Origin of the sequence: Reinekea thalattae, from assembly GCF_008041945.1 — a bacterium.
In the GTDB taxonomy this organism is placed as follows: domain Bacteria; phylum Pseudomonadota; class Gammaproteobacteria; order Pseudomonadales; family Natronospirillaceae; genus Reinekea; species Reinekea thalattae.
Window position 1 is genome coordinate 692,059 of the sequence record NZ_VKAD01000001.1, and the last position, 115,343, is coordinate 807,401.

At 45.7% G+C, this 115,343-nt stretch carries 101 protein-coding genes, 2 tRNA genes and 4 riboswitches (2 of these 107 only partly in view); of the genes, 33 read left to right on the forward strand and 70 right to left on the reverse strand.

Features of this window, described 5'->3' with window-relative positions:
• From sthA to FME95_RS03240, 9 genes are all read right to left on the reverse strand, one after another.
• Positions 1-722, reverse strand: the 5' portion of a protein-coding gene (sthA, locus tag FME95_RS03200; RefSeq protein ID WP_147712985.1) for a Si-specific NAD(P)(+) transhydrogenase. It extends 679 nt beyond the left edge of the window; only the first 722 of its 1,401 coding nucleotides appear in the window; its start codon is at positions 720-722; the stop codon falls past the left edge of the window.
• A 133-nt stretch (positions 723-855) separates the two neighbouring features.
• Entirely contained in the window at positions 856-1,080 is a 225-nt protein-coding gene (nqrM, locus tag FME95_RS03205; RefSeq protein ID WP_147712986.1) for a (Na+)-NQR maturation NqrM, read from the reverse strand.
• Positions 1,081-1,121: 41 nt separating this feature from the next.
• The gene (locus FME95_RS03210) at positions 1,122-2,159 is read right to left on the reverse strand and encodes an FAD:protein FMN transferase (RefSeq protein ID WP_147712987.1); all 1,038 of its coding nucleotides are present in this window, start codon (positions 2,157-2,159) and stop codon (positions 1,122-1,124) included.
• A gap of 6 nt (positions 2,160-2,165) precedes the next feature.
• Complete coding sequence (gene nqrF, locus FME95_RS03215) at positions 2,166-3,392, reverse strand: NADH:ubiquinone reductase (Na(+)-transporting) subunit F (protein ID WP_147712988.1); 1,227 nt, start codon at positions 3,390-3,392, stop codon at positions 2,166-2,168.
• A gap of 12 nt (positions 3,393-3,404) precedes the next feature.
• A complete protein-coding gene (gene nqrE, locus FME95_RS03220) occupies positions 3,405-4,010 on the reverse strand; it encodes an NADH:ubiquinone reductase (Na(+)-transporting) subunit E (protein ID WP_147712989.1) in 606 nt (201 codons plus the stop codon).
• The gene (locus FME95_RS03225) at positions 4,011-4,670 is read right to left on the reverse strand and encodes an NADH:ubiquinone reductase (Na(+)-transporting) subunit D (RefSeq protein ID WP_147712990.1); all 660 of its coding nucleotides are present in this window, start codon (positions 4,668-4,670) and stop codon (positions 4,011-4,013) included.
• A gap of 1 nt (position 4,671) precedes the next feature.
• Complete coding sequence (locus tag FME95_RS03230) at positions 4,672-5,445, reverse strand: Na(+)-translocating NADH-quinone reductase subunit C (protein WP_187265427.1); 774 nt, start codon at positions 5,443-5,445, stop codon at positions 4,672-4,674.
• Positions 5,438-6,640 (reverse strand): NADH:ubiquinone reductase (Na(+)-transporting) subunit B, encoded by a 1,203-nt coding sequence (locus FME95_RS03235; protein ID WP_147712992.1) that lies wholly within the window; start codon positions 6,638-6,640, stop codon positions 5,438-5,440. The genes FME95_RS03230 and FME95_RS03235 overlap by 8 nt, the downstream gene beginning before the upstream one ends.
• Positions 6,641-6,643: 3 nt before the next feature.
• Positions 6,644-7,981 (reverse strand): Na(+)-translocating NADH-quinone reductase subunit A, encoded by a 1,338-nt coding sequence (locus FME95_RS03240; protein ID WP_147712993.1) that lies wholly within the window; start codon positions 7,979-7,981, stop codon positions 6,644-6,646.
• A 351-nt stretch (positions 7,982-8,332) separates the two neighbouring features.
• On the opposite strand from FME95_RS03240, the gene mfd reads away from it, so the two are divergent.
• Both mfd and FME95_RS03250 read left to right on the forward strand, forming a co-directional pair.
• A complete protein-coding gene (gene mfd, locus FME95_RS03245) occupies positions 8,333-11,782 on the forward strand; it encodes a transcription-repair coupling factor (protein WP_147712994.1) in 3,450 nt (1,149 codons plus the stop codon).
• A gap of 10 nt (positions 11,783-11,792) precedes the next feature.
• Complete coding sequence (locus FME95_RS03250) at positions 11,793-12,620, forward strand: CsiV family protein (RefSeq protein ID WP_147712995.1); 828 nt, start codon at positions 11,793-11,795, stop codon at positions 12,618-12,620.
• Positions 12,621-12,705: 85 nt separating this feature from the next.
• On the opposite strand, the gene FME95_RS03255 is transcribed toward FME95_RS03250, so the two are convergent.
• Positions 12,706-12,782, reverse strand: a tRNA-Arg gene (locus tag FME95_RS03255).
• A gap of 113 nt (positions 12,783-12,895) precedes the next feature.
• On the opposite strand from FME95_RS03255, the gene FME95_RS03260 reads away from it, so the two are divergent.
• Positions 12,896-13,441, forward strand: a complete 546-nt coding sequence (locus FME95_RS03260; RefSeq protein ID WP_147712996.1) for a YecA/YgfB family protein — start codon at positions 12,896-12,898, stop codon at positions 13,439-13,441.
• 9 nt (positions 13,442-13,450) lie between these two features.
• On the opposite strand, the gene FME95_RS03265 is transcribed toward FME95_RS03260, so the two are convergent.
• From FME95_RS03265 to FME95_RS03280, 4 genes are all read right to left on the reverse strand, one after another.
• Positions 13,451-13,747 carry a BolA family protein gene (locus FME95_RS03265; protein WP_147712997.1) on the reverse strand — a complete coding sequence of 99 codons (297 nt, stop codon included), beginning with the start codon at positions 13,745-13,747 and terminating at the stop codon, positions 13,451-13,453.
• A 19-nt stretch (positions 13,748-13,766) separates the two neighbouring features.
• The gene (locus FME95_RS03270; protein WP_147712998.1) at positions 13,767-14,273 is read right to left on the reverse strand and encodes a 3'-5' exonuclease; all 507 of its coding nucleotides are present in this window, start codon (positions 14,271-14,273) and stop codon (positions 13,767-13,769) included.
• A 193-nt stretch (positions 14,274-14,466) separates the two neighbouring features.
• Positions 14,467-15,786, reverse strand: a complete 1,320-nt coding sequence (locus FME95_RS03275; RefSeq protein WP_147712999.1) for a methyl-accepting chemotaxis protein — start codon at positions 15,784-15,786, stop codon at positions 14,467-14,469.
• Positions 15,787-16,017: 231 nt separating this feature from the next.
• The gene (locus tag FME95_RS03280) at positions 16,018-17,661 is read right to left on the reverse strand and encodes a protein-disulfide reductase DsbD family protein (RefSeq protein WP_187265428.1); all 1,644 of its coding nucleotides are present in this window, start codon (positions 17,659-17,661) and stop codon (positions 16,018-16,020) included.
• A gap of 185 nt (positions 17,662-17,846) precedes the next feature.
• Between FME95_RS03280 and FME95_RS03285 the strand changes: the two genes are divergently transcribed.
• Positions 17,847-18,212 (forward strand): hypothetical protein, encoded by a 366-nt coding sequence (locus tag FME95_RS03285; protein WP_147713001.1) that lies wholly within the window; start codon positions 17,847-17,849, stop codon positions 18,210-18,212.
• A 49-nt stretch (positions 18,213-18,261) separates the two neighbouring features.
• Here FME95_RS03285 and FME95_RS03290 read toward each other — a convergent pair whose 3' ends face one another.
• Positions 18,262-19,086, reverse strand: coding sequence for a YihY family inner membrane protein (locus FME95_RS03290; protein ID WP_147713002.1), 825 nt, complete (start codon positions 19,084-19,086; stop codon positions 18,262-18,264).
• 78 nt (positions 19,087-19,164) lie between these two features.
• On the opposite strand from FME95_RS03290, the gene arsC reads away from it, so the two are divergent.
• Both arsC and FME95_RS03300 read left to right on the forward strand, forming a co-directional pair.
• The gene (arsC, locus tag FME95_RS03295; RefSeq protein WP_147713003.1) at positions 19,165-19,509 is read left to right on the forward strand and encodes an arsenate reductase (glutaredoxin); all 345 of its coding nucleotides are present in this window, start codon (positions 19,165-19,167) and stop codon (positions 19,507-19,509) included.
• A 30-nt stretch (positions 19,510-19,539) separates the two neighbouring features.
• Positions 19,540-19,956, forward strand: coding sequence for a DUF2069 domain-containing protein (locus tag FME95_RS03300; RefSeq protein WP_147713004.1), 417 nt, complete (start codon positions 19,540-19,542; stop codon positions 19,954-19,956).
• On the opposite strand, the gene FME95_RS03305 is transcribed toward FME95_RS03300, so the two are convergent.
• The gene (locus tag FME95_RS03305) at positions 19,953-20,924 is read right to left on the reverse strand and encodes a GlxA family transcriptional regulator (protein ID WP_147713005.1); all 972 of its coding nucleotides are present in this window, start codon (positions 20,922-20,924) and stop codon (positions 19,953-19,955) included. The genes FME95_RS03300 and FME95_RS03305 overlap by 4 nt on opposite strands.
• 97 nt (positions 20,925-21,021) lie before the next feature.
• Between FME95_RS03305 and FME95_RS03310 the strand changes: the two genes are divergently transcribed.
• Positions 21,022-22,860, forward strand: coding sequence for a beta-ketoacyl synthase (locus tag FME95_RS03310; RefSeq protein WP_147713006.1), 1,839 nt, complete (start codon positions 21,022-21,024; stop codon positions 22,858-22,860).
• A gap of 99 nt (positions 22,861-22,959) precedes the next feature.
• Here the strand turns inward: FME95_RS03310 and hda are convergent, their stop codons facing one another.
• The 3 genes from hda to FME95_RS03325 all read right to left on the reverse strand — a co-directional run bounded on the left by hda (position 22,960) and on the right by FME95_RS03325 (position 26,065).
• Complete coding sequence (hda, locus tag FME95_RS03315) at positions 22,960-23,667, reverse strand: DnaA regulatory inactivator Hda (protein WP_147713007.1); 708 nt, start codon at positions 23,665-23,667, stop codon at positions 22,960-22,962.
• Positions 23,668-23,752: 85 nt separating this feature from the next.
• Positions 23,753-24,862, reverse strand: a complete 1,110-nt coding sequence (locus FME95_RS03320) for an AI-2E family transporter (RefSeq protein ID WP_147713008.1) — start codon at positions 24,860-24,862, stop codon at positions 23,753-23,755.
• Between the two features lie 84 nt (positions 24,863-24,946).
• Entirely contained in the window at positions 24,947-26,065 is a 1,119-nt protein-coding gene (locus tag FME95_RS03325) for a DUF2066 domain-containing protein (protein WP_147713009.1), read from the reverse strand.
• A gap of 263 nt (positions 26,066-26,328) precedes the next feature.
• On the opposite strand from FME95_RS03325, the gene purM reads away from it, so the two are divergent.
• The 3 genes from purM to FME95_RS03340 are packed head-to-tail and all read left to right on the forward strand — an operon-like array spanning position 26,329 to position 28,894.
• Positions 26,329-27,384, forward strand: coding sequence for a phosphoribosylformylglycinamidine cyclo-ligase (purM, locus tag FME95_RS03330; RefSeq protein WP_147713010.1), 1,056 nt, complete (start codon positions 26,329-26,331; stop codon positions 27,382-27,384).
• Positions 27,384-28,055, forward strand: a complete 672-nt coding sequence (gene purN / locus FME95_RS03335; protein ID WP_187265429.1) for a phosphoribosylglycinamide formyltransferase — start codon at positions 27,384-27,386, stop codon at positions 28,053-28,055. Before purM ends, purN begins: the two co-directional genes overlap by 1 nt.
• A gap of 59 nt (positions 28,056-28,114) precedes the next feature.
• Positions 28,115-28,894, forward strand: coding sequence for a DUF3108 domain-containing protein (locus FME95_RS03340; RefSeq protein ID WP_147713011.1), 780 nt, complete (start codon positions 28,115-28,117; stop codon positions 28,892-28,894).
• A 43-nt stretch (positions 28,895-28,937) separates the two neighbouring features.
• Here FME95_RS03340 and FME95_RS03345 read toward each other — a convergent pair whose 3' ends face one another.
• The 3 genes from FME95_RS03345 to FME95_RS03355 form a co-directional block, all read right to left on the reverse strand.
• Positions 28,938-29,894: a LysR family transcriptional regulator gene (locus tag FME95_RS03345; protein WP_147713012.1), complete on the reverse strand. Its 957-nt coding sequence runs from the start codon at positions 29,892-29,894 to the stop codon at positions 28,938-28,940.
• A 101-nt stretch (positions 29,895-29,995) separates the two neighbouring features.
• Positions 29,996-30,538: an NUDIX hydrolase gene (locus FME95_RS03350; protein ID WP_147713013.1), complete on the reverse strand. Its 543-nt coding sequence runs from the start codon at positions 30,536-30,538 to the stop codon at positions 29,996-29,998.
• Complete coding sequence (locus tag FME95_RS03355) at positions 30,538-31,365, reverse strand: ion transporter (protein WP_147713014.1); 828 nt, start codon at positions 31,363-31,365, stop codon at positions 30,538-30,540. The genes FME95_RS03350 and FME95_RS03355 overlap by 1 nt, the downstream gene beginning before the upstream one ends.
• Positions 31,366-31,534: 169 nt before the next feature.
• On the opposite strand from FME95_RS03355, the gene FME95_RS03360 reads away from it, so the two are divergent.
• Entirely contained in the window at positions 31,535-32,185 is a 651-nt protein-coding gene (locus tag FME95_RS03360; RefSeq protein ID WP_246109314.1) for a TetR family transcriptional regulator, read from the forward strand.
• A 30-nt stretch (positions 32,186-32,215) separates the two neighbouring features.
• On the opposite strand, the gene FME95_RS03365 is transcribed toward FME95_RS03360, so the two are convergent.
• The 16 genes from FME95_RS03365 to FME95_RS03435 form a co-directional block, all read right to left on the reverse strand.
• A complete protein-coding gene (locus FME95_RS03365) occupies positions 32,216-32,971 on the reverse strand; it encodes a TSUP family transporter (RefSeq protein ID WP_147713015.1) in 756 nt (251 codons plus the stop codon).
• 68 nt (positions 32,972-33,039) lie between these two features.
• A complete protein-coding gene (locus tag FME95_RS03370) occupies positions 33,040-34,983 on the reverse strand; it encodes a hypothetical protein (protein WP_147713016.1) in 1,944 nt (647 codons plus the stop codon).
• A 242-nt stretch (positions 34,984-35,225) separates the two neighbouring features.
• Positions 35,226-35,396 carry a hypothetical protein gene (locus tag FME95_RS13600; protein WP_187265430.1) on the reverse strand — a complete coding sequence of 57 codons (171 nt, stop codon included), beginning with the start codon at positions 35,394-35,396 and terminating at the stop codon, positions 35,226-35,228.
• Between the two features lie 409 nt (positions 35,397-35,805).
• Entirely contained in the window at positions 35,806-36,750 is a 945-nt protein-coding gene (locus FME95_RS03375) for a DMT family transporter (protein WP_147713017.1), read from the reverse strand.
• Between the two features lie 141 nt (positions 36,751-36,891).
• A riboswitch (FMN riboswitch) is annotated at positions 36,892-37,063 on the reverse strand.
• A gap of 92 nt (positions 37,064-37,155) precedes the next feature.
• Positions 37,156-38,223, reverse strand: a complete 1,068-nt coding sequence (locus FME95_RS03380; RefSeq protein ID WP_222709897.1) for an ABC transporter ATP-binding protein — start codon at positions 38,221-38,223, stop codon at positions 37,156-37,158.
• A gap of 3 nt (positions 38,224-38,226) precedes the next feature.
• On the reverse strand, positions 38,227-39,855 hold the full coding sequence (locus FME95_RS03385; RefSeq protein ID WP_147713018.1) for an ABC transporter permease: 1,629 nt from the start codon (positions 39,853-39,855) through the stop codon (positions 38,227-38,229).
• Positions 39,856-40,007: 152 nt separating this feature from the next.
• Complete coding sequence (locus tag FME95_RS03390; protein WP_222709898.1) at positions 40,008-41,027, reverse strand: Fe(3+) ABC transporter substrate-binding protein; 1,020 nt, start codon at positions 41,025-41,027, stop codon at positions 40,008-40,010.
• A gap of 87 nt (positions 41,028-41,114) precedes the next feature.
• The gene (locus FME95_RS03395) at positions 41,115-41,717 is read right to left on the reverse strand and encodes a YitT family protein (protein ID WP_147713020.1); all 603 of its coding nucleotides are present in this window, start codon (positions 41,715-41,717) and stop codon (positions 41,115-41,117) included.
• Between the two features lie 279 nt (positions 41,718-41,996).
• Positions 41,997-42,812, reverse strand: coding sequence for a methylglyoxal synthase (locus FME95_RS13805; protein ID WP_342783512.1), 816 nt, complete (start codon positions 42,810-42,812; stop codon positions 41,997-41,999).
• 23 nt (positions 42,813-42,835) lie between these two features.
• Positions 42,836-43,558, reverse strand: a complete 723-nt coding sequence (locus tag FME95_RS03405; protein WP_147713021.1) for a YebC/PmpR family DNA-binding transcriptional regulator — start codon at positions 43,556-43,558, stop codon at positions 42,836-42,838.
• 186 nt (positions 43,559-43,744) lie between these two features.
• The gene (locus FME95_RS03410) at positions 43,745-44,869 is read right to left on the reverse strand and encodes a 1-acyl-sn-glycerol-3-phosphate acyltransferase (protein WP_147713022.1); all 1,125 of its coding nucleotides are present in this window, start codon (positions 44,867-44,869) and stop codon (positions 43,745-43,747) included.
• Between the two features lie 91 nt (positions 44,870-44,960).
• The gene (locus FME95_RS03415) at positions 44,961-45,263 is read right to left on the reverse strand and encodes a hypothetical protein (RefSeq protein ID WP_147713023.1); all 303 of its coding nucleotides are present in this window, start codon (positions 45,261-45,263) and stop codon (positions 44,961-44,963) included.
• A 2-nt stretch (positions 45,264-45,265) separates the two neighbouring features.
• The gene (locus FME95_RS03420) at positions 45,266-45,925 is read right to left on the reverse strand and encodes an HAD family hydrolase (RefSeq protein ID WP_147713024.1); all 660 of its coding nucleotides are present in this window, start codon (positions 45,923-45,925) and stop codon (positions 45,266-45,268) included.
• A 126-nt stretch (positions 45,926-46,051) separates the two neighbouring features.
• Entirely contained in the window at positions 46,052-46,306 is a 255-nt protein-coding gene (locus FME95_RS03425) for a hypothetical protein (RefSeq protein WP_222709899.1), read from the reverse strand.
• 113 nt (positions 46,307-46,419) lie between these two features.
• The gene (locus FME95_RS03430) at positions 46,420-47,079 is read right to left on the reverse strand and encodes a hypothetical protein (RefSeq protein ID WP_147713025.1); all 660 of its coding nucleotides are present in this window, start codon (positions 47,077-47,079) and stop codon (positions 46,420-46,422) included.
• 194 nt (positions 47,080-47,273) lie between these two features.
• Positions 47,274-48,692 (reverse strand): aminotransferase class V-fold PLP-dependent enzyme, encoded by a 1,419-nt coding sequence (locus tag FME95_RS03435; RefSeq protein ID WP_147713026.1) that lies wholly within the window; start codon positions 48,690-48,692, stop codon positions 47,274-47,276.
• 126 nt (positions 48,693-48,818) lie between these two features.
• Here FME95_RS03435 and FME95_RS03440 point away from each other — a divergent pair, with 126 nt between their 5' ends.
• Positions 48,819-49,274, forward strand: coding sequence for an Lrp/AsnC family transcriptional regulator (locus tag FME95_RS03440; protein ID WP_147713027.1), 456 nt, complete (start codon positions 48,819-48,821; stop codon positions 49,272-49,274).
• 44 nt (positions 49,275-49,318) lie between these two features.
• Here the strand turns inward: FME95_RS03440 and hemG are convergent, their stop codons facing one another.
• From hemG to FME95_RS03455, 3 genes are all read right to left on the reverse strand, one after another.
• Complete coding sequence (gene hemG / locus FME95_RS03445) at positions 49,319-49,834, reverse strand: menaquinone-dependent protoporphyrinogen IX dehydrogenase (protein WP_147713028.1); 516 nt, start codon at positions 49,832-49,834, stop codon at positions 49,319-49,321.
• A gap of 151 nt (positions 49,835-49,985) precedes the next feature.
• Positions 49,986-52,142 carry a ferrous iron transport protein B gene (gene feoB / locus FME95_RS03450; protein WP_147713029.1) on the reverse strand — a complete coding sequence of 719 codons (2,157 nt, stop codon included), beginning with the start codon at positions 52,140-52,142 and terminating at the stop codon, positions 49,986-49,988.
• Positions 52,142-52,369, reverse strand: a complete 228-nt coding sequence (locus tag FME95_RS03455; RefSeq protein WP_147713030.1) for a FeoA family protein — start codon at positions 52,367-52,369, stop codon at positions 52,142-52,144. Before FME95_RS03455 ends, feoB begins: the two co-directional genes overlap by 1 nt.
• Positions 52,370-52,604: 235 nt before the next feature.
• On the opposite strand from FME95_RS03455, the gene FME95_RS03465 reads away from it, so the two are divergent.
• Both FME95_RS03465 and FME95_RS03470 read left to right on the forward strand, forming a co-directional pair.
• A tRNA-Ser gene (locus FME95_RS03465) sits at positions 52,605-52,696 on the forward strand.
• Positions 52,697-52,904: 208 nt separating this feature from the next.
• Complete coding sequence (locus tag FME95_RS03470; protein ID WP_147713031.1) at positions 52,905-53,513, forward strand: alpha-ketoglutarate-dependent dioxygenase AlkB family protein; 609 nt, start codon at positions 52,905-52,907, stop codon at positions 53,511-53,513.
• Between the two features lie 11 nt (positions 53,514-53,524).
• Here FME95_RS03470 and FME95_RS03475 read toward each other — a convergent pair whose 3' ends face one another.
• Positions 53,525-53,884, reverse strand: a complete 360-nt coding sequence (locus FME95_RS03475; RefSeq protein WP_147713032.1) for a DUF4870 domain-containing protein — start codon at positions 53,882-53,884, stop codon at positions 53,525-53,527.
• Between the two features lie 496 nt (positions 53,885-54,380).
• On the opposite strand from FME95_RS03475, the gene FME95_RS03480 reads away from it, so the two are divergent.
• Positions 54,381-56,267 carry a methyl-accepting chemotaxis protein gene (locus FME95_RS03480; protein WP_147713033.1) on the forward strand — a complete coding sequence of 629 codons (1,887 nt, stop codon included), beginning with the start codon at positions 54,381-54,383 and terminating at the stop codon, positions 56,265-56,267.
• Between the two features lie 147 nt (positions 56,268-56,414).
• Here the strand turns inward: FME95_RS03480 and FME95_RS03485 are convergent, their stop codons facing one another.
• Positions 56,415-56,732, reverse strand: a complete 318-nt coding sequence (locus FME95_RS03485) for a hypothetical protein (protein ID WP_147713034.1) — start codon at positions 56,730-56,732, stop codon at positions 56,415-56,417.
• Between the two features lie 444 nt (positions 56,733-57,176).
• Between FME95_RS03485 and FME95_RS03490 the strand changes: the two genes are divergently transcribed.
• From FME95_RS03490 to FME95_RS03500, 3 genes are all read left to right on the forward strand, one after another.
• Positions 57,177-59,993: a glycoside hydrolase family 9 protein gene (locus tag FME95_RS03490; RefSeq protein ID WP_147713035.1), complete on the forward strand. Its 2,817-nt coding sequence runs from the start codon at positions 57,177-57,179 to the stop codon at positions 59,991-59,993.
• Between the two features lie 100 nt (positions 59,994-60,093).
• Complete coding sequence (locus FME95_RS03495; RefSeq protein ID WP_147713036.1) at positions 60,094-62,298, forward strand: cellulase family glycosylhydrolase; 2,205 nt, start codon at positions 60,094-60,096, stop codon at positions 62,296-62,298.
• A gap of 403 nt (positions 62,299-62,701) precedes the next feature.
• Complete coding sequence (locus tag FME95_RS03500; protein ID WP_147713037.1) at positions 62,702-64,672, forward strand: methyl-accepting chemotaxis protein; 1,971 nt, start codon at positions 62,702-62,704, stop codon at positions 64,670-64,672.
• Between the two features lie 135 nt (positions 64,673-64,807).
• Here FME95_RS03500 and FME95_RS03505 read toward each other — a convergent pair whose 3' ends face one another.
• The 8 genes from FME95_RS03505 to cobW all read right to left on the reverse strand — a co-directional run bounded on the left by FME95_RS03505 (position 64,808) and on the right by cobW (position 75,909).
• A complete protein-coding gene (locus FME95_RS03505; protein WP_147713038.1) occupies positions 64,808-65,899 on the reverse strand; it encodes a hypothetical protein in 1,092 nt (363 codons plus the stop codon).
• Positions 65,900-66,138: 239 nt separating this feature from the next.
• Positions 66,139-66,822, reverse strand: a complete 684-nt coding sequence (locus FME95_RS03510; protein WP_147713039.1) for an energy-coupling factor ABC transporter permease — start codon at positions 66,820-66,822, stop codon at positions 66,139-66,141.
• 51 nt (positions 66,823-66,873) lie between these two features.
• Positions 66,874-67,065, reverse strand: a riboswitch (cobalamin riboswitch).
• 64 nt (positions 67,066-67,129) lie between these two features.
• Entirely contained in the window at positions 67,130-67,372 is a 243-nt protein-coding gene (locus FME95_RS03515) for a Rho-binding antiterminator (protein ID WP_147713040.1), read from the reverse strand.
• The gene (locus tag FME95_RS03520) at positions 67,369-68,493 is read right to left on the reverse strand and encodes an aminotransferase class I/II-fold pyridoxal phosphate-dependent enzyme (RefSeq protein ID WP_147713041.1); all 1,125 of its coding nucleotides are present in this window, start codon (positions 68,491-68,493) and stop codon (positions 67,369-67,371) included. The genes FME95_RS03515 and FME95_RS03520 overlap by 4 nt, the downstream gene beginning before the upstream one ends.
• Entirely contained in the window at positions 68,490-69,410 is a 921-nt protein-coding gene (gene cbiB, locus FME95_RS03525) for an adenosylcobinamide-phosphate synthase CbiB (protein ID WP_147713042.1), read from the reverse strand. Before cbiB ends, FME95_RS03520 begins: the two co-directional genes overlap by 4 nt.
• Positions 69,411-69,450: 40 nt before the next feature.
• Positions 69,451-70,950, reverse strand: a complete 1,500-nt coding sequence (locus FME95_RS03530) for a cobyric acid synthase (protein WP_222709900.1) — start codon at positions 70,948-70,950, stop codon at positions 69,451-69,453.
• Complete coding sequence (cobN, locus tag FME95_RS03535; RefSeq protein ID WP_147713043.1) at positions 70,943-74,818, reverse strand: cobaltochelatase subunit CobN; 3,876 nt, start codon at positions 74,816-74,818, stop codon at positions 70,943-70,945. The genes FME95_RS03530 and cobN overlap by 8 nt, the downstream gene beginning before the upstream one ends.
• A complete protein-coding gene (cobW, locus tag FME95_RS03540; RefSeq protein ID WP_147713044.1) occupies positions 74,818-75,909 on the reverse strand; it encodes a cobalamin biosynthesis protein CobW in 1,092 nt (363 codons plus the stop codon). Before cobW ends, cobN begins: the two co-directional genes overlap by 1 nt.
• Positions 75,910-76,105: 196 nt before the next feature.
• Positions 76,106-76,331, reverse strand: a riboswitch (cobalamin riboswitch).
• A 313-nt stretch (positions 76,332-76,644) separates the two neighbouring features.
• Between cobW and FME95_RS03545 the strand changes: the two genes are divergently transcribed.
• Positions 76,645-76,989: a DUF3135 domain-containing protein gene (locus FME95_RS03545; RefSeq protein ID WP_147713045.1), complete on the forward strand. Its 345-nt coding sequence runs from the start codon at positions 76,645-76,647 to the stop codon at positions 76,987-76,989.
• A gap of 63 nt (positions 76,990-77,052) precedes the next feature.
• On the opposite strand, the gene FME95_RS03550 is transcribed toward FME95_RS03545, so the two are convergent.
• Positions 77,053-78,882, reverse strand: coding sequence for an ABC transporter ATP-binding protein (locus FME95_RS03550; RefSeq protein WP_147713046.1), 1,830 nt, complete (start codon positions 78,880-78,882; stop codon positions 77,053-77,055).
• Positions 78,883-79,057: 175 nt separating this feature from the next.
• On the opposite strand from FME95_RS03550, the gene FME95_RS03555 reads away from it, so the two are divergent.
• Complete coding sequence (locus tag FME95_RS03555) at positions 79,058-80,263, forward strand: sirohydrochlorin chelatase (RefSeq protein WP_147713047.1); 1,206 nt, start codon at positions 79,058-79,060, stop codon at positions 80,261-80,263.
• A gap of 106 nt (positions 80,264-80,369) precedes the next feature.
• Here the strand turns inward: FME95_RS03555 and FME95_RS03560 are convergent, their stop codons facing one another.
• The 15 genes from FME95_RS03560 to FME95_RS03635 all read right to left on the reverse strand — a co-directional run bounded on the left by FME95_RS03560 (position 80,370) and on the right by FME95_RS03635 (position 98,299).
• Positions 80,370-81,254: an EamA family transporter gene (locus tag FME95_RS03560; RefSeq protein ID WP_147713048.1), complete on the reverse strand. Its 885-nt coding sequence runs from the start codon at positions 81,252-81,254 to the stop codon at positions 80,370-80,372.
• Between the two features lie 165 nt (positions 81,255-81,419).
• Positions 81,420-82,190, reverse strand: coding sequence for a precorrin-4 C(11)-methyltransferase (gene cobM, locus FME95_RS03565; RefSeq protein ID WP_147713049.1), 771 nt, complete (start codon positions 82,188-82,190; stop codon positions 81,420-81,422).
• Positions 82,187-82,963 carry a precorrin-3B C(17)-methyltransferase gene (gene cobJ / locus FME95_RS03570; RefSeq protein ID WP_147713050.1) on the reverse strand — a complete coding sequence of 259 codons (777 nt, stop codon included), beginning with the start codon at positions 82,961-82,963 and terminating at the stop codon, positions 82,187-82,189. The genes cobM and cobJ overlap by 4 nt, the downstream gene beginning before the upstream one ends.
• A 92-nt stretch (positions 82,964-83,055) precedes the next feature.
• Positions 83,056-83,850 (reverse strand): cobalt-precorrin 5A hydrolase, encoded by a 795-nt coding sequence (locus tag FME95_RS03575; protein ID WP_147713051.1) that lies wholly within the window; start codon positions 83,848-83,850, stop codon positions 83,056-83,058.
• A gap of 21 nt (positions 83,851-83,871) precedes the next feature.
• On the reverse strand, positions 83,872-84,600 hold the full coding sequence (gene cobI / locus FME95_RS03580) for a precorrin-2 C(20)-methyltransferase (protein ID WP_147713052.1): 729 nt from the start codon (positions 84,598-84,600) through the stop codon (positions 83,872-83,874).
• 104 nt (positions 84,601-84,704) lie between these two features.
• The gene (cbiE, locus tag FME95_RS03585) at positions 84,705-86,072 is read right to left on the reverse strand and encodes a precorrin-6y C5,15-methyltransferase (decarboxylating) subunit CbiE (protein ID WP_147713053.1); all 1,368 of its coding nucleotides are present in this window, start codon (positions 86,070-86,072) and stop codon (positions 84,705-84,707) included.
• Positions 86,072-86,713, reverse strand: coding sequence for a precorrin-8X methylmutase (locus FME95_RS03590; protein WP_147713054.1), 642 nt, complete (start codon positions 86,711-86,713; stop codon positions 86,072-86,074). Before FME95_RS03590 ends, cbiE begins: the two co-directional genes overlap by 1 nt.
• Positions 86,710-87,468, reverse strand: coding sequence for a precorrin-6A/cobalt-precorrin-6A reductase (locus FME95_RS03595; protein ID WP_147713055.1), 759 nt, complete (start codon positions 87,466-87,468; stop codon positions 86,710-86,712). The genes FME95_RS03590 and FME95_RS03595 overlap by 4 nt, the downstream gene beginning before the upstream one ends.
• The gene (locus FME95_RS03600) at positions 87,465-88,583 is read right to left on the reverse strand and encodes a cobalt-precorrin-5B (C(1))-methyltransferase (protein WP_147713056.1); all 1,119 of its coding nucleotides are present in this window, start codon (positions 88,581-88,583) and stop codon (positions 87,465-87,467) included. Before FME95_RS03600 ends, FME95_RS03595 begins: the two co-directional genes overlap by 4 nt.
• Before the next feature lie 24 nt (positions 88,584-88,607).
• Positions 88,608-89,924 carry a cobyrinic acid a,c-diamide synthase CobB gene (locus tag FME95_RS03605; protein ID WP_147713057.1) on the reverse strand — a complete coding sequence of 439 codons (1,317 nt, stop codon included), beginning with the start codon at positions 89,922-89,924 and terminating at the stop codon, positions 88,608-88,610.
• Positions 89,924-90,514 (reverse strand): cob(I)yrinic acid a,c-diamide adenosyltransferase, encoded by a 591-nt coding sequence (gene cobO, locus FME95_RS03610; protein ID WP_147713058.1) that lies wholly within the window; start codon positions 90,512-90,514, stop codon positions 89,924-89,926. The genes FME95_RS03605 and cobO overlap by 1 nt, the downstream gene beginning before the upstream one ends.
• Before the next feature lie 13 nt (positions 90,515-90,527).
• Complete coding sequence (locus FME95_RS03615) at positions 90,528-92,417, reverse strand: AAA family ATPase (protein ID WP_147713059.1); 1,890 nt, start codon at positions 92,415-92,417, stop codon at positions 90,528-90,530.
• A 112-nt stretch (positions 92,418-92,529) separates the two neighbouring features.
• Positions 92,530-92,767, reverse strand: a riboswitch (cobalamin riboswitch).
• A 117-nt stretch (positions 92,768-92,884) separates the two neighbouring features.
• Positions 92,885-93,799: a siderophore ABC transporter substrate-binding protein gene (locus tag FME95_RS03620; RefSeq protein ID WP_147713060.1), complete on the reverse strand. Its 915-nt coding sequence runs from the start codon at positions 93,797-93,799 to the stop codon at positions 92,885-92,887.
• Complete coding sequence (locus FME95_RS03625) at positions 93,796-96,090, reverse strand: penicillin acylase family protein (protein WP_147713061.1); 2,295 nt, start codon at positions 96,088-96,090, stop codon at positions 93,796-93,798. Before FME95_RS03625 ends, FME95_RS03620 begins: the two co-directional genes overlap by 4 nt.
• Before the next feature lie 184 nt (positions 96,091-96,274).
• Positions 96,275-98,299 carry a TonB-dependent receptor gene (locus FME95_RS03635; protein WP_147713062.1) on the reverse strand — a complete coding sequence of 675 codons (2,025 nt, stop codon included), beginning with the start codon at positions 98,297-98,299 and terminating at the stop codon, positions 96,275-96,277.
• Between the two features lie 111 nt (positions 98,300-98,410).
• Between FME95_RS03635 and fes the strand changes: the two genes are divergently transcribed.
• The 11 genes from fes to FME95_RS03690 all read left to right on the forward strand — a co-directional run bounded on the left by fes (position 98,411) and on the right by FME95_RS03690 (position 110,573).
• A complete protein-coding gene (gene fes / locus FME95_RS03640; RefSeq protein WP_147713063.1) occupies positions 98,411-99,742 on the forward strand; it encodes an enterochelin esterase in 1,332 nt (443 codons plus the stop codon).
• Positions 99,743-99,922: 180 nt separating this feature from the next.
• Positions 99,923-100,732, forward strand: coding sequence for a siderophore-interacting protein (locus FME95_RS03645; protein ID WP_147713064.1), 810 nt, complete (start codon positions 99,923-99,925; stop codon positions 100,730-100,732).
• Positions 100,733-100,767: 35 nt separating this feature from the next.
• Entirely contained in the window at positions 100,768-101,682 is a 915-nt protein-coding gene (locus FME95_RS03650; protein ID WP_187265431.1) for a siderophore ABC transporter substrate-binding protein, read from the forward strand.
• A 149-nt stretch (positions 101,683-101,831) separates the two neighbouring features.
• Entirely contained in the window at positions 101,832-102,764 is a 933-nt protein-coding gene (locus tag FME95_RS03655) for an ABC transporter permease (RefSeq protein ID WP_147713066.1), read from the forward strand.
• Positions 102,757-103,782 carry an iron chelate uptake ABC transporter family permease subunit gene (locus tag FME95_RS03660; protein ID WP_147713067.1) on the forward strand — a complete coding sequence of 342 codons (1,026 nt, stop codon included), beginning with the start codon at positions 102,757-102,759 and terminating at the stop codon, positions 103,780-103,782. Before FME95_RS03655 ends, FME95_RS03660 begins: the two co-directional genes overlap by 8 nt.
• Complete coding sequence (locus FME95_RS03665) at positions 103,779-104,537, forward strand: iron ABC transporter ATP-binding protein (RefSeq protein ID WP_147713068.1); 759 nt, start codon at positions 103,779-103,781, stop codon at positions 104,535-104,537. The genes FME95_RS03660 and FME95_RS03665 overlap by 4 nt, the downstream gene beginning before the upstream one ends.
• Positions 104,538-104,782: 245 nt before the next feature.
• Positions 104,783-106,105 (forward strand): DEAD/DEAH box helicase, encoded by a 1,323-nt coding sequence (locus tag FME95_RS03670; protein WP_147713069.1) that lies wholly within the window; start codon positions 104,783-104,785, stop codon positions 106,103-106,105.
• Positions 106,106-106,578: 473 nt separating this feature from the next.
• The gene (locus FME95_RS03675; RefSeq protein WP_147713070.1) at positions 106,579-107,655 is read left to right on the forward strand and encodes an extracellular solute-binding protein; all 1,077 of its coding nucleotides are present in this window, start codon (positions 106,579-106,581) and stop codon (positions 107,653-107,655) included.
• Positions 107,656-107,745: 90 nt separating this feature from the next.
• Positions 107,746-108,849 (forward strand): ABC transporter ATP-binding protein, encoded by a 1,104-nt coding sequence (locus FME95_RS03680; RefSeq protein ID WP_187265502.1) that lies wholly within the window; start codon positions 107,746-107,748, stop codon positions 108,847-108,849.
• Positions 108,850-108,852: 3 nt separating this feature from the next.
• Positions 108,853-109,719 carry an ABC transporter permease gene (locus FME95_RS03685; protein ID WP_147713072.1) on the forward strand — a complete coding sequence of 289 codons (867 nt, stop codon included), beginning with the start codon at positions 108,853-108,855 and terminating at the stop codon, positions 109,717-109,719.
• On the forward strand, positions 109,716-110,573 hold the full coding sequence (locus FME95_RS03690) for an ABC transporter permease (protein ID WP_147713073.1): 858 nt from the start codon (positions 109,716-109,718) through the stop codon (positions 110,571-110,573). The genes FME95_RS03685 and FME95_RS03690 overlap by 4 nt, the downstream gene beginning before the upstream one ends.
• Before the next feature lie 275 nt (positions 110,574-110,848).
• Here the strand turns inward: FME95_RS03690 and FME95_RS03695 are convergent, their stop codons facing one another.
• The 3 genes from FME95_RS03695 to FME95_RS03705 all read right to left on the reverse strand — a co-directional run bounded on the left by FME95_RS03695 (position 110,849) and on the right by FME95_RS03705 (position 113,068).
• Positions 110,849-111,352, reverse strand: a complete 504-nt coding sequence (locus FME95_RS03695; protein WP_147713074.1) for an RICIN domain-containing protein — start codon at positions 111,350-111,352, stop codon at positions 110,849-110,851.
• A gap of 57 nt (positions 111,353-111,409) precedes the next feature.
• Positions 111,410-112,147, reverse strand: coding sequence for a DUF1499 domain-containing protein (locus tag FME95_RS03700; protein ID WP_222709901.1), 738 nt, complete (start codon positions 112,145-112,147; stop codon positions 111,410-111,412).
• 468 nt (positions 112,148-112,615) lie between these two features.
• Entirely contained in the window at positions 112,616-113,068 is a 453-nt protein-coding gene (locus FME95_RS03705; RefSeq protein WP_147713076.1) for a MarR family winged helix-turn-helix transcriptional regulator, read from the reverse strand.
• 250 nt (positions 113,069-113,318) lie between these two features.
• Here FME95_RS03705 and FME95_RS03710 point away from each other — a divergent pair, with 250 nt between their 5' ends.
• Entirely contained in the window at positions 113,319-114,512 is a 1,194-nt protein-coding gene (locus tag FME95_RS03710) for a Bcr/CflA family efflux MFS transporter (RefSeq protein ID WP_147713077.1), read from the forward strand.
• A 147-nt stretch (positions 114,513-114,659) separates the two neighbouring features.
• Positions 114,660-115,343, forward strand: the 5' portion of a protein-coding gene (locus tag FME95_RS03715; RefSeq protein WP_147713078.1) for an efflux RND transporter periplasmic adaptor subunit. It continues 492 nt past the right edge of the window; only the first 684 of its 1,176 coding nucleotides appear in the window; its start codon is at positions 114,660-114,662; its stop codon lies beyond the right edge, outside the window.

Consider the following 115,343-nt stretch of genomic DNA (forward strand, 5'->3'; position numbering starts at 1 on the left):
GATTTAAAGGCTTCATTATGGCGAATCAAAACACCGTGGCTACGTAGGTGATAACTCAAGGCATCGGAAATTTCATCATCCATAAAGGCCAATAAACGCTCACCTGGATTAATCAGGTCAACCTTTAACCCTAAGCCATTGAAGATTGATGCGTATTCACAGCCAATAACACCGGCACCGTAGATGACGATGTTTTTCGGCGTACTATCTAAAGAAAGAATAGAATCGCTATCAAAAATTCGCGGATGATTAAAATCGATCTCTGGTGGCTGATATGGGCGAGAACCCGTGGCAATAACAAAGTTTTTTGCCTTTATGGTTTCGACCTTCTTATCTTGATAGGTCAGCTCTAACGTATGTTTGTCTTTAAAAGCCGCTTGAGCATGAAATAGATCAACTCGATTGCGAGCATAAAAACGAGCCCGCATAGACACCTGTTTTTGAATGACGCGCTCTGCTGTTTCTAAGACTTGAGGAAAGGAGAGCCAGGTTTGATCGGCAACATAGCGAAACATAGGATTGCGGTTAAATTGCATAATCTGATGCACTGCATGCCTAAGCGCCTTCGATGGAATAGTGCCCTGATGAGTGCAATTGCCGCCAACCGCCTTGCGGAAGTCAATAACTGCGACGCTCAAACCAGACTTCGTAGCATTCATCGCGGCACTTTCGCCAGCAGGACCTGAACCGATAACGACCAAATCATATTGATGTTCTATCATTGACGACCCTCTTCCTTAATTATTATTTATTGAAAAGCGCTTTATGTAGAAAACTATGCTTTCAGGAAACCATGTGCCTCTTTCAGAAACTATATGTCTCCTCTCTATAAGGAGAAACTATCGATATTGAGAGCTATTTTCCTGCGTCGTAAGCCTCTACAGTGCTGTTAACAGCTTTGCTTTCTTTTTCACATTTAGACTTATCACCACCGCAAACATCACACTCAGCTTCCATGCCAACGGCAGCCATGCCGCCACAAGAGCCAGCAATAGGTTTTTGCCCAAACATGACACCCACGGCCATCATTGCAATGATTAAAGCAAAGGCGAGAAATACGATTAAAAAGGTAACGAGCATTATCCTGACTCCTCTATTATTTTATTTGAAGGCGCTCACTGCTAATGAGTTTGAGATTTCTCGATCAACGCCGAATAGGCACTGGTTTGAAGCGACTCAAAGCCTTCTTCATTATCCGCCTTGGTTATAAAAAATGCGGCTATATTGTGAGCTTCAGCATAGCTGAAAGCTTCTTCTACGCCCATCACCAAAAAGGCGGTGGCATAAGCATCGGCTTGCATGCTGCTGTCCATCATCACGGTGACAGACGCTAGATTATGTACGATCGGGTAACCTGTACTTGGGTCAATGGTATGACTGTAACGATTGCCATCGATTTCAAAGTAATTACGATAATCACCACTGGTCGCGATAGCAATATCAGAAACAGCTAAAACACGATAAGCCGATCGTTCAGCCACATCTGGCTTTTCAATGGCAATGCGCCAAGACTCATTATTTGGCTTTAGACCTGACAGCCTCATTTCACCACCGACCTCAACCAAATAGTTATTAATGCCTTTCGCCTCTAAAAAGCGAGCAATCTGATCGACCGCATAGCCTTTAGCGATCGCAGAAAGATCCAGCTCCAACTCTTTAAACTTGGTAACTTGAGGATCGTCTAGCTGAACATCTAATGCTCGATAATCAATACGGGCCAATAACCTATCAATATCATCGGGATTTGGAAGCTGATGTCGTTGAATGACAGGACCAAAGCCCCACAAATTAACTAATGGAGCAATAGTTGGATCAAAGCGTCCATCGGTAGCCGCCGCAATAGACAATGCTGCCTGCAAAACTTCAGCAGTTTCACTGGCAATTTTGATGGGCTGATTAATGGGTGCCGCTGAGATAGTGGAGATATCAGACTTGGGTAAGTAGGTGGACATCAGGCGGTCTATTTTACTAAGAACCCCTTCGACGCCTAATTGTAATGTCTGAGGTTCTGTATTCTGCGAGACATATTTGATCGAATAGCTGGTGCCTATCGCATAGCCACTAAAGCTTTGCAGCGTGTCTTTATCCGATAATGAACAGCCCGCAAGCAGACTGATAAAGATCAGTACTGCTGCGGGAAATGAGAAAACGCGAATCACTGACGATTAGCCACCAAAGTCATCAAGAAGAATATTCTCGCTCTCAACACCTAAGTCTTCGAGCATCTTAATAACAGCAGCATTCATCATTGGAGGCCCACACATGTAGTACTCACAATCTTCTGGCGCTTCATGATCTTTCAAGTAGTTTTCATAAAGCACATTATGGATGAATCCAGTGTAGCCATCCCAGTTATCTTCTGGCATTGGATCAGACAACGCCAGATGCCAGTTAAAGTTCTCATTCTCTTTCGCCAGCATGTCGTATTCGTCCATATAGAACGCTTCACGCATAGAACGAGCACCATACCAGAAGCTCATTTTACGAGTGCTGTTCAAACGCTTCAGCTGATCGAAAATATGCGAACGCATTGGTGCCATACCTGCACCACCACCGATAAACACCATCTCTGCATCGGTATCTTTGGCGAAGAACTCACCAAACGGACCATAAACATCGATTTTGTCACCCGGTTTTAGGCTAAACACATAAGAAGACATCTGGCCTGGCGCATAATCACTGCCTGGAGGCGGTGTCGCAATACGGATATTAAATTTAACTAGGCCTTTCTCTTCAGGGTAATTAGCCATTGAGTAAGCACGAATAACTGGCTCAGTTACCTTCGAGCTGTATTGCCAAATGTTAAATTTATCCCAATCAGGGTGATATTCTTTATCGATGTCAAAATCTTTGTAGTGAACTTCATGCGCTGGACATTCAAGCTGCACATAACCACCAGCTCTAAAATCAACGTTTTCACCTTCTGGTAATTTCAACGTTAATTCTTTAATGAAGGTCGCTACGTTCGGGTTAGAAACCACTTCACAAGTCCATTTTTTAACACCGAACACCTCAGGCTCGACATCAATTTTCATGTCTTGCTTCACAGCAACCTGACAGGCTAAGCGCCAGCCTTCTCGAAGCTCACCCTTAGTAAAGTGAGGTTCTTCTGTTGGCAGAGCACTACCGCCACCATCTAAGACCTTACACTTACATTGAGCGCATGTACCGCCACCGCCGCAAGCAGAAGACAAAAACACGCCGTTAGCCGCAAGCGTTTGCAATAGCTTACCACCAGCCGAAACACTGATGGTTTTTTCGGCGTCTTCGTTAATTTCAATAGCAACGTCGCCACTATTTACCAGCTTGGCACGTGCAGACAGGATCACTGCGACCAATGCCAATACGATAACGGCAAATAGCACAACACCAAGAATAATTTCTGTAGCCATCTGAGTATCCTTTTATAGCGAAATGCCGGAGAACGACATAAATCCAAGAGACATTAGGCCTACAGTAATAAAAGTAATCCCTAATCCTTCCAAGCCTTTTGGAACATCGCTGTATTTTAGTTTTTCACGAATACCTGCCAGTGCAACAATGGCTAATGCCCAACCTGCACCTGCACCCACACCGTAAACCACACTCTCACTGAAATTATAGTCACGTTCAACCATAAACAGCGATGCACCCATGATGGCGCAGTTCACTGTAATCAGTGGTAGAAACACGCCTAAGGCGTTATAGAGTGCTGGGAAGAAACGATCTAAGATCATCTCCATAATCTGAACAATTGCTGCAATAACACCAATGTAGCTTAAGAGTCCTAAGAAGCTTAAGTTAACATCTAGGCCAGTCCAGTCGAGCGCACCATCACGTAATACGTAGGTATATAAAAGATTGTTCACCGGCACCGTAATTGCCTGAACAACAATTACCGCAATACCTAGACCAATCGCTGCCGACACCTTCTTAGAAATAGCAAGGAAGGTACACATTCCTAAGAAGAATGCTAACGCCATGTTTTCTACGAAAATAGCGCGTATAAATAAACTCAATAAACCTTCCATTTATAACGCCTCCTGCTTGCTGTTGCTGGCAATTTTGTAATCGGCCTTTTCAACCTGCTCTTTCTTATAAGTACGTAACAACCATATAAATAGTGCAATCAAGAAGAACGCACTTGGAGGTAACAGTAATAAACCGTTTGCAACGTACCAGCCACCATTAGTGGTGAGCGGGATAATTTCGAAACCGAAAAGACTGCCTGAACCTAACAACTCACGAATCGTTGCGACAAAAATCAACACCGTGCTGTAGCCTAAACCGTTTCCGATACCATCTAAAAAGCTTGGAATCGGCGGATTAGACATAGCAAAGGCTTCCGCTCGACCCATCACAATACAGTTAGTGATAATCAAACCGACAAAAACCGACAGCTGCTTAGAAATATCATAAGCGAAGGCTTTTAATACCTGCTCAACCACTATTACCAACGAAGCAATAATCGTCATCTGGATAATGATACGAATGCTACTTGGAATATAGTTACGGATCGAAGAGATAAAAAAGTTAGAAAAAGCCGTCACAGAAGTCAGTGCAATACACATGACCAGAGTAACATTTAGGCTAGTGGTTACCGCTAACGCAGAACAGACACCAAGGATCTGAGCTGCGATCGGGTTATTAGTCAGAACAGGCGTGAACAGAATCTTACGTGTATCAGACATCTCAAGCACCTCCTGCTTTCAAGTTATTAATAAAGGGTTGAAATCCATCTTCGCCCAACCAAAAACGAACGAGGTTATTAACACCTTTGGTTGTTAGGGTCGCTCCAGAAAGGCCGTCGACCTGATAGCTGCTGTTTGGATCTGCGTTACCACCTTTAGTCACTTCAATAGCAAGCTCACCAGATTCATTCAATATCTCTTTGCCTGGCCACTGAGCTTTCCAAGCTGGATTATCGACTTCACCGCCTAAGCCTGGAGTTTCGGTATGAGAATAAAAACCAAGGCCAGCAACAGTATTAAGGTCAGACTCTAGAGCAATAAAGCCCCACAAGGTCGACCACAAACCATAACCACGAATCGGCAAAATTAAGGTTTCAATCCCGCCTTCGCTATTGAGTACTAAATAAACTTCTGTGTAGTTCTCACGGCGTTTAATAGCAGCGATGTCTTCTTCTTTACTCAATGCAGTGGTGATCGCAGGATCACGCACGGCAGCAACAGGGTCAAAGGTATCGACATCAAACTCATCTGAGAACTTACCGGTATCGATATTCACTAAGCGAGTTTCGATCTGCGAGAAAGCTTCTTCTACAGAAACGCCTTCTTGCAATAGGCCTGCGGCAGCCAAAATATTACTTTTTAGATCAAGCTCTTTATTGCGCTCTTGTAAGGAGCGTAAGCCAACCGCAGCACTTGCCACAGCAACAGCACAAACAAGACAAACCGAGAATGCGACTGTGAAAACATACAGAATGGAATCTTTATTCTTAGCCACGAGCCAGTCTCCTTTTAACATTTCGCTGCACAACAAAGTAATCAATCGTTGGCGCAAAGATATTTGCAAACAGAATGGCTAACATAATGCCTTCTGGGAATGCAGGGTTGACGACTCGAATTAAGATAGTCATAACGCCGACAAGTGCACCAAACCAAATTTTACCAACATTGGTCATTGATGCAGAAACAGGATCAGTCGCCATAAACATGGTACCGAAAGCCACACCACCAATCACAAAGTGCCAATACCAAGGCAAAGCAAACATTGGGTTAGTTTCTGAGCCGATAACATTCAATAGCAATGTTGTTGAAATCAGGCCGATTAAAACACCGGCAACAATACGCCACTGGACAATGCCCATTAGCATTAACACACCACCACCAAGAAGAATCATCAAAGTCGAAACTTCGGCAATAGAACCTTGCTGTAAGCCAAAGAATGCTTGCAACCAAGAGATATCACCAAGCTTGCCATCAACAAGACCTTCACTAAAGGCATAACTCAATGCGGTCGCACCTGAGAAACCATCAACAGCAGTCCAGATAGCATCACCGGACATAGAAGCTGGGTAAGCAAAGTACAAAAATGCGCGACCCGTTAACGCTGGGTTTAAGAAGTTTTTGCCGGTACCGCCAAACACTTCTTTACCAAATACCACACCAAAGCTAATGCCTAAGGCAACGGCCCACAACGGCAATGATGGCGGGCAAATCAGCGCAAACAAAATCGATGTCACAAAGAAACCTTCATTAACTTCGTGACCTCGAATCGACGCAAATAAAATTTCCCAAAAGATACCAACCGCAAAGGTGGTGATATAAATGGGCAAGAAAAATACCGCGCCGTACCAGAAGTTATCCCACAAACTGGCAGGATTATTACTCGACAGCAGGCTAATCAACCAACCGTGCCAATCATCTGGTAAAACACCGGCACCACTGGCAATCGCCGTATTTGCTTGATAACCCAAGTTCCACATACCAAAGAACATGGCCGGGAAAACAAACAGCCAAACCATAATCATAATGCGCTTAAGGTCGATACCATCGCGAACGTGAGCGTTCGACTTAGTAGTAAAATTAACCTTATAGAGAGCCGTTTCTAAGGCTTCGTATAATGGATAAAGCGCGGCATATTTACCGTTTTTATGAAAATGAGGTTCGATATCATCTAAAAACTTTCTAAGCCCCATGGTTTAACCCTCCGCCTCAATTCTTGTTAATGTATCCCTAAGAATCGGGCCATATTCGTACTTACTTGCACAAGCATAGGTACAAAGTGCCAGATCTTCTTCATCTAACTCCAAAGCACCTAGCTGCTCGGCTGATTCCAAATCACCACAAACAATGGCGCGCAATAACTGAGTCGCCAAGATATCCAGCGGCATCACTTTTTCGTAATTACCGATCGGTACCATGCCTCGCTCAGAGCCATTGGTCGATGTTGAGAAATTAAACAGCTTATTTTTAAATAACGATGACAAGAAAGTCGTTTTCACCGAATGAGTATTAACACCCAAACGCAAGAAGTGAATCATCGGTCGGCTATAGTCGTTAACCAAAACACTGACTTGAGTATGGTGGCGACCTAAGTAAGCAACGGTATCGCTGGCAGTACGTCCGCCAAATACAGAGCCGGAAATAAGTCGGAAATCACCTTCTGGCAGCTCACCAGTGACCAATTCATCGATCGATGCACCAAGCTGAGTTTTGACTAAACGAGGCTTGATCACTTCTGGACCTGCCAACGAAACAACACGCGCTGTATCGATCTCACCAGACTTAAATAATGCGCCATAAGCAATGACGTCCTGGTAGCCAATAGTCCAAACCGTTTTAGTCAGCGACACCGGATCTAAGAAATGAATATGAGTACCGGCATTACCCGCTGGGTGAACACCTGCAAACTCTTCAACAGAAACACCATCAACCGTTGGAATATCAGCGTTTGGCGCTTTACACAACCAAACCTTACCTTCAGTTAATTTAGTCAGTAACGAAAGCCCTAGCTGAAAATCTCTAGAACGCTCGGCAATAACCACTTGAGGGTCGGCTGCTAAAGGGTTGGTATCGATTGCCTGTACAAAAATAGCGGCAGGCGTTGCATCAATCGCTGGAACTTTTGAATAGGGTCTGGTGCGCAGTGCTGTCCACTGACCCGATTCAACCAGCTGATCAACAACAGCTTGACGATCTAACGCAGCTATTTGCTCTTCACTGTATGCGTTAAAACTAACAGAATCTTCGCCTTCAACTTCAATGACTAACGATTGAAAAACTCGTTTAGCACCTCGATTGATCTGCTTTACCGAGCCACTTGCAGGTGCGGTATAGGTTACACCTTCATTCTTTTTATCGGTAAAGAGCGGTTGGCCTTTTATTACTTTATCACCTTCACGAACCAACATAGTTGGTTTCATACCGTGATAATCGTAACCAACCAAAGCGACGTGTTTAATGCTATGCCCTTCGCTGATCTCCTGCTTTGGTGAGCCTAAGATAGGAAGGTCTAGTCCTTTTTTGATGGTTATCATATTTAATTATCCGATGACGACTTGAAACAGCACTCTGATAACTTTACGTTCAAAGTCTGATCTAGGGTCAAATTCATTTCGAGCGATCCACCAGCACTTTATATTCAGCGCTTTTATTGGAGCTCCCCAAAAAATTCAATCACAGTATAAAGATCAACGAGTTATAAGGCTACCGGTGTTATTCTTGTCGATTAGTCATACTTTAAGACGAAGTCACGCCTTTGTTCATCCATTTTGAGTGTAGACACTGATCTTCAGATGACAATCTAAACTGCATGATACTCGCGTCCTCCTCTAATTTTAGCTAGGATGCGCGCTCAATGTTCGACGACACTGCACCCAACAGCCATCATGAAACAGCTTCTATCCTTTGTACCCAGCGCACCACGCGATCGCAAAACCCTTTCGAACCTTTATGGCTCGGCACCCGCATACGTACTGGGTGCGATAAAGCAGGAGTCTAGCAATACCCTAGTCTGCATTGTCAATTCGCCCAGCGAGTTGGAAACACTCTATACCGATTTGCAGGCCTATCACGTCAATAAAGACTGGCAAGTTCTGCGCTTTCCAGATTGGGAAACGCTGCCGTACGATAACTTCTCGCCACACGAAGACATTATTTCTGAACGCCTTGGGCTGCTGAACCAGCTCAATCATCAACCCAACGCCATTATTTTAACCACGGCCGCGAACGCCTTGCATCGACTAGCGCCGAAAAGTGCCATTCATGGTGGCGCGATCGATTGGCACATTGGTCAATCGATGAACCTTGATGAACAGCGAAAACAGCTCGAAAAAGCCGGCTATCGAGCTACCGACACTGTTTATGAACATGGTGAATACACCGTACGAGGTGCCCTACTCGATGTTTATCCAATGGGTAGCGAGTTTCCTGTCAGGATCGAGCTATTTGATGATGCCATTGAAACCATTCGTCAATTCGACCCCGAAACACAGCGCACCGCGGAAAAGATCGATGGCATTCAAATGCTGCCAGGCCGAGAGGTGCCATTAAATGAAGCCGGCATCAACCTATTCCGGCAAAATTTCCGTGAGCGATTCGAAACCGATTTCAGCAAAAACACACTGTACAAAGACGTCAGCGAAGGCATCGCCTCACCTGGCATCGAATACTACCTACCGTTATTTTACGACCAAACCTCGACACTACTGGATTATCTAGCGTCTGATACGCTGATTGTACGTTTTGATAACTTATCTGAAACGGTCGACCGTTACTGGCAGGAGATTAACAGCCGCTACGAAAACCGCCGCCACGATATCCAAAACCCGATCCTGTCTCCAGCCGAGCTGTTTATTCCTAAAGAGTTTTTTTTCCAGCAGCTGAATGAATACCCCTGCTTGCAACTGTCGACACATGCCTCCGACGAGTCTGATGCCAATGCCTTGCCGTTCAGCAAACCTAGCGCCTATCCTGTCGATCACCGAGCACAGGAGCCACTCAATCGATTGGAGTGTTTCTTAAAAGAGACCGATCATCGCGTCTTATTTTGTGCCGAATCGGCAGGTCGCCGCGAAGCCATGCGTGAACTACTGAATCGTATTCGAATCAGCGCGCAAGATGTTGACAGCATCGAAAGCTTTTTAAGTAACAAAAGCATTCGCTTGGGGCTGACCAGCGCGCCTCTTTCGAATGGCTTAGTGCTTACCGAAGACAAAGTAACCTTAATTAGCGAAACGCAGTTATTTGGTGAATACGTTGCTCAGCGTCGTCGTCGCCAAAAACAATCCGCCAGTGACGACGATCAAATCATCAAAAGCTTGGCTGAGCTGCATATCGGCGTACCAGTTGTGCATCTCGATCACGGCATTGGTCGCTATCAAGGGCTGGAAACGCTAGAAGTAGACGGTCATGCACAAGAGTTCTTAAAGCTGACTTATCATGGCGAAAGTAACCTCTATGTTCCGGTTGCCAACTTGCACCTTATTAGTCGTTATTCTGGTGCCGACGTTGACTATGCGCCAATGCATAAACTCGGTAACGACCGTTGGGCCAAAACCAAGCGTAAAGCCGCGGAAAAAATTCGTGATACGGCGGCCGAGCTGCTCGATATCTATGCCCGACGAGAGGCCCAAGAAGGCTTTGGTTTTAAACTGGACGATGCCGAATACCAGCAGTTTGCTTCCGGTTTTGGCTTTGAAGAAACCGACGACCAAGCCACTGCGATTAACGCTGTAATTGCTGACATGCGCCAGAAAAAACCCATGGATCGCCTAGTCTGCGGTGATGTTGGTTTTGGTAAAACCGAAGTTGCAATGCGCGCAGCTTTTTTAGCCGCCAACAACGGTAAGCAGGTTGCGGTATTAGTGCCAACCACCCTACTGGCTCAACAGCACGTTGAAAGCTTTCAAGATCGCTTTGCTGACTGGCCGCTGAGCATCGAGGTTTTAAGCCGATTTAACAGCACAGCTCAAACGCAATCCATTCTTGAGCGGCTTGCTGATGGCAAAATCGATATCATCGTAGGCACACATAAGCTGATTCAAAAATCGGTTAAATTTAAAAATTTAGGTCTGCTCGTTATCGACGAAGAGCACCGTTTCGGCGTGGCTCAAAAAGAAGCGATAAAATCAATGCGCGCGAACGTCGACATTCTGGCATTAACCGCGACTCCTATTCCGCGAACGATGAATATGTCGATGTCCGGTGTGCGAGATCTAAGCATCATCGCAACACCTCCGTCGAAACGACTTTCGGTAAAAACCTTCGTACGTGAAAAATCCGATGCCTTAGTCAAAGAGGCGGTATTACGGGAAATATTACGTGGCGGACAGGTGTATTTTTTACATAACGAAGTCAGCACTATCGAAAAAACCCAAAGCTGGCTCAGTGAATTAGTGCCCGAGGCTCGCGTTGTTGCCGCACACGGCCAAATGCCTGAGCGTCAGCTTGAACGTATAATGAGTGATTTTTACCATAAGCGTTTCAATGTATTGCTCTGTACCACCATTATTGAAACCGGTATCGATGTGCCAAGCGCCAACACCATTATCATTGAACGAGCCGACAAATTCGGTCTTGCTCAGCTGCACCAGTTACGCGGCCGTGTTGGTCGGTCACACCACCAAGCCTATGCTTATCTAATTACACCGGGCTGGAAAAGCCTCACTAAAGATGCACAAAAGCGACTGGAAGCCATTGCTGAGTCTCAGCACTTAGGCGCAGGCTTTACTCTAGCAACGCACGATCTTGAGATTCGAGGTGCCGGTGAATTACTGGGCGACGAACAAAGTGGTCACATTGAAGGCATTGGCTTTGCACTCTATATGGACTTACTCAATAAAGCCGTTACCGCACTGAAAAAAGGTGAAAAGGTATCTCTAGAGAGCCTAGAAGATAACGGCCCTGATGTGAATTTGCGCATCCCCTGCATCATTCCAGAAGATTACATTCACGACATCAACCTTCGGTTGTCACAATACAAACGCATAGCCAGTGTTAACAGCGCTGAAGATATGCGTGAGCTGCAAGTGGAGATGATCGACCGCTTTGGGCTGCTCCCCGAGCCAGTAAAAAACCTCTGCCAGCAAACATTGCTACGCCTAAAACTGGCCGAATTTGGTGTGGTGCGAGTTGATATGAATGCAAAGCAAGGCACCATCGAGTTTGGTCAACGAACCACCGTTGACCCAGTGAAGATCGTAATGCTGGTGCAGCAACAGTCGCATCGTTACGCTTTAGCAAAGGGAACGCAGCTTAAATTTACCATAGACACCGAGACAGCAGAGCAACGATTTGAGACTATAGAGTCGATTCTCAACCAACTAACGCCATCTTAGATTACATATTATGAGAAAAACATTATCACCCCTTGCAGCCTTGCTACTGGCATTCGCATCTTTGTTATTAGCCGCCAACTACGCTGTGGCCGAAGAAGAAGAGCCGCAGGAGCGCTGGTTTCAAATTGAAATTCTAGCCTTTAAAAACCCAGCTACCGAGGTTGACAACCCCGAGGTTTGGCCTGCTTTTAGTCAAATTGAACACCCTGAAGACTATATAGAATTGCGCAACAGCAATAGGAACCTCAGCTTAAGTGAGCCACTTTCAAGCACTCGCATAGATGAATTTATTAATGATGGCAGCCTCAGTTCGTTCCGAGCTTTATCGAGTGAACATTATCAACTTAGAGGCGAACGTAATCGGCTAGATAGCCAAGATGGTTATCAGGTTTTATTTCATGATGTTTGGAATCAACCGGTACCAAACCGTGAAGAAGTCATCCCAATTCGGCTAGAAGGTGGCGAACAGTACGGTCGTCAATATGAGTTCCAAGGTTACATAAACCTTTATGTTGAACGTTATCTGCATTTAGCTGCAGATCTTCATCTTACCGAATACAAAATCAGCGAAGATCCGTTCAGTGTTATTGAAACTCCGGAACTGACACTGCCATCGCTACAGCCGCCAACGACTGAAGATGACTTTACTTCGCTACTTAATGATAACTCTCCGTTTATTAATATCGATTTAGAAGGCTCTGATGAGTTTTACGTCTCAGTTGCCGATATCGAATTAAAGGAGAATCGCCGCATGCGCAGCCGAGAGATTCATTACTTTGATAATCCAAAGTTTGGAGTTTTAGTCTATATCACTCCGATAGAAACACTAGAGCCATAAAAACCAAAACTATAAAAGCAGGCAGCAAACAACAAAGTAAAATTATAACCTCTGATCAAACATCGTTTTTATATTTTTTAAAAAGTGGCGTCCCCTAGAGGATTCGAACCTCTGACCTACTCCTTAGGAGGGAGTCGCGCTATCCAGCTGTGCCAAGGGGACGCAGGCGGCCGATTGTAACGAGGGCTTGATTGCTTTTAAAGACTTCATTAAAAATCAATAAAGCGGACCCTGTATAAAACAGATATAATGTTATTTTTTTATAGACGAATACGATGTCAACATACGATCTTGATGCACTCGCCGACTGGCTTGAATCCGATAACCGCTCTGAAGACTGTTTTGATATTCATGGTTTACATGGTTATTTAACAGCATTACATCTATGCGGTGAACCGCTGAGTGACGAATGGTTAAATGCCGCCATTGACCAACCTTTAACCGACTTACCAGAAGCAGAAGCCGCTGTATTTGCTCAGAGCTGCGTCGAGTTAAGCCAAACCATCGCTGAAGAACTCTACAGTGACGATACCATTTCATTAACCTTTGAGCCTAGTGTTGACTGGCAAGAATCAGACATGCAAGCTTGGTGTCAAGGTTTCATGGAAGTGGTGTTTGAATTACCAGAACAGTGGCAACACCCGAACGAAGAACAGCTGGCGCTATTATTATTGCCGATTGAAACCGCCTCTGGCTTTTTTGAAGAAGAAGCGGACTTTCAAAAACTCTATCAACAGCCAAAACTGCTACAGCAGATGTTCAGTGATATCCCTGAAGTGCTGACAGACATCTACTTATTATTTAACGCGCCCAGTAAATAAAACTATTCGTTAATGATTGCCAGCACACTGCGGCGATTGTGGCGCATGCCCTTGCCATTCATCAGGGGCATAAAGATGCAAAGATAAGGCATGTAAGCCTGCTTGGAAATCGTCACCAAACAATCCATAAATCAATTGGTGGCGACCTACTCTGGATAAGCCTTGAAAAGCTTCGGCAACCATTTCGACTCTAAAGTGCGTTTCTCTATTAGGAGGACCTGCGTGCATATCGCTTTCATTATCGACACGCAGATGTATCGGCGAAAATTGCTGCAATTGTTGAATAATTTTATTCTCTAAACTCACGTTAGTATCCACGCCTAAATTAACTCAGCTGTTCTTCAATGGCTGTTCGCTGATAGGTCAGTTGTAATAGATGCGCATCGATACCTGCTCGGTGATGCTGCCAACCATACTTCTCTCGCAACAATTCTTTGGTTAAATCCCAATGCTCTAACTGAAATTGAGTCATCACCTTCGGCAACGTATCGAGTTTAAAATACATCGACTGGCCTGCGGTATAAAATAATAACGCCAACCAACCAGAATCGACGCCCCAGCCATCGGAATAAATAGTCTGCCCTTCAAATTTTTCATTTAATAGCTGTGCAATTTCACGACAGCTCAGGCCTTTTTCGAATAACTCTTGGCGACTAATTTTATGGAGTTCGGCAGCTTCCTCATTCCAATGAACCCAATCATCTTCAGGTTTCACTAACCAAGAAAAGGTTTCTCCAGATTCGGTTGCAACCCCAATCTCTATAGGGTAACTACCCTTGCCAAAACCTGATGCTTCGATATCCAGAATGGCAGGGATGTGAGTTTGATTCAAAACAATGGCCTTAAAAGCAACAGCAGTAAAAATTGATGATTTAATAACGAATGGGCAAGAATAATAGGTTATGCCTATGAAAGTAAGTCACTGTTTCGCAAATACAAACATCCGTTGAATTAAAAACCACCAAACGATCAAAATCTAATCAATCTGATTGAAGAAAAAGCCTCAACCAGATGATTGATTAGCGTCACTGGCTAAATTGGTTTGAAAACTGTCCGACGGCATCAACAACCTTTTGTGCTCCATCTTGAATTTCGACAATAACCTCACCCGCTTCATTTGACAGCGCCAAGCCCTGCTCTGCTTGCTCTTTGCCTCGGTTCATCAAGTTGACGGCTTTTTCAGCCAGCGCCTGATTTTTTGTCACTACTCCGACAATCTCTTCAGTCGCCTCACTGGTTCTGGACGCTAACTGCCGAACTTCATCTGCCACCACCGCAAAACCTCGGCCCTGCTCACCGGCTCTGGCCGCTTCAATAGCGGCATTTAGTGCCAACAGATTGGTTTGATCTGCAATACCGCTGATACTTTGAATAATGCTACCCACTAATTGAGATTGTTGATCGAGCTCCGAAATCCCTTCGGCTGCCTGCTCCATCTGTTCAGACAGCTGATGCATCACCTCCATGGTTTGTTTCACAACGCTACTGCCTTTACGCGCACTTTCATCGGTCATTTTAGAGGTTGAAAAAGCAATATCTGCGGCTTCCGTAACTGCCGAATCTTTTAAAACCTGGTCGGTAATAATCGTGGCAAATTTAATCACCTTATACAGCCGACCATGTACATCTGATATGGGGTTATAGGACGCCTCTAGCCAAACAACATCGCCCTGACTGTCAAGCCGCTTATAGCGCGCAGCTGCAAATTCACCGCGACCAAGGCTTTGCCAAAACTTTTTGTAATTATCTGAGCTGTATTCTTCTTCGGCGCAAAATATACGGTGATGCTTGCCTTTAATTTCATCAAGGCTATAACCCATGCCAGATAAAAAGAGCTCGTTTGCGGTTAAAACATGCCCATCCATATCAAATTCAATCACCGCCATAGAACGCTGCAATGCGGCAATGATATTTTCATCTTCACGAGAGCGGCTAATCGTGCGAGTCAAATCAGAGCAATGCAAAGTAAAGGCATTCACCCTCGATGTTTTCGCGTCGATAATGGGTTGTAAAATAACTCGAAGCCAAGATTCTTTACCATCTGACTTTTCTACTTCCATCGCACCAACCCAATGCTTTTGATCCCGAAGTGCACTACACAAGGCTTTATAGTGGGGAGTGTTGCGGGCGTAGGTCGGTGCTAAGTCGGTTATTTTTTTACCCACAAAATACTGTTCTGGCTCACCAACTTCGCGCACTAACAATGAATTAACCGAACTAATGACTAAGTCATCCGACAAACGAATCACTAGCATTTCTTGCTCTAAACTGTCCCTGACTTGGTTCAGGGCATACAGCTCTTCTTCGAGCAACTGAATGCGGTTTTTTAATGCTTGTTTAAACATTAGAACTCCTAAAAACAACCCTAATCATTGTTTCGTTAAACTCTAGACCGCTTTCTTAGAGTGATATATTTATTGACTCTCATTTTCAGGCTAGCACAACAAATAGGGTTTGCTTTTTTAAAGCACTAAATTAGTAAAATATCTGACTGCTTATTTTAAAAGGCAGGATTTTTGAAGGACTGTATTTCTAAAGGACTGTGTTTTTAAAGGACTAGCACCCTAATCGAACGATTAGGGTGTTACTAGATACTGTTCGACAGTCGATGGCGTTAATAACTGAGGTAGAATAACCGGTTGCGCTGAGGCACTGGCATAATAGATATAAAGCGGTATGCCTTCTCGATTGTGGCGAGAAATCAAGTCATCAACTGCCGCTGAAGGCTCAGTCCAATCAGCCCTTAGCAGTACTAGATCGAGCTGTTCAACCAAACTATCAAATCGAGAGCCACTGAGCGCAACCACTTCGTTAACTTTGCAGGTAATACACCAATCTGCCGTGACATCTATCAATACCGGTCGGTCTTGCTGCAATGACTGTTGCAATAATTGTGGCGTATATTCCAGCCAATCATGCTGCTGCTTAACTGGCTTGAAAACCAACCATGCAGTAAGCAATAGAATCACCACCTGAAGCGTTGATTTTCGCCAGCTAGATCCATTTTTACGCTCAGCTAATGGTGGCCAAAACAATAGAGCGACCAACACCAACACCGTTCCCATACTGATAATCGCAGCATCACCTTTGACGCTTACCAATAACCAAAACAGCCATACAGCCGTTAACAGTAATGGAAAGGCAAGAAATCGTTGGAAGTTAACCATCCAAATACCCGGTTTAGGTAACAACCCTGCCAGCGCAGGAATAAAACCAATCAAAAGCACTGGCAACGCTAAGCCCAACCCCATAAAGGCAAAAATAATCAAGCCGACACTGGCTGGTTGAGACAACGCAAAACCTATCGCCGAACCCATAAAGGGTGCGGTACAGGGTGTTGCGACCAGTGTTGCTAAGACGCCGGTGAAAAAGGAACCCGTGACGCCTGAGCTTTCAGTCCAACGCTGGCCTACATTGCTCCAGCGCCCCGTTATACTGATGTAGCCAGACATCGCCAACGCCATGATAAAAAACAGCAGCAATAACAAACTCAAAAATATCGGCGATTGCAATTGAAAGCCCCAACCCACCCATTGGCCAACATGACGCAAGCTAAGCAAAACCACAGCAACGGCTATAAAGCTGAGAATCACACCAGCACTATAAAATACCGCGTGCCGTCGCGCTGTGGCAGAGTCTTGGGATTGTTTAGTCAGGCTAAACGCCTTCATCGATAATACTGGAAATACGCAAGGCATTAGGTTTAATACCAGTCCGCCTAACAATGCGAACACGGCGGCCATTACTGCGCTGGTTAGCTGAGTACTTGAAGGCGGTGTCACCGGATTAGCTTGGTCAGTCTGATTCGGTGCACTAATTTCCCTAGCTTGCGCATCGAAATAACGTTTTTGCGGCGCATAACATAAGCCCGCATCGGCACAGCCTTGGTAGGTCACTTCAAAATAACCCTGCTCATTTAATAGGCTGTGGGTCACTTCCATATAGCCATAAAAGACCGTCATTTGCTGATCAAAGGTCTCATCATAGCGAACCACATCATTGACACTAAACTGTGGCTCAGAAGCATCAAAGCCATCAAAGCCGCGAATTTGATAATGGTCTTTGTAGAGGTAATAGTTCGGCAGATTGGTAAAATCGACATACAGCTCATCGCCATTGCGGCTTACATTAAGCTGAAACGCCTCATCAACTGGCGCAAATTCAACGCTATACGCAAAGCTAGTACAGACCGCAACAACACAGCCAAGTAACCACTTCATAAGCACAGGCCTACCTTTAGAAAAACACGATAAATACATTGACGATAAATGCCTTGATAAATTAACTAGATTGATAATAAACATACTCTAATAGTAACCGAGAAGCGCTTCGGCATTCTGTTACAGAGCCTCTTTTTAGAGTAAAGTTCTGTTTCTTTGCAAGATATTGAGTTGGACACCCCTGCATGGCAAATCTTATCGACACAAACGCTGTACGCAAAACCCTTGTCTCTTACGCTAAACAGGCAACAACCATTGACTATAAAAGTTTATGTCAGCAACTCGGTATTGAACCACCACAATCGATCCAGAAAGTAACTGCCCTACTTGAAGCCTGCCAAGAAGATGATGCCAACCTTGGTCTACCTCAGCTAGCTGCTGTGGTGATCAGCAAGGGCGCGAATCCAATACCTAGACCGGGATTTTTCCAAACCCTAACACAGCTCGATCTTTATCATGGCAGTGACGAGGGTGCGCAAGCGCAAATGTGGCATCAAAATGAATTGGAAAAAGTCTTCGAGTTTTATTCAGATAACGAACAACCGGACTAACCCACCTCTGATATAGCCTGAGCCCTACAGAAAAAGTTTATGCCCAGCGTTAAATTGTGGCATCGCTTAATTGTTGGCGTTTGGAATGGCTTAACCACTTTAGCACCAACGCGCCATATAAAAATAAACTCCACGCAGTTTGGCACCACAGTAAAAACAGAGGGATGGCTGAAAACATACCGTAGATTAGCGACCAATTCGGCAAGGTCACATAGAGCCAAGCAAACAAAACCTTAAGAATATAGAAAGCTGCTGTGACCAAGAACGCTACCGCCAAATTAGCCTTCTTCGAAGCCGTACCGCGGCTGGCAAACTGATAACTTAGCCACAACAGCAGCCACATAATAGGAATGGATGTCAGGTTGGCATTCGGAATCAGCAACAACAGCCCTGTTCCTAATGCTATTTGCAGTAACATCGTGATGATCACTAATAATGACACGCCACTCATTAATGCTGGCATCAACCACAGATAGTGCAGCCAACGCATGCGGCCACGTGGTTTATGTTGATCGACACGAAAAATAGCGTACAAAGCACTGTCGATACGATTCACAAGAAAAACGATTGAGGCAAAAAACATTAGCACCGAGATGGTTTTAAGATGCTGAACATCATCGCTCCATAGAGCAAATCGAGTTCGCCATGCGATCGCCTGTTCTGGCACCAAATAAGACAGCAACTGTTCCAACTGTGTTAACACCTGCTCCTGAAAACCCGGCAACAGACTAATAAACCATAAAATACCACTGACCATTGGCACCAACGCAAATAGCGTTGTCAAGGTTAATACGCTGGCTCTCTGGCCAATTTGATTCATGGTTGGCAATTCTGCTTTTAAAAATGTAAACAGGCGTTTTTGATTAATTCGCAATGATGTAACCTTGCAGCATAAAATATAGAAGTTTGAAACTAACACGATCTGAACCGAATACGAAGAAACGGATGCAGCATGAAAGCGACTATTTATCACAACCCGCGTTGTTCTAAATCTCGACAGGCACTTGCCCTGTTAAAAAGCCACGGCATAGAACCTGAAGTTGTAGAGTATTTAAAATCACCACTGGACAGCAGCGAACTCAATAAGCTTTTGGATCTGTTAAGCATTGAACCTCACCATCTTTTACGATCCAAAGAGGCTGAATACAAAACACTTGGATTATCAAAATCCTCAACACGCAATGAAATAATCGAAGCGATTGTTACAGCACCCAAACTAATGGAACGACCCATTGTCATAACCGCTAAAGGCGCTCGCATCGGTCGCCCGACAGAAGCCATTGAAGCTATTTTATAATCGACAGCCCACAACAGGTACCAACCGTTAATGAACAAAGCACAAGTGAACCTTAATAAAAAAATCAAACTGCATTTTTGGTTATTTTTACTTTCCACCATGGCCTCGGTATTTGTTGCTGGCCCTTCACTGATCAACACTGAATTCGTCCATTGGCTGGCGACTGGTTTCGCTTGGGCGGTTATTTCTACGCTGCCATTATTAGCCTTTCTGCCTGCTATTATACGGCCATCAACCAGCAGCCTTACCTGGTTAAGCTATCTGCTACTAGGCTACTTGGTGTGGGCAATTATCAAAGTCTTTACCCCGGCTCAAGCTGCGGTAGGCATTGTCATGGTTACCTTTAACCTGACTACATTCACTTACATTTTACTGTGGGTGCAGACCGCTAAAAAAATAGAGAACGCAAAAGCCAAGCCTCGCACTACCACAAAAACAAAACGCTAAGCAGAAAAGCCCTTATTACGCACTACTTTGCGATAATCGCTCGGCGTCATATTAGTATGACGCTTAAAAGAAGCAGAAAAATAAGCCACATTTAAATAACCGCAGGCACTGGCGATATCTGCAACGTTAGCATTAGTTTCACGCAGCATACTTTGCGACTCTTCAATACGAATACGACTTAAATACTGCTGCGGTGACTCCTGCGTTGCCGCCTGAAAACGCCGCCTTAATTGCCGTTCAGATTGCCCGACATAGGCTGCGGCATCGGCTATAGAAACAGCATCAGCCATGTGCGTTCTTAGCCAGCTTTGCGCCAAGCTCACAACCTCATCAGGATTGAGTTTGCCACCAGGCTCATAAAAGGGTGTTGCAAAGGTGCGCTTTAATTCGTGCATGAATTGCTGTTCAACCAATGCCAATGACTTTTCACCGAACTGCAACTTGATAAAGTACAGCACCAGTTCGGTTTGAGCATTGATCGAGCCGGCACAGTAAATACCGTCCTGATGCGTAATAAAGTGCTCTGGTTGGAACAACACATCCGTAAATTTGGCTTGAAAGCGAGGCAAATAATACCAGTGAGTTGTTGCGACTCGATGATGCAATAAGCCAGCTTGAGCTAAATGGCCGACGCCAGAACCGGTCGCCACTAGGCGCGCGCCAGCATTATATTGACGAACCAAAAAGGCTTGCAGGTCTTGGCTATTGCTCAGTGACTTCCACGGTGTGCCCCACATTGGCGGCACAAAAATCCAATCAAACCGTTGGTCGCCAGAAAAGTCTTCCTGCGCAACCAGCTGAATACCCGCCGAGGTTTGCACCGAGCCTTTGGCTTGCGCAATAAAATGCAGTGACAGCTCTCGACCACGGTAATCGCCTTGAGCTTGGGCTGCCGCGTTATACATTTCTGCGGGCAGAGACACTCCGGTGGTTAATATTTGCGGAAACAACACAAAAGCTATTTTCATAAATGGCCGTTAATCTAAAAATTATGACCATAAAGTTATAACATCTAGTGAAAAAAATACCTATATTGACCAACAAATTAAGTTTGTAGGATTTGTCATGAAAAAACTGCCGGTTATTGTTGGCTTTGGTGGCGTAAACGCCGCTGGCCGTAGTTCGATGCACCATGGACATAAACGCTTAGTACATGAAGCGCTCAGTGATGATCAAATGCAGTCCACATGGCAAAGCTTAGCGACCCAGATGGGCCTTGATAGTCAGCGTGACGATTTAAAAGAAGCCATCTTAGCCGGTACATTGATTCGCCGTATTGAATCCAGCCATTATGATGTTGATGCCGTAGACACTGGCAAAAAAACTCAGCTGACGCCCAATACAGCCTTACAATTCCAAATTAAAAAGATGCAGCTACCGCAAACCTTACCGGCTAACTGGAAGATTATTAGCGAACAGGATCGTCTCGTTACTGTTGAGGTTGAAGGCGATCTGGATGTCATTATTCCAGATAACTACACCTCAAAAGTAAGCTCCGCTGGCCAGCTGCCAACCGGCTTTAATCCTGGCTCACTTTATAATTCAGCGCATCAACCACGGGCACTACAAATGACCGTGTATGGCGCTTCCGATGCAGTACAGTCAATCGGTATCGAGTGGCAACAGATCATGCAATCGGTCTCGCCTGAACATGTTTCGGTCTATGCGGGCTCATCGATTAGCCAAGTAGATCAATTCGGTATGAAAGGCCTGTTCCAAGCCGGTTATAACGGCAAACGGACAACATCGAAAATGATGCCGCTGGCCATGCCTGAAATGCCTGCCGACTTTATTAACAGCTATATCATCAACAGCGTCGGCAATACCGGCTCCAATGCTGGTGCTTGCGCAACCTTTTTATACAACCTTCGCCAAGGTATTACCGATATTCAGGCTGGCAATTGCCGTGTTGCGATTGTCGGTAATGCAGAAGCACCGATTACGCCAGAGATCATGGAAGGCTTCCGAGTCATGGGCGCATTGGCCGAAGATGAACAACTTAAAGCATTAGACGACAGCGAGCAGGCAGACAATCGCCGAGCCTGTCGTCCATTCTCTGCCAATGCTGGTTTTACCATGGCTGAGTCCGCTCAATTTTTAATCCTAATGGATGATGAACTAGCCATGGATCTAGGAGCGACAGTCTTTGGTTCTGTGGCGGATGTGTTTGTTAATGCCGATGCCAATAAAAAATCTATCTCAGGCCCTGGTGTTGGTAATTACGTCACCATGGCGCGCGCCACTGCATTGGCTAATGCCGTGCTGCAAGACGACTTACATAAAACCTTTGTCATGGCTCACGGCACTGGCACACCGCAAAACCGAGTCACCGAATCAAAAATCCTAAACGATATTGCCGCCACCTTTAAAATCGATCAGTGGGCTGTTTCGGCGGTTAAATCTTATCTTGGCCATTCTCTTGGGCCTGCGGCAGGTGACCAAATCACAGCAGCGCTAGGTGTTTGGCATACCGGTTTAATACCGGGCATTAAGTCGATTGACCACATTGCCGACGATGTTGAGACTGAGAACCTATCGATACTGATGGATCACCAAGCCGTTGGCGACCAGGGCGAACAGATGCTCGGCGCAGTGATTAATTCCAAAGGTTTTGGTGGTAATAACGCCAGCGCGTTGATCTTATCACCTGAAAAAACCAAACAGCTGCTAAAACAACGTCACGGTGAAAAAGCATTGTCGTCTTACTTAACAAAGAATGAAGCGGTTGTTGAACAACAAGCGGCTTTTGATCAGCATGCATGCACTAGCGGCGTTGATGTTATCTATTCGTTTGGCGAATCTGTGATGGGCGATGACGATATTAAAATGACTCAAAACAGCATCAAGTTGAGTGAGTTTGAACGAGAAATCGAATTGCCCAATAGCAATCCGTTCATCGATTAAAAGAAGATAATTTCTTTCGGCCAAACCGTGCTTTGCACGGTTTGGCCGCCGTATAGTATTAACTAAATACCTATCTAAAATCTAACCACCAGCAACCCGTTACCAGCCCAATACCTGCTTTACAAAAGGTATGGTGAGACGACGTTGTTCTGCCAACGATGCCTGATCCAAATGGTCAAAGGTTTGCACCATCTTATGCATATTTTGGTTATGCCGAACAATTAAAAACTCTGCAACATCGCGCTCTATCACTAACCCTCGGCGACGCCCTTTCCAGATCACCCAATCAATGCGCTCTTCATCACTCATCGTTAACAGCTGTAAGGTTAGGCCTGAACTTAACCGAGACTTTAAATCGGCCAGTGTGTAATTGGCTTGCAATGGGCTGGATTGAGCACCGACCAACAGTAAGCGCCCAGAGTCTCGCATTTGGTTATAAAAATGAAACAGACCTTCCTGCCATGCACTATCTTCGGCAATAAGTTCGATATCATCAATTGCGACGGCATCTAACTGCTCTAATCCATCTAAAGCCTCAGGGCCATATTCATGACATTGACTTAATGGCAAATAGACAACGTTTAACCCCTGCAGCTGTAGATCATTGACTGATGCTTGCAGCAGATGGCTGACACCACTGCCCTGAGCACCCCAAAGATAAATGAGATGCTCACTTAAATTCGCCAGACTCTGCCGTAAAAGACCGACCGCAACCGCATTCTGGCCCGGTAGAAAATCTTCAAAGACGGCATCTTCTCTATAGCTCATATGCAAAGGTATTTGCGAGTTAATCGTCGCTGATGACACAGTAAAACCTATTTAGTCAGATTAAAAATAATACGTTTGAACATGTTGACGCCTCTGCTCCTTTATCGACTGGCTGTAGCTGATATCACTGACTATCAGCCTCATCCGTTTCACCAGATACGACGTCTGCTGGTGCTTTAGAAAGGTCTTCATAGAGATTACTGTTACGATAGCTTTGATGTACACGATTAAGCAGTACTTTCAATATGGCTGCTGCTGGTAAGGCCAACAAAACACCGGTAAAGCCAAACAGCTGCCCACCGGCGAGTACAGCAAAGATGACCGCCACCGGATGCAAACCGATGCGATCGCCAATCAATTTCGGGGTTAACACTGTCGACTCGATGGCTTGACCAACACCAAATACCACGATCACCAACAGAATATGCAACCAATCACCAAACTGGAAAAATGCTGCGATAAGGCCTGCTGATATTCCAATAATCGAGCCTAAGTAAGGCACAATAGAAACCAAGCCCGCTAGTAAACCAATCAACAAGCCTAAATCTAAACCAATCAACATAAGGCCAATAGAGTACATCACTCCCTGCGCAACCATGACCAGTAATTGACCGCGGAAAAATCCACCGAGCATTTCGTGACACTGGGCGAAGATATTACTCAAAGTGCTGATGTAATAACGCGGCACTAACGCCGAAAGCTTCGTAATAATGAGCTTCCAATCACGCAATAGATAAAAAGTGACAACGGGAATCAAAACCAAGTTAGCAAGAAAGCCTGCGACGGCAAACCCAGACTGCGTCAGGTTGGTTAATATGGCTTTTAACATATTACCGGTGGCGCCCCAGTCGAGGCTTTGAAACAGCTCTGCCCAATCGTAATCGATCAGCTCGATACCTAAGGCTGTTTCCAAATAAGGAACGGCAACCTGATTAATCCAGCGGCCCATGCTAGGTAACATGGTAATTAGGTATTCAATTTGCTGAATCACTGCAGGTATCAGCAGCAATGTCATGATACTCAGGATAACAGAGAACAATAAAAAGCTCACGGCGACTGCGCCTGTTCGGGACATCTTCCAAGACTCGAATCGATCGACTAATGGGCTACCAAGATAAGCTAACAATAGCGCAGTCAAAAAAGGGCTTAGGATTGGTGATAGGCTAACCAATAGCCAACCCAACAGCAGGCAAGCAATGGCTAACAACCATTTTTGTGAATCCGTTATTTGCATAGCCTGCGGCCCCTTAATTGACTTTTATTTTTTGCTTATCAATTAGCTATTGTTTGTTTACCTACTCGCGAAAATAAGATTTCGTTAATAGGCTATCCATCGGTAGACCAGCGTTGAGTCGAGCTGCTCTTCTAAGGTTAGCTCTAATTCAGGCGCTAACTTTCGATCAAGCGATAAAAGATCCGCTAACTGTTGCTGTGTACCACTGACCATGACATTAAAGGTCACTTTATCTTCAGCGATTTCAGCCAAGGTGCTCTGAGTAATTAAATTAACACTGCCGAGATAACGATCGATGTCCGCAAAGGTTTTTGCCGAATGCACATCGACAACCTGTACTTGAATATTACTTGCGTCTGAACCATCCGATAAGTAAGCGTATTGATCGGACAACTGTTCAGCCATCGCGGCTAAACCGGCATTAATGACCTCAAGTCGAGAACCTTCTGCAGTCTCAATAGGAATACGCATTCCTTTAAATAAAATTAACCAATCAGCCTTATAGCGGCTGCCTTGACGATCCAATCGACCAGCCAATACCGCTTCGGCGGTGTAACGGCTCGACGCCTTTTCTATATCTTCCGAGAACAAACCATATAGATTTGGAAACTCCATGTTTAACGTGTCAGTCAAATCCATAATCGGCAAAATGTAAGGCAAGCCCAATCGGCTGCTTAAACGATCAAAGGTCGCAACAATCGGTCCTGAATCTGCATCCGATACAATGTGCTCTCGATCTTGTGAACGATCCGCTAGCCAAACCAACACTTCCGGCCGACGGCTGCCCCACACCGGCAACTGGTATTCAATGAGTAGGGAATTAACCGCTGTGTCGTCAAATTCCAACATCATGGTTTTGGTTGGGATCTGTTCACCTAGAATATTAGTGAAGAATTCATCAGAAGCTTCAAAGCGGAAAGTACTCAAATAACGACTGCCATTTTCTAGCGCATCGATCAACGCTGGATCATCAACAACATCCTGACGCCCTGTGACACGTTTCAGTACTCGTTCAAAGGCACTGCGAATGGCCTCATCTTGCTCTTCTTGATTGGCATTTTGGCTGATCACTTCCTGATCTTTATAAAGCTCTACGTCTGTCGCTGCCCATGCCGATGTAGCAGTGGCAACACACAATATGACGCTAACCCAAAGAGCACGAAGCCCATGATAAGTTCGAATCCTAGCGTTAGGAAAATTCATATCAACACCGAAAAATAAAAGGTAAATGAAGAATAACTGTCTGATTTTAAATGGCTATTGTGACAGACAGAACAATAAAAATCAGGGCTAATGTGCAGGAAAAACGCCGTGAATAGGTAAATTGAGCTAAGTCGGTCACGCTATTTCCGGTAAAGACAAGCCCTGCTCGACAAAAACTGACCGAATGGACATGCTGAAGATCCGGTTTTAGCCTGATACAATCCGCGCCCATCGCCCAGCCAGTCAAATTCTCGGAGCTTAGAATGACAGATCAAAACAAGACTTCTCTTAGTTACAAAGATGCCGGTGTCGATATCGACGCAGGCAATGCTCTTGTTGAACGTATTAAAGGAACCGTTAAAGCCACTCGTCGCCCAGAAGTTCTTGGCGGTATCGGTGGCTTCGGTGCGTTATGTCGTATTCCCTCTCACTACAAAAGCCCGATTTTAGTATCTGGCACAGACGGTGTCGGTACCAAGTTAAAGCTTGCCATGGAGCTGGATCATCACGACACCATCGGTATTGATCTGGTAGCAATGTGCGTCAATGACCTCATTGTGCTTGGCGCCGAACCGCTCTACTTCTTAGATTATTACGCAACCGGCAAGCTCAGTGTTGATATCGCCAGCCGTGTCGTTGCTGGTATTGGTGAAGGCTGCCAGCAATCAAACTGCGCTTTAGTCGGTGGCGAGACCGCAGAAATGCCGGGCATGTACGAAGGTGACGACTACGATCTTGCTGGTTTTTGCACTGGCGTTGTCGAAGAAAGCAACATTATTGATGGCAGCCAAGTTGCTGCTGGCGATGCTGTTCTTGGCTTGGCATCTAGCGGTCCGCATTCCAACGGTTATTCACTGATCCGAAAAGTACTTGAAGTCTCTGGCTGTGATGCCAGTACCGAAGTCATCGAAGGTCAAACATTGGCGCAAGCACTGATGGCACCAACCCGCATCTACGTAAAACCGATATTGGAACTGTTAAAAACACAGACCGTACATGCAATCTCACACATTACCGGCGGTGGCTTCTGGGAGAACTTACCTCGAGTATTGCCTGACGATCTAGCGGTACGAATCGATGCCAATGCTTGGCAGCGCCCTGCCGTGTTCGACTGGTTACAAAGTCAAGGCAACATCACTGACGTTGAGATGCTACGCACCTTCAACTGCGGTATTGGTCTGGTGTTAGTGGTAAAAGCGGCAGATAGAGAAGCAATCCAAACAACACTAGAAAGCCTAGGCGAAACTGTATTTAACCTCGGTAACATTGAGCCTAAAGAACAGGACGCTGTCATTATCGACGGTTTAAAAAGCGCCTAATGAAACAACCTGCAGTCATGAAAAGATTAGTTGTATTAATCAGTGGCGGCGGCAGCAATCTACAAACCTTGCTGGACGCCTGCCAACGCGGCGATATTAACGGCCAAGTTGTCGCGGTGATTTCTAATCGCCCCGATGTACGAGGCCTTATCCGAGCAGAGCAAGCGGGTGCCGATGCGCTCTGTATTGACCATACTGAATACGACAGCCGAGAGGCTTTCGATGAACAGTTGCGTCAACACATTGATGACTACCAGCCAGATTACGTCATCCTAGCGGGCTTTATGCGTATTTTAACGGCTTCCTTCGTTAACCATTTTTTGGGAAAAATGGTTAATATTCATCCGTCCTTATTGCCTAAATACCCCGGCTTAGATACGCATCAGCGTGCAATCGATGCAAACGACTCACACGCTGGCGCGACTGTGCACTTTGTGACGCCTGAATTGGATGGCGGTCCACTAATCATGCAATCGAGCGTCACCCTTGAGCCAAGCGACACTGCTGCAAGCCTAGCGAAACGTGTGCTGGCAACCGAACATCAGCTTTACCCAAGAGTGGTTCAACTGCTTTGCCAAGATAAACTGAAGCTAATCGACAATATTGCATACTATGACCAAACGCCTATTCATGTTCCGTTACAGTTAGACCATACTAGAACCTCTAGCTAGCAAAGATTGAAAACGTCGATCTAACACAGATTAAGATCTAACACAGGTTGAATAGTCATATGGGCTTAGAGTTATGGAAGACGGCAAATCCGATTAGCAATAAAGCGCTCGCTTTACTGTTAGGCACACTGATTACGCTCACCTGCTTACCCAGTACGCTACAGGCAAATGAGATCGACCCACGCATGTCGAGCTACAAAGCTGAGGTTGACGCTGTACGTTTCGGCGCGATTGATATAAAAGCCAAAGGTGAACTGCGCTTTAATTTGGCAGACGATGGCGACTGGGATTTGACCATTAGTATTAAAGGCGGCCCATTAAAGTCTTACGAACGCTCTGTTGGCGAGCACCTAAATAACCAGTTTCGCCCACTCAGTTTTAAAAGAGACGTTCGCTTTCTGTTCGTTAAAGAAAAAATTCAATGGCAATTCGACTGGCCCAACCAAAAGGTAACGGGCAAGGTGCAAAAGGATGATCGCAGCCACGCATTAACCGACATTCTGCACGACCCAATCAGCTTTCAAGTCGCCATGCGTCAGGCATTGATGTCTGGCGAACAGGCCTATAACACCCAATTTTTACGCTACTCGCGTCCAGATGACCTCAGCTTTCGTGTTGTCGGTGAAGAGACTATTCGTATTGCCGGCCAGTCAATCAACACTCTAGTCGTTGAGCAAACCAAACCGCGCCGTAAAAATGAGCTCAAGCGTATTTGGGTCTCGCCCGAGCATGATTACATAGCTCTGCGCTTTGCAACCTATAAAGAAGGCAAACTCGCAGAAGACTTTTACGTCACCAAGTTATGGATTAACGACAAGGCAGTCGACTTCGCATCCTGACCAATAACGAGTCGCAGTCAAATACAGGTAGCGCCCATCTAGATCAGGATTGGAAACTGGGCGCACTGATTTCCTCACCCAGCTCAACAATCATCCGGCGGATCCATCGATGTGTTGAGTCATGTTGTAATAACGGGCTCCATACCATTTGCAGTAAAAACGGCGGTATCTCAAAAGGCGGTTCCATCACCGCTAAACGACTGTTTTTGGCTTGCAAATGAGCGGCGCGTGCAGGAATGGTTACAACCAGATTATTTTCTTCAGCCAGTAGCATGGCGGCCTGATAATGGCGAGTAAAGATAGCAATGTCGCGCTTCTTGCCCATCTTATCCAAGACTTCATCAACAAAACCAAGCTTTTGCACATCATCAGGATCAACACCGACGCCGACGCCATAACCTGTCTTACTAACCCAGACATGCTTGGCCTCTAAATAGCTGTCTAGATTAAAATTTTTATAGATTGGGTGGTCGACACTGAGCATGCAGCAAAATTTTTCACTCCACACTGGCATTTGGTGAAACGACTGCGGCAGTGACTCAAAGCGATTAATGGCCATGTCGACACGGCCTTGCTCAACATCCAAAAAGCTGACATCACTGGGCGTCATAATATCCAATGAGATGTTAGGCGCTTCTACCGATAACCGTCGGTACAGAGCTGGAATCAATGTCGACTCCGCGTAATCGCTGGCCATAATACGAAATACTCGGTAGTCGTCTTGAATATCAGGCTGAGTGCGCGGCCGAACTACCTTTTCCAGTGACTGCAACGCTACTCGCAGCAATGGCTCTAATTCCCGAGCGCGCTCTGTCGGCCTCATGCCACTGCTGGTACGCACCAACAATGGATCATCAAATAACACCCTTAATCGCTTTAGGCCATTACTCATCGCCGGTTGACTGAGACCCAGCTTATGAGCGGCCTTAGTCACACTGCGCTCGCGCAAAAGCGCGTCCAGATATACCAGTAAGTTCATGTCTATGTGACTAAGCTGCATAGTGCGCGCCTCAACAATACGCTCTGATTAATTTTTCTGGCTAGATAAACGGCCAACAATGCTGGCCTAATAAAGAATAAAACAACCAAGACAAATAGTAGCTAAACCATGCTTTTACGCACCATACGCAGCACTGACTCTTCGTTGGTTTTTGCCATAATTTGTTCTTTCGATAGCCAACATAAATCATTCGATTCATCGCTTAAAACCAAATTTTCATCAGCTGTTTCAAACCAAAAGCGAATATCCAAATGCTCATGAGCCGGTTCATCTTTACGGGCTGGAATTGGATGAATGTCGACATCGAAGATACCTTGCATGACTAATTTAAAATCCTGCAAGCCGGTTTCTTCATTGGCTTCTCGCTGACTGGCTAACAACAGGCTCTGGTCTTGATCGTCAATATGGCCACCCGGCTGCACCCAGATATCTAATTTACGATGATGCAAAAGCACTGCTTTATCGCGTGCAGCATTGGTTATCCAAGCACTGGCCGTGAGGTGGCCGACTAGCGTACTTCGCGACCAATAGGCTGGCTGTTGCTGAACAAATTCTTGAATCGTGCGAACAGTAGAATGTTCGGTTTCTGCGGCATTTACTAAGTATTGTTGAAGTAATTCAACGACCGATTGCTGCGACTGCATTAGTTACTTTTTCCTTGGTTGCTTTTTAACTGAGCCACTTCAGACCTCAAGCTACGTAATTCCAGCATGATATCATCGAGCGTGGCCTTGCCATCAATTTTATCTTGCGCTTGTTTTTCACGCGCATGCTCATCCTCTAGCACATTAACCACAATACCGATCACCATATTTAAAAATGCAAAGGTGGTTAAAAAGATAAACGATAAATAAAACATCCAAGAAAATGGATAAACCGCCATGGTTTCATACATCACATCGGTCCAATCTTCGAACGTCATGACTCGAAACAGGGTTAGCATACTGATCGAAATATCGCCCCAGAGCTGAGCATTAATGTGTGCAAAAAAGGTCGCGCCGATAGCACCATAAATATAAAAAATAATAAACATCAGCAATACGACATAGCCTAACTGAGGCATCGCTCGTAGCAGACTGTTCAACAACGTGCGCAGCTCTGGAATAATCGATACCATTCGCAGGACACGAAATATCCTCACCAACCGACCAATCAAGGCGAGCTCACTGTGCTCAATTGGAATCAGGCTAACCACTACCACGAGCGTATCGAAAATATTCCAACCGCTGCGGAAAAAGTATTTTTTCTGCTCCGTGGCAAAAAATCGGACCACAATCTCAAACAAGAATAGCAGCGTGATGCCTGCGTCTAACCAATGCATAAGAGTAATAATGGAACCTGGGATAACATAGGTTCGAGCACCAATGAGCAATGCGGACAACAGAATGACACTGACCACCAGCCATTCAAATAATTTATTGTCTCGAACACGTTGAGAGATCGACTGAAGTTTTTGAATATTAATCTGCATACGTCATTTCAGTTATAGAGCTATTGTTAGCCCGATATATAGCATAATCCGGCACAGACAGAAATCCTCCGAGAGCCCGAGCACCGCTATAGGCTTGCTGTAAAGCCAATCAAGACAGTCGAGCTGCTTTCGGTTACACTTGCCGCCACTACCCTGTCGGAATCCCATTGTGAGCGTATTAGAACCCGTGCAAAAAAAACCAGCTGGCCGTAAAGCAACGATCAGTCGTGACGACATCATGAATGCCGCATTGCGTTTGGTTGGTCCAAATCGCTCTATTTCTAGCCTTAGCTTACGTGAAATTACCCGTGAAGCAGGGATTGCACCTAACAGCTTCTATCGCCATTTCGACAGCACCGAAGACTTAGCCATCAGCATTATTAATCTTGCCGGTTCAACCTTGCGTACACTGATCGGGCAAGCGCGAGTCAAAGCGAAAGAGGTCGATAAAGGTATTGTTCGTAACTCGGTTGAAATTTTTATCGAGCAGCTCTACGTCGATGCTCACTATCTACCGACCTTGTTAAGAGAAGGCATTGTTGGCACTGACCGCTACAAGCAGGCCGTGCGCCAACAGCTGGCGTATTTTGAACAGGAATTAACCGAAGACATTATCAGTATCGGAGAAAAAGCCAACGGCGTGCCGATTTATCCTGAGCTGATTGCTCAAGCAATTACACGATTGGTGTTTGCGATGGGAACGGACGCATTGGACATGCCGCGCGAAAAGCACGCCCAACTAATCGACCAAATGGTTGTTATGATTAAAATGCTATTTGCCGGTGCACATCTTTTAAAAAAACAACAGCCATCTAAATAAACAGTGGCAATCAAAACAAGCCGTCATAACCTAAAGCAGCATCCATAGCTGCCGCACCGACATCGCAACACACATAATAATAACAATCGGTCGAATCAACCGCGCGCCACCCCAATAGATCGAATGAGCACCCAAAACCGCGCCCAGTGCTTGACCTACCATCATTACGATACCGACCAGCCAAACCACCTGCCCTCCGGCGGCAAACAGCAGCAGCGATGTAATATTTGAAACAAAGTTTAGCGGTTTGGCGATGACCGTTGATTCAATTAATTCTTTGCCCAATAGCGCCACTCGACTGGCAGCAAAAAACGAACCAGTACCTGGGCCAAAAAAGCCATCGTAAAAACCCACGACTGGTACGACAAAACGTGCCCAACTCGAGTCTTTTATTTTTGCCTTGGTTTCCGTTTCACCAATACTTGGTACAAAGAAAAAGTACGCCGCAATAGAAAGCAGCAAAACAGGTACAAACCACTGCAACCAATCGGTACTCAACTGCTGGATCAACCAGGTGCCGAGCAATGCGCCAATACAGGTATAAAACATTAAAGGGGGAAGGATAGAAAGCTTTAGCTTTCCTTTCGCTAAAAGCGTGACACTGGCAGTCAGAGTACCGATAAAGCCTTGGCACTTATTTGTTGCCAGCGCTTGCACAGGCGTCATACCAGAAACCATCAACACCGGCAAGACAATCAAGCCGCCACCACCGGCTAGGGTATCAACCCAACCGGCAAGCATCGCAACTAAGAATAGAATGCCGAGCAGTTCTACTGTCACTTCCATCAGAGCTCCTTAATAAAAGCAAAGAAGTCGATAACCGTGACTTGAAATACTCCTTTTGGAAATACCCCTTAAGGCTCGGCTATTGAAGGTAATAAACCAACCGCGGTCAGGTCACTCCAAATTTGAGTTTGTTCTGATTTGGAATGAACATCGACCACGATTAAATGATAGCGCTGATCAACTGTTGACCAGTTAAGCGAGGTTCTAACCGGATAATCGTTAATCTTCTGATAAGCATGGAACCATAGCACTTCTGCCGATCGAAGTCTTTCAAGCATCATGCTAATCGATGCTCGACGATCAATCTCAACACTGAACTCTTGCAACGGTTGCGCCAAGCTGAATTCGTAGATATCACCCATTGGCGTAAACAGCTTATCAACCGGCTTACTTTCAACACCTTCTGTCTCTAACCAGGTACGCCATTGGTCCGCTGCCTGATCGGTCTCAAATTGACTAAAGTGTAACCAGGCTTCTTCTTTGCCTTCATCCCAAACCATACGCATGGAATTCGGAACCGATTTTTGACTGTCGCGTGCCAACACCATTTTAAAGGCATCGTTTTCTAAAAGTGTTTCTAGCTCAGGCAATGCAATCGGACCAACCTGTAACTTAGCGTCACTGTAGCTTATCGAGCTAGGCGCTAAACTATTGCCACCCTGCTCCATCATCTCAGCTGCATCGCCACTCGCACCGACAGCCTGACTACTCATATCATCGCCTGCATGTGCATCGCCGACCATAGATTCACCGTGCTGGTCGATGCTTGATGATGACGCCTGAGCCATCGCCTCAACATCGGCTTCAGTCTCAGACACTTCAGGCATATCACCAGGCAATGAATTCATGCGGCGAACATCGTCAGCAGAATAAGCAGCCGAACCCATGCCCGGATTTTCTAATTCAAGCTGATTAACGCTTAGAGCCACGCTTGAACCATCGGAATTAAGCGAATTTAATCGTTCAATATCCTGTTTTGAATAAACAACCTCAGTTGGATTGTCAGCATCAATAACGCGTGCCACACCATCATGGCTTTCGGCAGCGTCGATAACCTTTTTAAAGCGTGCATTAATGCCATTCTTCTTCAGCTCATGACTCCAGTAGGCTAAGTCTTCAACCGACTCAACCTCACCGACATACATTTTAACCGAGCCATTTTCGTACTCTTGCGATAAAAACACCGGTTGTGGCTTGCGTTGGTAAGTATAGGAATTAAAGAATTGACGCAGACCTCGAAACTCCAAACTACGAACCGCTTGCTGCATATTGCTAAATTCGCCCAATTGCAGCGTATAAGGCCCACGAGGGAAACACTTACACAACTCCGAATAAGCCACGATCGGCGGTAGTGATTCGGAAACACCACCGGGAATGTATTCCGGAACACTAGCATTAATCGTCATTGGCGGGTTTTCACGTAACTGACGCTCACGCTCTTCAGCCTCGGCTTCTGCTGCCAGCTGCTGGGCGCGTGTTTTTTCTGCTGCACTTTTACCAAACAGCATCTTGATGCCGTAACGCCATTTCATATGAGATGGCACCTCAGCATCAAGCCAACCTTGGTGACCTAATTCACCAAAGACACGAATATTTTGATAGATCGGCGCACTCAAGCCAAAGCTAGCTTGGTAGCCTGGTTGAAAGCGAGAAATGATTTCCGTACCAGCGTTTTCAACATCGGTTAACGACAATACCGAACCAGCTTTCAGTTGCAGCCTTAACCCTGGATCTCCGATCTGCCACAGCACGGCTGTTTCTAACTGACTCATCGAATGATTCAGCGTGGTTCCGGCAACATCATATTCAATGCTATCTAAATAATCGTAACCAATATCGAAACCTAAACCATCACTACTCACCAACTGAAAATGAGTCGCGCCGCCTAACCCTTGAGCCTGTGACGATGAAGACATACCAATATCCCACGCGCCCTGCATCGCATGTAAGTAGGTTGGGTACAATAGAAAGCCAGCGAGTAGGTATTTCACGCACTGAAAAATTCGAAGCATAGTCACGGTTCCAAAATATCTCAGAGAAGTTATCGCCCTATATTTTAAAACATTTAGCGATTTATGCGCCTAATGACAAGAAACTCAGATAATTATCAACGAAACATGACTCATGTAACGAGGCTATTAAGGTGGGGGTTAAATATAGAGACAAAGCTATAGATACAAAAACACCGGCTAAATGAGCCGGTGTTCATGGTTAGCGAGTCAGTCGCATTGGCAAAAAAGCCAGCCTGACGAGCTTAGTTATTACTTAGGATCGCAATACCCTGTAACGTCATTTCCTCTGCCGTATTAGTTAGCCACGTTGATTTTTTGGTGACTTCCTTATCTTTACGGTTAGGCTTGCAGCTATCGTTTAATACTTTAACAAAAGCTGTTAATGAGGGTCGGTCGGGTTCGTTGCGTTCCATGAGTTTATCCTTAAAAGTTACTATAAAAAGTCGGTTGTTCGAGTAGCTAACAATAAATCTTTTTTAAAAAAGAACACAGTGAGTAAGATCAAAACATCTGTGAACTTTTTGAACAATCCTTGTCGGCACTCGACTATTTCTAGTTCGTCTATCTCTATTTTGGCAGGCGTTAGCTTTCAGCCTAGCCTCTGCCGAGTCACAATAACCTCAGTTACCGGACCGAGTTAAATGAGCCGCTAAGGGTTAACTCAGCTTCACAATTAACTACGGCATAGAATAGCAACTTATATTGAGTCACAGTGTGAACTAGAGCCGCTTTACAGTATCTTTTATTATCGCTGTGGCAATTTTATTTAATTACCTATGTCATTGTTGATACTGCTGTTATTAGAGTTCAACAAACGCAGCATTAGCTGATGGTTGTTTGACGCTTTGTGAACTTTTGCAGCCACTGAGCAACATCAACATGCACAACAAAACTTCCCAACACCAACAGGCAACTACCAACCAACTGAATAGGCGTTAATGTAATATCAAGCACCAGCCAATTAATAACACCAGCCATAAGAGGAAAAGCCATTTCAGCCAAGGCACTGTGCTTAGAATCGATTCGCTTTAAGCCTTGGTAATAAAGCAACATACCAAGAGCTCCAGAAAGCAAAACCATCAGGGCGATCTTTTCAACCTGCAACAGCGATACGGTTTGTTCCAACGGGCTGTTTAGTAAAAACAACGGCAGCAACACCAACAGGCCAACCGAAAATCGACCGTTCATAATTTGCGAGCTGCTGTAACCCTTCATGGAAAGCTTTTTGCCAAACACAGTACTCGCACCCCAACTGACAACAGCAATTAAGGCCAAACCATAGCCCATTAGCCGTGCCGATAATTCGGCCGTATAGTGCCAGCCGCTGGTCGCTAAAAACTGAATAATGTCGTGATACATCAACATAAAGCTGCCGGAAAAGGCCAAGACAACACACAGTAGATAACCACTGCTTAATCGCTCTTTTAATAACCAAGCCGATAAGCTAATGGCAACAACCGGTTGGAGTTTTTGCAATAAGATCACCAGCGTTGGGTTCATATAGGAAAACGCCTGAGTGAAGGTCAAGGTACCAATAGCTGAACCAAAGCCACCAATGACAACCAGTGCGAATAGATCCTTGCGATCGAAAGGCCAGAATTTGTGTCGACGAACCGTAAACCACAACCAAAAACCCAACACTAAAATAAAGTGCTCTATCAGCACGATATTCACTGCTGAGACACCTTCGTCCATTAATGGATAACGAATCAGTGTATCGAGCGCCCAAAAAAACGTCGCGAAAATAACGAGAATAGTACCTGTCACAATTGAATCCTTAATTCTATATACAAGGGTGACAGAGCTGCTTAGGAAGGATATGAAAACACAATGACGCCTGAGCCCACTTATTAACCGACAACAGCAAAAGACAGCTGTGCCAAATTAATCGCGGATTCACGCATCTAGTTTCGACTTCTTCCATCCGGACTATAACCGTCGGCTCAGGCATTTAACCTGATCTGCTGACCTTACCTAATTTAGATAAGCGCTCGTGGGCTCCCGCCTAATGATGCAAGGCGCATCATCAGTTATTGCGATTACCACCGGTGGGGAATTTCGCCCCGCCCTGAAGTCAGTTGCTAATCATACATTTCAGCGATAAAAAGAAAAGCGCTATCGGCGGCTTATAGAAAAAAGCTTGATGCTCGGCAAGCTTCACTGTGAACATGCTCAGGTTTGATCAAACAACACCATGTGATCAAGTTCGAGGCGGATGCCGATCATTTCACCGATGGCATGATTATGATGACTCGGCGCTTGGCAAGGTAATAAACAGCCATTACTAAGTTGTACTTCGTATTGAAAAAAGCTGCCCTTAAAGTGTTTACGCGTGATACTCGCCTGATACGGGCTTTCATCATCATGCAAAATATCATCTGGCCGCAGTAACAATAACTTCTTCTGCCCTGCCGTTGCCGCTAAGGGCTGCGGGCTGGTGAGTACGCCTAGCTCAGTATTTATTTGCTGACTATTAAGTAGCTCGACCGGCAGAAAGTAACCATTGCCGACAAAATCTGCGACATAACGATTGACCGGTTGGTGATACAGCTCATAAGGCGTAGCAAATTGCACGATCTTACCGTCATCCATCAGAGCGACTTTATCGGCAATGGCGAAGGCTTCCAGTTGATCATGAGTAACGAATAAGGCGGTTATTTGTTGCTGAATTAAAATACTGCGCAACTCTACTAACAAGCTATCTCGCAACATCACATCCAAACCAGAAAAGGGTTCATCCAGCAATAATAAGTCCGGCTCTGGAGCCAGCGCTCGGGCAATGGCCACCCTTTGCTGTTGACCACCCGATAATTCATTCGGGTAACGCTGTTGATAATCGCTCAAGCCAACTAACGCCAACAGTTCTGTCACTCGACGGCGCTGCTCTGGCCGACTCAGTTTAGCAAGACCAAAAGCTATATTTTGTCCAATCGTTAAATGCGGAAACAACGCAATATCTTGAAACACCATGCCCACTCGTCGATGCTCAGTAGCCAAACTCGACTGCGGGCTGGCGAGTTGCCGATCACCTAACTGAATTGTTCCGGAGGTTAATTCACCAAAGCCAGCAATCAACTTTAATAGAGTCGACTTACCACAGCCACTGGCTCCCAATAAGCAACCTATTTCACCGGCCTGAAGCTGTAAGCTCAAGCCTTTAATAATGGTGTTTTGACCGTACGCGGCAGTCACTTGATCTACGATCAGTGGCAAACACTGTTTAGCCATAGCAGAACTCATAATTTAGCGCTCTCGATAAATAGATTTCGTCAGTAGATAGACCGGAATCAAGCCTACCAAAACAATGGTTAATGCCGCTGGTGCTGCCTCATATAGGCGCTCATCGCTGGCTAACTCATAAGCCCTAACGGCCAAAGTATTAAAGTTAAAAGGACGTAAAATTAACGTTGCTGGCAGCTCTTTTAATACATCGACAAACACCATCAAAAAGGCCGTTAACAGACTGCCTTTAAGCAGTGGCATATGGATTTGATAAAGGGTTTGAGCCGTGTTTTTACCTAACGTTTTGGCACTCTGATCAATAGAGGGTTTAATTTGTGCTAAAGCACTGCGCGCAGCACCGAGCGGCATCGCCATAAAGCGTACACAATAAGCAAACAATAACGCCATCAAGGTACCAGAAAACAACAGCCCTAAATCTTTTGAGAACAAGCCCGACAATAGTGGTACCAACTGATGATCTAACCACGCAAAACTGGTCAAGACACCAATGGCGATAATCGTACCTGGCAAGGCGTAACCTAATGACGCTACCTGTACAGAGGCTTGTGTTAATCGACTGCGATTAAAACGCTCAGCATAGGCTAGCAATAAGGCTATCGCCGTTGCGATCAAAGCAGCCACGGCTGCGAGCATCAATGAGTTCCACGCCAAAATAAAAAAACTGGCGGTGAATTGCTCAACATACTGCAGACACCACACCAGCAATAGGCAGACGGGAATTACAAATCCAAACAACACCGGCAACAAACACCAGCTAAATGCCAAAGCCCCTGCCAGTGGCGATAACGAGATTTTAGCAGGCTGAGCCGCGGCTTCGGTGTTATTAAAATATTGCTGTTTACGACGTGAATACTTTTCTAGCCAGATCAATAAAGCGATTGCAGATAACAATAAACTCGCCAACTGAGCAGCAGCAGCTAGATTGCCCAAACCATAGTAGGTTCGAAAAATTCCTGTGGTAAAGGTCGGAATACCAAAGTATTGCATGGTGCCGTAATCAGCCAGCGTTTCCATTAACACCAACGAAACACCCGCGACAATGGCTGGCCGAGCAAGTGGTAAATTAATTCGCCAGAACGTTGACCAACCACTATTACCAAGACTCCGACTGGCCGCTGCCAAGCTGCTCGACTGCGATAAAAAAGCCGCTCGCGCGAGCAAAAATACATAGGGATAGAGCACAAAAATAAGCATCCAGATGGCCCCGCCCAATGAACGGATCTGTGGGAACCAGTAATCACCGTATCGTAGATCAAAGCTGGTGCGAATCCACTGCTGCACTGGGCCAGAAAAGTCCAGCAAACCGGTATAGCTGTAGGCAATAATGTAGGCAGGTATCGCCATTGGTAGCATCAGTAATAGATTAAGTAAGCGCGAGCCTAAAAAATGATACTGACTGGTGAGCCATGCCGTAGAAACACCAATCACCAGCACGCCAGCACTAACGCCGATACTCAAATAAAAAGAATTTTTTAGATAGTCTGGCAACACCGTTTGTGCCAGATGCTGCCATAACGCAGCCGAGCCAGAAAATACCTGACTGACAATGACAAGAATAGGCACGGACAACAACAGCGCGATGACTACCGCCAAACCACTGAACCGATCCACCCGCTTAAGTCTTTTCATCCAACGCCTAATCTATGTGCTTTGATAATCGACGGCTGTCGCCGTCGGCAATACTCAGCTCAGCAATGAACAACAGGCTGAGCGATCAACTCTTCTAACAAGAACGGTCTGACTAACTAACAAGGACGGCCAGACTAACAAGAACTGCCTTACTAGCGCCAGCCTGCTTTATCCATCAGCTGTACCGCAGCTGCATTATTAACACCTAGCACGCTCAAATTTAAAGCATCGGCTTTAAAGTCACCAAGGCTTTTCAATGCTTCAGAAGCCTCGATACCCTGCACGACTGGGTACTCGCTATTGACCTCTGAATACCATGTCTGAGATTCATCAGTGAGCATAAACTCAATTAAACGAATTGCCTGTGCTTTATTTTTAGCAGATTTTGTTAATGCAATCCCACTGACATTAACATGCGTGCCGCGATCGTCTTGGTTTGGCCAAATCACGCCTAGGCGCTGAGCGATTTTTTGGTCAATGGCTTTATCACTGATCAGCAGGCGGCCAAAATAATAGGTATTGGCAATGGCAATATCACAGACACCAGCAGCTGCGGCTTTTAATTGGTCGGTATCAGCACCTGCCGGCGGGCGAGCAAAATTAGCCACTAAACCTTGAGCAAAAGCTAATGCATTGGCCTCGCCTTCGGAGGCAATCATCGATGCCATCAATGATTGATTATAAATATTATCTGACGACCGAACGCAGATTCTGCGCGACCATTGCTCATCGGTTAAATCGGAGTAGCTGGTAATGAGGCTAGGATCGACTCGATCTTTAGCATAAAAAATAGGCCGAGCACGTAGAGTTAAGCCTACCCATTGTTGGTCGACATCGATGAGGTGTTCAGGAACCCGCTGGGTAATAAAATCACTTTCTAACGGCTGCAACAGTTGCGCGACTTTAGCGCGATGCAATCGCCCTGCGTCAGCGGTCACCAATAAATCTGCCGGTGACTTACTGCCTTCTAAAGATAATCGGCTAATTAAGGCATCGTCAGCACCGGTGATAAGGTTCACCTTAATACCAGTTTGTTCGGTAAAACGATCAAGTAGCGGCTTAATCAATGCTTCTTTACGTGAAGAGTAAACATTAACCTCTTCAGCAAAGGCTGGAAGCTGTATAGAAAGTAACGTGATCAGCGCTAAAGAAAAAAACTTGGATACCATCATACAATGCCGTCTCATGCTAAAAAATAAAGCTTAGCACTCAACGGCATCGAATGGGAATGACTTGCATTTCTAGCGATGTAAAAATTTCTAGGTGATTTGATAACGGCCAGGCTTGTGGTTAACCGCGATCACCATATTCATCGCAACCGCACCTAAAATGGAAAGCAGCAATGTCGTAAACGGCACCAAGAAAAAGCCCACGGTGATAATGCAAACATCAACCACCAACTGGAAACGCCCGGCATTCATAATGCCCTGCTCTTGTAGGTATTTTGCTAACACACCTAGGCCACCCAAACTGGATTGATGGCGGAACATTATAAGGATGCCTAAACCAACCAATAAACCGCCACTGATTGCAGCAAAGAACACATTAACATCCGTTACCACCCACAGCTTGGGTAATAGGTCTGAAACAAACGATACGGTGGTGACTGCAATAAAGGTATTCAACGTAAATCGCTTACCCATTCGGGTCCAAGCCAAATAATAGAATGGTAAATTGACTAAAAAGAAGGCTTGGCCAAAGCTTAAAAATGACACCTTTGTCAATATCAAAGCGATGCCCGCAGTACCGCCAGTTAAAAAACCACATAACTTAAACAGATAGACGCCAATCGATACCGCCGCAGATGCGGTAATCAACGCTAATAGGTCCTCTACCAATGGGTGTCGATGTTGTTGGTTCAACAGCTTTTCCTCTAAATGAAGGTTGAGTCAGAAGCGCCGAATAGTAAAGCATCACCGATAAAGGAACAGCGCACGCCGGAAAATAAAAACCACGCATCAGACCGTCATTTGTAAAGTTAAAACTACAATGGCAGCAAAATTGAACACCTACCTGTGCAGAGTCAGCAATTCGCAGGCATAAAAAAGCCGAGCATCTCTGGCTCGGCTATTCATCGTACAAGTCGTGCATCTTATAAGCTGTGCATCGACTAAGCTGTTTGTCGACTCAACTAAACAGCATTAACTCAGGGTCGCGACCTGACGCTCAGTGTACAGGCTAAAGTCTGGCGCTTCGCGCTCATAGCCTTCGTGCAGCAACGGAGAATGAATCATAAAGTCGGCTGAAGCTCGGTTACAGGCAACAGGAATATTATAAAGTGCAGCAATACGTAACAGCGCTTTAATATCAGGATCATGTGGCTGAGGTTCTAGCGGGTCCCAAAAGAATATCAACAGATCAATTTCACCTTCGGCGATTTTTGCACCAATTTGCTGATCACCACCTAACGGACCACTAAGAAGCTTTTGTACCGGGCGACCTAATGCTTCTTCAATAAGACGACCCGTTGTGCCGGTTGCAAAAATGCCAATCGTTTCGAACAGAGGCTGCTTTTGCATTGCCCATTCAACTAAGTCTTTCTTTTTATTATCGTGCGCTACTAGCGCTATGTTTCGTTTGCCTTTCATATTCGACTTCCTGATTGTTATTTTATTGACCAATTCAGCCCTGTGCTTCAAGCCGAGCCACGCTAGGCTGCCCAAGAGAACGCCTATGCCGTTAGCTACTATATCCAGTAAACTGAAAAAGCGATAGCCAGTTAGCCCCTGTAACAGTTCAATTAAAACACCAAATAGGCAGGTAGCCAAAGCAGGCTTTAGCAACTGTTGATAGCCGATTGCGGCGAAAAAGCTTAACAGGCTATAGGCCAATAGATGATTCAGCTTATCGTTCGGCGAATAGCTAGGCTGATCCACCGGCAATAACGACAAACAAAATACGGTGGCCAACAACAGATAAAACAGACAACGAAACAAATATTGCCGACCAAGACTCATCGTTAAATCCATAGTGCTAGCGACTAATCGACCAGCTCAGCATTGTGATAAACATTTTGCACGTCATCCAAAAAGTTAAGCAGCTCTAAGAATTTATCGAACTGCTCTCGATCTTCACCGCTGACTTCAACCGTAGTTTGTGGCACAAACTGCACTTCGTCGACATCAAATTCAACGCCTTCAAACGCAGCAAGCAGTGCTTGGCGGGTTTTGGCGTATTCTGTATTGGGGGTAAAGACCGTAACTTTGCCGTCGTCGCATTCAATATCGGTGACATCAACATCGGCTTCCATTAATACTTCAAGCACGGCTTCTTCATCGTTGCCATCAAATACAAAAATAGCAGCATGATCAAACATATGGCTGACCGAGCCTTGTCCGCCAATCTTAGTTTTTACTTTGTTAAAGCAAGATCGAACATCACCAAAGGTACGGTTAGGGTTATCCGTTAGGCAATCGACGATAATCATCGTATTACCAGGGCCAAAGCCTTCGTAACGCGCTACATCAAAATCTTCGCCACCACCACCTTTGGCTTTATCAATCGCTTTATCGATAACGTGAGCCGGCACCTGATCTTTTTTGGCTCGCTCAACAAGCGAAGCCAGAGCTAAATTACTTTCTAACTCAATGCCTCCAGCCTTAGCACATACATAGATTTCGCGGCTGTATTTGCTGTATATCTTAGCCTTCATATCCGATGTTTTAGCCATCGATTCTTTGCGGTTTTGGTAGGCGCGACCCATAAAATTACCCTATATCAAACATAAAAGAGGCCAGATTCTATAAAGAATATCGACTGCGAACTAGCCTTAGCGCGCGATTTTAATGATATGCATTAAAAGAGGTGCAAATAGCTTTAGCCGAAACTGGCTGTTTTTTAGACAAATACAATCGGTACCAACTCAACCGACACATCGCCGTAAGAGCTGCTACAACGGCGGCTGATTAGCCTGCATGCGCAACGCATTGGCGTATTGCTTTAAGATCAGCGGTTGAATCTCTTCTCGTGCCGACTGAACCCGCCGCTGCAATCGCTGAACGCTGTCTGGCTGCTGATCATCGATCTGAACTGTCTCACTAGAATCAAGCTGCTGTTGTGCCCAGTAGTTGGTAGCAAACGGCTGATAGTTTTGATGTATCTGCTGATCAATAGCGCGAGCCACTTCATCATCAGACTGGAAGTCGCCATTGAGCACTTCACCAAATTCTAAATGCACTCGCCCCTTCCAGCCTGTCATACCTTGAGCAATGGAGCGCAAATCTTCATCTTTACCCTTACGATAAGAGCCTTTAGTTTGCTGTGCATGTATTTCTCGGGCCTTGGCAAGATCCAGTGGATCTAACTCATAACTGATGGCAACCGGTACAATATTTAATTCATTGATATAGTCGGCGTAAGCTCGATCTTTGGGTCGGCTTAGGCTGAACATGCCTATAACGGCAGAATTGGTACGGTCGTAACCGTCTTTTGCCCGGCCTTCACGTTGAGCGATCCAAATGTTGGCGTGCTCTTCAAGAATAGAAAAATGAATGTATTTTGATAACTGCTGCGCAGCCTTGAGTCGTTCTTTCATGCCCTTTAGGCCACGCTTTACAATAAAGCTTTTATTTAAGCGCATTAGGTTGGACGAAAATGGCTTGCTGAGCAAATTATCACCAACGGCAATACGCGCAGTCGCAAAACCATTGAGGTGCAACGCCCAATTCATCATCGTTGGGTCCATGACAATATCGCGATGATTAGAGACAAAAAGGTAGGCTTTATTTTTATCTAAACGCTCTAGCCCATGTACAGAAAAATCAGCAATGGACTTTCGTAATAGACGACGAATCACCGGCGCAAGCTTTAATTGAAAGCTATCAATGGAGCGAACGTTCCATGAGTAGGCTTTAAGGAACCACCGAATAAGAGTGCGAATAAACCAAGGCGCTTTCTTATTGAGCGATGGAGCAACCCAGGCAGCAATAGTTTGGCTAAATTCAGGGTCGTTGAGTGTCTCTTTTAATACAGTACGTGCTTCGGTGTCGTTATAAGGGCGAATATCGTCAAACACTAAAAAATCTCATTTTCAAAAATCGGGCATAGACTAGAGCAATCCTCTGCACTTTACAGCCTTTCTTTTCATTTTAACGACCAACCTCTACTTAAATCGTCCAGATCAAATAGCCGTCACTTAATTGGGCAGTAAAAGTAGGCTGCCTTGCCAATATGTAATCGGCTCCGGCTAACAATGCAAACAACAGATCATCGTTATACAGCTGGTAATCCTGTGCCTGTGGTTGCTGAACAAAACGAGCCAAGCCGATCTTTGCAACGTCAGGCCAGAGCTGTAAAAAACGTTGCTGCAATGGTGCTGGAATATCAAATTCGAGGCTTTGGTGCTGCTCCAGCCATTTTAGTTGAACCGTCGGTTGGTTTAACAACCTGTTCAGAGGCACTCGCTGCATCGTTACTCACCTCGGCCAGCGAACCAGTCAGGCAATAGTGCCAGCGAGTCCAACGCTACCGCCAATTGGTCACGCCAGTCATTTGATGTAGCTAATAGATCCGGCACATGCACCACCTGAGCACCAGCAGCGAGCCCTGCTTTTACGCCATTGGCGCTATCTTCGATCACCAAACAATGCTCAGGCGAAACATTCAACAAGGATGCGGCCGCCAAATAGGGCTCAGGATGTGGCTTGCCACAAGACACCTGATCGCCGCCGATCAAGGCGGTAAAATAATCCAACAACCCGGTACGCTCTAACTTTAACCGCGCCTGTTCAGAATGCGAGCTAGTCACCACCATCTGCGGCAAGCCCTGTTGTTTAAAATATGTTAACGCTTGTTCAACGCCTGGTTTTACCTGTAAATCCGTCTCGATCAACTCAAGCAAACGATCACGCACCGCGCCATAGTAGCGCTCGCATTGAGCTAAAGAAGGTTCTACCTTGGTATACCATTGCAAGGTGCTATCACGATTCAAGCCGATGGTTTCTAAATAGCTCTGAGCCGGATTATCAAATAAATGCAACGGAGTATTAACCTCGACAAAGGCCTGTTGGCAAAGCCGTTCCGTGTCGAGTAGTACGCCGTCCATATCCCAAAGAATTGCTTCAATTTGCATATCCAAAGCCTTTTCTAACCGCTCACTATTTAAACGGGTTTTATCTATTCATAAACAACCAACCAGCTAAGTGGTTAGCGACAATTAGGTAGCAATCTCTTAACAAGGAGCGATTAACATGCTGCGCTAAGAGGTCTGTATAAAAAACTTACCGATACCGTAGGCATACAGGATAAGAAAAATAAGATTTACATATTTTAATTGCCGTTCGGTATGTAACCAGGCGCAATAAATCCAAATAAGGCAAAAAGGTACGCTGATAAACATGGTGTAAGGGTACCAATCTTGAATGATTGCAATAGTACTGATAACGCCCAAAAACAAAGCTAACCACTTTAGCGGCTGTTCGTATTTTGCAAACCTCATTAAAAAATCTGTCATATTAGAAACTCTGTCATATCGTTCAGCCTCAATTTTTTAGGGTTTAATTCTTTGTCTTAGCATGCCTTTACGTTCTCACCTAACGATGCCGTTACCTTCCACTGATGATGGCTTTATTTTATAACGGGGTAAGCAATATCGCCCCAGTCTTCGTCGCCGGCATTTAACATGATGCGAATAATCACCGGCATTAAAAAGCTCAACAAGCCAGCTCCGTCTTCTACCTGCCGACGATTCACCTGACTTAAAAAGGTGGCACCGCCGAAAATCAATTGATTACGCAAGACAAAAAGTCGATCCAACACCACCAAACACAGATCAGCGACTCGCTGACGGCTAAGCGCATTTAATGCCTCTAACGACGACTGATCAAACTCGGCCCGCCAATGTTCATTGCCCTGCCGTTGAGACTGCCAAAACGGATGAAACACATAAGGATTTTTAATCAGGTTTTTAACGTGCAGCGAGTACTCTTCCCACAGGCAGCTATAGATCGCGCCATCGAAATCGTGCTTGATTAGTAATTCGATAAACTGAGAAAACTGCTGATGTTCTGCCAGCGCTTGTGTTTCCTGCTGGTCCAATGCGCAACAGGCATTTAATGAAACCCACAAGGCAATAAATTTCATGTCGGCGTTATCAGCCTGCTGTGCGCAGTGCAGCCAGCTAATGGCTCGATGCAGCCGAATGGCCTGCTCGTTTGTCAAATCAGATTGGCGATCTTTGAGTTCTTTTTTAAGCGCCAAAACTAATTCAGATGTGATAGCGGTCATGCACCATTCCGTGTAACCATAAAGGCTTAAGTTAACACAAAATCGACGGTTTGAGCTATTGATCCTCGAAGGCTGTAGCCTTATCGCCGTGCAGCCCTTCCCAATGAGCCAGCAGTCGCCTGATGACTTCTGGCTCATTAACTTAACTACTTTAACCCACTTAACACCTTGACTCGCTTAACTTCTTAATCCACTTAACTCAATGACTGCCAAAAATCCAAATGACTCTGCTCTGGCGTAATCTGAGTATCTGATGGCAACTCGGCAACAGCCGCGATGGCATCCGCAATGCTATCAACCTGTTCATTTGTCATCATAGGGTGCAGACTCACCCGAACCCAGCCGGGTTTAAGATAACTGGAATCTTGACTCAAGTACTGAGAAATAGAGTTCGAACGAGCTTTATCAATATCGAGCAAATAATGGCTGTAGGTGCCTGCGCAGGTATAGCCGCCTCGGGTTTCAATAGCATAACGCTCACTCAGAGCAACCACCGCTTTACGGTAATCTAAATTGCTAAACACCAATGAAAACACACTCAACCGTTCTCGTTGATGTCCAGACAGCACACGCACATTGGCTATCTGATCCACTCGATCAAACAGCCGCTTATTCAACACCGCCTCTCTTTGCGCCATTGCCGACACGCCCATTTCTTCTTTTAACTGGATCGCCAAGGCGGTTTTTAAAACCTGTAAAATACCGGGGGTACCACCGGACTCGCGCTCCTCAATGTCATTAATATAGCGCTGACCACCCCATGGGTCAGTCCAAACAACGGTGCCTCCGCCCGGCACATCCGGTACCTTATTAGCGTAAAGGCTCTCATTAAATACCAACACACCACTGGAACCTGGGCCGCCCAAAAATTTATGCGGTGAAAAAAAGATCGCATCTAAGCGCTCTTCTTCATTCGGGTGCATATCGATCTCAACGTAAGGCGCTGACGCGGCAAAATCGACAAAGCAAACGCCACCTGCCTGATGCATGATTTTAGCGATCTCCCGATACGGCGTTTTAATACCAGTAACATTAGAAGCCGCCGTTACCGATGCTATTATCCGAGTATTAGCAGGCAGCTTTTGAAGATCGTCTCGAAGCCATTGTAAATCGATATCATCACCTTCAAGCATCGGGATAATACGAACCTGCGCCAAACTTTGCTGCCACATGACTTGGTTACTGTGATGTTCACGATGCGTCATATAAACAACCGGACGGTTCTCCATATGGGCAGCAATCAAGTTCTTATGGCTTTCATGGCACGACAAGCCCAATATTCGAATCAACTTTGCTAAAGCGGCGGTCATACCAAAACCAACATTCAGCAAAATATCCTGCTCTAATGCATTCACATGCTGTTTAATTTTTTGCTTAGCCTGCTCGACTAGAGCTGTCATTTGCCGACCACTATAACTGCTTCGCGTATGGGTATTAGCCATGACGCTGCCAGCTACATCAACCAAGCGTTGCTCAATCGGCCGGTACAGCTTGCCGCCTGCCGTCCAATCGGCATAGATTCGATGAGGAGATTGTTGATCATGAATAGTATTGCGGCGAATCTCTGACCAGAAATCATACTCCGGCTGTTTAGTTACACTTGGTTGAGTCATTAGGTTTTACTCAGAAATTGGTATTTCCGATATAATATTCCCTATCTACTGCCCTTTTTTTCTAATTATCTGCTCAAAATACGATAGTATTGGTAAAAATTACCAACATAATGACAATTAATAGAAATGATTGATTCAACAGACAAACAAATACTCCAACTACTACAAAGCGACGCGACACTATCGGTACAGCAAATTGCCGAGCGCATTCATCTCACCGTAAGCCCCTGTTGGCGCCGTATTCAAAATTTAGAAACAAAGGGGTTTATCGAAAAGCGTGTGGCGCTGCTAAACAGAGCCAAGCTTGATTTAGGTATCGATGTGTTCGTTTTTGTGCGCGCCAAAACCCATAACGACCGCTGGCTGGAGCAATTCAGTTCTGCCGTCGAATCGCTGCCAGAGGTTTGTGAGGCCTACCGCATGAGTGGCGAAGTCGATTACTTATTAAGAGTGGTGGTGAAAGATATTCAGGCATACGATCATTTTTATAAGCGCTTAGTCAGCCGAGTCGATCTTGCCGATGTTAGCTCCAGCTTTGCTATGGAACGCATGAAATACACAACAAAGCTGCCGTTAGAATAATCGCTTGCTTGGTCTTCACATCATTTAACGATTGAGAGCCTCTACTAACTATTTAAAGTCTCGACAAAACGCGAAACATCATCCCAATTGGTGTACTCAATCGTACTGACACCATCGGTACAGCCGCCGGTCATTTTCATAATAAAGCGGATCATTTGCTTATCAAAAAAACCGTATTTCGGGTAAGCCAGCTGCCCAGCAAACATAGCGATATGATCGGGTAGCCAGCCGGTGCGTTTGAGAAATTTCTGAATATAGCTGCTTGTATCAGGATCATTCTTACCGGGTTTACGCGCGGTTAAATTTACCGAGAAAAAGGCAGAGTCAATCGAGGCTAACCATTCTCGATGCCGCTGAATCAATTTAATTAAATCCTTGTTGTAATGGCCGTAACGAATCGAGCTGCCGATAACAATGCGACTCACCTGCTCCCGCTTTGGGTAATCTTCGAACGACTCAAACGGAATCACATCGACATCATCTGGCCAATCTTTGGCCATGGCTTGAGCAATTTTTTGGGTTTGCCCATCAACCGTAGAATAGATAATCAGGCTATGCACTGGTGGCTCCTATCGAGTTTTTAGCCATCATAACAAATAATAAAAAAAGCACCCTTAAAGAGTGCTTTTCTTTTAAAAAAACTTTTTTTCTAAAGGATACTTTTACTTTAAAAAGTACTTTTACTTTGGCTGACAGATTGCGCACTCATGTTTAGCAAGTATGCCTTGATTGAGCACCAACATCCCTCAATGGAATACGATTCATCATGACCGCTTCCGAAGGCTTACCAATCTGTTTGATCACCCAGATATAAAAGCTCATTAGCGCCAACATCGCTGCAATCCATAAGCTTGAACTCAACCAATGCTGAACAATTGTGCCAGCCTGATACAGAATCGTCGCAGTGGCATAGGCCAATACGGTACTCCAACTAACAACCACCCAAGCCCAGCGTGGCCCAGCTTCTCGCACGAGCGCGCCAATAACCGCAACACAAGGTGTATACAATAAAATAAACACCAAGTAACAGAAGGCCGCAAAGGGAGTGACAAACAACGACAACATAGTGACAAAGGTTGCCGAGCTAACTTCCTGCTCCTCTGCAGCCTGCTCAATAGAGTCGTAACTTCCGACACGAATGCCTAATGGATCCATCAGCGCTCCGGTTAGGTCGAGCGTGTTATAGCCAATACTGGCAAAGGCCTCGATGGTTTGCGCCCACAAGTTCAACGCTTCTTCATCTACCACGTCCTGCTGACTCGCGACATCGGTATAGAGTGAGTCCAAGGTGCCAACAACCGCCTCTTTTGCAAAAATACCGGTGATCACACCAACCGTTGCAGGCCAGTTTTCGGTTTGCACGCCCATCGGCGCTAACACTGGCGTCACCTTCATACTAATGGCACTCAATACTGAAGCTTCGCTGTCTTCATTACCAAAGCTACCATCGGTACCCCAAGAATTTAAAAACGATAAGGCGACGACGACAATAACAATGGTCTTGCCGGCATTTTTCACAAAGCCTTTTAGTCGGTGCCAGGTGTTCATTAAAATATTTTTCGCTGCAGGCAAATGATAAACCGGCATTTCCATAACAGAGCTTGAAAGGTCTCCCTTATAGAGCGCTTTACGAAAAACCCAACCGGTAGCAATAGCCATAGCAATGCCCATTAGGTACAGCCCAAATACGACGTTTTGGCTGTGAGTACCAAAAAAAGCTGCGGCGAATAATGCATACACCGGTAAGCGAGCGCCACACGACATAAAGGGTGCCATTGCCATGGTAACCAAACGATCAGACTGTCGATCTAACGTTCGTGTCGCCATCACCGATGGCACATTACAACCAAAGCCAACAATAAGCGGGACAAAGGCTTTACCTGGCAAACCGATGGCTTGCATCATGCGATCAACAACAAAGGCCGCTCGGGCAATATAGCCTGACCCTTCCAACAGGGATAAACCCAAATATAAAAAGCCGACCACAGGAATAAATGTCCCAACTAACTGAACACCGCCACCTAGGCCATCGGCGACAATCACCGCACTCCAATCAGGCAGGTGCAAGCTAGCAAATAACTGATGCACGCCATCGACCAACCAAGCGCCAAGAAAAATATCGAAAAAATCAATAAAGACGGCACCGACATTAATGGCAAAGGTGAACAGTAAATACATCACCAATAAAAAAATCGGCACACTCAAAAAGCGATTCAACACTAACCGGTCGATGCGCTCAGTGACACTCACCGTCTGCTCTGCTTGCGACACACTGGCCGACACCCATTGAGCAACAACCGCTAAGCGCTGTTGTATTTTTTCTAAATCGTCACCCTTTATAATTTCGACCTGTTCTGCTACCAAAGCCTCTTGCAGGCACGCCTTAACAGCTTCAACAGCCGTTGATTGAGCAGCAACAATACCTACTACAGGCAGACCCAGCTGTTTGCTGAGAGTATCAAGATCGACCTTAACCTGTTGCGATGCGGCGACATCAAGCATGTTAACAACCACAAGCATAGGTACTTGGAATTCTCGTAACTGATGCGTTAACAATAGCTGGCGGTCTAAACAGCTGGCGTCGACAATATTAATAATAAAATCTATGGATTCATTCTTTAAAAAAGTATGTGCTATTTGCTCATCAATACCTGAATGCTCTTGTTCTAAAGAATAAATCCCAGGGAGGTCAACCAATTCGATTTGAGAACCGTCAGCTAATTTAAATAGCCCTGTTTTTTTATCGACGGTCACTCCCGGCCAATTACCGACACGCTGATGCGTTCCAGTGAGGCCATTAAACAATGTCGTCTTGCCGCAGTTCGGATTACCGATCAGTGCAGCACGTTTTATGTTTTGTCTATTCATTAGCTTGCCTCCAACAAAATATTGTCTGCATCAGTTCGGCGAACACTTAAAAAGGTGGTACCGATTTTTATCTGCCAAGGACAACCTGCTGGCGCGACATGAATAATTTTTACGTTAGAACCTGGAATTAATCCTAGCGATAAATAGCGTGACTGCTTCGCCGCGTCAGACTTGCTGAACCCGGATAAAACACCCGATTGACCGATCTTTAATTGACTGAGCTGCATAACTGACCTCCTACTTTAGTTGGATAGATCATAAATAAAAATCATTCTCATGCGAGAACTAACCCCAGTCGCGTTGATATACGTCAACAGTAAATTTATTGGCCAGCTAAACAGCGCTTCGTGCAGTGCTTGGTTAAAATGTCATCAAAAATAAACTTTTTGTTACTTTTCAGCAGCTTAGCGATATTTTTTTGTTGACAGCAACGCTGAGGTCGGTATTATGCGCCCCAATCACGGAGAGTTGGCAGAGTCCGGCTGAATGCACCTGACTTGAAATCAGACGTACACGAAAGTGTACCGGGGGTTCGAATCCCTCACTCTCCGCCATATTCCAAACAAAAAAGGCCACCCAATATGGGTGGCCTTTTTTGTTTCTGCTGTATTCTTATTATCTCTAGCGCCCTTTTTACTATCAGCCAGCTCGCTTCCGATCTATGTTATTTAATGCTGCCGATAACTAGAACTAGATACCCGACTGACATTCGGCTTCAAAACCGATATTGTCGCTTCGACCTAACTGCTCTTCGGCTGGCTTATGGACCTGATAGAACAACTGGATAACCAATACCGAAACCTGCTCCCCGTTGATGGCATTGTTCATTATGTACCGAGAGTATTGCCGCAAGCTAACGCCGAGCATTATTTAAAACAGCTGCTTAAAGAGGTCGCATGGCAGTCTGACGAAGTGGTTTTATTTGGCAAAACGATTACCACCAAACGAAAGGTAGCTTGGTATGGCGATGAAGCTTTTCAATACAGCTATTCAGGGCGAACAAAAACTGCTCTGCCTTGGCTGGATTGTCTGCAAGATTTAAAAACAATTACCGAACAAGCCTGCAATGAACGATTCAACTCGTGCTTATTGAACCTCTACCACAACGGTGATGAAGGCATGTCTTGGCACAGCGACGCCGAACCAGAGCTCAAACCTAATGCCGCTATTGCGACGATAAGCCTTGGTGGTGAGCGCAAATTTTCATTGAAGCACAAGACCAGCAAACAAACCGTACAACAACAATTAGAGCCTGGCAGCCTATTAATCATGAAGGCAGAAACACAACGCTATTGGCTGCACTGCGTACCTAAAACAAAAAAACCAGTACCTGCCAGAATTAGCCTAACGTTTCGCAGCATTGAGACTTAGCCTCAACGGCACTACTTTAGAAATGGAATGCTTAGAGGGTAAACCCACGGTTGAGCTTGATAAGCACGTTGGCCAGCGACGATCACGAACAACAGATTAAACAGCGCTAAAACTAAAATACCCAGTGCGCCTACTGGGGTAATAATCAATACACTGCAAATCAAATAATAAATAATCAGACTTAAAATCCAATTGGTCGCAGCCTTGCCGTGCTTATCGATTTTAGTACTTTTCTCTTTATTAGTGGCCCACATAATAACTGGCAGAACAAAGCCTAATCCTGGCAGCAGCAGACTGGTTAATTGACTCAGGTGAAGTAACATACAGTAGGTATCGGCTTTCATTCCCCAATAATCATCGTTATCTAACATGACCACTCTCCTAGTCTATAAATCGGCATAGAAACAACACAACCAAAATAGCACCTAAAGAGATGCCTATATGGTCGCGTATTGTCATTCTAATTTGTGACAAGCTGGTATATTTCAACCGATAAGGTCGTTTTTATATAAGCCAACAAGCACTGTGATAAAATTCACAAAACACTAAACCATTTTGTATATCTGCCGATACTGTCAACATAAGCCGATGAATCTTAGACTCGCGGGGTTCTTTATAGCCCTTACCTAAAGACTAAAGAGCCGCCACTGTTCAAATGAGCCTCAAGAATCGTTGCTTTGCTACACCAGCACTATCGTTATACGCACCAACTGTTAAGCCATATCGGAACCTGATCCATCATTGTTGATAGACCTACGTTAACGCACCGACATGGCTGTTTATAAATCGCAAGGCCTATGGTTTGAAGGCTAAATAAAACAGCCTAGTTGTTTAAAGCATCTGCCAGCAAAATAATAGGAATTACACATGTCTGTACGCTTAAAAATGATGCTATTAAGCAGTGGCTTAATTGCGACAGTCGTGGCCATTATCTCCACGATCGGCTATTTAAATTTCAAATCCGAATCGATAACCAGCGACACCGCCCAACTACAAACTAAAGCGACTTTAATCTCTAAAGCGGTTGAGCAGCGTATCGATCGAATTTTCGATGTCCTAAACACCGGTGCCAGCGAGTTAGCCGTTTACAGTGACGAAACTCTAGAGCCTGACCGTGTCCTAGAAAACCTGAATAATATTGCAGGTAATTTGGATGTCATGGGCGCTCACATGTCGATGAAAAATGGAGATATCTACGCATCGCTCGCCGGCGGTTTTGTCAGCAGCGTTAACGCCAAAGATGCAGGCCGCGAGTGGTACGTGCGTGTTTTTGAAGGTGAAGATAAAGTCATGACCGATGTCTACACCAATGGTGAAGGCAATCTGGCTATTGCCATGTCCGTACCTGTATTTAGAGATGGCAACAAGGTCGCATTGGTTGCTGTCAACATTGATGTTGATCTGATTACTAATTATGTTGCCAGCTTATCGGATAACAACCAGGTTTATGTTTCTCGAGCAGATGGCTACCTGTTAGCTGCCAGCGATCCAGAGTTGATTGGCCAAAACATCTATGAACTTTATCCTGACTTTATCGATTACAAAGATGCTGAGCAAAGCATTCATAAATATCAAGATCACGGTATTAGCAACTATGTCGCCTCAGCCAAACTTGCATCTCAAGGCTGGAACATATGGACTTACGACACACAAGACGCCATCTATTCAGCATCGAAAAAGAATCTACGTTTAATTCTTATTATTGCGATTGTTTTTGTCTTAATTTCAATCTCGCTGATCTACCTACTGATAGAGAATTTAATCTATAAACCGATCGGTGGTGAACCCGCAGAGATAGAAAGTATTGTTAAAAAAATTGCTGCCGGTGACTTATCGGTAACCTCGACTAATCAATATAGAAAAAGCGGCGTCTACTTCGAAGTAATGAACATGGTAGACAACCTAAAAGACATGATTAGCCAAATTAACGAAACCTCAACAGATGTACGAGAGTGCTCTAACCATATTCAAATGGGTGCTGCTGAAGTTTCTAAAAATACCGACGCTCAAATGCAGCAACTTGAACAGACCGCATCGGCTATGAACGAGATGGCCGCCTCTGCGCAGGAAATTGCAAACAATGCTCAACACGCATCGACTGCGGTTAATGATGCCAATGAACAGGCTGCTCATGGTTTATCTGTTGTCAACGAAATGAGCACGGATATTAGCCACCTCTCGATTAGCATTAATGAGGTCAAAGATGTCATTGTCGATCTGGCACAGCAAACAGAAGACATCGGCAGTATTCTCGATGTTATTCAAGGCGTTGCTGAGCAAACGAATCTACTGGCATTAAACGCCGCTATCGAAGCCGCGCGTGCCGGTGAACAGGGTCGTGGTTTTGCTGTCGTTGCCGATGAAGTCCGTAACCTAGCAACTCGCACACAAGAAAGTACTGATGAGATTCAGCAAGTTATTAATAAGCTACAACAGGAAGCTTCACGCTCAGTGACATTAATGCAAAACAATGCCACCAGCGCTGAGTCTACCGCGTCAAAATCTACGGAGGCTGACCTCGCGCTCTCGGCGATTAATAAGTCGATTGAAGAAATCCAAAGCATGAATACACAAACAGCCGCTGCGGCAGAACAACAAACCAGCGTCGCAGAAGAAATCTCAAATAGTGTGATTCAGCTAAACGATATGGCGAAAGGCGCATTTGAGCGAGCGACTAAAAACAAAGCGATGGCCAGTAAGTTAGAAGAGTCTTCCAAATCGTTAAATCGAGAGATCGAACGCTTTAGCGTCTAATCGATTGGCTTTGAGCTAAATCTATACTCTTAGTTAGTTGCTCTCATAAAAATAGACTCATAAAAAACACATTCATAAAAGACGTTCACAAAAAAGGGAAAGGCAATCGCCTTTCCCTTTTTTTATCTAAAAACCGAGATATTCTGATTAAAAGTTTCGCTGCATAGCCCGTGCTAAGTCTGAAGCAGTGCCATAATCTGGGCCCGAAACAACAAATACGACTGAGTTTTCAACTTCACTAGAACAGCCAACGGCACCCTTATACTCACCATAAACACCAACTCGATCTTCACTAACGTAAGTACCTGACTTTAATCGGAAACCCGAAGCCTTCAGCGCCGTTTCTGCTCTTTCTAAGCAATTTTTGCCATCGTATTGGGTTAAATAAAATTCAATTTGTGGGGCGACTGCATGCGCAAAAATGGGACTTAAAGCAAGCAAAGAAACTAACGCTAGTTTTTTCATAAAAGCTCCGAATAAAGGATCTCAAAGTTGGTCGGCTAACATAAGTTAAAACGATGACTCCGTCTACATACCCAGTTCTCACTTCCCAGCCTTGCTCGTAAAAGCCACCCTGTTGCCAATGCTTAACTCTCAATGAATATTACCTTGATCTGACACAGTGGAAATGTCCACCACCATTAGGCGAGGCTATCAATTAACTAACGAATTAAGCTGCCAATTCTGTGATCTGTTTATTAATTATGATTGACCCTGACTTATCATTGTCAAAATGACCTGCTATGTTTTTACACGCTGCCTTGAATAAAAATAACAACATCGGCAGCAAACGCGAATCTAATAACCCTAACCTATTGCTATGTAAGGATCAGGCAACTTGTAGTCTTGTTTCGCTATAAGCGCGTCAGCATTGGCGTGCAAATAATAATAGACATGAGGCACTGCACTATGAATAAAACATTCAAAACCACCTTAGCGCTGGCGATAACGCTGGCTGGCTCTGCGACCAGCTATGCGCATAATTTTGCTGAAGCGCTACAAAAATCGATTTACTTTTATGAAGCCCAACAAAGCGGCCCACTGCCCGACTGGAACCGTGTTGAGTGGCGAGGCGACAGCGCCTTAACCGACGGGGCTGACGTTGGTCACGATCTCACCGGCGGTTGGTTTGATGCTGGCGACCACGTTAAGTTTGGTTTCCCGATGGCGGCCTCTGCAACCATGTTAGCCATGGGTGTGGTTGAATACCCTGAAGCTTACGCAGGCACTGGCCAGCTTGAACACATTAAAAACAACTTACGTTTTGTCGCCGATTATTTTATTAAAGCCCACACTGGCGAAAACGAACTCTATGGCCAAGTCGGCTCTGGCTCGGCAGATCACGCCTGGTGGGGTTCAGCTGAAGTTATGCCCATGGAGCGCCCTAGTTTTAAAATCGATACAGAAAACCCCGGCTCTGATTTAGCCGCAGAAACTGCTGCTGCCTTAGCTGCGATATCGATGGTTTTTGAGCAAGACGATGCCGCCTATGCCGCAGAATTATTAAGCCATGCGGAACAGCTTTATAGCTTTGCCGATAACTATCGCGGTGTTTATTCTGATGCGATCACCGATGCTTCAACCTACTACAACTCTTGGAGTGGCTATCAGGATGAAATTGTCTGGGGTGCTATTTGGCTATACCGAGCCACCGGCGAACAAAGCTATCTCGACAAGGCCATCGCCGAGTACGATTACCTCAACACCGAACAGCAAACCACCATTAAATCTTATCGCTGGACCCAAGCTTGGGACGATAAAGGCTATGGCAGCTATGTACTGTTAGCAAAACTTACCGGTGATGATGAATACAAGGCCGATGCCGAACGCTGGCTCGATTATTGGAGTGACGGCTATAACGGCGAACGTGTAACTTACACCAGCGGCGGTTTGGCTTATCTAGATCAATGGGGCGCAGCTCGCTATGCTGCAACGACGTCTTTTTTAGCGCTGATCTATTCTGACTACCTCAATGAGGTTGGTGAAAGCCTCGATAAAGCCGACAGCTATTACAACTTTGCTGTCTCACAAATGGATTATATTTTGGGTAATAATCCAATGAACATGTCCTACCAAATTGGTTACGGCGATGTTTATCCAACCTCCCCGCACCATCGCACTGCTCATGGTTCTTGGGCAAACAGCTCGTCTAATCCAACCGACAACCGCCATACTCTAATCGGTGCGTTAGTCGGCGGGCCTGACTCAGATGATGGTTTCGAAAACGACCGCTCCGATTACATCCTCAATGAAGTCGCAACCGACTATAACGCTGGCTTTACTGGCGCTGTCGCTCGCTTGTGGCTCGACTTTGGCGGTGAGCCAATTGCCGAGGCAGACTTTCCACCAGCCGAAACACGCGATAACGAGCTGTATGTGGAAGCCAAACTCAATTCCAGCGGTAACCGTTTTGTCGAAATCGCGGCCATCACTTACAACCATACCGCTTGGCCGAGCCGTGTTACCGACGATTTAAAATTCCGCTACTGGGTTGACCTAACTGAGGAGTTCGCTGCGGGCTATAGCCTTTCTGATATCAGTGTCTCAGCTGCTTACAGTCAGGCAAATTCGATTTCCGATCTGATCCATTGGAGTGACAACCTCTACTATGTTGAGGTTGATTTTTCCGGCGTCGAAATCGCACCGATCAGCGCCAGCGACTCGCAACGCGAAGTGCAATTCCGCATTGCACTGCCAACCAACACAAACGCAGCAGAATGGGATAACAGTGCCGATCCGAGCTGGAACGATGCCTACGCAAACGGCTATACCCTCACCACTTCGATTGCCTTGTACGATGGCAACGACTTAGTCTGGGGCCAAGAGCCAAGCGCCTCGTGTGGTGCCGACACTGGCATTAACTGCGCACCGACAGCAGAAAGCATCAGTGCTGTTACCGCCTATGAAACACCAGTTATGGTGACGCTCAGCGGCGATGATTCCGACGGTATTGTCAGCAGCTATGCCCTAGCCAGCAGCCCTGAAAACGGTTCTGCTTCGCTCAGTGGCAGTAGTGTACTGTACACGCCGGACTCAAACTTCTATGGCACCGACAGCTTTACCTATACCGTCAGCGATAACGACGGCGACGTTTCCGCACCAGCCACAGTTTCAATACAGGTTGAAGCACCGATTATCCCTGCCGTGGTTATCAGTAATTTATCCGATGGCGATGAAGTGGAAATCAATAGTTCTGTTGCTGTGATGATTGATGTTGAAAACGCAGAAGGTGCCAATGTTTATCTCGACGGTGTCTTCGTCAGCGCTATCACAGGTGACGGAACCGCCTATGTCGATATGCCAGAAACCCCGACTCAGGTTGTCATCAGCGTGGTCGCCACCGATGCCTATGGCACTGAATACTCAGCACAACAGAGTGTAATGCTGAATGTAGTTGATGAGGTTGTGGTCGTTCCAGTCGATGACATCAGTTGCGACTTGCTCTCGGTTGATTCCTGGAATACCGGTTTTGTACTCAACCATGTCACCGTAACCAACAATGGCAGCGAAGCGATCAGCGGCTGGACTGTAACGATTCAGTTCGATCAGGCCATTAGCCTAGTCAATAGCTGGACATCTGTAGCGACACTCTCCAGTGATGGCACAGTGTTAACCGTCAATAACGCAGTCTATAACGGCTATCTTGCACCCGGTGCAAGTGCCGAGTTTGGCTTGCAAGGCGGCCACAATGGCAGCTTTACCACGCCAACCTGTACGGCTCAATAAACTTTAAATTGAAGCTTTAAACGGCAACTCAAGGAGCAAAGCACTGCTTTGCTCCTTTCAGATTTAAGTTTTATTAAAACAACAATAAAGGAAACAGCTGATGAATTTTTTATCACCCTATTCGTTAAAAAATAAAGCGTTACCGAACCGGCTGAAGGCGAAATTATTTAGCCCGAAAAAATCTATTGCCGCTCTATCGTTGGCCGTTGCCAGTAGCATCGCTCTGGCAAACACGCCCTTACCTAACGACGACTGGCTACAGGTAGAAGGCAACCAAATTGTCGATATGGACGGCAATCGGGTTTGGTTAACTGGTGCCAACTGGTTTGGCTTTAATACCTCTGAACGAGTATTGCACGGCCTATGGTCAGTCAACCTCGAAGAGACCTTACAAAGCATTGCAGACCGTGGCATTAATATTTTACGCATCCCTATTTCCACTGAGTTACTGTACGAGTGGCAAACAGGTGTCGAGACCAGCGCCAACGTTAATACTGCAACCAACCCAGATTTAGTCGATACCACAACCTTAGAAATTTTTGACGCCATGCTGGATTACTCCAAGCAAATTGGCCTTAAAATTTTACTCGATGTACACAGTGCCGAAGCCGACAACACTGGTCACATTGCGCCACTTTGGTATAACGACACACTGACGCCAGAAATTTTCTACTCGACTTGGGAGTGGGTCACCGAGCGCTATAAAGATGATGACACCATCATTGCATTCGACTTGGAAAACGAACCTCATGGTAAACCCTATTCCGATAGCGAATACGCCAAGTGGGATACCTCGACAGATGACAACAACTGGAAGCACGCCTGCGAAACAGCCTCCAAACGTATTTTAGACATCAACCCAAATATGCTGATCATGTGCGAAGGCATTGAAGCCTTCCCCATTGACGGAACAACTTGGGACAGCTTGGATAAAAACGATTACTACAGTAACTGGTGGGGTGGTAATTTACGCGGCGCCAAAGATTTACCCATTGACCTAGGTAACTCCGCCTACCAATCGCAGTTTATGTATTCACCACACGACTATGGCCCATTGGTGTATGAACAGGCTTGGTTTTATGAAGGTTTTAGCAAAGAAACCCTCTATGAAGATGTTTGGTACGACAACTGGCTTTATCTGCACGAAGAGAACATCTCGCCCCTGTTGATTGGCGAATGGGGTGGTTTCATGGACGGTGGCGATAACGAAACCTGGTTATTTGCTATTCGCGACCTGATTATTGAATACGGCCTGCACCATACTTTTTGGTGTATTAACCCCAACTCAGGCGACACCGGTGGCCTACTCGATAATTCATGGGTTAATTGGGATGAAGAGAAATACGCCATGTTCGAACCTTCACTATGGAAGTCTGACGAAGGTAAGTACATCAGCTTGGATCATCAGGTAGCACTCGGCAGCGATGCAACGGGTGTCAGCTTGAATGACTACCTCAGCTCACTCAGCACCTCTGTCAGTATTACTTCGCCAGAGGTATTCGACGAAGTACTGGTCGGTGAAAACTTCACGGTTAACTTCAGTAAAACCCAAGCTGCGGGAGTCAATGCTTACATCGACGGTGTGTTTGCAGGTCGTGAAACCGAAACCAACAGCATTACATTAACAGCCCCGCTAGTTGAAGGAGACTTTGAATTAACGCTGGTTGCCATCGATGAAAACGATCAAGAATTAGATGTCTCTACCAGTCTGACATTGGATGCGGTTTACAGCTTTACATTAGAGCCTGAAATCACCATCACATCGCCAGCAGACGGAACACAATTCTACACCAACGAAGACTTCACCCTAACGGTTGAGCTAGACGACGCTGCCGCATTTGAATATCAATTCAATGGCGTTAGCGACGTTGTTACTGATTCGTCTGAGGCAACGCTGACAGCACCAGCCGTCGCGGCAGACTATAGCCTCATCGTTACCGCAATCGACGACAACGGAGCTTACTTAGATGCCAGCGACAGCATTAGCCTTGCTATTGTCAACGCGCCGGTGACTAGCCTCGGCTGTAGCTTTAGTGATGAAAATGTCTGGAATAGCGGTTTTGTACTGTCTGTAGAAGTGACGAATGAAGGCACTGAAGCAATCAGTAGCTGGAGTGTCAGCCTCGATTTAGGCCAGATGAGCTTTGCCAATGGCTGGAGCGCTAACTTTAGTGAAAACGGCAGTATCTTAACGGCAAACAATGCGGCACATAATGGCAGTTTAGCGGTTGGTGACAGCGTTATCTTCGGTTTCCAAGGTGCCTTTAGCGGCAGCTACAGCTCACCAAGCTGTCAAGGTAACTAAACAGTTTGATCATAATGACGTAAGTACATTGATCAAAACGACATTAGTTCCTCGATCAAAACGAGCAAGGCTACATTGATGTGAGCCTTGTCTAAATAACTCTCCAGGGCCGCCTCATGCGGCCTTTTTATATTATCGATAAAAAAGCCTATTCCAGTGATGTTTAAACTGTCGTATGTTGACTTGGTATCAGGTTGATTTTATCGGCCAAGAAAATGTAAGGAAAACGTAAGTAAAGCACTGTTCGCGCCATCACAGTCGATAGCTAAACCCAGTAGATAATGAATATTTCGACTCGTACTTAGGCCTGGTAGCCCGCACTAGTTAAAACCTACTCGTCCGGTATAAATGTAGTATTTCGAAGCAGCCTTAGGCTTGCATCGGAAATAAAAGGAAACTGTTTATGACGGTAAAATCTAAGATAATTTCATTGATTGCGGCCAGCATCATGCTGCCAATTTTGATTATTTCTCTACTCCTTATTAATACTTTACGCTCTCATGCGGTAGAAACATTCGAACACCAAGCTCATGCTGAAATCAGCCATATTGATGAAACTTTTTCTTTGTTTCTCAACAACTTAGCTGAAAACGCAGCCTTTTTTGCACAGTCTGATGCACTGACCGAGCTTACCCCTGGCAGTATCACCAGCTATATAAACGCTCCAGCAGGAAAAATGACGCCCACAGAAAATTCTGAATTCGAGCAACGCGCCTTCGCGCTTATGGATGACTTTGGTAAAACCCACCCCGATTTAACTTACATCTGGTTTGGTACCAATGATGCAGGCTATCTACAATGGCCAACTGGCAACATCATCGCCAACTACGATCCGCGTGTGCGCGGCTGGTATAAAGACTTCACCGAAGCTCGCACTCCAACCCGTGTACCGGCTTATGCGGATGCTGGCGATGGTGTCCCACTCGTCGATTATGTACAGCGATTTGACGGTCAAAACGGTCTCTACGGCGTCGTCGGTGTGGATGTTTCACTAGCTAAACTGACCGAACTACTATCGACTGTTAAATTTGGTGGCGAAGGTTACCTAGTGATGGTCGAAGATACCGAAACGGTGTTAGCTGATCCTTCCGATCCAGAGAACAACTTCAAACCCATCACCGATGCATCGCGCCCCTATGCTGAATTAAACGATGGAGGCAGCGTACAAAAAATTAATATCGATGGCGAAGCCTGGTTTGCTCAAGTTTATATTTCACCAGATCTCGGCTGGAAGTTTATTGGTCTACTGCCTGCAAAAGTGGTTTATGCGCAATCAAACCAGCTGATTACCAACATCAGCCTGATTGCCTTGGTCATGGTGGCAATCTTCATCGCCATTGGCACGGCACTGTCCTCTATTGTGATTCGCCCTATTAAGGTAATGGCTGATCGCTTAAGAGATATTGGTCAGGGTGAAGGCGATCTAACTCAACGACTCAAAGTCACCAGCAATGATGAGCCTGGGCAGATGGCTAAATCGTTCAATCTATTTGTCAGCTCGATTGACTCGATTGTCGGCCGTACTAAAGATTCCTGTAAATCCATTGGTCAGGTAGCAGACCAAACAGACGCACTGTCAACGGACTTGAGCAACACCGTTGAAAGCCAGTTAAATTCGGTCGATCAGGTTTCCACCGCCTTTAATGAAATGGTCTCTACCGCCAATGAGGTTGCCAACAACTGTACCACTGCGGCCCAAGCTGCCGAAGCGGGTGAACAGCAGGTACAACAGGGTAACAATCTAATTAAACGCACCATGGCGTCGCTCAGCAGCCTAGAAGCAGAAATCCAAAGTTCTAACGAATCTCTGGTTCAGTTGGCCGAAGAGTCAGACAACATCGTCTCTATTCTCGATACCATTAAGGGCATTGCCGAACAAACCAATTTGCTCGCATTGAACGCAGCTATTGAGGCAGCGCGTGCCGGTGAACAGGGTCGAGGTTTTGCCGTTGTTGCTGATGAAGTAAGAACCTTGGCCGGACGCACGGCAGAGTCGACCGATGAGATCGATCGCATCCTAACCAGCTTGCAGCAGCAAACTAAGTCTGCGGTAGAGAAAATGGACAGCAGCGTTGAAGTCACCAAAGAATCGGTCAACCATGCAAATGAAACCGCAGCAATCTTTGAAACTATCTTAAGTTCGGTACTGTCGATCAAAGATATGACCATTCAAATCAGCGCCACTGCAGAAGAGCAGCATCTGGTTGCAGAAGACATCAACAAGAACGTAGTTAATATTCACGATGATGTGCAATCAACCAATGAGCTATCGACTAAGGTTTCGCAAGCCGCGACCGAACTCAACACCCTAGCTAAAGAACTGCAAGGCATGGTCGAACACTTTAAATCCAGTGACGACATCGAGCTAATATAAGCGCTGTTCTGTTTCGACCAAAAACAACAAAGCCGGCACACAGATGCCGGCTTTTTTATTCGCCATTGATCGCCTAGTCAGCTGAATAAGCCGCTAACTTAGCTAGCCTATTTTAGCGCAACCGCTTTAACCTAATTAGGATGAACAACCACGGGAAGATTGATCGGCGATCTCCAATTTGGCTAGCGACTTAAGCGCCTCAGGTAAAATCCCTTCCAGCGGCTGAAAGCCAGCCAAGTTAGCTTTTAACTTATCGCCTAATACACCCTGCCTCACTGTTGGCACGCGAGTCTGGTCGGTATCGTAATTATTCTGCTCAAAAAATGGCTGTACCGTCTGCTGAGCCGTTGATTGATGATTTTTACGTAAGGCTATAGAGAAATCGGCAATGGCTTGCACGCTGTTACTGCGACTAAAGCGAGCAAATCCCATATAGGTAAAGTGCTCTTCAACATGAGTATTGCTTTGCTCAATCAACTCATCCATCAAGGCATAAAGAAAGCCATTTAATGTCGGCTGTTTGAGCATTAGCGTCACCGTACCGGCGTCACCAAATGACCACTCATCGGCGCATGCCGAGCTCAGTTGGATATCGACTAAGTACTGGTTTGCTCTACGCTGCTCTACAGTCAGCAACGAGAACTGACCATGATCAAAGTACAGCCCTTGCAGCAAGTCGGTAAGCAGCAATTTAAATTGCGGCAGCCTGTCATCAGAGTTAATCGCAAGAGTTGTTGGCTCATCGATCAATAAATCTGGGTTTTTCGCCATCAACGGTAAATCATGATGATTATTAAAAGGTGTTGCCGTACCACCCTGTCGCTCAAGCCGCAGCAGTTCACGAACTTCATGCTCTCGCGCTGTTTTAATGGCTAAAAACGCCGTTTGAATAATTTCAGAGGTAGGCAAATTACCTTCGACACGCCATTTACGGCCGTATACCAATTTATTTTTGATATGGGTTTTGTAGTTATCTTGGCCAACAATGCCAACCTGCAGGTAAACACCACCGGCATCCTGATCGACAAAAATGGGATAACGAGCGCTGTAATCGATGCCGCTGACTACCTGCTCCACACTTTGCAAGGTGTGCTGGTAGCTAAAATAATGCTGCGGAATACACATCGAGCCATTATTCAGCTGTACCCTAGGTGCATTGGTAATGGCTTGCTCGCCCACACCGAGGTGGACCATTATCGATTCGGTATCTGAGTTAGATTTATTCATAACTAATGACTGAGTTAATAAAAGTGAGACCTAGCCTTTAGAATATCGGCGCTTTATGACAACTCAAAGAGAGTCTGAAAACGCTAAATAGTTCCAAAGCACCCCAAAAAACACGCAAATAAAAAACACCTGTGTCGGCATAGCTATTTACGAAATGGGCCAAAAAACGGTTCACTGAGAGATAAAATTAGACACAAAAAAAGGCGCTAATAGCGCCTTTCATGAACATCGACTACGACCTATTTATCGTTAACAAACAGGCGAGCTTCTAACAGAGCCGAATGTTTAGCAGCCTTATTGGTCTGTTTCGCTACGGCAAGCACAGCCAGATCAATAATAGGCTCTAGCAATACAACCGCTAGATAAGCTGCGCCAAAGCTGGCCACTGATGCAAGCGTGTGAGCTTCGACACCCATACCGTAAAGCGCCCAAAAGGCCACCCAAGCGACAATGCCACCCTGATAGCTGAGCGATAACTGCAGCGCCTGCTTATAGGAGATATCGACATAAGCCGTACCCTGTGGAATGGTTCTACGAGCCAATGCTGCCATCGCAAACAGAGGCACAAGCAGAGTGGTAACATTCATACCAAACTGCGGCAAATCAATTGGCGCAAACAGCAGGCCTTGCAATAACAGGCCACTGAATAAACCAATGGCTGCTGGCGCGGCACCAAACATCAAAAACAGAGTTGAGCCAAGAATAAAGTGTACTTCCGAGACGCCTACCGGATGGTGTGGCAGCACCTGAAAGAAGAAGAATACTAATAGTGTTGTGAACAGACTACGGCCTAACAAAGCCTGTAGACCTTCTTTTTTGATCATCTCGAAAGACGTCTTCGCGGTATAGGCTAACGCGCCTGCCGCTGTTACATAACTTAGTGCGAGTTTCGCACCGGTAACGATACCTGGTTCTATATGCACAGTGTGCCTCCAAAAATTTCATACTCACCCGTATGTGAATGAAGCGAACAACGTCGCTCCGCGACAAAGGCCGGTCTCCGGACTTATAAAGCAAAAACCTAAACACAAGTATGTATCTTAGTTCAGCGCTTTAATCACCGTTGCGGGGGCAGTACAGGCTTTGAGCTATAAAGCAAGCTATAAAAACACGCACCTGTTTCCCGTTTCACCAGCAAAGCTGGCACCTTTGGAGTCGCTATTCTAAACACTTTTAATATCGACCAACAGCAGTAATTCCGATTCGGCCAAGTCTATCAGCCTAAAGTACTTAGGAGTCGAACGAGACTTGCTGTAAATGCGGATTCGGTTGCGTAACTTGCAAGGTTTTAATCGTCGTTAAAACCACATAACGCTCTGGCTGCTGTAGCTGTATGCATTCCTCGCCCGAGGCGCTACGAGCCGTATCGTGAGCGATACCTTCAATGACATCGCCACTAAAAGTAGTAATGCGCACTGGGTAATGAAAGGTACAGACCAACTCAATAAAATCATACTGCGCGCAACTGATCATAACGCCGCCTGCAAAGCGGCTAGCGCCTGTTGTAATTGCATTCTCTGAGCCTGTTGCTGCACATCAAACGCCCCCACTCGTAACATAGCGCGCTGATCATCCACTTCAATTAGACGAATTAAAACTGCCTGTCGCGCTAAAAAGTCTTGAATAAAACCAGCCAATGCCAATGGGCAATACAGACTAAAAAAGTAGTTCGTTACGCCTGCTGACTGTAATTTCAATTGCTCAATGAGAGGATGAAATAATGCGAGGGTTTGATCGATATTTTGTTGTAACGAGGTTCGGGCTTGTTGCTGCCAATCGCGATCCCGATAGGCTTGAGTCGCCAACCATTGGGCTGGGCCATTAATCTGCCAAATCCCCAACTCTTGTTGTAAGTCGCGGACTATTTCTGGCGAGGCAAAAACAAAACCAATACGCAAACCTGCCAAGCCAAAAAACTTACCAAACGATCTTAATACGATAAGCTTCTCTTTCAGCGCGTCATCGATATCGGTGAGCTGTAACAAGCTGATATTTTCACTGGCATCGATAAAGGCCTCATCAACGATCAGCTTAGCGTCACCACTTAGCTGTGCAGCCCAATACAATAGCTGTTGAGCAGTCACCTGCACTGTCGTTGGATTATTTGGATTAATAATCACCAAGTGTTGGCGACTATTTTTAGCCAGTTGCTGGTCGATATCCGCCAACATTTTTTCGCCGCTTTCTGCACAATAAAAAGCAGCAGAATTACCCGCCTTAAGCCAATGCTGTTGATGCTCGCTGTAGCCTAAGCTAGGCAATAAAACCGGATAAGAATTTTTTTTATTTAAAAGATTAGGCAGCTGCTGAATAGCCGATTGAGTACCGCTGACTGATAAAAAATTCTCGCTGCCATAGTAGTCTATAACCGCCTCAGTAAATGCAGATTGCCGGTACGGTAAATGGGCAAAAACCTCACTTGGAATCTCAGCCACTGGATAGGCTTGCGGGTTTATGCCGGTAGAAAGATCGAGCCACTTATGTTGCTCTATTCCATAGTAGTTAGCAGCAAACGGCAGATCACCACCATGCAACGGCTGCGGTGAACATTCACCATTGGCCCGTTTTATCGCCATTACAACAGGCTCGCTCATAGTAAAGCGATACCTAAAATAACAACCCACAATACTAGCGAAAAATTAACCAATCGGCAGGCTTCGTTAATGCTGTTAGCGCCTGCTTTAGTATGCTCGGTCTCTTCTGGGCCTAATACCATCCGTTGTTGCAGCTCATTGTGGTAGCGGGCGGCACCGCCTAATGACACATTTAACGCTCCGGCACCGGCAGCCATGACAGGGCCTGCATTAGGGCTTTTCCATTGACGACCCTGCTCTTTCCAGCACTTTAATGCGCCAGAAAAATTACCCATCAAGGCATAGCTCAAGGCAGTTAATCGTGCAGGAATGTAATTTAATAAGTCATCCACACGAGCAGCACACCAACCAAAACGGATGTATTTTTCAGTTTTATAGCCCCACATAGCATCAAGCGTATTGCTGCAGCGATACAGAATAACGCCTGGAATACCTAAAATTAAAAACCAAAACAAAGCCGCAAAAATAGCATCGGCACCGTTTTCTAAAACAGATTCTGTTGCTGCTTTAGCAATTTCATTTTCGTTTAAATCGCCAGTATCACGACTGACTATGAGCGACAATGCCGCGTTTGCCTCCGTTAACTCGCCTTCAATTAACGGGTGATAAATATTTTTTGCGTGTGTAATTAGGCTTTGCCAACCAATAGCAATGTATAAGAAAACGCCACTGACCAACACATCCAAAAACAAATATGGCTTTAACAATAGCTGTAAAATAATACCCACTAATACCCACGGAAGTACCGCTACGGCATAAGCTAAAACACCGTGCCATCTTGTTGCATTTTTAGAATTAAATTTTGCCTCAATTCGCTCAACCAGCGCACCAAAAAACACCAATGGATGACCGCGTTTGGGTTCAGCAAATAGTTTATCGAGAGCAAACGCTATGATCACAGATATAAACAACGCCATTCTCCTTGTTCTCCTAAAAAGAACCTATTTTATTTTTTAATTATTCCAGCGACTGAGTAAAACCTAACAACTGCATTAACACTGAATAAGGCAACGCTTGCTCAACCACATCCGCTAACCGGTCGATCTCTTTTAACCGATAGGCTCGGTAATCAAACGATTGAATCTGTTCTAAACCTGCCCATGCAACCAGCTGTTGGAAAAACTCCGGTGAATCAAATAAGCCATGCAAATAACTGCCTAAAATTTGCCCTGCCGGATCGATCACCCCTTCAGCCTCAAAACCCTCACCTAATTGAAAAAGTGGTTGCTTTAATGCAGGCCCAGTCGTAACACCGGCATGAATTTCATAGCCTGTAACATCGCATGATTGCGACAGCAGACTCACACCAGAAACATTCTTTAATTGCTTTTGCTCAGTCAGTGTCGTTTCTATGTCCAATAAGGCTAAGGCTTTAGAACTGCCAGCCTCGGCTTCTATAGCATTAGGATCATGAATCCACTGACCCAGCATTTGGTAACCACCACAGACGCCAATCAGTTTACCGCCATAACGCAAATGCTGCTGAATTTTTTCAGCCCAGCCTTGTTGCTTTAACCAGTCTAGATCACCGCGAACATTCTTACTGCCCGGCAAGATGATAAGGTCGGCCTGCTGGCATTCTTGCGGCGACTTATAAAAAGTGCAATCAATTTGCGGGTGCATGCGCAGTACATCAAAATCGGTATGGTTACTGGCTCGTGGGTATTGCACCACTGCAACCTTAAGTTGTTTTTTTTCGGCCTCAGTTTGCAGTTTTTGGTTTTGGCTCAGGCTGTCTTCGGCTTCGATATGTAAGCTTTCAATATAAGGAATAACCGCCAACACTGGCACACCGGTTTTTTGCTGCAACCATTCAATACCTGAATCTAACAGGCTGGCATCACCACGAAAACGGTTTATAACAAAACCCTGAATACGCGACTGTTCACTTTTGCTGAGCAACGCCCAAGTACCATAAAGATGCGCAAAAACACCACCGCGATCAATATCGCAAACAATAATCACGGGGCAATCTATCGCTTCAGCAAAACCCATGTTAGCGATGTCGTGTTGGCGCAAATTAATTTCCGCTGGGCTGCCAGCACCTTCAACCAGTACTACTTCAAATTGGCGCGCCAATTCATCATGAGCTGCCACAACTTTAGTGAGCAGTTTAGGTTTAAGTTGATGGTATTCACTGGCTTTCATGTTGCCAATCGCCTGACCATTAACAATCACTTGAGCGCCCAACTCGCTATTCGGTTTTAACAAAATTGGGTTCATTAAAATACTGGCTTCCAAACCACAGGCTTCGGCTTGTGCTGCCTGAGCACGGCCAATCTCGCCGCCCTCTTTAGTAACCGCACTGTTAAGCGCCATGTTTTGCGATTTAAACGGCGCAACGGCAATGCCTTTACGCGCTAAAATTCGACCCAGCGCGGTCACCAATACACTTTTTCCGGCATCGGATGTTGTGCCTTGAACCATCAGCGTGCCACGCGCTTTAAAATCAGTCATCGCCATAGGCCTCTTGCTCCGCATCGATATCCAATAACAGGTTCTGTAATTGATCTGCGTAATCGCCCGGCTGTTGCCATAAACCTCGCTGTGTCGCCTCTAATAAACGTTCGGCAATTTCTTCCAAGGCATCGGCGTTATGCTGTTTCATAAAGGCTTGGTTTTGTGCATCGAACACCAAAGCCTCTGCAACTTGTTGATATTGGTAATCATCGATCAAGCCGGTTGTGGCATCGTAGGCAAATAGATAATCAACCGTAGCTGTCATTTCAAACGCCCCCTTGTAACCATGTTCCTGCATGGCGGTAATCCATTTCGGGTTCAATACCCGCGAACGAATCACTCGGTTTAGCTCTTCTTTTAGGGTGCGCACTTTCGGCTCAGCGGGGTTAGAGTGATCGTTGTGATAAACCACCGGCGCTTGGCCGCTAAATTCATTAACCGCATTGGTCATGCCGCCTTGAAACTGGTAGTAGTCGTCCGAGTCGAGTAAATCGTGTTCGCGGTTATCCTGATTTTGCACCACCACTTGCAACTGACTTAATCGATGCTGAAACGCTTGCGGTGCCGTCACGCCCTGTTGGCTGGGTTGGTCAGCACCATAGGCGTAACCACCCCAATTTAAATAAGCCTCGGCAAGATCGGCATTGGTTTCCCAACAACGCTCATCAATTAAGCCCTGCAAGCCGGCACCATAAGCACCGGGTTTTGAACCAAAGACGCGATAACTGGCTTGCCGACGCGCTTGCTCCAAAGGCATGCCTTGCTCGGTCAGCTGTGCAACTCGTTGCGCAATATTTTGTTGAATGCAGTTTTCACCGCCAGATTCTTGATACTCGCTAACGGCTAAAACGGCGGCATCGAACAGACGCATCACATTAGCAAAGGCGTCACGGAAAAACCCCGACACACGCAAGGTGACATCGACTCTCGGCCGCTGTAAAAGTGCCTGTGGCAAGACTTCGAAATCGACCACTCGATGCGAGCCTTGCGCCCATATAGGCCGCACGCCCATGAGCCAAAAGGCTTGCGCGATATCATCGCCGCCAGTACGCATGGTTGCCGTGCCCCAAACAGACAAACCCAAGCTGCGCGGGTAATCACCATGTTCCTGCAAATGCCGTTCGATTAATGCATTGGCTGACTTTTGCCCGATCGCCCATGCTGCCTGTGACGGAATGGCTCGGTTATCGACCGAATAAAAATTCCGTCCAGTCGGCAAGGTATCTAAACGGCCACGTGTTGGCGCACCGCTCGGCCCCGGCTCAATAAACTGACCTTGCACACCGCGCAAAATCGCATCGATCTCTTGCTTAACACTTAACTGCAAGGCGCGGTAAATCACCTCATTAATAAAACCAAACTGGGCGTAAGTATTGGGGAACTGCTGCGTTAACTTTTCTGGCATCGGCTGTTGCTCAACAATAAAGCGTTCCATCCAATCCAGCGCTAACAATTCAAGTCGCTCACGAGTATCGGCCTCAGTTCGCCAATGGCTATCGCTAACGACTTGGAGTAATTCAGGTTGCTTGCCCTGCCAAGCTTTTGTTGAGGCCGACAAGGGGTCAAACAACTCTGCTTCTGCCGAGGCTCGCAACTGAAAATCGATAACCAAATTATGCAAAATTCCTTGCGCATTTGGCTCGCTACCACGAGGTAAACGCATCAACGCGACTAACGTATCGGCTAATTTTTCAGCCTTTGGCAAACGCCCTAATACGTGCAAACCGTGCCGAATTTGCGCTTCTTTAATATCACACAGGTAAGCATCGAGTTGCTCTAAAACTTCGTCATCGTCATTCGGTTTGGCTAGTTCTTCGAGCAAGTGCGACGTCTTTACTTTGCTTAGAATCTGTTCTTTTAGCCAATTCTCTCGGCGCGAATCCATGCCCATCGCCTGATAAAACTCATCGACTAAAGCTTCTAATTCGGCTAAATCACCATAGACTTCGGCGCGCGTCATCGGCGGCATCAGATGGTCGATAATCACCGCCTGCGTGCGCCTCTTTGCTTGCGCACCCTCGCCCGGGTCGTTAACGATAAAGGGGTAAAAATGCGGTACCGGCCCAAGCGCGATATCTGGCCAACACTGGTTAGATAAGGCGGTACCTTTGCCCGGTAACCACTCTAAGTTGCCGTGCTTACCCATATGAACAACGGCATCAACTTGGTAGTGATCGCGTAGCCAAAAGTAAAATGCCAAATAGCTGTGCGGCGGTACTAAATCTGGATCGTGATAATTGGCGAGCAGGTCAACATTGAAACCACGCGCCGGTTGAATACCAATAAACTGTTCACCCAAACGCATACCGGCAATCATCAATCGGCCTTGTCTATATTTTGGGTCTTGCTCTGGTGCGCCCCAACGTTCAACAACCGCTTGCTGAGCAGCCGTTGGCAGCTGCGCAAAGGCCTGCTGATAATCTTCCAGCGCTAAGCTTTGCCAGCAAGGTAAATGGTGCAATGTATTGGGGTTATTAGTAATGGAACCTAATAGCTGTTGAATTAGCTCGGTGCCATTTCTTGGCACATCATCAATCGGGTAACCAGCTTTTGCCATCGCCGCTAGTAACATGACGGTCGATTCCGGTGTATCCAAACCAACACCGTTACCAATTCGGCCGTCTTTGGTTGGGTAGTTTGCCAAGATAATAGCCAGCTTTCGTTGCTCAACCGGTTGGCTGGATAGCCGAGCATAACGGTTGGCTAACTGGGCAACAAAGTTAGCGCGCTCGTTGTGTAATTGATAACGCACAATCGAGGTTTGTGTTTTTTCACTGTAGTGCGCTTCGGTTTTAAAACTGATCGCTCGGCTAACAATGCGGCCATCCATTTCTGGCAGCACTACTTGCATTGCAACATCGCGTGAGCGTAAACCCTGAGCTTGTTCGAGCCAGTCCTGTTCGGTACTGCTTGAAAGCACAACTTGCATCACCGGAATATCGGCAACAAAAGGTCGGTCAAAAGCGACGGGCTCTGCTGATAAATCTGGCGTGCCAACTCGGTTGCTGGCAAAGCCTGTGGTATTGATAATTAATTTAGCGCCAACCTTAAGGCTGATTTCATTCACTAAGCGCATCGACTGCGCATCTTTTAACGAGTGAATAGCAATGGGCAGAACGTTTAAGTTTTGCGCTTCTAAACTCTGCACAAACTCATCGAACATTTGCGTGTTGGCGCTTTGCAAATGGCTGCGATAAAACAGCAATAAAACCACTGGGGTTTTGGCGGGTTCAGGCTGCTCATTGGCGTTAGCGTTTTCTTGCCAACGTTGCTGCCATTCACCGATGGTCGCTTGCTGATTTGTATTGCTCGAACCGGGCATATAAAGCATGCAATTGGCGAGCACTTCTGGCTCTCGCCAACGCAGCGGTGCAGCAAAAAATTCTGCCGCTAGGTAATTGAGCAGTTGCAAAGAATTCGCAACGCCGCCCTGCCGTAAATATTGCCAAACACGTACTGCCTGCTCGCGCGACACACTGCTGGCACTGAATAAGGCTTCATCGGCAGCATCGTCACCGGGCACAAAAATAAGCTGCCGATTGTTATCCTGTTGCGCCCATTGCTGTAACTGCTCAACGCCATAAGGCCAATAGCTTTCGCCACCCAATAACGCCACCACCACTAACTTGGCGTGGCTTAGGGTTTTATCAAGATACAGATCCAGCGCCGCCGGTTTACGCAATTGCATCCAATTGCCCAAGCGTATACTGGGCACACTTTCTGCGCACTGCTCGGCAGCCGCAGCCAGCGAAGCGATCTGGCTGTCGGCTGAAGAAAGCAAAATAATGTCGGCTGGCGATTGCTGTAAGTCGACGATACCTTCGTCGTCATTAAAGCCACCGGGCTGCGATGCGGTTAGATGCATTAGGCTGGTTGAACTTCCGCTTGTGCTAATGCAGCTTTAAGCTCGGCTTCATTAAGATCTTTGCCGATCACCACCAACTGCGTTTGACGTGTTTCTTCGGCTTGCCAAAGTCGGTCAAAGTGCACATCTAAACGTTTACCCACTGCCTGAAAAACTTGGCGCATTGGCTTACCCGGTAGCGAGGCAAAACCCTTGGCGCGATAAATATTATTTTCTGCAATTAGGGTTTTAAGTTGCTGCTGCAGTTTTTCTGAGTCGACATCGCCAAAGCGTAATACAAAAGAATCAAAGTGGTCGTGCGCATGATCGTGATGTTCGCCGTGATCATGGTGATGATCGTGATGAGTATGAACCGCATCAATACGCTCTTCTGCGGCCGATTCAATACCTAACAAAACATCAAGCTCGGCTTCACCATGACTAACATAAGCGGTTTTCACTTCGCTCGGCACAATGCGATTTACCACTGCCGCGACTTTAGTTTGGTCATCATCGCTTAGTAGATCGTTCTTGCTAACCACGACGAGATCGGCTGCCGAAAGTTGATCGTCGAGTAATTCTTGTAAGCTTGGATCATGATCCAAACTGTCGTCGGCCAAACGTTGTGCTTGTACTCGTTCTTCATCATTAGCAAAACGACCGGCGGCAATCGCAGGACCATCGACAACAGTAATAACGGCATCGACGGTGCAATACTGTTTGATGTCTGGCCAGTTAAACGCCTGCACCAATGGTTTGGGCAAGGCCAAGCCACTGGTTTCAATAAGGATGTGATCAATATCGTCTCGGCGCGCAACCAATTGCTGCATCACCGGTAAAAATTCTTCTTCTACCGTGCAACAAATACAGCCATTGGCTAGTTCATAAATGCCATTTTCAGCATCGCCAGCAACCATTTGAGCAGCGTCGTCTTCACACTCTAATGGGCAACTACGCAATAGATCGGCGTCGATATCGAGCTCGCCAAATTCATTAACAATAACGGCAATGCGCTTGCCTTTGGCCTGTTTTAATACATTCGAAAGCAAAGTCGTTTTGCCACTGCCCAAAAAGCCAGTGACTACCGTTGCCGGAATTTTATTCAGTTGCATAGATGTCTCCAGAAAACTCGGTACGAGCTCGGCTAAGCCTTTGCTGGCTCAGCCTATTATTCATTACCGTCGCTGGGATTAAGATTTAGCCAAGCCAAACTAGGCTTGCCCAATAGCAGAGGAGTAACCCGCACCAACAGCGACTCTTATCGCTTTTAGCGTGGTTTATGATTCTGCTAATGTAACCCCCGACATTAGTTGATACGCGTTCAAGGCAGGTCTACTGGCTCACAGCTCAAGTGCGACTACCGCCTTCCCAATGGATTCCATCAGTGGCATTGATAATTGCTCGCTGTATACAGTTGCGGGGACAGCTGCTCGTTGACCGCCTGGTTAACATTCATCCACTGCGGCTGAGCATTCCCTATTATTCCAGATAGGCTAAATCGCCTAATAAAGGAACCTTAAAACGCTGGCCATTGTAATGCTTTTTGCTGCCATTGGCAGTCTTTATCAGGATAATTTTTTTGCTTAGCCGATGCCTAAGCCGCCATTTATCATTGCCAAAGCCCTTGTCATTGCGCAAAGAAACGAGAGGCAATCCACAAGTTTGGCCTTTGTTTCAATTTGAAGTACGCCGTAACGCCCATAACATCGACATATAGCGATTAGATCTATTAAAGCACCTTATCAAGCTCGGTTTTATGCTGCTAGCATGCTTATTAAGCACTGACAAAACCAAGCGTGAAAACGGCAACGATAAGACTGTGTTTAACCGTAACAGGAGTGTTGAATATGCTGCTTCAATGGCCGACGACGGATGAGTTAATCCAACTTGCGAAAGACAACCCTGAAGAGCTCGAAGCGCTTCGTAAGCGTGAAATAGAGTCCACCATTAGCCGCGCACCGGACCCGATTCAACGACGCTTGCGCGGCATTCAATTCCGAGTCGATGCACAACGTAAACTCTGTAAGACGCCATTGTCATCCTGTGTCGCCATCTCTCAAATGATGATCGATTCTTTCTACGACCTTAACGACAGTCTACAGAGCGCCAGAAGCGCCGAACACGAAAGTCGCAGCAGTAAAAACCAAACCACTGGCGACAGTAATGTTCTGCCCTTTACAACCGATCGTTAAACTCTGCAAAGGTGCAATGAAAAACCTGCACTAGCTTGAGTTAATACTAAGCTTGAGTTAATACTAGGCTTCAGTTAAAAAGCCACCAGTTTGCCGCTTCCACAAATGCGCGTAAGTGCCATTAAGAGCCAAAAGCTGTTGGTGCGTGCCCTGCTCTATAATTTTTCCCTGATCCATAACAATGAGTCGATCCATTGCAGCAATGGTTGAAAGCCTGTGCGCAATAGCAATCACGGTTTTATTCTGCATTAAAATTTCTAGGTTTTCTTGAATGGCAGACTCAACTTCGGAATCTAACGCCGAGGTTGCTTCGTCCATAATTAAGATCGGTGCGTTCTTTAACAACACTCGAGCAATCGCAATACGCTGGCGCTGACCGCCAGAAAGCTTAACGCCACGCTCACCAACTTCGACATCATAGCCTTCATGCCCCTGCTCATCTTTCAGCTCAGCAATAAATTGATCGGCATGGGCTTTTTTAGCCGCCGCTATCACCTCTTCAATATCAGCTTCGGGCTTGCCATACAGGATGTTATCGCGAATTGAGCGATGCAATAGCGAGGTATCTTGTGTGATCATGCCGATGTGCTGACGCAAAGACTCCTGCTCAACGTGAGCAATGTTTTGACCATCGATACTAATAGAGCCACTGTTCACATCGTAAAAGCGCATCAACAGATGCACCAGAGTCGACTTACCGGCACCAGAGCGACCAATAATGCCAACCTTTTCACCGGCTTTAATGTGCAAGTCTAACTGCTCAAAAACGGGCTTTTCTGCACTGTAATTAAAATCAACCGCCTTGAAATGAATATCGCCTTCAGTCACCTGCAATGGTTTTGCATCGGCGACATCTTGCACTTCTACATCATTAGAAATGGTACTGATGCCATCGACCACCGTACCGATATTTTCAAACAGCGCGCTGACTTCCCACATGATCCATTTCGACATGCCCTGCACACGCAAAGAAATACTGATTGCAATGGCAATGCTGCCTATCGTCACCACAGCCTCAAGCCATAAGAAAACCGATAACACGCCAACAGCCAGCACTAACAAGTAGTTCACTAAATCAACGCTAATTAACAGGCTACTGCCCAAACGCATTTGCCGATACACCGTGGTTAAAAATTGCTTCATGCTGGATTCAGCGTAAGCCAGTTCACGTTGTGAATGCGCAAACAGCTTTACTGTTGAAATATTGGTGTAAGAATCAACGATTCTTCCGGTCATTACCGAACGCGCATCGGCCTGTTGCGTCGCAACTTTGCGCATCTTAGGGATAAAATAAAATTGAATGCCGCTGTAAATACACAGCCAAATTAAAATAGGCAGCATTAATAGCAAATCAGAATTCGCCATCATCCAAATAATGGCGATAAAGTAGGTTGTAATGTAGACCAGAACATCAACCAGCTTCATTACAGTTTCACGCACCGCCAAAGCACTTTGTAATACCTTTGTGGCTACCCGCCCAGCGAAGTCTCGTTGAAAAAAGCCCACCGCTTGCTTGAGTAAATAACGATGAATGTGCCAACGGATCGACATTGGGTAATTACCAAGCAAACTCTGATGCATTAACAACGAATGCAGAATACTTAAGACCGGCATAACAAAAACAACCAACGACAGCATCAGTAACATGCGATCGCCTTGATCTTGCCAAAAGGTCTCTCGATCTTGGTTCGCTAATACATCGACCAACTGACCCATAAAGCTTAAAAAAGTAACTTCCATGACTGCGATGCAGGCACTCAGCAAGGCCATTAAAATTAACGGCACTTCGAAGCCACGAGTATAAAAGCGGCAGAAGCCAAAAAGTGTTTTAGGTGGCTTACCCATTTCTGCCTTGGGAAAAGCCTGAGTTAAATTTTCGAACCAAGAAAACATAAATATGTAACCTAAGTGAAAGACGAGTGGGCATCAACCTGTGGCATCGTCAATTTTTGTTTTGTATAGATAAAACATCATCTATTTATTATTTAATGACCTAGTGCTCTTTACAGCGCATCGAAAGTTCACATAATGGCTGACTCATTATCAGGACACCGAAAGGACAACACCAATGACACATATTGATCGTTTGCCAAGCGACGCCGGTATTTTAATCTGTGGTCACGGCAGCCGCGCTAAAATTGCAGAGCAAGAGTTTAGCCTACTTGCCAAGGGCTTAAAACAGAAACATCCTACGGTGAAAGTCGAATACGGTTTCTTAGAATATTCAGCACCAAACATTCATATGGCGCTCGACCGATTACTCGAACAGGGTGTTAAACATATATACGCTGTGCCCGGCATGCTGTTTGCTGCAACTCACGCACAAAATGATATTCCTTCGGTGCTTTCAACCTATCAAGAAAAACACCCTGGCTTAACAATCGAGTACGGTAAAGAGCTTGGTTTAACAACTGAGATGGTCAGCGCCTTTGAAGCTCGCATTTTAGAAGCGTTAGGCAAAGACCACGTACACGACGGAGACCTGTACGACACCATGCTAGTGGTTGTTGGTCGTGGCACCTCTGTTACCGAAGCCAATGCAGAAGCCGCTAAACTTACCCGTCTTGTCAGCGAGAACTTAGGCTTTGGCTGGGCCGAAACTGTTTACTCTGGCGTTACCTATCCATCGGTCGGCCGCGGCCTAGAAATGGCGTTAAAATTGGGTTACAAAAAAATTGTCGTCGCACCCTACTTCTTATTCGGCGGCCGTCTTATTGACCGCATTAACGCTTACGTCGACAAGGTTGCCGCAGAAAATCCAGACGTTGAATTTATTACCGCTGACTATTTAAAAGATCAAAGCTATGTTATCGACACTTTCAGCTTACGCATTGAAGAAACCATTCGAGGCCCAGTATTAGAAAAGGGTTTAATGGAAAGCTTTAAAGAACGTCTAGCACGTGGCGAGGTTGATATTCATCACCATCATGCTGAGTTCCAACCTGATGAAACCGATGAACCGACGCATTCGCATGATCATAGTGACGGACACAGCCATGACCATTCACACAGTCATTCGCATAGCCACGATCATGGACATTCACACTCTCATGATCATAACCACGGGCACAGTCACTCTCATGATCATAGTCATTCGCACGGCCACAGCCACGCACCGTACAAGCACATCGCTCACCCTCACGGCCCTAGAACCATGATCGATGAAAACGTCTGCTGCTGCTTTATGAGTCAGTTCCCACAGCATGTTATTGATGAAGAACGCGCCAAAGGCAAGCCAACAAATAACAACACACCTAGCTGTAAAAAGAATTAGAACCTCGTTATTCTTCGAGGTCACTATTAAAACTAAAGCCCAAACGAATTATTCGCTTGGGCTTTTTTACTGCTCTAATTATAAGTTTTTGAATTAAACTCTTGAATTAAGCTTTTGAATTAAAGAAGCGCCCACCCAATGCATTCATCATTAAGCCGAGCAATACTAATACAATGCCTAACCACTGCCATGCGACGACTTTTTCATCCAAAAGAATCGCCGCCATCGTTAAACCAACGACAGGCACACCCAATGCTAGCGGAGCAACGGTACCAGCTGAATAGCGTGACATTAAATAATTCCACAGGCCGTAACCCATAATCGAAGCGCCAATAGATAAATAAGCCAGCGTTGCCATAGTCTGCCAATTTATATGCAATAGATTACTCAACATGACATCGCTGCCATCAATAAAGTAAGCGCAAATAAAGAATGGAATCGGCGCGACCCAACAAGCCCAGACAATCAGATTTAAGTTCGCATCGTAGCCCTTTTCACCAATCGCTTTGGTGACAACATTACCCAGCGCCCAACTGGAAGCTGCAGCTAAAGTAATGGCAAAACCCAATACGGTCATCGCGGTATCGCCATTATTCAAGCCAATAATCGCCAAGCCAGCCGCGGCTACCGTGATGGATAATAACTGATAGGCTCGCACCCGTTCTTTCAAAAACATTGCTGAAAAAAACAACGTAAAGATCGCTTGGGATTGCAGCACTAACGATGCCAAACCAGTAGGCATACCAAACGTCATGGCGGTGAATAAAAAAGCAAACTGGCCAAAGTTTAGCGTTAGCGCATAAACAACAATCCATTTAAGCGGCGTTTTAGGACGCGTGAAAAAAAACGACCCCACTACAGCAATCACTAGAAACCTTAAACCGCCTAACATCATTGGCGTTAAATCGTTTAACCCCCAATGGATGACAATAAAGTTAAAGCCCCATAAAAAAATAATGGCTAAGCCTAGCAGCAAATCTTTTGGCGTCATCGGTAATCCTCAATTTTTACAGCAAGAGTCCGTGACTCTAAAGCAACAGCAAGCACATTCCTATGCACAGTTTTTAATAAAAGCCATACGTACAGATATTTAAATGCATCAGATTTTTTAGCTGTCGTTTAAACTTTAGATTTAACTTTAACTTTGCATTAGGCGTTATTTTTCTCGCTTTTCTCGCGGCCTAAAAATATGCGGCTGATCTTTATCGTATAGATAGGAATCCTGAAAATCGGTATCGCCTAACACATGGCCAACTAAAATTAATGACGTACGGGTGAGCTTTTTATCACGTACTTTTTTAACAATATCTTTTAGTGTGCCGGTTACCTTATCTTGGTCTGGCCATGAGGTCCGGTAACAAACTGCCACTGGGCAGTCTTCGCCGTAATGCGGAATCAGTTCATCAACGATTTTATGAATGCGAGTAATACCCAAATGAATGGCTAGAGTTGCACCACTGGCTGCCAGCGCTGGTAATCGTTCACGTTCTGGAAACGGCGTTTTCCCTTCATAGCGAGTCATAATAATGGTTTGCGAAACACCAGAAAGTGTTAGCTCTTTACCTAACCAAGCAGCCGAAGCCGATGTCGCAGTAACACCAGGAATAATTTGGTAATCGATTCCTAACTGTTCTAACTGACGAATCTGTTCGCCAATAGCGCCGTACAAAGAAGGGTCTCCAGAATGTACGCGAGCAACATCCTTACCCTGCTCGTGTGCCTGTTTAATGTGCTCAATAATAGCGACAAGATCCAGTGGCGCGGTATCGATAATGCATTCGGCACTGTCTTCAACCTCGGCAAAAATTTCACGCGGTACCAGTGATCCGGCATATAAAATAATCGGGCATTGCTGAATGCGCTTTAACGCCTTAACAGTAATGAGTTCTGGGTCACCTGGACCTGCGCCAATAAAATAAACGGTCATAATTTTTTACTGTAACCTCTCGGTGTATAAACCCATTCTTTATTACCATTCAAGATATGGCGTGACTCGCTATTACCAACGCTGACTAGGGTGAACATATCAACGTCGTCGGCGTGCAGTTTTTCTAACGTAGTAATGGTAATGCTTTCATCTTCACGTGTTAGCTGTCGGCCAATTAAAACCGGCGTACTTGCTGGACGATACTGCAATAGGATGTCGCGAGCAGTATTAATTTGCCAGTCGCGCTTTTTCGATTTTGGGTTATAAAAAGACACCACAAAATCGCCCTGACCACAGGCGTGCAAACGCTTTTCGATGGTCTGCCACGGCGTTAATAAGTCAGATAATGAGATAGTACAAAAATCATGTCCAAGCATTGCACCAACACGGCTAGCACCGGCTTGCATGGCAGAAATCCCCGGTACAACCTCGATCTCAACATCTAACCATTGCGGGTTTTGTTCATTGCCTTGTAGTTGTTGATCGAGTAACTCAAACACCAAGGTTGCCATGGCATAAATGCCAATATCACCACTGGAAATTAGCGCGGTGGTTTTGCCTTGCGCTGCTAGATCGAGTGCTAAACGAGCACGACCGATTTCTTCACCTAAGGGTAAGTCGTGATGCTTTTTGCCATCACACAACTCGCCTAATAAATCCAAATACAAACCGTAAGCGACAAGGTCAGTGCTTTTTTCAATGGCTGCGCTTGCTTTGGGTGTTAATAGTTGTTTATCTCCTGGGCCAACGCCGAGGACGTATAAAGTACTCATAATTTCTCGTTTATTTAAATAGCATTTTTTAAGTTAACTAACTGGGTATTCGGTTCATTTGTCATTGCGCACAGCATGACATTGGTTCAGCTTTATTCATCCAAAAAACACCGCGCAATGGCAACTGTCGCCTTCGGTGTTTTAATTTTATTCAGCACTAACTCAGTATTATTGAGCTTCTGCTGATTTGAGTCGCTAGACACTGCCGCCATAGCCGCGACCAATGCGGCAGACTCAGCGACACCGTAAACGCCGACAGTGTTGTAAACGTATTCTGAGCGAGTACTCAACAGCGGCTCTACAACCTTGAGCCTGTCAACATCAAAGGTTTGGTATGGCAGTTTTAGGTCATCTGCCAATTCAATCAGGCCTTGCTCATCTGCCTTAATATCAATGCTATTTAGGCTGTTGATATCTGCCAATTTCAAATTGGTTTGCGTTAAAGCCTGCTGAAACAGCTCTGCCAAATGTTCTTTGGAGCAGCCTCGCTCACAGCCCATGCCAACGGCGTACACAGGTTTTAAATAGCCCTTTGCCGTGGTTAACACCAGCTGCGCTTGTAACTGTTCTGCAAGCCGTTGCGCCCAAGCATTGGCACCGCCTTCATGACCAGACAACAGTGGGATCACAAACTGGCCCTGCTCATCTAACACCAATACCGGCGGATCAGTAAGCTTGCTCTGCAACACTGGCGCCAAAGTACGCACAGCAATGCCAGTGGCACAAATTAAAATTAACGCATCGCCTTGCTGAAAAGCCGTTTGCACTTGCTGCGCAAAGGGTTTGGCATTAGCAAGGTGCTCGCTGTTCTCGACTAGGTCGACAAGACGTTCTGCCAAACGAGCGCCGCTGGCGGTTAACGAAAATATTTTAATCGGACGATTCATCTCGCCTGCTTTCCTTGTGTACTAAGAGCGATCACGCTGCGACGGAATAACCACAAACAATGAAAAGTAAGGCCCGCGCTTTGGATCAAGCTGAGTGATGTCGTCAGCGATAAATTCGTTTTCACGCGATATATTTTCTAGGTAGTGCGCTTCGTGACTGCGCCCTGCTTTAGCTAAGGCATTTAAAATAGTTTGCCGCTCTTTACCTGCTTTCATGATCACGACACTGTCGTGTGTTTTAAGCACTTCGGTTAGCGCTGCTTCATCGTGACGGCCAGAAGCCACGGCAAATGATTCGCGTAATAAAGTTAGCGGTTTTTTAATCGCTGCCGAGGCTGCATTTACCGAGCTAATACCAGGCACCACTTGGCAGCTGATACGACTTTCTAGCCGCTCTAACAGGTAACCGAATGAACCAAAAAACAATGGATCACCTTCACAAATAAACACCACCTTTTTACCGACAGTGACCAGCGTTTGTATTTTTTCGGCGGCTAAATCGTAAGCGGAATTTGCCGCTTCACGACCAATAAACATATTGACGGCGATCGGCAATTCAAGCTGCTCTTTCGTTTCGCCCTGCGCCAATTCGTTAACGTAAGACTGCCAAATATGACGACTGGTTGACTCGCCCTGCTCATTGCAAATATAGGCAATGACATCGGCCTCGTTAATGCAACGCGCCGCCTTTAATGTCATTAATTCTGGATCGCCTGGGCCTACGCCGACGCCAATAAAATTCCCTTGCATACTTACCTCTGTACTTTTTAATTGAGGACTTAAAACTTAATTGAGGACTTAAAAACTCACCACGAACTAACAACCTGCTGTGCTAAGTTAAACCCATAAACTGGCTACACTAAAAAATCGCCCAGCGCCGCAGCAATATCGGTATTAGATCGTTTAACCAATTTAAAGATTTCGACCGGTAACTTAGCTTGGTACTGCAATGCACTAGTTGTGTTTTGATCAGCCATTATCGAGCCCCGCTTAACCGCTAACTCGACCGATTCAACATCCGCGAGCTTTTGTGCAGCCAAGCGCTGGCAAAAATCAGCCAAGCATTGCTTGGTGCTGGCAATCACCGCGCTGCCAACCAAAACACCACCTAGCGGCAAGGCTTGCCAGCTGGTGTATAAAATAGACGCCAACTCGCCATCACTGCCGCCAACAAAAACCTTGCTCGGAGCGGCTAAATTTTTTAATGCCGCTGGCGCTTTACCTTCGACAACGGTGAGGTTTTTCACCACGCCAAATTTTTCGCGATTATGTCGCAAATACGCCAAACGCTCAGGTTGATATTCCACCGCCTGCACCTCGGCCTCAGGGTTCCAATAACTTAATTCGACCGCGACTCCGCCACAGCCAGCACCGACATCCCAAATCACATCACCGATACTCGGCTGTAAGTAAGATAAAATCAGTAAACGAACTTCTCGCTTACTGATCATGCCTTTGCCTGCTTCGGCACCGGTTTCAAAAAGCTCATCGGCAATACCCGGCGCTTGTGGTAGCCAGCCCGGGCCTTGTACCTCTATTACGCACACCAAAAGATCACCAAACAGCTGCGGCTTTTCAAGCAACTCTCTAACAGTAAAACACCGACTTCGACTGTTGGCACCGCCTAGGTTTTCGTGCACATGCAAAACAGAATCGGTAAAGCCAGTTTCGGCACACTGCTGTGCTAATGCATTCGGATTACTGTGCTGGTCAGTCAACACAACGAGCTTAGCCTTCGCTTTCAGCCACGGCCGTAAACTTAATAATGGCCGCCCATGCAAACTTACTACTTTTACATCTTGCAGCGATAAACCCTGCTGATGACAAGCCGCCTGAATACTACTGACCGCAGGATAAAAACCAATACTGGCAGACTCTGGTTTATTCAGTTTTAACCATTTACCGACGCCATAAAAGAGCGGATCACCGGAGGCGACAACAACAACTTGGCGCGGCTGTTTTTCAGACTCAAGCTGTGACTGCTGTTTCGGCTCTTGTTTCGATTCTTGTTGCGATTCCTGCTCAGTTAACGCCTGCGTTAAATCCGATAATGCATCGACTTGGACAAATTTATTTTTGCTGACAATAGCAGACAGCAAAGCCTGATGCCGCTGCCAACCAAAAACGACATCGGCATCAATCAACGCCTGTTGCGCTTCGCGACTCAAATCTGCCGGCACACTGACACCTAAGCCAACCACCTTAATCTGTAGTGTTGTCATTAATACAGCTCACCTGAGTTACAACGCAGTAAAGCATTGCAGCTGGCAGAAGCGACTGCACTGCCACCTTCTCGGCCAAGCAGCGTGATGCATTCAACACCTAAGGTTTGATGATGCGACCACAGTGCCTGTTTGGATTCCTGCGCACCGACAAAGCCAACTGGCATGCCGATAATTAACGCTGGCTTATCGGCGCCAGAGGCGATCATTTCGAGCAATTTAAATAACGCCGTTGGCGCATTGCCAATAATAACGATTGAGCCTGCTAAGTTTTCTTGCCAAAGATCTAATGCCGCCATGGTGCGCGTCTCAGCTTTTTCTTTTGCTAACTGAGCAACATCTGGGTGGTTCAAATAGCACAAAGGTTCCGAACTGATCATGCGTTTGGTAATGCCCTGCTTAACCATTTCGACATCGCAAAGAATCGGTGCACTCTTTTTAAGCGCCGCCATGCCAGCATGGCAGGCGTTAGCACTAAAGCGCACCTGTTCAGCTAAATGCGGCAAACCCAAACTATGCACTATACGCATTGTCACTTGCTGCTCTTCAATGCTTAGTTGCGATAAATCGGTAAGCTCACGGATCTGCCGAAAGCTTTCTTGCTCAATTTTTTTTGGGTCTTGCTCAAATCGAAATTTCATAACGTCTCTTTATTCTTTTGATCAAACAAACGCAACACCGCGTTAATGCATTCTTTGTCGTCGCTAAAACATTGATCTGCCGAAGCCAGCTTTGGCCTGCGCTGTAAAAAAACATCTAACTGCCGTTCACGTGCAACAGTTATTTTTGCCTCAGTGGCACGCCCGCCACTCTGTTTAGTCACCAAGGCATCCACTGAGTACTGAGTAAAAATTTGCTGCTCGTTCTTTTCATCAAATGGGCCAACCGCCTGAATCCAATGAACATTTTTTGGCAACTGAAAATCAGCGGCAATCGCCGTGCGATAAACCACCTGATCATGCTGTTTTGTCAACCTGATCAGCTGTTGCTCACTCAGTTGACCCACGGTAACAAAAGGTGTTTTTTTACCATCCAACTGCGTTATTAATTGTTCGACATGATCGAAAAAAAACCAGCGATCCGCTGCTGTTTGCTGCCAAGGCTTACGTTGATACTGCCAATAAGGAATCAACAATTGACGCGTAACAGTTGCGGCCGTGGCGGTCATTTTTTCTGCAAACGGATGCGTTACATCCAAAACAGCACGGATATTTTTTGCTGTTATAAACTTGGCTAAACCACCAAACTGCGTAAAGCCACCGCTAACCACTGGGCAAGTAATTTCTGGTTGGCGCACCTTACCTGCAATGCTATAGATAACCGGCACTTGCTTATCCTGTAACGTTTGGGCAAGGCGTTTGGCATCTTGAGTACCGCCAAGAATCAATAAACTCATAGGCTAGCTTCAAAGCCTTTTGTCGCCGCTTGCGCCAACAGTTCACCACGGCGATTAATGGCCAGCACTTCAAATTCAATTGGCCGTTTGATTTTTTGCACACAGACATTTAACGCCTGCTCGCACAAGGCTTGCGCTATATTAATACCACAGTCATGGCACAGCTCGACTACTTCGACACTGGTATTGGCGGCCAATATTTTTTGCTGCAACGGCTCATCGGCACCTAGGTTTTTTGCCGTCTGCGCTAGCGCGGTAAAATCGATACTTGAAACTCGACTGTGTAAATCCATATGGCCATTGGCTAACTTGCTGATCTTACCGATACCTCCACTGAGGCTCATTTTTGCCACCGGTAATTTTTTTAAATGCTTTAACACGGCGCCAACAAAATCGCCCATCTCAATCAAGGCGGTATCATTAAATTGATAGCGTTGCTGTAATAGCTGTTCACTGGCGTTGCCGGTGCTAGCACCTAAGTGTTGCAAGCCATTAGCATGAGCAACATCAATCCCCTGATGAATAGAGGCAATCCATGCAGCACACGAAAACGGCCGTACAATTCCGGTGGTGCCCAATATCGAAAGGCCACCCAAAATACCGAGTTTGGGGTTCATGGTTTTTTGCGCTAACTGCTCACCTTTAATAACACCAACCGTCACTAAAAAGCCGCCGCTATATTGATACTGCTGCGCTAAATCTTGCAGATGTTCCGTCATCATTTTTCGTGGCACAGGGTTAATTGCAGGCTCTCCTTTGGCTAACAACAAACCTGCTTTGGTGACCTTGCCAACCCCTTCGCCTGCGGCAAAATGAACGCCTGCATCGGTGATTAATTCCACCATGCTCCACAGCTCAGCGCCATGAGTAATGTCTGGGTCATCACCGGCATCTTTTATCGTGCTGGCTTTGGCGCTTTGCTGTGAAAGCCTCTGCGTCTGTACCGTCAGCTCAATGGTTTTGCCTCTTGGCAGGGTGACACTGGCGACCGTCGGCATTGCCGCATTTGGCTCAAACAAGGCGCGAGCAGCAGCAACAGAACAGGCAGTTGCACAGGTACCGGTGGTAAAACCAGTACGCAACGGCTGAACCTGTTCGCTGCTTTCTTGCCACATTAGTCGCTGCCTCGCTGCATAAATTTAACCTGCTGCCTTGTTACTGAATAGGCTAGCAACCGCGGCTGGATTAGATGCAAAAAATAGGTGTAAATAGCTGGCCGTGAGCGAGCCGTAACGATAGATTTCTTCGCCCGGCGCTGGGTGTCGCTGCCGCTTACCATAGCCGATTGGCTCTGGGGTTTGGGCACTGCGCGAACGGTGATGAGCATGGCCGCGCACGTCACCTTCTGGCAGTACTGCTGTTTGCATACCTTGGCAGCCTCGCTTACCACGCATGCTGCCTTGGCCCGGCATCAATGCCAGCATTTCAAATTGCTCGCCCGCCAAATCAGTCAGCTGTTCCATGCAATATAAAAAGCCACCGCATTCAGCCAGTATCGGTTTACCCTGCTGATGAAAGGCCGCTATCTGTTGTTTCATCGCTTTGTTTTCAGCTAAGGCTTGAGCATGCAATTCTGGATAACCACCGGGCAACCAAAGTGCATCGGCATCGGGTAATTGCGAATCTTGTAATGGCGAAAAAAAGCAAACCGAGGCACCCAAGCTTTCCAACAATGCCAAATTAGATTGGTAGATAAAACTAAACGCCTGATCTTTCGCGACCGCTATTTTAACTCCAGCCAACAGCGGCTCCATTACCTGTTCCGGCTCTGCAAAAAACTCAATGGCAGGTAATTCTGCAAGCCAACTTAGTAGCCGCTCGGCATCCAATAGGTCGGCGGCGGCTTCAAACCGTTGTTCTAGCTCATCACGCACTTCACTGGCCTGCACCAAACCTAAATGCCGTTCTGGCAGTGCGATTTCTTCACTGCGTTTTAACGTCGTAATTAGTGGTAAATCATCCGGCAGCGTTTGTTCTATCAATTCTTGGTGACGTTGCGAAGCGCAATTATTAGCAACCAAGCCGATAACCTTGCAGTCATCACGAAAGCGCGCCAACCCTGCAGCAACCGCGCCTGCCGTCTGTGCCATACCTTTAACATCCATAATCAATGCAACAGGAATATTAAAATAGGCGGCAAGGTCAGCACTGGAAGGAGAGCCATCAAACAACCCCATGGCACCTTCAACCAAAATAATATCGGCGCTTTGTGCTGCCAAATAAAATTGTTGACGGCACCAAGCTTCACCTGCCATCCATAAGTCGATTTGCACTACTGGGTTTTTCGAAGCTTGTTCTAATATTTGCGGGTCTAAATAATCTGGCCCAGTTTTAAAAATACGAACCTTCTTACCGTGTCGCGTCAATAGCCGAGCGATGGCCGCTGTCATCGTGGTCTTGCCTTGGCCTGACGCTGGCGCGGCAAAAAATATCGCTGGGCAGAGTGCAGAAGCCATCAGTATTCGATCCCTTTTTGCGCCTTAACACCTAAACGAAAAGCATGGCGTTCACACTTAACAATCGAGATGGTATCGGCTATTTCTTGCAATGCGGTATCCATAGTACGGCCAGTGATAATGACATTTTGCATGGCAGGTCGCTTTTGTAACGCTTCGACAACCGGTGCAACATCAAGGTAGCCATACTTGAACATATAGCTCATTTCATCGAACACCAGCATGTCGTACTGCTCATCACGCAACAGCTCTTCGGCCTTGGACCAAGCTTTTTCGGCGGCGGCAATATCCTGTGCTTTATCTTGTGTTTCCCAAGTAAAGCCATGCCCCATAACATGCCAATCAATCAGTGGGTGGTCTTTAAATAATTTGTATTCGCCGGTTTCACTGCGGCCCTTAATAAATTGGATCACGGCACATTTTTTACCGTGGCCGACCGAGCGAGCCATAGTGCCAAAGGCAGAACTACTTTTACCTTTGCCATCGCCCTTTAATAAAATAAGTACGCCACGCTCTTCTGTAGCTTTGGCGATTTTTTCATCCATGAAGGCTTTTTTTGCCGCCATGCGATCTTGATGTGACTTAGACATAACACAAACCTTTTTATAAAGCGTTCAACTGTGCAAGCGGAATATATTGAGCCTGCAAACGTTGAGAAATTTTTTCTGCCACTCCGCGCTTAACTGCCGAGTTTTCAATATCGATCACCGTGACGCGGCCTTGCAACATGGGCAAAGTTTCATCCAGTCGCACGCGACCATCGGTAATAATATAGCTATGCAATTGCACCTTAGATTGCTGCAACAAACAGCGCTGTTGAATTTTTACAGCATGCTGTACAGCCTGAACAAAAGGCGTTCCGCCACCGGCTTTAATTGACTCTAAAAAATCGCTAATATTTTTAGGTGCTCGGCGCATTGGCAGCAACAATTGCGACTGATCATTACCAAAGCCAACAATACTCACCTGCTCACGCTTTAAATAAGCCTGCCTTGCCTGCTTAAGAATCAAAGACTTTGCCAAATTAAATTGCTGGTTAGAAAGTACCGATCCAGATGTATCCAACAAAAATAAATGCATCACTAAACGAGCGGATCTTTTCGGCTGCCAGACCCAACGCTGCAATGGCCATTGCCCGGCATTTGCCGCAAGAGTTTTAAACCAGTGAGGTTTTTGGCTGCTTTCAGTATCGGCTTTACGACCTAGCGCATCACCTGTTTGTGCACTGCTGGTAAAGGATCGCACTGCTTGCGATGACTTTACACCAGCCTGCTGCTGCGTTTTTAGCGAAGGCGTTACGGCATAATCTGTAATGGATAGCGCTTCAAACTTTTGCGCCTTAGGTGGTAACGCACCCCAATCCTGATTTTCTTTCGTGTTACCTGAACTATGTTTATTGCCTGAATTCTGTTTGTTGTCTGAATCATAGTTACTTTTGCTTGCTGGGCCTTTTGAATTATCTGGCTCAGGTAATGACTGCGGACGATTATGAGTAGAGTCATCTTTAGCTTTTGGCCGTTGGAATTTTTTTTCGCCATGGTCAGTATCTGGCTGGCGTTGAGATGAACTTGGCGGCTGGTTTTGTGACGATGAGCTTTGTGATGAAGAGCTCGGTGGCTGACCACCCTGCTGGCGACGATGATCCAGCACAAACGACTCAACCATGAAGATGTCTTCTTCAGTAACCTCGGTACGCCCTTGCAACGCCGCATGTGCGCGTGCTGCTTGCAGCCAAACAATGTCGCCACGTAAGCCGTCTAGCTGCGCGTCGTAACAACGCTGTGCAATGGTTTTGCGCAAAGCCATATCGCATTGCACATCACTCAAAAGCTGTTGTGCCTGCTCAATCTGTTGTTGTAAATCTTGCTGACTTTGCTGATAGCTGGCAATAAATTCAGCTGGGTTTTGATCGAACGCTTCGCGTCTTGTAACCACTTCGATGCGATCTTGCACATCAAACTGATTAGAAAGCTGCACAAACAAACCAAAGCGATCGGTTAGCTGTGGCCGCAACTCACCTTCGTCTGGATTCATCGTGCCGATCAATACAAATTTGGCATCGTGTTGATGGCTTACACCATCACGTTCTACATAGTTAACGCCACTGGCGGCAACATCCAGCAGTTGGTCGACCAAGTTATCAGGCAGTAGATTGACTTCGTCAACGTATAAAATACCGCCGTGCGCTTTGGCTAGCAGGCCTGGCTGGAAGTCGACTTTTTGCTGCTCAACAACCTTATTCAAACTCAGGCTGCCAATGAGCATTTCTTCTGTGGTGCCAAGCGGCAAGTTCACAAAGGGCGAACCATTAGCTGCGCGCTGCGGTAATAAGGTAGATAGACTTTTTGCCAACGTCGACTTAGCACTGCCACGCGGGCCGCTAATAAGCACACCTCCGACCAACGGATTAACAGCGGCCAGCTTTAACGCTAACTTAAAAGAGGTTTGACCAAGAACGGCCGTAAAGGGATAAATAAAGGAAGTCTGTGTCATTCTGTTAGCCACCGTTACGATTAACGATCAGGCCACCGATACAGACAAAACGGCAAAACGCCGCAAACATACATGCAGTCATCGAGGATCCTCAAGCACCCACCGTGCTATTGATTAATCTAATAACCAGGCCGGTATTCGGGCTCCTAGAGAGGCGAGCAATTCGCCTGTCGATTACACCTTCCCAAACCACTATTTCAATAGCCAGTTCAGTGGTATTGCAATCTACTCTGTTAACCGATGCGGGGGCAGCGGCGGGGTTTTATGCTGTAAATAAACCAGCAAAAATACCGCACTTCCCGTTTAACTGGTCTCGATTGAGCGCCAGCACCTGATTAGCGAGCGCCGATAATAGCAGCTCGCCCTAGTAATTCCTATTATCCAGCAATGAATAAATCGGCACGCTGTATTGAGAATGAGAGCCGCGACACAGCCTACACATTGTGAGTAAGCAGCCCAGATGGCAATCACTGATGCGCGCTATACAGCTGCAATAGCTGATCTACCGAACGCTCGACTGCGCTCAGGCCGTAACCAACTGTGCCCCACACATAACCATCAAGATAAACCAACTGATTGTTCTTTGTCGCTGAAAGCTGATCAACCAGTTCATTATCGAACAGCGATACAGCATTACCCACCGGCAAACCAATCCCAGCATCACGATCTAAAACAAACAGCCAATCTGGGTTCACCTGAACCAACCATTCGAAGCTGATCAACTCGCCATGTTCGGTACCTTTACTGTCATCGATTGCAGATGGAATACCCAGTTCATCATAAAACCAACCAAAGCGTGAGCTTTGATCAAATTTGTACAGCTGCCCACCACGAACCACCACGAGTAAACCATTACCTTGCTGGCTGGCTAGCTGACGCAACGTAGAAATTTTGCCATCAATGCGATCTAGAATATCTTGCGCCTCTGGTCGTTTATTAAAATGATCAGCAATCTGTAAACTGCTTTGATGAAACTGAGTTAAAAAGTCACCACCCCACACCGAGGCATCGAGCACCGTTGATATTTTTGATAGCTGCTGCTTATGATTCGCAGAGCGCGGGCCAATGATGATTAAATCCGGCTCTAGCGCTGCGATGGCTTCTATGTTCGGTTCAAAAAAAGTACCAACATCCTGATACTGCTCGGTTTGATAGCTCGATAAATAATTCAAAGCGTATCGCTTAACCAAACCATGCACGGGTATTTCCAATGCTTGCAAGGTATCTAATGACGCCAAACTCAAACTGACCACAACCGGATCTTTATTATTTTCAGTTTGCTTCGCCACCTCAGTTTCATCCGAACAGGCGCTGATTAAAACCACCATCACGCTCACTACGATTAGGTAAAGTTTTTGTCGCATGAATTGTTCAGTGCTCATAGCATCTCCCCTTGTTGAGCAGTTTCAACTGATGTAATTGCCGTTAAATTTAATAGCAACCGCTCACCCGAATTATCAAACCCATCAGATAAAAAAGGTGCTCTATAAAGTTGTTTATTTGCAAACATCGCTAATTGCCGAGATCGACTGTTTGAGTCAATCGTTTCACGTTGACCGTGGCTGAGTAATACATCAGCGACTAATTTTTCTTGCTGCCAATGCACCCTCTGTATATAAACAGTGCCAAATAAAATCACCGCAAAACCCTTATCAGTCAGCTCGCCAGGCATCTCACCGTTTAACAAACCTTCTTGGTACGAACCGCCATGCATTGGAATCAAACCGCCATCTGCTTGTTGGTGCAGCACCGAACCCCAAGACGCATTCAGCGCCAAATTGCATTGTTCCAGCGTATCGATTGCCGATTGCATAGCATCGACCAATTCACCAGCATTCCGCTGATTTAATAACAGCTGCGAACCTTTACTAGGGTCTCCACTGGCAGGCGCGACCAACAGCCCCTGAGCAATAAGCTGACTCCAAAATTGGTTAAACAGTAACGCCCCTGTGGATTCGGCATTATTTTTTTGATCCCACTGAGCAAGAATTTGAAAGCCACGACTGACCGACTCACTCAAATCAACATTGCTGAGTTTAAGTAAGATGTCGTCTAAAAAGGTTTCTGCGGCATAATTACGGTTATCAAAAATAACCTGAAGAACATGCTCTGGTTTTACTGCTTGCGCCGCGACTAATTCGCTCATACGTCGATAAGACATGATTAATCTAGGGTCATAGCGCAAACCAGCAGCTATCGGTTTAGCTAATTGGTAGTCTGCTTTATGTTGACCAAACACCGAGGCGTAATCCGGCTGTTCCTTGCCATACTCGGTGAACTTATAGCTGTTGTTGGTATTATGAATAATGCCGCGCGAATGAATCGTTGGATAAAAGCTGGCATCTGCCAATTGAATATTGCCATTTGCATCTCTTAAAAAACTTTCCGATTTACTGCCATCAAGCACATTAAAAGCAGCATCGGGTAAACGAACATGGCGGCTCACCATCTGATCATCAGTTAACGCAGGTGCGCGCCCTGCAATAACATAACCAACATAACCGTGTCGGTCAGCCACTACAAGCTGACAAAGTATGCCGCGATTTTGTTCAATGGCATGGGTAAATTCTTCCGTGCTGGCTGATTTAGCCGCCGCTAAAAACTGATCCAAACCCGCTGCATTGTTTTCATTCGGGTTGGTAATGGCGTACCAGCCTTCAGGCTTACCCGGCCGCTCAGGTAATTTATAAACAATACCGATTTCGGATTCCAAAAATGAATACTGCTGCTGCGCAACAGAGCCATTATTTTGCAGTACAGGAATATCAATTGTGCGAATCGCTAACGCTCGCTTTTCACCGTCGACCCGATAGTAGTAACCAGTATCGTCGCTCTCTAGCTTCATTTTTTGCAGCACAAACGGCGTTACCGTGGCGGCATCTAAAATACTCCACGAAACATCTGAGTTATAACCTGTCATCGGTAATGGGAAGCCTAAAAATGAACTGCCAGCAACATCCAGTTCGCCCTCTATCGTCAGGTGATATTGATGCATATAAATTCTTTGCTGATGGGGTGTTCGCTGCCACGCCGAATGAGGATTCCCCAACAGTATTGAACCAAAACCCTTTGCGACATCACCACCAAAGGCCCAAGCATTACTGCCAAAGCCACCCTCTTGGATCACCTCTTTTGTGTGCGGTGAATGCTTCAATTCATCAGCACAAACCGACAGGGTCGAGGCCAATAAATGAGGGCCCATTTCTACCAGTTCTTTCATAATGCCAAATCGCATAGTAAAGCGAATCACATCAGCAATACTAAAAGTCACCAAAGGCTCACCAGCTAAGCGTTCGGTTTTTTGCTGCTCTGTTAAACTGGCAACATAATGATTCAGACCGCTGACATAGCCTTGAACATAGTCTTGTGCCTGTTGCGTTAACGCTGAAAACGAATTATTCCCCCATTCGTCAGGCAACCGAATACGATACATCAAGTCTGAGTTGAGGTTGGTGGTCTGTAAAAAACCTACGGTAGAAATACCTTCTGCACCATAGTACTTACAACGCTCACCGCGTAATGCAATCGCTTGGCCGCACAGCTCAGCAAGCCGATCTTGAGCATGGGCATAGCCATAACCCACCCCTAAGGCATAATAGTTTTTCGCCTTGATATGAGGCACATCATATTCAGACCAATGGATCTCTACGTTTTGATCATCTAATACAGACATCTGTTCGCTCTTTTTCTGGTTCTGGTTCTGGTTCTGGTTCTGGTTCTGGTTCTGGTTCTGGTTCTGGTTCTGGTTCTGGTTCTGGTTTGAATTATTGATTAACTCCACAGATCGCAATACGTAAAAAGCCCGCTTGCGCGGGCTTAATCGTTTTTACAATACTAAAACCTAATATCTAACAAGGTTACATACGGTAGGTTAAATTAAAACCAACAGTACGAGTTTGGCCAACAGACCAACGGTCACTATTATCAAAATAGATAATTTCTTCATTGGCTAGATTTTTAATATAAACATCCGCTTCTAAATCATTCCAAATGTAGCCTGCACGCAGGTTCGCCGTCACATAGTCACCTGCAAGCAAGTCTTCATCGTTACTTAAATCAGAATAGTATTCACCAACATACATAACATCAGCAGAGACCTTAAACGAATCACCTAAATACTGCGTAATGCCAGCACTCACATCAAATGCAGGAGCACTCGGTAACTCATTACCTTCGTAAGCAGAGTCTGCGCTATAACTCACCACTTCTGTTTTAGTAAACCCAACTGAGCTACTTAATTCAGTCGATGCAGTTACAAAACTTGAGCCCGCGATCTCAACACCATAGGTACGAGCATCATCAACGTTTTCAATTTTATAGGTCGATGAATTAAGTGCTTGATAATCGGCGTAATCATTAAAGAACAGATTTACAGTTACTAAAGAACTGCCTTGCGTAGCAATTAAACCTGCCTCATAGGCTATAACTGTTTCTGAATCGTATTCGTAATAATCCCAATCGTAATCGTCCCAAAAATCGTAACCTTCACCACCCGCGTTATAACCTTTGCGCACGGAAGCATTTAAAGTCACTGCATCGTTAACATCGTAAATCGCTGCAAGTTTTGGTAAGACAATAGTTTCATTTGAGTCTGTAGCATAATCAATTGAGCCGGTTGCAGAGCGAGCGATATCTTGGTTTTCAACTCGACCACCTGCAATAACTCTCAAAGCTGGCACTACTTGATACGTCGCTTCACCATAGACTGCCATACTGGTGGTTTCAAAATCATTCACCCAAGATGTAGAAACGCCCTGGTCCTGTTGATTATTGGCATAATACAGACCTGCAAGTGCTGATAGTTTTGAATCAAGCGCCGTCAGCTGAACTCTATTTTCAAGCGCTAGGTTTTGCGTATCTGAGTAGACATCAAATGAACTCGGGTACTGTGCAAACTCAACATTTTGAACACCATAGCTAGCATGGAATGAATTGCTTAAAGATTGACTAAACTGATAGTCGACATCTGAGGCTACGCTGTAAGTAACCGAATCCTGAATTCGAGTATTAGCGCCATCCAATACATTAGTGGCATCATCATCATTGGCCCAGTTCAAATAGTTACCTTCAAAAACACTGTAGTTAGTTGTTAGTTTTGCGCTTAAGCCAGAAAGTGCCGCAGGCTCCCACAACAGTTTTAAGCGACTATTAAGATTATCCATGTCATCTAAATCGTCGAGGTTATCGATCGCCGTAGAGCCTTCGGCATAGGTCATGTAGCTTTCGCCAGTAGAGCCGTCTATAGCTATTCGATACGCTAACTCATCATCAATAATTGGACCGGAACTCATAACCGCTAGGTTAGACATGAAGTTGCCGTTCTCGTACATTTCACTGCCAGCACGAACAGCGCTTTGCCAAAAATAAGTTGGGTCATTAGTGGAAGAGACCATAGCTCCACCTATAGAGCTGTTACCCTGTAAGGTAGATTGCGGGCCTTTTAGAATTTCAACCTGAGCTACATCCCATAAATTGCTAGGCGTAAAGTTATAACCTGCCCAGGATTGAGATACGCCATCGACTAGGGTCGCGACCCTTGCTGCCGCTCCAGTTCTAAAAGCAATTCCACCCGTTGCGGAGCCCTTACCATCGATACCTCGAATAGTCACAGAACCAAAGCCAGTCGTCGTTACATTGGCAGCACTTGCCGCTACTTCATCAACACTTTTAAATTCTGTTGTAGTCAAATCGGAGCCACCAATAACAGTAACTGCGGTGGTCGTATCTTTAATTGATTTTTCTACCTTTTCACCCTTAACAACTATTGTTTCAGCAGTACTGGCAATTTCAGCCTCCTCTGCAAATGCTACATTAGTGGCGAAAACTAAGGAGCCAAATAATGTTAAGCCTTTTATATAAGGGTTGTGACCTAAAACATTCATAACAACTACTCTTACTTGATAATTAGAATGCAAATGATAATTACTTTCATTTACAATACAACCAAGAAATACAGACAAACGTAAAAACTCATCGTCGATAATGTGGAATTTATGCGTACTTTAGATATTCGAGAATGCCTTAACCCTGAAAACAGAATTCAACCAGAGCAGGCAAATTTAACGGCACTATTAATATTAGAATCATTCAATGAGACAGATATCGGCTCCAATAACTGGTGGTCAGCCATTAAAAAAACCGGCACGCCTGTTTTGTTTGAAATCGACAGCAACTGGGTTGATGCCATTTTTTTATACCAAAAAAAGCCTGAAGATAATTTTGAAAATCTCTATATCCATATTAGCGGCATAACAAATCACCACTGCTTTCAATTGGCTGAATTCGAACAGTTCAATCAAACAGACGTTTGGCTTTTTCGTTGCAGGTTGGCAAAAAACTGGCGCGCCAGCTATCAACTACTGCCACGCTTTTCACAGCAAATCCGTGAGCCACTAACCGGCTCTCAAATGGAAAAACAATTACAGCATCGACAATTTTTGATCCAGCTTTTTGAGTCTGCAATTGCAGACCCATTAAACAACAATAACCTGCCCCACTGCCCTTGGGGAAAGAAGCATTCGGCGTTATCCATGCCCAACGCCATACCACAAACAGCATGGCAAACGTTCGACAATCAAAGCTATACACAAGAGCAAAATAATTTAACTCGACACAGCTGGCTGAGTAACCAATTGCAGCAAGAGCGTCACTATTGGCTGTTTAATACCAGCAACACCGAAGATAGCAAAGACTTACCACTGGTTATTTTATTGGATGGCGATTTTTGGGCCGAGACATTGCCGATCAGCGGCGTAGTACAACAACAAACTCAGCAGGGCCATTTGCCTGCGGCTGTTTATCTGTTTATTGATAGCATCGACGGTAAACAACGCATGCAAGACTTAATGGGCAGTGACGATTTTTGGTTTGCCATCAATAACGAGCTCATTCCGGACATTGCCAGTCAATTACCCATTACCGAAAAACCCGAGCATACAGTGGTAACAGGCCAAAGCCTGGGTGGTCTTTCGGCACTGTATGCGGCACTAAAGTGGCCGCAGCGATATGGCGCTGTACTGAGTCAGTCAGGTTCATTTTGGTGGCCCGATAATCGACTTATTTTTCAACAAGACTCAGAAAAAATTGCACTTACAGACGAGATGCAACAACTCTTAGAGCTGGGCGCACAACGCCCAAATAAATTAAATGTATTTATGGAAGTTGGTAGCGCTGAAGAAGCGATGGTGCCACTTAACAACGCTGTCTTTAATGCCTTGAAACAACAACAGCACAGCATCGACTTTCGCCACTTCGCTGGCGGCCATGATCGCTATTGCTGGCGTGGTGGATTAATCGAGGGCTTAACCAAACTGCTTAATACCTAACTGGCCTAATACCAAACCACTTACATACCGAACCACTTATATACCGAACCACTCGATCAGTCAGCACAGAAAACGCTATGAACCTTGGCGAGCATCAATATCAGCTAGTAACGATACTGATTCCTATTTACATTTAATGGTGAGTTAGATACTCTGCGCAGCGATATCAAAGGGGCTGATATGAAACCACTCAAATTAACCGTTGTTGAAAAGATATCGCTCAACCAACAGATGCAACGCTTGGTTTTAGCGCATCCTGAGCTTGATGACGCCCGTATTCCAGAAGATTTTGGCGGCCTGCATATCAAGTTATTATTTAAGCAACCGCATCAATCCGAATTAATGCTACCAGAGCCGATTGAAGGCAAATTGCATTGGCCGCCACGAGAGCTAAAACCGCTGGCGCGCACCTACTCTATTTCTGATTACAACGCAGCCAAAAACAGCATTAGTGTCGATTTTGTCAAGCACGACCCTGCCGGTATCGCCTCAGAATTTGCAAGCCAGTGTCGCATTGGCGATCAAGTCGGCCTAGGTGGGCCTGGTCCAATGCGCATGGCAAACTATGCCGCTAGCCATTATCTGTTCGTCGGTGACCTTTCTGCCGTGGCTGCCATTGCCGCTGCGATTAAGCACCTACCTGAAAAAGCCGATGTAACTGTACTTATTGAACTGCCCGAGCAGAGCGATGCTAACAACATTAAGCAACTGTACTTTGCAGAAATGAACCACCGCTTAGAATTTATTGAGCAACGTTTTTCTCCCGAACAAACTCTCCTGCCCTGCATTGAGCAACTGGGTATCGCAGGCAGCCATGATTTATGGAGTATTACGCTTGCTGGAGAACACCATACTGTTGTCAGTTTAAAAAAATATTTTTTGAACAACGGCATAACAAAAGATCGACTGTACGCCGTGCCTTATTGGCGTAAAGATTTTGATGAAGAAAGCTATCACGAGCTTCGCCATGAAGCGATGGATGCAGAATAAACATAAACCTGTTTTTTTAAGGAACGGTGATGAACATGCGAATAAAAAGTAGCAACTTGATTAAAGCAACAACAGCCATTGCACTTTCTGCGCTAGTGAGCACAGCATACGCAAAAACAATTGAACACACTCAAGGTAAAACTGAGCTAGAAAAAACGCCAACAAACATCATTGCGTTAGACTTAGCCGCGGTCGATACTCTAAGCACCTTAGGCGCTAAAATCACCGGCTTACCTAAGCCTCATGCCTTTAGCTACCTAGAAGAATTTGCTGGCGATGAATACATTTCGGCTGGCTCTTTTTGGGAACCAGATTTTGAAACTATTGCCGCTACGCAACCGGATTTAATTATTACCGGTGGCCGTAGTCAAAAACAGTACCCAGCGATGAGCAAAATTGCACCGACCATTGACTCAACCGTTTGGGGCGAAGGCTTCTTAACTCAGTTTTACAACACCACCGAAATGCTTGCCGATGCAGTAGATAAAACAGATGTTGCTGACGCGCAATTAGATGCTATTAAAGCGCGTATCGAGACGATTAAAACATCTGATCTAAACAACAAAAACGCACTATTTATCCTGACCAGCGGCGGTAAAATTTCTGCCTTTGGCCCAGGCTCTCGCTTTGGCTGGATCTATGACGACCTTGGTATTGAGCCAGTAGTAAAGGATGTTGAAGCAGAAACTCACGGCGACCCGATTTCATTTGAGTTTTTACAGAAAGTCAATCCAGACATGATTTTTGTGATGGATCGTGATGCTGCCATTGGCCAAGACTCTAATGCTGCCGCAGCACTGTTAGACAACGAATTAGTGCATCAACTAACGGCTTACAAAAACGACGATATCGTTTATTTAGACGGCTACGCCTGGTACATGGTGAGCTATGGTTTAACCGCTATGGATATTCAGCTTAGTGAAATAGAAGCGGCTTTGGGAATCAAGTAAGCACCCAACGCTAATAGCATGATGCAAATGTAAACCGTTGCGGCTTAAATAGCGCAACGGTTTATTTGGTTAACTAGCGCTATGATAAATGGCGACGACTGTCTCAACTCAACCCTTTTCAATACCGAAAACAACGGCCGCGATTATTTATGAAATTATTCCTGTCTGCTTGCCTAATTATGTGCTTGGCCATTGTCAGCCTATTTATTGGTGTGGCAGAAATTTCCTCGTATGAAGAATTTAAATCGGTGGTGTTTCTTTCACGTTTGCCGCGCACCTTGGCTGTTATTCTGACCGGCTTGTCTCTTTCTGTCGCTGGTGTTGTTATGCAAGCGCTGGCCAAAAATAAATTTGTCGAACCCACCACCACCGGAACCGTCGAATGGGCTGCGCTGGGTATTTTAATGCTACTGATCTTTTGGCCCGAAGCGCCGATGAGCATAAAACTGATTATCGCCTGCTTGTTCTCGATGGTAGGTGCGTCAACTTTTTTATTTATTTTAAGCCGCATTCAATTACAGAGTGATCTTATTATTCCATTAGCGGGCATTATGTATGCTGGCGTTATCAGCTCTGTTATTACCTTTATTGCTTATCGCTTTGATTTGGTTCAATCCATATGGATATGGATTCAAGGCGACTTTTCGATGATTCTAAAAGGCCGCTACGAACTGCTTTGGCTTTCGGCCATTCTATGTGTACTGGCCTACTTTACTGCCGACCAATTCACCCTTGCCAGCCTCGGTAAAAACACTGCTTTAAATCTTGGCCTTAATTATCATTTAACGCTTTTTTGGGGTGTCACCATCGTTGCTTTGATCTCCGGTATTACCGTCGTCATTGCCGGCATCATCCCGTTTGTCGGTTTGGTGGTGCCGAATATTGTCAGCCTAATTTTTGGCGACCATTTTAGAAAATCGTTGCCGTGGGTAGCGATTATCGGCACAGGCCTAGTGCTTGCTTGCGATATTTTAGCGCGCTTACTTGCCTACCCATACGAAGTACCTGTCAGTACGGTTATGGGTGTCGTTGGTAGCATCTTATTTTTAATCTTACTGACCAAACAAAAACACCATGCCTAGCCTATCAAATACTGTCGCAGCCAAAGCCAAGCAACCCTCTAGTTCATCTAGCGGACGAGCGCTAACTGGATTTACCAGCGGCTGGCGCATTCTACTGTTGCTGACTTTATTACTGGCCTCTATTGGCTTATTTTTAGGCTGGAACGTAAAAGCCAGTTGGGCGTTCACATTAGAATACCGTGGTTACAAATTACTGACCTTGCTGATTGTCGGCGCAGCGGTCAGCATCGCGACCCTGTTATTCCAAACCATTACTGCCAACCGAATTTTAACGCCCGGTATCATGGGCTTTGATTCGATGTATATTTTGATTCAAACCCTGCTGATTTTTTTACTCGGCAGCGTAGGTTTTGCAACCATTAGCCCCTACTTTAAGTGGGCACTGGAGTCGGCAGTCATGCTTGGTGCAGTGATGATTTTAACCTCGATATTATTTCGTGGCACTGCCCGCTCGCTGCATTATTTAATTTTAGTCGGCATTATTTTAGGTGTACTTTTCAATAGCTTAGCTTACCTATTTATTCGCCTACTCGACCCAACCCAATTCTCCGTATTACAGGATTCAATGTTTGCTTCCTTTGGTTCAATTGAGCCAAGTCTACTGTTAATTTCTGGCTTAGTATTTTTGCTGGCGATCGTGGTTTTGTATCGCTTGCATAGTGAGTTAGATGTCATGCTGTTGGGGCGCAACAGCGCGCTTAACCTTGGTGTTAATTTTTCTCAGCGCACTTTTTTAGTATTAGCATTGACCGCTATTTTGATTGCACTTTCTACCGCATTAGTTGGCCCGATTTCATTTTTTGGCTTGCTGGTTGTACACCTCACCTACCGTTTATGCGGCAGCTATAAGCACCGAGTTATGCTGCCATTTGCCGCTATTCTTGGAATGTTGACCTTAGTGTTTGGTGAATTTTTACTGCAACATATCTTTCAATTTAACACCCGCCTTAGCATTATTATTGAGTTTATTGGCGGCACTTTCTTTTTACTTCTTATTATTAAGCAGGGTAAAGCATGATCGAATTCAAGCAGGTTTCTTTATCTATTCGGGCAACGCCAATACTCAAAAACATCAATCTAAGTATTGCTCCCACTGGCCTTTGTTCCATCATTGGCCCCAACGGTGCAGGTAAATCGACCTTGCTTTCAGCACTGACACAGAGCGAAAAAATAGACAGCGGAGAAATCCTGATTGATGGCTTGGCGATCCAAGATGTCGATAAAAACGCCCTCGCCCGCCGCTTGTCGATTCTGCGCCAAGACAACCATATTGCTGCTCGGCTGACGGTTTTAGATTTAGTCACCTTTGGTCGTTTTCCGTATCACAAAGGCCGACCAAGCAAAGACGACATGGCACAAATTGAATCTGCCATTGAATTTTTAGACCTAAGTGATTTAAAGCACCGCTTTTTGGATCAAATTTCTGGCGGGCAACGACAACGTGCATTCATTGCCATGGTATTAGCACAGGACACGCAATACATCTGCTTAGATGAACCGCTGAATAATTTAGATATGAAACACAGCCAAGCCATTATGAAGCGCCTGCGTCAGGCCTGTGATGAGTTAAACAAGAGCATTATTGTGGTACTGCACGATATTAACTTTGCCGCCAGCTACAGCGACACCATTGTCGCCATGCGTGATGGTGAAATCCTGCATACCGGCACTCCTAACAGCATCATGCAAGATGCCGTGTTAGAAGAGCTGTACGACATGCCACTCAACGTACAGCAGATTAACGGTAAGCCTCTGTGCTTGTATTACAGCTAGCTATTCATAACTCTCTTAGCTCTTAGCAATTAGTGTGATTAGCGCCTAGTAAGCGCCCAATAAGTAGCCGTGACGTAGTTTAACCAAGCAGCATTATCCATAAACCAAGCTAGCAGCCCAAAAGCACTAGCTTCAGCGTGCCCCTAAACTTGCGTATTAGTGTTACACTGGCAGTTATCTAACGTCACATTGCATGTGGCGACATCTGTGTATACACACGCCTACTTATTGAACTGCACCTATCTATGAATTTTAATACTCTTGGCTTATCTGAAGCCATTTTGAAAGCCGTTAACGAACAAGGCTATGAAACGCCGACTCCGATTCAAGAACAAGCCATCCCAGCCGTTTTAGAAGGCCGCGACATCTTAGCGGCAGCACAAACCGGAACCGGCAAAACCGCTGGCTTCACCCTACCGATGCTGGAATTACTCAGTAAGCAAACCTTACCAAACAGCAAGCATTTACGTGGCAATCAGGTACGAGCACTGGTATTAACGCCAACACGCGAACTGGCAGCGCAAATCCAAGAAAGTGTCGATCAGTACGGCAAGTACTTATCTATACGTTCGACCGTTGTTTTTGGTGGCGTAAAAATAAACCCACAAATGATGAAGCTGCGCGGCGGTAACGATATTTTAGTGGCAACGCCCGGGCGACTAATGGACTTGTTCCAACAAAAGGCAGTTAAGTTTGATCAGTTAGAAATTCTCGTACTAGACGAAGCCGACCGAATGTTGGACATGGGCTTTATTCATGACATCCGTAAAATCTTAAAGCTGCTGCCAGCTAAGCGCCAAAACCTGATGTTTTCAGCAACCTTTTCTGACGACATTCGCACCTTGGCAAAAACCATCGTCAACAACCCTATTGAGATATCGGTAACACCTAAAAATGCAGCCGCTCAAACGGTTGTGCAGAGTGTTATTCCTTGTGAGAAAACACAAAAGACTGCGCTACTTATCGACTTAGTACAAACTCGCCAGTGGCATCAGGTATTGGTTTTTTCTCGCACCAAACACGGCGCTAACCGCATTGTCACCAAACTGTTAGCCAAGGGAATTCCTTCGGCGGCGATTCATGGCAACAAAAGCCAAGCGGCACGAACCAAAGCACTGGCTCAGTTTAAGTCCGGAGAAGTCCAAGTATTGGTGGCTACCGATATTGCTGCTCGCGGTATTGATATTGACCAACTGCCTTACGTGATTAACTTTGACTTACCGAATGTGCCAGAAGATTACGTCCACCGTATTGGCCGAACAGGCCGTGCTGGTAGCGAAGGTGAAGCGGTTTCGTTTGTAGCGGATGATGAGTTCTCACTACTCGCCGATGTTGAAAACTTTATTGGCAAAATTTTAGATCGAGTTATTTTTGAAGGCTACGACACCGCTCGGCCACTGCCAGAATCTCAATTAAAACCACTGAAACCTAAAAAACCGAAGAAGCCTAAAAAGCCGCGCTCACCACAAAGCAACGGCCAAGGCAGCGCTCAAGCAAACGCCGACAAGCCAAAACGTCCTCGTAGACCTCGACGTTCTAAACCAAAGCAGAGCAAAACCGATTCATAAAAGCTTATGGTAAAAAGGCTGTGAATAAAAAACAGTTAAATAAAAAGGGGCCCTAACGCCCCTTTTTTTATAGCCCGTTTATAGCCCGTTTATAGCTCACTAGATTGGCTTAACCCTCAATTAAATCCACCCGCTGTAAAACCACCTATTTTAAAAAACCAATCTTGTTGTGCGCTGAAATAACTTGCTACATAGGCAACACTAGCTGCTGCCTATAAATGGCACGAGATAAAGACAAGACGCACTAAAAAGGCGCTCTTTGTTGTTCTCTATCATAAAAATTACCCGCGTCGCTTTACAACGCCTGAAACAAAAGTGTCATATAAATCAGGTTAGATAATCGATCGTTTTCAGTTGACTGGCCATTTACGCAGATTATAGTGATACCGACAGTAGATATTAGGTATACAACTTGCAGTAGGTCTGTCATCTGTAAGAAACAGTTACGACTACAGTCTATTAGGAGACCCAAGATGGTTGTTAATGTTAAGAAGATAGGTGGTATCAGTTTAGCAACGGCATTGCTCACCGCTATGCATTCATACGCTGGCGCAGAAACACTGCGACTACTGACTTGGGGCGGCTACGCACCAGAAGATGTGATTGCTAAATTCGAAGCGGAAACTGGCCACACGGTTGAAGTGACGACCTCTAATAACGAAGAAATGATTGCTAAGTTACGTGCTACCCGAGGCGGTGGTTTCGACCTTGCACAACCAAGCCAAGACCGTATCACCAGCGCTCAAGAAGAATTCGGCATCTACAAGCCAATGGATATGTCGAAAATCAAATCTGATCTCTTCATCCCATCTATGCTCAGCGCTACCGCAGCCAACACCACTTTTAAAGGTGATGTTTATGGTTTACCGCATGTATGGGGCACCAGCGGCCTAGTGGTTAACACAGCACAGGCTGGCAATGTTAAAGATTACACCGACCTATGTGATGCATCGGTCGCTGGCAAAGTTTCTTACCGCCTTAAGCGCCCTACGCTGATCGGTTTTGCTTATTCTATGGGCATGGACCCATTCGCCGCTTACGATGATGCTGACGCTTACCAAGCCATTCTTGATAAGGTTGAAGCTAAGCTAACTGACTGTAAGCCAAACGTGAAAACATACTGGAGCGGTGGCGACGAAATTAAAAACCTATTGCGCTCTGGCGAAGTCGTTGCTGCAATGGCGTGGGATACTGGCGGTTGGCAACTAAATGCTGATAACGCAGACATCACCTTCGTTGCACCAGAAGCCGGTGCTCTTGGTTGGATCGATACCTTTGTCTTACCTGCTCGTGGCCGTGCAGACCAAGCCGCTTACGACTGGATCAACTTTGTTATGCAACCAGAAATTGCAGCGATGATTACCAACACAGCAGGTAACTTTACCGCTGCGGTTGATGGCGATGCTGGTGTTACTGCCGAGCTAAAAGCACGTTACCAAAACAGCTTTGATCAGGCTGCCATCGATAACATCAAATGGTACCCACCTGTACCCGCTGGTTTAGAAGCGTTAGAAGGCGCGACACTAGACCGCATTAACGCGGCTAAGTAAGCTTTTAAATTGACTTAACTTTTGAGTCAATTAGGCTAACGCTAACTTTAAAAAGGCCGACGACTCGGCCTTTTGTTTTTATCTGGAGGTATGGTGTCCGATTCTCACCCTGATTTAATCTGTCGTGACCTAGTTAAGAATTTCGCTGATTTTCGAGCGGTCGATAACATCAACTTTGAAGTCCCTCAAGGCTCTTTTTTCTCAATACTCGGCCCTTCCGGCTGTGGCAAAACAACACTACTGCGTATGATAGCTGGCTTCCAAGCGCCAAGCAGTGGCGACCTAATCATTAAAGGCAAGTCGATGATTGGCGTTGCGCCAAATAAGCGGCCTGTTTCAATGGTGTTCCAACACTTGGCGTTATTCCCAACCATGAACATTGGCGACAACGTCGGCTTTGGCTTGCGTCAGCGCGGTGTTGCAAAAGCACAAATCAAACAGCGAGTCGGTGAAGTACTCGAACGTGTCGGCTTACCAGGTGTCGAAAACCGCAACGTCGACCAACTTTCGGGCGGTCAACGCCAACGTGTTGCGATTGCTCGCTGCATGGTATTAGAACCGGATGTGCTATTGCTGGACGAGCCATTAGGTGCGCTCGACCTAAAACTGCGCGAGCACATGAAGATCGAACTGAAATCGCTGCAAGCCGAATTTAACACCACCTTTGTGTATATCACTCACGACCAATCCGAAGCCTTAGTCATGAGCGACAACGTTGCAGTCATGAACCACGGCAAGTTCGAACAGGTTGGCACGCCTTACGACATTTACCACAAACCTAACACCGCCTTTGTCGCCGGTTTTGTTGGTGAAGCCAATGAATTTTCTGCACGCGTCAGCGCGGTAAACGGCACTAGGTTAACGTTAACTAGCCAAAGCGGTCGTGAAATGACGGTTGAATCGACCGAGGCATTGCTGCGTCAAGGCGACAACGCCCAAGTATATTTACGGCCTGATGCCATCGAATTATTACCGCTAGAAAACAGCAACAGCGAAAACGCCAGCCCAGGCGTGGTTGATTCGGTTCTGTTTAATGGCGCCAATAGTCTAGTCACCGTAAAAGACAGTCGTGGTGAACTGCTTAAAGTGGCGTTACCGCAAACGGGCGACTTCGCCAACTTACGTCGAGGCGATAAAGTACTCACCGGTTGGCAAGCCAGTCAGGCTCGTTGTTACCCGGCTGAGGAGGCATAGTCGATGAAGACAAACGCCTCACGGCTCAGCTTTTACTTGCTGTTCGCGCCTATTCTTTTGTGGTTGGTGTTGCTAATAATTTTGCCACACATTGGCTTATTTATCGTATCGATCAGCGAAAAAATAGGTCCGCGCGAATACCAATACGGGCTTGGTAATTACGCTGAATTTTTTGGTCAGCCGCTGTATTGGCGCACATTTGCTCGTACTGCCATTATGTCTATTCTTGCAACCGTACTGACGCTCGTTTTAGGCTTTCCTATTGCTTACTACATTGCCAAGATGACCAAAGGCCGCACCAAAACCACCTTGTTTTTAATGTGCATGATCCCCTTTTGGGTTTCCGAATTGGTACGTACGTTCGGCTGGATGATCCTGCTACGCGAAACCGGCGTTATCTCTAACCTGTTACAGTTTTTAGGCTTAGTGGACGGGCCAGTCGAGATGCTCTACAACGATGTCGCCATTATGGTTGGGCTGGTCTACACCTCCATTCTGTTTATGGTGGTGCCGTTGGTGACAACATTAGATAGCCTTGACGACAGCCTGATCGAAGCCGGTTACGACCTTGGCGGCAATAGCTTTTCTATCCTTCGGGAAATTGTCATTCCGCACGCCAAGCCCGGCATTGTTTCTGGCTGCATTGTGGTGTTTATGCTGTCGTTAGGAAATTACTTAACGCCGATTTTGCTTGGCGGTAAAGACAGCCTCTGGTTTACCGGAATGATCTACAGCCAATTTATTACCCGCTTTAATTGGGAGTTAGGCTCAGCCTTCGGCTTCTTGCTGCTGATACTGTCATCACTCATGGTGTACTTAGGTTTAAAACTTTCTGGGCAATCACTTTCTGAAACTATGGGGCGCTCATGATTCCAACCGTTCCTCAATCGCGTTACGCACTCGGACTTTATAAAGCCTACGTCGTTGCATTCTTTATTTATTTAGCCATGCCATTGAGCGTGGTATGCATCTTTGCTTTTAATAACGATGTCTTCCCTTCACTGCCGTGGCGAGGCTTTACACTGGACTGGTTCTTTGGCAACGAAGCGCCCTTTATCGGTGTATTCCATGAGCGAGCTATTTTGCGCTCCATTGGCACCTCAGCTTTTGTTGCACTTTGGGTTACCGTCTTGGCTGTGACAGTCGGCACCTGCAACGCTTTTCTATTTGTCCGTCACGAATTTAAAGGTAAGTCGTTTTTGTACATGCTCAGCCTGCTGCCGCTAATTATTCCCGGTGTGATTTTAGGCATTTCCATTTTGGTATTTTTCAGCGCCACCGCCAATACACTGGAAGACGCCACCGGCATTTGGTTCGACGCACTTCGCCCCGGCCTAGCCTTAGTGATTCTTGGTCAGTTCTCGTTTATCACCACCTTCGCCACACTGGTGATTTCGGCACGCTTACAAAAATTTGATCCTAGCTTAGAAGAGGCAGCGCTCAACTTAGGGGCCAGCAATTGGGGAGCTATTCGGCAAATCACCCTGCCCTTTTTATTGCCCGCTATTGTTTCCTCTGCCGTTGTTGCCATGCTAATGAGCTTTGAAAACTTTAACACCACGCTCATGTTGGTTGGCTCAGATTCACCGCTGACCATCACCATGTTCGACAAACTCAAACAGGGCTCAACGCCAGTGTTAAACGCCGTCTCTTTATTGCTGATAATAATCTCGGCTGCGCTTGGGTTAATTTCATTGTTATTTCAAGGCAAGAAAAAGGCTTAACCCAAATACAATCTGGCAGTGATGTTTTTAAATAAACAGTGATATTTTTGAATAAACAACCTCTGCCAGATTAATCAGGTCAAATAGTGAGCGCTAGATTAGTGATGGACTAGCTTCTTACCAACTAGTTCTTTGATCTAATCAAAACTAAAAAACAAACCATATAGGCTAATATAATTGTTTTGATTTATCGCTATTTTTAAGTAGTGAAACCGAGTCACTTTCTTTCTATACCTCTCGGTTTCACTATTCATTTTAGCGGACGCTAACTTTCGCTATTGAGCTTGCCAAGTGGTGAGTTCTTTATCTGTAGTCTCACAAGATTGTACACTTGCCACTCGCCACAGGTGACTTGGGCCAGAAGCTTCCATGCTTGTAGTTCCTGCTGCGACACATAAATCTGAGTCATTTAACACAATCTGTCCAGACGATAAAAGCTTCAGATTTTGCATAGCGCTGCCATCGCACTCACGCAATAAAACAGCAGACCCCGGCAAGGCCATACTCCCTGACGCACTGACAGTTAAACATCTGTCGTACTCGGGCATTTTTAGCGAACTTCCCGCTACAACAAATTCCTGATCAGGCGAGTTAGGTTTGCATGTATGTACCTGAAGTGGATCGTCGAGTTTTAAGTGATCTCCCCAACCGGTAACGTCGATGCAATAAAACTCTGACTCATCAAGTTGATCTGCCAGTTTAATCATAAAGGTATCGGCGCCGTAAACAGATGTTGAGATTAGCAAACCAGCTAACATGCTATATAAAAATTTATTCATAATATTTATCCTCTGCGATAATACCGCTCTGTTCAATTTTTGTAACTTCACCCAGCATTAGCCATTAAATGCTGCTGTAAATTCTCTGATTCGTGCAGCGTTTACCCCACGGTCACTGCGACCAACACGCGACACACTGCGAATATCAATTCGGCTTGCGCCTTCTGTCGGCGTAACAACAACGACAATATCGTCAGCAAATTGATAGATCGGTGTGCGTGCTGTTGCTTCGAACCGAAGGCTGCTTTGGTCTTGGGCTACAATTTCCCAACCCATCTTTTTACCGATGTTCAATGCTTCGGCAAAAGCTTCGGAGGCAGACAGGTTTGATTCTATCGGTGCGATATCTGGATAGGCTTTTGCCTGATGTTCGGCAACTTCTGTACCACCATAAACGAGCGTATTGCTTGCACCTGAACGGCTATCATCCAACACCAAAAATTCTGGCGGGTTGACTGTATCCGTTGAGATATCGTGAATCGGTGGGTAACGCACCGGCGTTTGAAACTTGCCGTAAATTGTTGGCGCTAAAATTAACACACCAATAAACAGAGCCACTCCAGCTTTCACTGCGCCGGCGTTATTACGCAACACCAATTGATAAACCAAGCCAATTGCGGCCAAACCTGCAACCGCATAACCAATCGGGTTCATGTAATTTCGTATTAAGCCAAAGCCAACAATCGGCTGCCAAAAGCCAAGGCGGGCGCCAAACATCATTAGGCCAATAGCCAAAACCGCGAGTAACGCGCCAACAATCATGGCGGTACCAAGGCGGGAAGTTTTTTTACTCATAATGTGCTTTCCATTGTTATTAAATTAATTTCAGTGCTAAGAGCTTTACTACTCACGTTAGTTCCAACCTGATTGAGCCTCACGAATGATCATGAGGCTGTACTAGGTATTTAAAACGATTAATGCAGCATGACTCGAGCGATTGTATATAGTTGGCAACACCCTTCTTACTCGGTGCAGACCAAAAAGTTCGATAGACCTTTTCACCTTGTCGTTTTTATTCGGTGTTATCAGAGTAGTCGATTAACTGGCGTTATTGGTTATAAACAGCAACGACTTAAGTGCTCAGCTCTGGTAAAAGCCTGAGCCCTTAGCAAGATGAGCGCTTATCTGGATCATGGGAGGCAATTTATACCGACTTTAATTTTGTTGCATATGCAACTTTAGTAGTGTATCCGTTGCGGAACTTACAGCGCCATGCCAATGAGCGCGCCTGAACGCTACTGCTATTGCTATAAATGCCTGACCCTAAATGCCTGACCCTAAATGCTCTGCGCCAAGTTTACGCAGCAAGCGGAAAAACTCGGCAGACTCCTGCTTTGTCAAACACTCGAACATCTTTGTCTCAATCGGTTCAATCGTCGCCTTAACTGCTTTTAGTTCGTCTTCAGCCTGCTGTGTCAGCGTCAGCATTTTCAGTTTTTTATTATTCTCGGCTTTCGACGCCGTGACATAGCCGCGCTTTTCTAAGTTATCAACCATACGTTTAACGGCACTTCGTTCGTTTTGTACGATATCTGCAAGCTGCTGCTGGCTCAGGGGTTGGTTTTCTTGAACGGCAACAAGTGCCCGAGACATCTCTAACGTCATCAGCTTCTGCTTTGATAAAGCAGTGGTAACGTTATTCCTAAATTGACGATGAATTGCACCGCAAATAAACATCGGCTGGTGTTCTATTTTATCTTGTTGATCGACACTCATAGAGAAATAACTCGCAACGGTCTAATGAATACGGGGTTTGTCTTTGCGCCAAGTTTATACCAAGCGCGACTGCATTTATGCCTCATTATAGCTTTTTGTTGCATATACAACAAAACAAATATACAGTTAGCCAATCTGCAACGACTCCAGCACTGCCTGCACGTTGCCACCCTTTACACTTAACGCTGAAGCTGCGGCTTCTTTGTTTATTAACTTTTCGGCAATAGCCCCCAAGTTACGTGGAATTATTATGAAAACAGTTGTCCCATTTGGTTTGGTGCTCTTTCTGGCGGGTGTTTTTGCACTCGGTCCCTTTGCAACCGACAGTTACTTAGCCGCCATTCCTCACATAGCCGATGATTTAGCAGTAAGTACCAGCTCGGTTGCCTTAACGGTGAGCATTTACGTTTTTGCAATGGCGATAGGCCAGCTAATCGGCGGGCCCTTGTGTGACCGAGCAGGAAGGCGCCGCACCGTAATACTTGGTTTGGCGCTATTCATTTTAGGTGGCTTTGTTATTACCGCAGCCGACAGTTTAACCAGCCTTTACAGTGGTCGAATTATTCAGGCAATTGGCGGCGGTATCGCATTTGTGTGCGTGCCAGCCATTATTCGAGACAACGCCAGCGGCAAAGAAGCCGCTAAGCTCTTTACTCTCATCGCTTTAATCATGATGGTAGCGCCTTCTATCGCGCCAAGTTTTGGCACCCTAATTTTAAAGCTAATGGGCTGGCATTGGATTTTTATTCTCATGTCTGCTTTTGCCATCGTGGTAGCGGTCGCTGGTTTATTTTTGGTGCCAAACAGTTACCAATATAAAGCAGATAAGTCAGTCAGTATTGTGAACAGCTTTATCGATATCTTTAATACCCGCGAGGCTAGAAAATACGTTGTCATTCAGGCGGCAACCTACTCGGTACTGATGATATTTTTAACCAACTCTTCGATGATCTATATCGAAAACTACGGCCTAAGCGAAACACTCTTTTCTAGTCTTTTTATTCTTAATACCGCTGCGGGCATTATTGTTAACCGACTAAATTCCTTTTTATTAAATCGCTACTCCCCCGAAAAACTATTGTCGGCTTTTGTCAGCCTGCAAGTTGTTGGTCTTTTAATACTGTTGACTGGGCAACTGGTCATGCCAGAAAACTGGCTGATTGTTGTGCTCGGCTTTGTTATCGCCATGGCTTCATTGGGCGGCATACTTGGCAATTCTAACGCTTGCTTTATGTCGTTTTTCTCAAGCAATACCGGAGTCGCCTCTTCTTACCTTGGTGCTACTCAATCGATTGCCAGTGCCGTCATTGCTGCGCTTTCAACCTTGCTTATTACTTTCGGGCTGGGTGCATTAGCACTGCTCATGCTTGGGCTTAGCGTGACTGCGTTACTGGTTTCTGCCAAGGCCAACCAACAAGCTCAACCTAACCAAGGCGCTGCCTAGTTATTAGCTTAGGCAAACACTAATCATCCAGATAAAAGACGATTTGTTATTTAACCTAGGGTTACTTGAAAACATCCTTAACCAATACTTAACTCAATATTTGCTAACTTAGCAAAAACTGCACCGTTGATATAAATAGGGTTTACTATGATCTTGACTAAACTAGCGAAATACGGCTCTTGCCTACTGCTTCCGTTTTTATTACTTAGCTGTAATGCGCCACCAGAACTTGAACGCCCACCAATACCGGTGCACGTTGATACACTCACTTTATCGCCTTCGCTGCTGCGCTTAACCAAGGAGCTTCCAGGACGCATATCGGCGTTAAAAGAAGCCGAAGTGCGGCCTCAAGTTACCGGCATTGTCACTGCGCGTTTATTTGAAGAAGGCAGCTTTGTAAACCGTGGCGATGTGCTTTATACAATCGACCCGATGAGCTACCAAGCAACGGTCAACAGTGCCCGCGCTCAATTAGAAAAGGCCAAGGCTAACGAAAGCACCGCAAAAAAATTGGTAGAACGCTATCAGGCTTTATTAACCAACAAGCTAACCAGCCAAGAGCTTTATGATGATGCGGTTTCTGCTTACCAACAGGCCAAAGCAGAAGTTGCCATTTACCAAGCAGCGCTGGATAACGCCAACATTGAGCTTTCATACACTGAAATTAAAGCGCCAATATCTGGCACGATTGGCTTATCAGAGGTTTCTGAAGGTTCGTTAGTAAGTTCTGGCCAAGCGTCTTACATGACAACCATTACCCAATCTGATCAGGTTTATATCGACATGCAGCAGTCGTCTCTGTCGCTGTATAAACTGCGCCAAGAATATTCT

Coding starts and splice junctions, on each gene's coding strand:
- FME95_RS03420 (WP_147713024.1), bottom strand. CDS start 45,925: ATGCAAATTGAAGCAATTCTTTGGGATATGGACGGCGTACTACTCGAC.
- FME95_RS03675 (WP_147713070.1), top strand. CDS start 106,579: ATGGTTGTTAATGTTAAGAAGATAGGTGGTATCAGTTTAGCAACGGCA.
- FME95_RS03710 (WP_147713077.1), top strand. CDS start 113,319: ATGAAAACAGTTGTCCCATTTGGTTTGGTGCTCTTTCTGGCGGGTGTT.
- FME95_RS03530 (WP_222709900.1), bottom strand. CDS start 70,950: ATGACTGATTTTAAAGCGCGTGGCACGCTGATGGTTCAAGGCACAACA.
- cobO (WP_147713058.1), bottom strand. CDS start 90,514: ATGTCTAAGTCACATCAAGATCGCATGGCGGCAAAAAAAGCCTTCATG.
- FME95_RS03405 (WP_147713021.1), bottom strand. CDS start 43,558: ATGGGTCGCGCCTACCAAAACCGCAAAGAATCGATGGCTAAAACATCG.
- cbiB (WP_147713042.1), bottom strand. CDS start 69,410: ATGGCGTTGTTTATATCTGTGATCATAGCGTTTGCTCTCGATAAACTA.
- FME95_RS03685 (WP_147713072.1), top strand. CDS start 108,853: ATGAAGACAAACGCCTCACGGCTCAGCTTTTACTTGCTGTTCGCGCCT.
- FME95_RS03660 (WP_147713067.1), top strand. CDS start 102,757: ATGCCTAGCCTATCAAATACTGTCGCAGCCAAAGCCAAGCAACCCTCT.
- FME95_RS03635 (WP_147713062.1), bottom strand. CDS start 98,299: ATGAATGTTTTAGGTCACAACCCTTATATAAAAGGCTTAACATTATTT.
- FME95_RS03380 (WP_222709897.1), bottom strand. CDS start 38,223: ATGAGTTCTGCTATGGCTAAACAGTGTTTGCCACTGATCGTAGATCAA.
- FME95_RS03370 (WP_147713016.1), bottom strand. CDS start 34,983: ATGCTTCGAATTTTTCAGTGCGTGAAATACCTACTCGCTGGCTTTCTA.
- FME95_RS03655 (WP_147713066.1), top strand. CDS start 101,832: ATGAAATTATTCCTGTCTGCTTGCCTAATTATGTGCTTGGCCATTGTC.
- FME95_RS03385 (WP_147713018.1), bottom strand. CDS start 39,855: ATGAAAAGACTTAAGCGGGTGGATCGGTTCAGTGGTTTGGCGGTAGTC.
- FME95_RS03705 (WP_147713076.1), bottom strand. CDS start 113,068: ATGAGTGTCGATCAACAAGATAAAATAGAACACCAGCCGATGTTTATT.
- purM (WP_147713010.1), top strand. CDS start 26,329: ATGACAGATCAAAACAAGACTTCTCTTAGTTACAAAGATGCCGGTGTC.
- FME95_RS03355 (WP_147713014.1), bottom strand. CDS start 31,365: ATGCAGATTAATATTCAAAAACTTCAGTCGATCTCTCAACGTGTTCGA.
- FME95_RS03300 (WP_147713004.1), top strand. CDS start 19,540: ATGAACAAAGCACAAGTGAACCTTAATAAAAAAATCAAACTGCATTTT.
- mfd (WP_147712994.1), top strand. CDS start 8,333: ATGAAACAGCTTCTATCCTTTGTACCCAGCGCACCACGCGATCGCAAA.
- FME95_RS03595 (WP_147713055.1), bottom strand. CDS start 87,468: ATGAGTTTATTGATTCTTGGCGGTACTCAAGATGCCAAACGCCTTGCC.
- cobI (WP_147713052.1), bottom strand. CDS start 84,600: ATGCAAGGGAATTTTATTGGCGTCGGCGTAGGCCCAGGCGATCCAGAA.
- cbiE (WP_147713053.1), bottom strand. CDS start 86,072: ATGACAACACTACAGATTAAGGTGGTTGGCTTAGGTGTCAGTGTGCCG.
- FME95_RS03235 (WP_147712992.1), bottom strand. CDS start 6,640: ATGGGGCTTAGAAAGTTTTTAGATGATATCGAACCTCATTTTCATAAA.
- FME95_RS03560 (WP_147713048.1), bottom strand. CDS start 81,254: ATGACGCCAAAAGATTTGCTGCTAGGCTTAGCCATTATTTTTTTATGG.
- FME95_RS03690 (WP_147713073.1), top strand. CDS start 109,716: ATGATTCCAACCGTTCCTCAATCGCGTTACGCACTCGGACTTTATAAA.
- FME95_RS03425 (WP_222709899.1), bottom strand. CDS start 46,306: ATGACAGATTTTTTAATGAGGTTTGCAAAATACGAACAGCCGCTAAAG.
- cobM (WP_147713049.1), bottom strand. CDS start 82,190: ATGACCGTTTATTTTATTGGCGCAGGTCCAGGTGACCCAGAACTCATT.
- FME95_RS03280 (WP_187265428.1), bottom strand. CDS start 17,661: ATGAAGTGGTTACTTGGCTGTGTTGTTGCGGTCTGTACTAGCTTTGCG.
- FME95_RS03590 (WP_147713054.1), bottom strand. CDS start 86,713: ATGAAATTTCGATTTGAGCAAGACCCAAAAAAAATTGAGCAAGAAAGC.
- FME95_RS03310 (WP_147713006.1), top strand. CDS start 21,022: ATGAAAAAACTGCCGGTTATTGTTGGCTTTGGTGGCGTAAACGCCGCT.
- FME95_RS03605 (WP_147713057.1), bottom strand. CDS start 89,924: ATGGCTTCTGCACTCTGCCCAGCGATATTTTTTGCCGCGCCAGCGTCA.
- FME95_RS03285 (WP_147713001.1), top strand. CDS start 17,847: ATGGCAAATCTTATCGACACAAACGCTGTACGCAAAACCCTTGTCTCT.
- FME95_RS03225 (WP_147712990.1), bottom strand. CDS start 4,670: ATGTCTGATACACGTAAGATTCTGTTCACGCCTGTTCTGACTAATAAC.
- cobN (WP_147713043.1), bottom strand. CDS start 74,818: ATGCATCTAACCGCATCGCAGCCCGGTGGCTTTAATGACGACGAAGGT.
- fes (WP_147713063.1), top strand. CDS start 98,411: ATGCGTACTTTAGATATTCGAGAATGCCTTAACCCTGAAAACAGAATT.
- FME95_RS03485 (WP_147713034.1), bottom strand. CDS start 56,732: ATGAAAAAACTAGCGTTAGTTTCTTTGCTTGCTTTAAGTCCCATTTTT.
- FME95_RS03390 (WP_222709898.1), bottom strand. CDS start 41,027: ATGATGGTATCCAAGTTTTTTTCTTTAGCGCTGATCACGTTACTTTCT.
- cobW (WP_147713044.1), bottom strand. CDS start 75,909: ATGCAACTGAATAAAATTCCGGCAACGGTAGTCACTGGCTTTTTGGGC.
- nqrF (WP_147712988.1), bottom strand. CDS start 3,392: ATGGCTACAGAAATTATTCTTGGTGTTGTGCTATTTGCCGTTATCGTA.
- FME95_RS03665 (WP_147713068.1), top strand. CDS start 103,779: ATGATCGAATTCAAGCAGGTTTCTTTATCTATTCGGGCAACGCCAATA.
- nqrM (WP_147712986.1), bottom strand. CDS start 1,080: ATGCTCGTTACCTTTTTAATCGTATTTCTCGCCTTTGCTTTAATCATT.
- FME95_RS03615 (WP_147713059.1), bottom strand. CDS start 92,417: ATGACACAGACTTCCTTTATTTATCCCTTTACGGCCGTTCTTGGTCAA.
- FME95_RS03345 (WP_147713012.1), bottom strand. CDS start 29,894: ATGCAGCTTAGTCACATAGACATGAACTTACTGGTATATCTGGACGCG.
- FME95_RS03555 (WP_147713047.1), top strand. CDS start 79,058: ATGACACATATTGATCGTTTGCCAAGCGACGCCGGTATTTTAATCTGT.
- FME95_RS03250 (WP_147712995.1), top strand. CDS start 11,793: ATGAGAAAAACATTATCACCCCTTGCAGCCTTGCTACTGGCATTCGCA.
- FME95_RS03515 (WP_147713040.1), bottom strand. CDS start 67,372: ATGATCAGTTGCGCGCAGTATGATTTTATTGAGTTGGTCTGTACCTTT.
- FME95_RS03480 (WP_147713033.1), top strand. CDS start 54,381: ATGTCTGTACGCTTAAAAATGATGCTATTAAGCAGTGGCTTAATTGCG.
- FME95_RS03365 (WP_147713015.1), bottom strand. CDS start 32,971: ATGGAAGTGACAGTAGAACTGCTCGGCATTCTATTCTTAGTTGCGATG.
- feoB (WP_147713029.1), bottom strand. CDS start 52,142: ATGAATAGACAAAACATAAAACGTGCTGCACTGATCGGTAATCCGAAC.
- purN (WP_187265429.1), top strand. CDS start 27,384: ATGAAACAACCTGCAGTCATGAAAAGATTAGTTGTATTAATCAGTGGC.
- FME95_RS03645 (WP_147713064.1), top strand. CDS start 99,923: ATGAAACCACTCAAATTAACCGTTGTTGAAAAGATATCGCTCAACCAA.
- FME95_RS03505 (WP_147713038.1), bottom strand. CDS start 65,899: ATGAATAAATCTAACTCAGATACCGAATCGATAATGGTCCACCTCGGT.
- FME95_RS03305 (WP_147713005.1), bottom strand. CDS start 20,924: ATGAAAATAGCTTTTGTGTTGTTTCCGCAAATATTAACCACCGGAGTG.
- FME95_RS03415 (WP_147713023.1), bottom strand. CDS start 45,263: ATGCAGCGAGTGCCTCTGAACAGGTTGTTAAACCAACCGACGGTTCAA.
- FME95_RS03490 (WP_147713035.1), top strand. CDS start 57,177: ATGAATAAAACATTCAAAACCACCTTAGCGCTGGCGATAACGCTGGCT.
- FME95_RS03475 (WP_147713032.1), bottom strand. CDS start 53,884: ATGTTAGATAACGATGATTATTGGGGAATGAAAGCCGATACCTACTGT.
- FME95_RS03575 (WP_147713051.1), bottom strand. CDS start 83,850: ATGAATCGTCCGATTAAAATATTTTCGTTAACCGCCAGCGGCGCTCGT.
- FME95_RS03550 (WP_147713046.1), bottom strand. CDS start 78,882: ATGTTTTCTTGGTTCGAAAATTTAACTCAGGCTTTTCCCAAGGCAGAA.
- arsC (WP_147713003.1), top strand. CDS start 19,165: ATGAAAGCGACTATTTATCACAACCCGCGTTGTTCTAAATCTCGACAG.
- FME95_RS03500 (WP_147713037.1), top strand. CDS start 62,702: ATGACGGTAAAATCTAAGATAATTTCATTGATTGCGGCCAGCATCATG.
- FME95_RS03350 (WP_147713013.1), bottom strand. CDS start 30,538: ATGCAGTCGCAGCAATCGGTCGTTGAATTACTTCAACAATACTTAGTA.
- FME95_RS13600 (WP_187265430.1), bottom strand. CDS start 35,396: ATGGAACGCAACGAACCCGACCGACCCTCATTAACAGCTTTTGTTAAA.
- FME95_RS03625 (WP_147713061.1), bottom strand. CDS start 96,090: ATGTCTGTATTAGATGATCAAAACGTAGAGATCCATTGGTCTGAATAT.
- FME95_RS03520 (WP_147713041.1), bottom strand. CDS start 68,493: ATGAGCGAGCCTGTTGTAATGGCGATAAAACGGGCCAATGGTGAATGT.
- FME95_RS03240 (WP_147712993.1), bottom strand. CDS start 7,981: ATGATAACCATCAAAAAAGGACTAGACCTTCCTATCTTAGGCTCACCA.
- FME95_RS03435 (WP_147713026.1), bottom strand. CDS start 48,692: ATGACTCAACCAAGTGTAACTAAACAGCCGGAGTATGATTTCTGGTCA.
- FME95_RS03620 (WP_147713060.1), bottom strand. CDS start 93,799: ATGAGCACTGAACAATTCATGCGACAAAAACTTTACCTAATCGTAGTG.
- FME95_RS03470 (WP_147713031.1), top strand. CDS start 52,905: ATGGACCTGATAGAACAACTGGATAACCAATACCGAAACCTGCTCCCC.
- FME95_RS03260 (WP_147712996.1), top strand. CDS start 12,896: ATGTCAACATACGATCTTGATGCACTCGCCGACTGGCTTGAATCCGAT.
- FME95_RS03600 (WP_147713056.1), bottom strand. CDS start 88,583: ATGTGGCAAGAAAGCAGCGAACAGGTTCAGCCGTTGCGTACTGGTTTT.
- FME95_RS03430 (WP_147713025.1), bottom strand. CDS start 47,079: ATGACCGCTATCACATCTGAATTAGTTTTGGCGCTTAAAAAAGAACTC.
- FME95_RS03670 (WP_147713069.1), top strand. CDS start 104,783: ATGAATTTTAATACTCTTGGCTTATCTGAAGCCATTTTGAAAGCCGTT.
- cobJ (WP_147713050.1), bottom strand. CDS start 82,963: ATGAGTACTTTATACGTCCTCGGCGTTGGCCCAGGAGATAAACAACTA.
- FME95_RS03455 (WP_147713030.1), bottom strand. CDS start 52,369: ATGCAGCTCAGTCAATTAAAGATCGGTCAATCGGGTGTTTTATCCGGG.
- FME95_RS03440 (WP_147713027.1), top strand. CDS start 48,819: ATGATTGATTCAACAGACAAACAAATACTCCAACTACTACAAAGCGAC.
- FME95_RS03320 (WP_147713008.1), bottom strand. CDS start 24,862: ATGCAAATAACGGATTCACAAAAATGGTTGTTAGCCATTGCTTGCCTG.
- nqrE (WP_147712989.1), bottom strand. CDS start 4,010: ATGGAAGGTTTATTGAGTTTATTTATACGCGCTATTTTCGTAGAAAAC.
- FME95_RS03275 (WP_147712999.1), bottom strand. CDS start 15,786: ATGTTTAAACAAGCATTAAAAAACCGCATTCAGTTGCTCGAAGAAGAG.
- FME95_RS03340 (WP_147713011.1), top strand. CDS start 28,115: ATGGGCTTAGAGTTATGGAAGACGGCAAATCCGATTAGCAATAAAGCG.
- FME95_RS13805 (WP_342783512.1), bottom strand. CDS start 42,812: ATGAGTCTTGGTCGGCAATATTTGTTTCGTTGTCTGTTTTATCTGTTG.
- FME95_RS03680 (WP_187265502.1), top strand. CDS start 107,746: ATGGTGTCCGATTCTCACCCTGATTTAATCTGTCGTGACCTAGTTAAG.
- FME95_RS03700 (WP_222709901.1), bottom strand. CDS start 112,147: ATGAGTAAAAAAACTTCCCGCCTTGGTACCGCCATGATTGTTGGCGCG.
- FME95_RS03695 (WP_147713074.1), bottom strand. CDS start 111,352: ATGAATAAATTTTTATATAGCATGTTAGCTGGTTTGCTAATCTCAACA.
- FME95_RS03325 (WP_147713009.1), bottom strand. CDS start 26,065: ATGAATTTTCCTAACGCTAGGATTCGAACTTATCATGGGCTTCGTGCT.
- FME95_RS03545 (WP_147713045.1), top strand. CDS start 76,645: ATGCTGCTTCAATGGCCGACGACGGATGAGTTAATCCAACTTGCGAAA.
- FME95_RS03650 (WP_187265431.1), top strand. CDS start 100,768: ATGCGAATAAAAAGTAGCAACTTGATTAAAGCAACAACAGCCATTGCA.
- FME95_RS03495 (WP_147713036.1), top strand. CDS start 60,094: ATGAATTTTTTATCACCCTATTCGTTAAAAAATAAAGCGTTACCGAAC.